We start from the raw sequence: 115,343 nt of genomic DNA on the forward strand, positions 1-115,343 counted from the left end.
GCCTCCGAGGCGCCCCGGGAAGGCGACCGGTGCCGGGTGCAGAACCTCGTCGGACGGGTGCATCTCAGCCAGAGCGCGCTGTCCCGGCTCATCGGCCGCCTGGAGAAGGAAGGCCTGGTGGAGCGGTCAGTCTGCAGAGAGGACCGACGCGGGGTGTACGTCGCCCTGACCGGCAAGGGCCGTGACCTGCACGCCGAAGTGCTGCCGCTGCAGCGGCAGGTGCTGGAACGGACGCTGAGCGGGTCCTGATCCCGGCGACCGTCGGCCCCTGGCCCGCTGCGGCCAGGGGCCGCCGCCGGTTTCCGGCCGCCCCGGCGTCGCGGGCCGTCGAGAGGCGCGTCCCGCCGGAGCGCGGGGCGCTGCCCGCTCCGGGCGGGACCGCGTGCCGGAGGCGCGCGGTCCCCCGTCTCCCGCCGTGCCTCAGCGGACGAGCAGGGTACGCACCCCTTCCGAGGTCAGCGTCAGCGGGTGGTCGCCGGCCGCGTCGATGGAGAGGGAGAGCTCTCCGCTCGGCCACTGCGCGGCGAGCGCGGCGAGCGGCACCAGACGGTAGCGGTCGATCTCCGGCAGCAGGTCGGCCATCTCCGGCTCGGACGTGAACACCGGCACCACGGGCGCGCCCCCGGGCTGTTCCAGGACGGGCAGGGCGACCGTGGTCGGGTCGGTGACGTCCTCGTCGGTGGCGTCCTCCGGCACCGGGACGAGCACGTCGCAGTGCGCGAGCGTGTCCAGTGCGACGGTGTTCTCGGTGTCCTGGGCCAGCGCGTCCAGCGCGAGCGCGGCGGGATTGTTCGAGCGGTCGTGCGCGGGTGTCTCCATGGAAGCTCCCTGGTAGCGACGGTCCGCCTCGCGTACCCGACCCTGCGCGGCTCAATCCCCCGGCCGGGCGGGAGCGCCTCGTCGTCCGCCTCCCGCGACGGCCGGACCGCGGCCCGGAGCGGGCGCCGGGCACCGGGCGCCGCTCCATGACATGTGCCTCTCAGCCGCACCGGCGGCTCGTGCCTCGGCTCCGGGCGCCAGGGTCCCCTGGACGTTCCGGAGCCGGGTGGTCACGGCAGGTGACGGCGGGCCGACTCGTTCTCCTGGGCCATCCGCCTGAGCGCCATCAGCGCGGGCTCGAGGAGGACGGTCAGCAAAAGGGCACGCTCGGCAGCCTCCAACGGGTCGTCGAGTCCGTCGAGTTGGTCGAGATCGAGGACGGCGGTGCGCTCGGCGAGCCGTGCGTACGGCAGGAGGGTGTGCAGATCGAGCGGGAGGCCGAGGGCGCGCAGGGAGCCGAGGGTCTCGGCGAGGACGGCGCGCGCGGGCGCCGCGTCGTGCACGCACCACTCCAACTCCTGGACGAGTGCGGCGACTTCGGCCGACTCGGCCGATTCGGCGGCGCCCTCGGCGGGCTTCCCGCCCACCTGGACGGAGCCCAGGGCCACCCCGAGCAGAAGGTGGGTGTCGTCCGCGTGTTCCGTGAGGGCGTCGAGCACTTCCCGAGTGGCGCCGACCGACAGACCGCGCACGCCGGTGAGCGCACGGATCAGCCGAAGCCGGTGCAGGTGCTGGTCGTCGTACTCGGCCTGGGTCGCGGCCGTCTGACGGCCCGGCGGGAGGAGTCCCTCACGGAGGTAGTACTTGATCGTCGTCACGGAGACGCCGCTACGGCGGCTCAGTTCGGAGATGCGCATGCGATCGGCTCCGGTTCGCTGTTCGGCCTTGCCCCGACTATTGGATACCTCTACTCTCCAATATAGAGAGCAGAGGTATCCAATGTTCCCATGTGCGTCACCGGAGAGAAGGCATCCGTCATGACCCTGTCCGAGAAGAGCCCGGTCCTCGACGAGGCCGCCGCCCCGCCGCCCGCGCGCCGTCGCATACCTCTGTGGCTCGCGATCGTCGCCGCGAGCGTGCCGATGTTCATGGTCGCGCTCGACAACCTCGTCGTCTCGACGGCCCTGCGCACCCTGGCCGTCGACCTGCGGGCGGACACACAGGAACTCCAGTGGTTCGTCAACGCGTACGTGCTCAGCTTCGCCTGTCTGCTCATGACCGGCGCCGCGCTCGGCGACCGGTTCGGGCGGCGGCGGGTCTTCGTGGCCGGCATCGCGGTGTTCACCCTGGCCTCCGTCGGCTGCGGCCTGGCCGACACCAGCGCCCAGCTGATCGCCTTCCGCACGGTCCAGGGGTTCGGCGCGGCGGCCGTCATGCCCCTGTCGCTGACGCTGCTCTCCCAGGCCGTCCCGGACCGGCTGCGCGGCATGGCGCTGGGCGTGTGGTCCGGGATCAGCGGTCTGGCCGTGGCGATGGGCCCGGTGGTCGGTGGCGCGGTCGTCGACGGCCTGGACTGGCGGTGGATCTTCTGGATCAACGTGCCGGTGTGCGTGATCGCGATCCCGCTGGTGCTGTTCGCCCTGCGGGAGAGCTCGCTGCCCGGCGTCCGGCTCGATCTCGTGGGCATGGTGCTCGCCGCGGCCGGCCTGTGCGCGGCGGTGTGGGCGATCGTGCACGGCGAGCCGGACGGCTGGACGTCGGCGAAGGTGCTGGGCGCGTTCGCGGCGGGCGTGGCGCTGCTGGCCGCGTTCGTCGCCTGGGAGGCGCGGACTCCGGCGCCGATGCTGCCGCTGTCGTTCTACCGGGCGCGGTCCTTCACCCTCACCAACGTCGTCTCGGCGACCATGTACTTCGGCGTCTTCGGCTCCTTGTTCCTGCTGGCCCAGTACCTCCAGATCGTGCCCGCGCGCACCCCGCTGGAGGCCGGCGTGCGCACCCTGGCCTGGACGCTGATGCCGATGTTCGTCGCCCCCGTCGCCGGACTGCTGACGGACAGGGTGGGCGGCGGCCGGCTGATGGCCCTGGGCCTGCTCCTCCAGGGAGTCGGCCTGGGCTGGATCAACCTGGTCTCCGGCGTCGACACGGAGTACTCCTCACTGGTCGCACCGATGATCGTGGCCGGCGCCGGCATGGGCCTCGTGTTCGCCCCGACGGCGGCGGTCGTGCTCGGCTCGGTCCCCCGGCACCACGCGGGCAAGGCGTCCGGCGCCAACACGACCGTCCGTGAGATCGGCGGCGCCCTCGGCATCGCCGTGCTGAGCACGGTGTTCGTGGCCCACGGCAGCACACGGGACCCGCAGCAGTTCGTGGACGGGCTGCATCCCGCGGTGTGGATCGGCGTCGCGGTGGTGTTCGCCGGAGCCCTGTGCGCCCTCGGCATCCCTCGCCGCAACAGCCTTCCGGCCGGTCCTGACACCCTCTGACCGACCGGCCCGGCGGGCGCTTCCGCAGCCCTCGCCCCGACCCCCGCCCAGGCCGTCCACCTGGGCGCCCTCCCCCCGGCGTCTCCGCTCGCACGCCCCCTCCGCACGCCCCCGCACACCTGAGCGGGGGCCCGCTTGAATGATCAGAAATCCCTAGGGTTAGCATATGAGCGCCACCTAGCTCGAAAGATAGGCCCGTGACGCTCAACGACGATTCGTTCACTGACTGGAAGAACCGCGAGGAGATCGCGGAGTCGATGATCCCGATGATCGGGAAGCTGCACCGCGAACGGGACGTGACCGTCCTGCTGCACAGCCGCTCCCTGGTGAACAAGTCGGTGGTCAGCATCCTCAAGACCCACCGCTTCGCCCGGCAGATCGCGGGCGAGGAGCTCTCGGTCACCGAGACGCTGCCGTTCCTGGAGGCCCTCACCACCCTCGACCTCGGTCCGGCCCAGATCGACATCGGCATTCTCGCCGAGAGCCACCGGGCCGACGACCGCGGACTGTCGGTGCTGGACTTCACCGCCGAGGCCGTCGCCGGCGCCACGGGCGCGAACAAGATCGACCGGCGCGAGCCGCGCGACGTCGTGCTGTACGGCTTCGGCCGCATCGGCCGGCTCGTCGCCCGGCTGCTGATCGAGAAGTCCGGCTCCGGCAACGGTCTGCGGCTGCGCGCCATCGTGGTGCGCGGCGGCGGGACCCGGGCCGCCGACGATCTCGTCAAGCGGGCGTCCCTGCTGCGCCGTGACTCCGTGCACGGCCAGTTCCAGGGCACGATCACGGTCGACGAGGCCACCAGCCGCATCATCGCCAACGGCAACGAGATCACGGTCATCTACGCCGACGACCCGTCCGAGGTCGACTACACGGCATACGGCATCGACAACGCCATCCTGATCGACAACACCGGCAAGTGGCGGGACCGCGAGGGCCTCTCCCAGCACCTGCGGCCCGGCATCGACAAGGTGGTGCTGACCGCGCCCGGCAAGGGCGACGTCCCCAACATCGTGCACGGCGTCAACCACGACACGATCAAGCCGGACGAACAGATCCTGTCCTGCGCCTCCTGCACCACCAACGCGATCGTCCCGCCGCTGAAGGCGATGAACGACGAGTACGGGGTGGAGCGCGGCCATGTGGAGACCGTCCACTCGTTCACCAACGACCAGAACCTGCTGGACAACTACCACAAGGCCGACCGGCGGGGGCGTTCGGCACCGCTGAACATGGTCATCACCGAGACCGGCGCCGCTTCCGCGGTCGCCAAGGCGCTTCCCGACCTCAAGGCGCCGATCACCGGGAGTTCGATCCGCGTCCCGGTGCCGGACGTCTCGATCGCGATCCTCAGCCTGCGGCTCGGCCGTGAGACGGACCGCGAGGAGGTCCTCGAGTACCTGCGCGGGGTCTCGCTGACCTCGCCGCTGCGGCGCCAGATCGACTTCACCACGGCGCCGGACGCGGTCTCCATGGACTTCATCGGCTCGCGCCACGCCTCGATCATCGACGCCGGCGCCACCAAGGTCGACGGCGACAACGCGATCCTCTACCTCTGGTACGACAACGAGTTCGGCTACTCCTGCCAGGTCGTCCGCGTCGTCCAGCACGTCTCGGGCGTGGAGTACCCGACGTACCCGGCGACGAGCCTCTGACCGGGGCACTCGACGGCGCCGAACGGCGGGGGCGGGACACTCGTCGAGTGTCCCGCCCCCGCCGTTCGCGGATCCGTCAGGCGGAGGTCTCCGGGCGGCCGGGCTCGGCCCAGTGGGTGTGGAACGCGCCGGGACGGTCGGTGCGGCCGTAGGTGTGCGCGCCGAAGTAGTCACGCTGGCCCTGCAGCAGGGCGGCGGGAAGCCGCCCCGCGCGCAGCGTGTCGTAGTGGGCGAGCGCGGCCGAGAAGGCCGGCACCGGGATGCCGCGGCGGGCGGCGGAGGCCACGGTCTCGCGCCAGGGCACCTGCGCGTCGGTGATCTCCATGGCGAACTCCATCTCCCCGAGCAGGCTGACCAGCTCCGGGTCGGCCGCGTACGCGGCGCGGATGCGGTCGAGGAACGAGGCCCGGATGATGCAGCCGCCACGCCAGATCCGGGCGACCGCGCCCAGGTCGATCTTCCAGCCGAACTCTCCGGCCGCGTCCTGGATCATCTTCCAGCCCTGGTCGTAGGCGATGACCTTCGAGGCGTACAGGGCGTGCTCGACCTGCGAGGTGAACCGCGAGGCCTCGGTGCGGCTGAGCGGGGGCGTGGTGCCGCCGGGGAGCCCTGCGTAGGCGGCGCGCAGTTCGCGCTGGCCGGAGGCGGCCCGGGCGAACGTGGCCTGGGCGATGGCGGTGACCGGAGAGCCGAGGTCCAGGGCGGTCTGCACGGTCCAGCGGCCGGTGCCCTTCTGGCCGGCGGCGTCGACGACGATATCGACGAAGGCACTCCCGGTGTCCGCGTCGGTGTGGGCGAGCACCTCGGCGGTGATCTCGATCAGGTAGGAGCCGAGGCGGCCCTCGTTCCAGGTCCGGAAGATGTCGGCGATCTCGGCCGGGGTGTAGCCGGCGACCTGGCGCAGCAGGTCGTAGGCCTCGGCGATGAGCTGCATGTCGGCGTACTCGATGCCGTTGTGCACCATCTTGACGAAGTGCCCGGCGCCGTCGGTGCCGATGTGGGTGGCGCAGGGCTCGCCGTCCACCTTCGCGCTGATGGACTCGAACATCGGGCCGAGGACGTCGTACGACTCGGAGGAGCCGCCGACCATGACGGCCGGCCCGTTCAGCGCGCCCTCCTCGCCGCCGGAGACGCCGGCGCCGACGAAGTGCAGCCCGCGCTCGCGCAGGGCCTCCTCGCGGCGGCGGGTGTCGGCGTAGTGGGCGTTCCCGCCGTCGATGATCATGTCGCCGGGCTCCAGGAGCGGGGCGAACTCCTCGATGACCGCGTCGGTGACCTCGCCCGCCTGCACCATGATCATGAGCCGTCGGGGACGCTCGAGCGCCGCCACGAAGTCGGCCGCCGATTCGGCGGGGACGAAGGCGCCCTCGTGGCCGAACTCCTCGACCAGCGCGCGGGTGCGACCGGCGCTGCGGTTGTGGACGGCGACGGTGTAGCCGTTGCGGGCGAAGTTGCGCGCGAGGTTGCGGCCCATCACGCCGAGGCCGGTGACGCCGATGGCGGCGGTTGCGTTCACGAGGTACGTCCCTTGGATCGGTGGCGCGGTCGGAGGGGCGGGCGGCCCCCGGTACCCCCAGGTACGGACCGTCGGCCCGTTCTTCTCGATTCCCCGCCGATTCCTTGACCCGGCCGCCCGCGTTCCGCCCGGTCTGCCCCGCCCCGCGAGGGACCGCCGCTCACCGCCGCGACCGGACCGCCGCGCTCCCCGTCCCCGCTACCTGCGGCGCCAGGGCAGCGCCGCGGGGTCGGCCTCGACGCTCTCGGCACGGTGCAGGGCCTGGCTGATCGCCTCGCCGATGTCCGCGAACTGACGCACCTGTTCGGGAGTGAGGACGTCGAACACCGCCCGGCGCACGGCCTCGACGTGTCCGGGGGCCACCTCCTCCAGCAGCGCCCTGCCCTCCTCGGTGAGGAAGGCGAGCTGACCGCGGCCGTCGGCGGGATCCTCCCTGCGGTCGACGAGACCGACCTCGCGCAGCCGGCTCACCGCGTGGGTGAGCCGGCTGCGCGTGATCTTCAGGCGCTGGGCGAGGTCCGACATGCCGAGGGCTCCGTCGGGCGCCATGGAGAGGTAGGCCAGCAGGCTGTAGTCGGCGTGCGTCATCCCGGCGTCGCGCCGCAGCTGGCGGTTGAGGTGGTCGGCGAGCAGCGTGGAGAACTCGACGTAGGCCAGCCAGGCTCGGCGTTCGTCGGCGTTGAGCCAGCGGGGCGTCGTGGACATGGGCACACAGTACGGGGTGCCCGAGGGGGGCCGGAGTCCGCGAACCCGGTGGTCGGGCGGGACCGATGACCGGCGGAGGCGGCGAGCACCTCACGCCGGTCGGCGGCCCGGCAGCCCGGCCCTCCGGCCGTCACGTCGTCCGGCACGCACCGCCGTTCAGCGTGAACGCGGTCGGTGCGGTGTTGGTCGCGCCCTTGCTGCCGATGAAGCCGACGGTGACCGAGCCGCCCGCGGGGACGGTGGAGTTGTAGGCGGCGGGGGTCACGTTCACCGAGCCGCCGCTCTGGGCGGCGGTTCCGCCCCACATGGTGGTGACGCTCTGGCCGTCCGCGAAGGCGAAGGCGAGTCGCCAGCCGCTGACGGGGGTGGAGCCGGTGTTGCGCAGGGTGATCTCCCCCTGGAAGCCGCCCTGCCACTCCCCCACCACGCGGTAGCCGACGGAGCAGGCCACGGCGGGTGCGTCGGCGGTGGTGACGTTCACGGCGCTCGAGCGGGCGGAGCGGTTGCCGGCGGCGTCACGGGCGTAGACGGCGAAGGTGTACGCCGTGTGAGCCGTCAGGCCGGTCACGGTGGCGGTGGGGGCGGTCGACGCGGCGACGCCGGTCTCCGTGGTCCCGTCGATCCGCACGACGTCGTAGCCGGCGACGCCGACGTCGTCGGTGGCGGCTGTCCAGGTGAGGGTGGCCGAGGTCGCGGTCACCGCGGAGGCGGTCGGGGCGCCGGGGGCGGTGGGCGCCTGGGTGTCGCCCGGGGTCCCCCCGCCGAAGACCGTGGCCTCCTTCGCGGTCTGCGCGATCCCGTTGACGCCGTTGAAGATGCGCTTGCCCCAGGAACTGAGCCGGGCGGGATCGAAGTCGAGCGTCAGGTCGAGGATCGGGTCGGTGTTGCCGCTCCACGACCAGGCCAGGTAGCCGAGCTTGAGCTGCTGGGCGGCGGCCATCATGGTGTCCTCGTCGGGGTCGCCGTACTGGTCGGCGGGACCGCCGAACTCCCCGATCACGAGAGGCAGTCCGGCGTCGACGAAGCTGTTCAGGTAGTCGGTGACCTCCGCCGCCGTGTCGAAGACGCTGTACATGTGGATCGAGAAGATCAGGTTGCCGGTGGCGTCGGCGTCGTACACGGACCGGGCGTTGGCCTTCATCACGCCCTGCCAGTCCTGTCCCCAGTTGGGGGCGTCCACCATGATCGTGTGCCGGAATCCGGCGGCGCGCAGCTTCTTGACCGCGGCGATCGTGGGCGCCGTCCAGCCCGCCGGGTCGGTGTTGCCCCACGGCTCGTTGCCGATGTTGACGACGATGTAGTCCTCCTGGCCGGCCAGCACGTCCTTGAGGCCGATCCAGTAGTCGGCCGCCTGGTCGAGCGTGCCGGCCGCGCTGTCCTCGCCGTAGCCGGTGGTGTCGTGTACCTCCAGGACGCAGATGAGCCGGTTGGCCTTGCACTGGGCGACGACGTTCGCGACGTCGGAGGAGCTGTTCGCGCTCCAGCGGTGGCCGTCGGCGAGGACGACGCGCACGGCGTTGGCGCCCATGGCCTTGATGTCGGCGAGCGACTGCGCCGTCCGGCCCGGATACCAGGTGTGGGCGTGGTTGACGCCGCGCATGACGAAGTCGTTCCCGTTGCCCTCGACCAGGCGGCCGTCGCGAATGTGCAGACCGGCTGCGAGAGTCCCGGGCGAGCGGACCTGCTCCTGGGCGTGTGCGACGGCCGGGCACAGCGCGCCGACGAGGACCAGGCCGAGGAGGGCCGCCAGTCTGGTCAGCAGCGCGCCCAAGGGGTTGCGCACGGGGTGCGTTCGCGCGGTGCTCGTGGTCGTGCTTCTTGTCGTTCTCACTGCGACTCCAGAAGTGAGGCCGAGAGACTCAGGCGGAAGAAGGAGGGAGACCTATGTGGGAGCGCTCCCATAAAGCCATCGTGCCGCGTACACGTCAAGACATCGCGCACAGTTCCCGTCGCCGTGCGCGGCAGGCGGGGGCGACCTCGACGGGCGGCCCCTGACGGGACGGGGCCCCTCATGGGAACGGGGCCGGAATTGCCGCTCGGCGCCGGGGCGCCGAAACGGCCGGAATTCGCCGCACCGTCGCGGACGGAACTCACGTCTCGAACGGCTGCGGGAGTCGCCGCTGGAGTTGATTCCAAGGGCTTTCGCAAGTCATGCCATGGGGCTCTCCGTGAACTCTCCCCTTGACCTTTCGGTGACGGGAATGTGTGGATGTTGTACCCACCGAACGCGCGGTGCCTGCGTATAGGCCTTTCGGTACGGATTCGATCCGTCGCCGCCGACCGGGGCCGCTTGCGACGATTTCCGCGGTGCAGTAACCAGGTGAACCATGAACCTGTTCACCCGCGGCGCGTCCACCCGACGTCCGGCGCCCCCCGCCGCTCCGCAACCCGCCGTCGGCCCGCCCGGCCTGCGGCCGGATCCCGCTCTGGCGGCGCTGTCCGGAGATTGGATGATCGACCCCGCGCACAGCCGCATCGGCTTCTCCGTTCGCCATGCCTTGGTCACGACGGTGCGCGGCGCTTTCACCGAGTACCGCAGCCGCCTCTGGTTCGACGGGCGCGACCCGTCCCGCTCACGGGCCGAGATCCTGCTGTCCACGGCCAGCGTCGACACCGGCGTGGAGCAGCGCGACGCCCACCTCGTCGGCCGGGATTTCCTGGACGCGGCGAGATATCCGCATATGCGTTTCACGAGTACCGCCGTAGAACTCGTCGACTCGGACGTCTACCGCATGACCGGCGATCTCACCATCAAGAACGCCACTCGTCCCGTGGTTCTCGAACTCACCTACATAGGGCATGTCACCGATCCGTTCGGATATGAACGCGCCGGTTTCGACGGCACGACCACGATCGACCGTTCGGAATGGGGCCTCACCTACAATGCCCGGCTGGCCGAGGGCGGCGCGATGGTCAGCGAGAAGGTGCGTCTGCAATTCGACATCGCGGCCATTCGCACCCCCGACACCGACTGACGGCAGCCCCGGCGGCACCCCGGTGGAGCTCTGTCGGCGGCGTCGGGGGCGTACCCGCGGGCGGACGGTTCCTCGCCCTGCTGAACCGCGGCCGGCAAGCGGCCGAGGTCGGACTGCCGATGCCGGACGCAGGATGACCGAAGGTCGGACTGCGGACGCCGACCGCCGGATCGACACGAGGGACGGCGTCCACGGCGTCCACGGCGTTCGGGGGCAGGACCCAGGGGAGGCGGCGGGGCAGCTAGGCGGAGCCTCCGGTCAGCGCCTGTGCGCCACGGCCCGGTCAGCCGCTCCGCCGCACGCCGGTGAGCAGCGCGGTCGTCGCGCCGTCGGCGGCGACCTCGGTCGCACCGCGCGGACGACGGCCACGCCCTCACCCCCCTCCCTGGTCCAGGGGGCCTGTGCGATCCGCTGGTGTGGGCGGTGCGCCCCCCGGTGTTATTCAATGAGGTGTGCGGTCGGGGATCTCGGGGCCCTGTCGCACGGATCCGAGTAACGACCCCGGTGCCGTGCCGGGGATTGCCGAGAGAGCCGCATGGACTCCACGCCCTCCTCCTCGTCGCCGTTCGACCTGGTCAGCAGCGCCTTGGGGCGCTACGTCCCGGGCGGCGGATCAGCTGCGGCCGCTGATCCCGACGATGCGCGGGAGGACCGTGCGTCGGACCCGCCCGTTTCCGAGGGCCCGCCGGCCGACCGTCAGGAGCAGATCCTCGGTGTGGTCAACCTGGACGGCGATCTGAGGATCACCCGCAGCAATCTGGACGCCGCCGTCTTCGCGGGTCTCGACGCCGTTCCCGGCAGCCCTTTCGCCGACCTCCTGCCCCCCGGGGACGTACCGACGGTCACCCGGCGGCTGCGGCAGGTCCTGGAGATCGGCGAGGCGCACGTCGCCCGGATCCAGCGCCTGCGGCGCGGCGACGGGTCGGAGCTGGTGGTCTCGATGAGCATCCTGCCCGCCGCGGCGCCCCAGGAGGGCCTGACGGTCTCCTTGATCGCCATGGCCAGGAGACTGCATCTGTACGCGGCCGAGACCGCGATCGGCACCTCGCTGGACATCGGCGAGACCGCTCAGTCGCTGGCGGAGTCCCTGCTCGCCTGGGGGGACGTGGCCGCCGTCGACCTCGACTTCGCCGTGTGGACGGGCGAGGGAGTCACCGAGCGGGCGCAGGGGCGCATCCGGCTGCGGCGGGCGGCCCTGGTCCCGGACCGGGCCTGGCCCGAGGGCTACGTCACTCCGGGCGGCGACCTTCCGGGCGACGCGAGCCGCCTGCTCGCGCAGGCGGTACGACGGAACGACGCTCCGCAGGCCATCGTCATACCGGACCGGAAGTCGGTCGAGCGGCTGCTCGGCAGCCCGCGGGTGATCCGGGCCCTGGTGCCCGGCGACCGGTCGGCGAGCGTGGCCTGCATACCCCTGGTCCTGGACGGCGAGCCGCCCGTCGTGCTGGGCGTGGCGGAGGTCTGGCGCAGGGCGAACCGCCCCTTCCACGACAGCGACCTGTTCGATCTGCAGGAGCTGGTGGCCAGGACCGCCCATCACGTCGACCTGGCGCGTCAGCACCAGCGCGAGCACACCCAGGTGCTGGCGTTGCAGCGCCGGCTGCTGCCCCGGACCGGCGGCAACACCGTCGACATCGCCAGCGTGTACCAGCCCGCCACCCCCGACAGCGCGGGCGTCGGCGGCGACTGGGTGAACAGCTTCCCGCTGGCGGACGGCCGTACTGCGCTGGTGGTCGGCGACGTCGTCGGGCACGGCCTGGGGGCCGCGGCGACCATGGGCCAGCTGAGCATGGAGGCACGCGCGCTGCTGTCCGCGGGGCTGGCCCCCGACGAGGTGCTGGAGCACCTGGACGAGACCATCACCCTGCTGGACGACGCGGAGTCCGGGCTGGCCGCCGGTTACAGCGCCCTCGGCTCCACCTGCTGCATCGCCCTCTACGACCCGGTCAGCCACCAGATGACGCTCTCCAGCGCCGGCCATCTGCCCCCGGTCCTCGTTCTTCCGAACGGCGAGGCGGGCCCGCTCGCGCTGCGCCCTCATCCCGGTCTGGGCACCGAGTTCGCGCTGCGCGAGCCGTTCGACGTGCACACGTTCGAAACGCCGCCGGGCTCCGTGCTCGCCCTCTACACCGACGGTCTGGTGGAGGATCCGGCTCTGTCGATCGACGAGGGCATCGGCAAGCTGGCGGAGGTCGTGTCCACGGTGCACCCCTGGGACGCCCTGGAGCAGGCCGCACGGCACGTCGTCTCCACGCTGGTGCCCGCGCGGCAGCGCGACGACGTCACGCTGCTGCTCGCGCGCATGATCGGCTATCGCAAGGGCGACACCGCGACCTGGCGGCTGCCCGCCCGCGAGGACGCGCCGGCCCGCGCCCGCGCGCACGTCTCCGCGCTGCTGCGGCAATGGCACACCAGGGACGTGTCCCGCGACGACGTGACGCTGCTGATCAGCGAGCTGGTCACCAACGCGGTGCGCTTCGCCACCGGCCCCATCACGGTGCGGCTGATCAGGGCGGGTCACGGCCTGCTGTGCGAGGTGGGCGACACCGGCAACGGCAGGCCGCGTCTGAGCGCGGGCGGCCTCCTCGACGACGGCGGGCGCGGCCTGCACATCGTGCACAGGCTCACCACCCGCTGGGGTGTGCGGTGGACGGACACCGGCAAGGTCGTGTGGGCGGAAGTCGCGGGGTGACGCGTCCACGGGCGGCGCGCGCCCCGCGCACCCGGGCGCGTCGTGAGCCGGGGCGGCGTGCGCGTCGGCCGGCGCCGCCGACGGCACGAAGGGCGCCGCTCGACGGAACGGGCGGCGCCGTCGACGCTGCCGGGCGCCGCCCGGCACCGCCCGGCACCGCCCGGTGACATGAGCGGTGGCGGGATCGTCATCGGCCATGGGCCGACCCGCTCGCCGGGCCCGACCGGTCCGAGCGGAGATGCGGACGTGCCCTCTCGCCGCCACGCCGCCAGGGTGGCGTGGGCTCGCGCTACAGCCACTCCCCGGCCAGGGCGGTGGCGGTGAGGCCCGGCGCCGCCGCGTACAGGACGGCGTGATCGCCCGGTTTCTGACCGGCGTCATGCGCCCGCCTCAGGATGTCGAACACGGCCGCGCCTCCGCGGTTGCCGCTCGTGTAGCTGTCGCGGCTGTACCGGAGCAGCCCCGAGGGCCAGGTGTCGGGCATCGTCTGCTCCATGTACTCCAGCACCCGGGTGCCGCCGGGGTGGGCGAGCAGCACGTCGGGATGCCAGGAGTCGGGGTCGTCCTGGTACCGGACGCGCAGCCACTCCCACATCGCGGTGACCGTCTCCTGTACGGCCCGCGGCCCGCGCCGGTCCATCACGAAGTGGGTGCCGTCCGCCCGCGTGTCCAGGCGGTGCAGGTCCTGCGTGCCGGGCAGGGTGTGGTGCCAGGCTGCGTCCAGCCGCAGCACCGACTCGCGCCTCGGCCGGCCGGTGACCACCGCGGCGACCGCGGTGTCCGCGAACAGCAGCCGGACGATCAGGGACTCGAGGGTGTCGTCCGCGGGCTGGTAGGTCGTGCTCAGCGCCTCCGCGATCACGACCAGGACCACCCGGTCGGGGTCCGCGGCCACGAGATCCGCCGCGAGGGCCAGGGAGCGGGTCCCCGCGACGCAGGCCCACTGTGTGGCCGGCAGCAGCAGCACGTCGTTGCGGAGCCCGAGCCTGTTGGTGAGGGAGAGGTCCAGACCCGGCAGGGCCGGGGTGGTGGAGTGACTGGTGATCAGACAGTCGACGTCCGCGGCGTCCAGGCCGGCGATCTGCAGGGCGCCGCGCGCCGCGCGCTCCCCGTAGGACTGCACGGCTTCCCAGGCCGGGGCGGTGCGCTCCTGGACGGTCTGCGGCGCGGGTATCGCCTCGAGGGCGGCGATCACGCGGTCCACGTCCTGCTGCGCGAACCCGTCGCGGGCCAGGGCCTCTTGGGCGGGTCCGGCGCCGACAGCCCGCAGGGCGCCGCCGTCGCCGGGCGCGACGGCGGTCTCCAGCGGCAGCATCCATCCACGGGTCTCGATGCCCGTGCCTGCCGCGATGCCGTCGATCCGCGGCGCCCACGCCGCATGCGGGTGCCGGTCGCGCACCTCCGCCACGATCTGGCTGGTATCGACGGCGTGCTCACCGTGTATCACGGCGGGAGGACAGAGGTAAGCGGCCATGTTGGGCACCTTTCGAGGGTACGAGGAGGAACGTCACGAGGACTGCGCCACGGGCCTCTTGGGGACTTCGCGCCCGTCCCGACGGGCTCCGCGTCGGGAGCCGCTGCCGTGTCGCCTGTCGAGCATGGACGCCAAAAGGACATTTCCGCTGTGACTTAGACAACTTGGGCGACTCTGAGCGGGGTGATACGGCACACACCGCCGCAGCGCAGTCCCGCAGAGCGGTTCCGTGAGGTCGCCCCTGACGGGTCGCCAGCCCTGCACCCCGTCAGGCGGCACGCCGTCAGGGCGGCACGCCGTCAGGGCGGGCGCCTCGTCGAGGGCACGTCGTCGGGCGCGCCAGGCCGGGCAGTCGTCGGGACATCGAGATGATCGAGGTGCGGCCTCCGGCCCGGCGGGCCGGTCGGCCGGGCCGGGCGCGCGACGGGCGGGCGGCGCGGGGGCCTGCTGATCGCCGGTGGACCGGATGCGGGTCACCGGCAGGCGCGCGAAGGCCGTGCGCAGGCCGACAGGACCCCGGACCCGCCGCTCTCCGGGGTCAGGCCCGGGCTCAGGCCGAGGAGGGCGGCCGTCCGTTCGGGGCGGGCGCGGTGACGGCCGAGCGGTCCGGCTCCCGCGCTCCCGAGCCAGTTCTCCGTTCCGGGGCCGACGCGATACGGCGCCGCTTCCGATCAGGCGCGGCGGGAGAGCTGTCCGCGCACCGGGGCGGGGCGGGGGCCGGTGTGCGGGCGGCCCGCCACGACGACGGTCGGCGCGGTCTCTCGCTTCTGGTCGCGCTGACCGTCGTCCGGCACATCCGGCATGTCCGGCTCATCCGGCGTCGTGGGTGGCCGTTCGATCCGATGGAGCCGCGGCCCGGGCCCGGGAACGGTCGCCGCCGGAACTCCCCGGGCCCTGAGGCCGGCGCCGCAGAGCGCCGCGTCGTCCGCGGACGGGGCCCGGCACAGCCCAAAGGCCCCCGCAGGGGCCTCTGGTGAGTCTCCGGTGGCCGATCGGCCGGGTGGCGATCGCCTGCCGCGTGTCCCCGGCCCGGACAGCACGCTCAGCACGGCGCGAGAGTGGTGACCAGTACATCCCGGTGGGCGGGCAGGCGGGCGTCCAGCGGGCGGACCGGTGAGACCTCGTGCAACGTCGTACGGTCGTCGCCGAGAAGAAGGGTGCCAAGACGGCTGAGAGTGGTGGTCAGCAGTTCGGCGCCGTCCAGGGCGTACACCGTGCTCTCACCCCCGACGGCGTTCACGCGGTCGACGAGCAAGGAGGTGACCAGAGTGACTCCGTCGCGGTGCCGGCCCTCGGGCGTGGGCTGCCCCTCGGCTCCGGCCTCGGCCACGACCCTGAAGGGATGCACCTTGACGGTCCACTCGTCCGCGCCGTCCAGGCATGCGGCGACCTGGCCGAGCATGCGCAGCAGCGAGGTGAGAAGAGGCTCACGCAGGAAGGCCTCGGTCAGGGGTTCGAAGTAGCGGTTCACCTCCACGTACAGCGGATTGCTCTCCTCCGGCTGGACGAAGGCGAGATGCGGCCGCGCCCGGACCTCCCCCGCGCGCGACAGGGAGAAGTGTCCGTAGCGCCGCAGCCGTCGTGTGCCCGTCTCGGCCGCGTAGGGGTCCGGGGCCAAGTCCTCCCAGTGTGCGGCGAACCGTGCCCACCCCTGCTCGTCCGTGCCCAGACACGTCGAGACGGAGGCCGGTGTCATGACATGGCGGCCCGCCGAGACCAGGGCCCGGCGGGCTTCCTCGAGCGGGTGGCGGGCATCGTCCGTGTTCGCCCGGCCGATCCCGCCGTCCCGGCTCACCGCACTGTCGCGACCTCCGTCCATGAGTCCATGCTGGGACGCGGCACGGCACTCCGCATCCGCTGTGTCCCCGGCGGCATCACCAGCGCCGAGCCACCAGGTGGTACGGCCTTCGATGAGGGTGTCTCCGCAGGTCAGCGATGTTGGAAGCAGGTAACACGGGCCACGGCCGCCGGCCGTCACGCGCGCCGCCACACCGCCGCACCGCCACGCCGAAGGCCACGGGAAGCCACTCTCGAGGCGGTGCGCCGCAGGGGTCAGGCGGTGGGGCGGACGTGCACGCTGACGGCATAGCCGCCGCCCGGACGCCACGGGTCGCCGGACCAGGTGGCGTAGCGCTGCCGCAACGTCAGTCCGGCCTCGGCGCACCATTGGTCGAACTCCCTCAGCGTCACCGTGGGTTCCGGCAGCGGGAGGTGTTCGGCGTCCAGTCCCATGCCGGTGACCAGCAGTCCGCCGGGGCGCAGCACGGCGGCGAGTTGCCGCACGACAGCCGGTTCGGTCCCGGGGGCCAGCAGGGGGACGACGTTCCCGGCGGCGAGGGCCAGGTCGAACCCGGGTTCCAGGCCGAGGCCGTCCAGGTGGGCCAGGTCGCCGTGCAGCCATTCCTGCGTGGGGGCGTCGCGGCGGGCGACGGCGAGCATGGAGCGGTCGACGTCCACGCCCGTGCAGCGGTGGCCCAGCTCGGCGAGTCGGATCGCCACGCGGCCGGTGCCACAGCCCGCGTCGAGGATCCGGGCGGCAGGGCTCAGCAGAGCGTCGCAGAAGGCGGCCTCGCCGTGGACGTCGTGGCCCGACTCGGCGAGCCGCGCGAACCGCCGGGCGTACGCCTCTCCGTTCTGTCCGCCGGTCAGTTCGGCCCAGCGGTCGCGTCGGCTGTTCATGGTCGGGGTGCCTTCCGGTGGTCGGGACGAGGACGGCGCCTCGCGCTCACGTCATTCTCCCTCGCCTCGGCCGGCGCGGTGAGCGGCGTCACGCGGGCGGGACCGGATCCCGGACGACGCCGATCCGCGTCCCGGATCCGCCGCGGGCGCATGACGGCATCGGACGTCGGCGGCGGCCGCGCTAAAGGGAGCGGACGAGCAGCAGCGCGATGTCGTCGCTGTGCGACGCCGGGGGCCCGGAGTCCTCGACCAGGTGGTCGGCGAGGTCCTCCAGGCTCGTGGCGTCGGCTCGGGCCAGTGCGCCGGCGAGGCGGTGGATGGCGTCGTCGAGGTCGACCCCGGGCGCTTCGACGAGCCCGTCGGTGTACAGCGCGAGCAGGGCGCCGCGGGGCAGGGAGATCTCGGTGGTGGGGTATTCGGCTGTGGGGTCGATGCCCAGCAGGAGCCCGGGTGTGAGGGGGAGGACCTCGGTGCGGCCGTCCGGATGGCGCAGGAGGGGCGGCGGATGGCCCGCGGTGGCCAGGCGGGCCCGGTGGCGGGCCGTGTCGAGGGCGATGTAGGTGCAGCTGGTGAACAGGCCGGGGTCGAGGTCGGTGAGCAGGCGGTTGGTGCGGGCGAGGACTTCGCCGGGTGGCGCGCCGGCGGTGGCGTGCACGGCGGTGCGGACCTGTCCCATGAGGGTGGCGGCCTGCACGTTGTGGCCCTGTACGTCGCCGATGGCTGCGGCGGCGGTGTTCTCGTCGAGGCGGATGAAGTCGTAGAAGTCGCCGCCGATGCCCGTGCCCCGGCCGGCGGGGAGGTAGCGGGCCGCGACCTCCAGGCCCGGGACGCGGGGCAGGGCGTGGGGCAGCAGCCCGGCCTGGAGGTCGCGGGCGAGGTGGTGCTCGGCGTCGTAGAGATGGGCGCGGTCCAGGGCCTGGGCGATCAGGCCGGCCAGCGCGGTCAGGACGGCGCGTTCCTGCGGGGGGAACGAGTGGGGCCGGTCGTAGGCGAGCACCATGGAACCCACGGGGCGGCCGGTGGTGATCAGCGGAAGGAACGCCCAGGAGGCCATGCCGTCCTGGTGGACGGCCGGAGGGTGGGCCCGTTTCAGCTCCGCGAAATCGACGAAGAAGCACGGCCTGCCGGTGGTCAGCACATGGACGGCCGGAGTGTCGGAGGTCAAGGGGAAGGCGTCGAAGCGCGCCATGAGGTCGGCGCTGTAGCCGCGGTGGCCGATGATCCGCAGCCGTCCCTCCTGCACGGTCATCAGGGCGAGGGCGTGGGCGCCGAACGCGGCCAGTACCTGGTCGGCGACCCGGTCGACCACGTCCGACACGCCGACGGCCTCCGTGAGGGCGACGGCCAGGTGCGTGAGGGCGTACAGGGCGGTGGACCGGCCCCGTTCGGCGGGCGGCGCCGGGCGGACCAGCAGCGGAGGAGCCGACATGTGAGACGCCTCGGCGGGGACGACGCGCACGCTGATGCCGGTGGCGTCCGGGTACAGGTGGAAGGACAGCCAGTGACCCGAGGGACGCCGACCGGTGAAGGACGTGGGCCGGCGGCTGAGCGCGGCGGACCGGTAGCGGTCCTCGGCGACGGGCGTGTCCAGCCACGGGAGCGCCTCCCAGGGCGTTGCTCCCAGCAGCTCCGAGACGCCGGCGCCGAGGAGTTCGGCCGCGGCGGTGGTGACGAACGTGATCCGGCCGTCCACGTCCAGCCCGCAGCAGCCGCCGGGGAGTCGCTCGGCGAAGCCGACCGCGGCCTGTGCCTCGTCGTCTCCGGCGGTACGGACCGGCCGTGGGGGCAGGATCCGCGGCACCGTCCCGGGCGGCACCCGGCGATCGTTCTCGGGGGCCTGCCGCAAGATCGCGCCCAGGCGGTCGCAGGCGTCCCGGATCGCACTTCGCTCCTGTGGGCTCAGGGTCGGCGGATGCGAGGCGGGCCAGTGCAGCACGAGGCCGCCCCATACGGACGGTCCCGCCGTGATCGGGGCGGCGGCCAGGGCGAACGGGTGGGGCAGGACCAGCGCCAGTTCGGGGTAGGCGCGCGCCCGTTCCTCTTCGCTGCCCAGCCAGACCAGCCGGCGCTCCCGTACGGCGTCGGCCATCGGAGTCGACTTCTTCAGGGCCACCCTCGCCCAGGGGACGGCGATCCGCCAGGACATCCCGCTCAGCAGGGCCAGGTGCAGCACCGGTTCGTCCGGCGACAGCAGGTAGACCGCGACGACGCTGGCGCCGCTCTCGGCGGCGAGGTCGAGCACGATCCGCTCCATCGTCTGCGGGCCGGGGCCCGCGGCGGAGCCGGCGGACGGGACGTCGGGCATCTTTCTACCCTCCTCCGCAGACGCCGGACCGTGCTCGCCGCGGGCGTCCGCGGCGGTGTCGCAGGGCGCGCGCGCCGACGACCGGATCTGCCCCGCCGCGCACCCGGCCGGCCGTGCCGTGCCGGAGGGTCCGCGCCGCCCGGCGGATCGTCCGCGCGCACGGTTTCGGCGCCTTCGGCGCGGCGGCGCTCGGACGGCCTTCGCGTCCCCGGTCGGACCCTCGCCGCAGCGGGGCCGGGCACCGACCGCGCCGACTGTCTCCCATATGCGGACAATATGCGCACCGGGCGGTGCTGTCACACCGGTGCGGCCGCCCCCGCGCCCCTGTCAGGCCTGCTTTCCGCGCCCGGTGAGCATGTCGCGCAGCCGGTCGACCATGCCTGCGCCCGGCGCGAGGAGCTTGTTCGCGGGCGGGGTGTCCGGCGCGGACGGGTGCGGGCGGGTGGGAGCGTGCCGCTTGGCCGAGCGGACCCTCTCGCCGAGCTCCTCCAGGGCGTCGGCGGAGCAGACGTCGGCCAGCAGCGGGAAGAGCTGGTTCTCCTCGTCGTCGACATGGGCCGTGACGGAGGTCTTCAGCCGCAGGATCAGCGCGTCGAAACGCCCGTCCCCGGGCCGGCAGCTCTCGAGCTCCTTGAGCAGGTGCTCGGCCTCGGCGTGGTCGGTGAGCTCCTTGTCGGCGAGGTCGTCTCCCCCGTCGACGTAGCGGCGCACCGTCGGGTACAGGTGCTCCTCCTCCGCCACCGAGTGCCGGATGAGCTCCATGGTGAGCCGGTCCGCCAGCTCGCGTCGCTGCGGGTCCGCCTCCGGCAGCGCTTCGATCTGTGCGAAGAGCTCGTCCACCTCCCTGTGGTCCGCGGTCAGTTCCTGGATGACGTTCCCGCCGTGTCCCATGCGTTCTCCACTCATCGACGCTCCGTGGCAGCAGGGCGGCCGGCCTCGTCCGGCGCCTCGCCGACTCGGCCGCCCAGGACCGATACCTGCCACGCGGGCACGGACGGCCTCACGCCGTTCGGACACTTCACTCCGGTGGCGGACGGGTTCCCCGCCTGTCGCGGAAGCCTCCGGTGCGACGGCGGTTCACCTGCGCGACGGCGTTCTCCTCGGCGACGGCAGCCACCGGCGCCCCGGCGGCGTCGGACGGTTCCCTGTCGTGTCGCGTCATGCACACTCCTGAGGGGCTCTCCGTCCGCCGGATGAGGATCATGCGGTCTGGCCGCGCCTGGCGGACAGGGCCTTCGCCGCGGCGGCGACACCGGCCGCGGCGGCCGAGGCGACGACGGCGGGGTGACGGGAAAGGGCCGTTTCGAAGGACCGGCTGTGCGCCATGTGGTCGAAGACGCCGTGCGCGCCGTCTCGGGCAGGGCGCTGAGCGACTCCAGGTACGCGCCCTCCTCAACCATCAACTGGGCCACGCGCCCGTCCAGCGCCTCCAGTGACCGGGGTGGCAGTGCTCCAGCAGGCGGGTGACGTCGTACGCCGCCGCGCAGATGCCGCCGTAGCCCAGGACCAGGAGGGACCGGCGGGCGGGCACCGGCACCAGGCCGAGTTCGGCGCGCAGCACGGTCACCAGCGTTCTCTCGCTGCCGACGAGGGCTCGGGCCACTTAGAAGCCGTTCTCGGACAGGAGCGATGTCGAGGTTGTAGCCGGACACACGGCGCGGGATCTTCGGGTAGCCGTGCCGGATGTCGGCGAGGTACTCGGCGACGATCCGGTCCAGTCCGTCGTACAGCTCGGCGCGGCGGCCGCCCTCGGCGGCGATCCGCGCCCGCTCGGCCCGGACGTCGGCCCGACCCACATCCGGGTGCCGTCGTAGGTGAGCACCTCCAGGCGGCGCACGTTGTCGACGGTCTTGCCGTACGCCTGGGCGGACGCGCCGCACGAGTTGTTGCCGATCATGCCGCCGAGGGCGCAGTGGCTGTGGGTGGAGGGCTTCGGCCCGAACTGGAGCCGGTGGTCCGCCAGGCGGCGGCCGGGCCGAGGCGCAGGCGCGCGGGGCCCGGCCGTTCAGCAGGCGGCTGTGCAGGCGTCGGTCCGCAGGGGCGCGGCCGTCTTCGCGATGATCTCGTCGAGGGTGACGCCCGGCGCGGTCTCGACGAGGGTGAGGCCGTCGGGTGTGACGTCCAGGACGCCGAGATCGGTGATGACGCGGTGGACGCACCGTTCGCCGGTCAGCGGCAGGGTGCACTCGTCCACGATCTTCGGAGTGCCGTCCTTGGCGGTGTGCTCCGTCAGGACGATGACCCGGCGTGCCCCGTGGACCAGGTCCATCGCCCCGCCCATGCCCTTGACCATCTTGCCGGGGATCATCCAGTTGGCCAGGTCACCGCGCTGCGACACCTGCATGGCGCCCAGCACGGCGGTGTCGATGTGCCCGCCGCGGATCATCCCGAAGGACAGAGCGGAGTCGAAGAAGGACGCTCCGGGCAGGACGGTGACCGTCTCCTTGCCCGCGTTGATGAGATCCGGGTCGACCTCGTCCTGTGTCGGACGGGGGCCGGTGCCCAGGATGCCGTTCTCGGAGTGCAGGACCACGTGCACGCCGGGCGGGAGGTGGCCGGGGACGAGGGTGGGCAGGCCGATGCCGAGGTTGACGTAGGAGCCGTCGGCGAGCTCGGCGGCGGCGCGGGCGGCCATCTGGTCGCGGGTCCAGCCCGCGGGCGTGTCCATCGGCGTGCTCATGCTCGTACGGTCCTCTTCTCGATCTGCTTGTCGGCGGCCTGCGCGGGGGTGAGTTCCACGATCCGCCGGACGAAGACGCCCGGGACGTGCACGTGCTCGGGGCTCAGCTCGCCCGGTTCCACGAGCTCCTCGACCTCGGCGATCGTGATCCTTCCGGCCATCGCCGCGAGCGGGTTGAAGTTGGCCGCGGCACGGCGGAAGACCAGGTTGCCGTGCCGGTCTCCGCGCCAGGCCCGGACGAGGGCGAAGTCGGTGGTGATGCCGTGCTCCAGGACGTGCGGGCGGCCGTGGAAGTCGCGGATCTCCTTCGGCGGGGAGGCCACGGCGACCGAGCCGTCCGCCGCGTACCTCCAGGGCAGCCCGCCGTTCGCGACCTGGGTGCCCACACCGGCCGGGGTGTAGAACGCGGGGACGCCCGCACCGCCGGCGCGCAGCCGTTCGGCCAGGGACCCCTGCGGAACCAACTCGACCTCCAGCTCACCCGACAGGTACTGGCGGGCGAACTCCTTGTTCTCTCCGACGTAACTGCCCGTCACGCGGGCGATCCGGCGGGCGGCGAGCAGCACGCCCAGCCCGCGGCCGTCCACGCCGCAGTTGTTCGACACGACCACCAGGCCGGTGGCGCCCTGCCCGTGCAGAGCGCGGATCAGCACGTCGGGGACGCCGCTGAGGCCGAAGCCGCCGACGGCCAGTGACGCGCCGTCGGGAATGTCGGCGACCGCCTCGTCGGCGCTCGCACTCACCTTGTTCACGGATGTGGTCCCTTTCGACCGGGGAGCAGGAGTTTCAACTCACGGGAGCCGGACCGACGGCGGTCGGACTCATCGCGTCCGCGAGGGACTTGACGCCGCCGTGCGCGGTGAGGCCGCCGTCCACCGGGATCTCGGCGCCGGTGATGAAGGAGGACTCGTCGGACAGGAGGAAGACCACGAGCGGGGCGACCTCGTCCACGGCGCCGGTGCGGCCGAGCGGGGTCTCGCGGATGTTCGCCTCGCGGAAGGCGGGCGCGGCGGAGGCGGTCATCTCGGTGTCGATGAACCCGGGATGGATCACGTTGACCCGGATGCCACGCGGGCCGAGCTCCGTGACGGCCGCCTTCGACAGTCCGCGCAGCGCCCATTTGCTCATCGTGTACGCGACCGGGTAGTGCCCGGTGAGCGCGGCGGTGGAGCCGACGTTGACGATGGACGAGCCGGGCGGCATCAGCGGCGCGAGGTGCTGGATGCCCAGCAGCGGACCGGTGACGTTGACGGCGTGCACGCGGGCGACGTCGTCGGGGGTCGCCTCGCCGAGGCGGGCGCGCCAGGTGATGCCCGCGTTGTTGACCAGGCCGTGCACCTGGCCGTACGACTCCCGCAGGTCGGCGGCCAGCTGCTCCCAGTGCTCCTCGTCGGTGACGTCGAGACGGCGGCAGCCGGGGGCCGCAGTCGCGTCGGTGGCGATGACGCGGGCTCCCTCGCGGGTCAGGGCCTCGGCCTCGGCGGCGCCCTGGCCGCGCGCGGCGCCGGTGACGACGACGACCTTGCCGAGGAGCCTCTTGGGGCACAGGCCGTTCACGGCCGCTCCCGGGTGCGTCGGCGGGCGGTCGGCAGCGGCGCCGGGTCCTCGCCCGCCACCACGGTGTTGGAGACGGTGCCGATGCCCTCCACGGTGAGCGTGACGGTGTCGCCCGGCTTCAGCGGCGGCGGGGACTGCTCGCCCCGGACGCCCCACAGCTCGGCAAGGCAGCCGCCGTTGCCGCAGGTGCCCGAGCCGAGCACGTCGCCGGGGCGGACGACGGTGCCGCGTGAGGCGTAGGCGACCATCTCCTCGAAGGTCCAGCTCATGTTGGACAGCAGGTCCTCGCCGACGACCTCGCCGTTCACCGAGGCGGTCAGCGCCAGACGCAGAAACCCGTCGGCGTCGCGGTACGGCTCCAGCTCGTCGGCGGTGACCAGGTACGGGCCGAGGGTGGCGGCCGTGTCCTTGCCCTTGCACGGGCCGAGGCGGACCTGCATCTCGCGGGACTGCAGGTCGCGCGCGGACCAGTCGTTGAACACCGTGTAGCCGATGATGCGGTCCCGTGCCTGGTCGGGAGTCAGGCTCCGCCCCTCCCGGCCGATGACGGCGGCGACCTCCAGCTCGAAGTCGAGGGCCTCGCTGCCCGGCGGCACCGGGACGTCGTCGTGGGCGCCGATGACGGCGTACGGGTTGGTGAAGTAGAACGTCGGGGCGTCGTACCAGGCTTCGGGCACCCCGCCGACGCCGTCCACGGAACGCCGTACGCCTTCGACGTGCTCCTCGAAGGTGACGAAGTCCCGCACGGTGGGCGGCTGAAGCGGAGGCAGCAGCCGCACCTCGGACACATGGGGGCCCGGCGGCACGTCGAGCGTGGCGGCGCCGGCGCGCAGGAGCGCGTCGAGTCCGTCGCCGGAGCCGATCAGCTCGGTGAGCGAGCGGACGCCGGGGACCGGGTGGAGGACGCCGTCCTCCCCGACGACGGCGACCCGGCTCAGGTGTCGATGTTCATAGGCGGCGAATCGCATGCACGGCTCCAGGCTCCGACGGTCCGGTAAAGCGGTGGGAACCGGGGACGCGGCGAGACGTCAGGGCGATGGACAGAGCCGCCGCGTCCCCGGGGTTCGGGCGGGTCAGACGGGCGGGGCGACGAAGCAGCCGCGGTCCACGTCGTTGAAGGACTCCTTGGCGACCAGCTCGTTCATGGGGTTGGCGGTGCCCCACTGGTCGGTGACCTCGGGCTGGGAGAAGTCGTAGACGTGCGGGTGCCAGGTGTCCTCGTCCAGCAGCTCCAGCTCCGTCGTGTACTCGACGGTGTTGCCGTGCGGGTCGAGGAAGTAGGTGAACGTGTTGTCGCCCGCGAGGTGCCGGCCCGGACCCCAGACCTTCTGGAAGCCGGCCCGCATCACCCGGCCGGAGCCGCGCATGTACTCGTCCAGGCCGCGCATCTCGAAGGAGACGTGGTGCAGGGAGGTGTGCGGGCCCTTGGCGATGGCCATGGAGTGGTGCTGGTTGCTGATCCGCATGAAGTGCATGACGTCGCCGACGTACGGCGAGCTGAGCGTGTCGGAGTGCCGGAAGCCGAGGTGGGTCTCGTACCACTCGCGGGTCCTGTCGAGGTCCGGGGAGTTGAGCACGACGTGCGACAGCTTGACCGGGATCGCCTCCTTCTCCTCGATCCTGCGGTGCTGTCGTACGGCGACGTCGGCGGAGACCTCGACGGTGCGGCCGTCGATGTCGAAGAAGCGGAAGCCGTAGCCGCCGCCGGGGGTGTCCACCTTGCCCGGCTGGGAGATCAACCGCACTCCGCCGGCGAGGAGTTGCTCGGCGAGGGCGTCCACGTCCGCCGCGCTCGCGGCGCCGTAGGAGATCAGGTCCAGACGCTTCTCCTCGGCCTTGCGCAGGCGTACGACGTACTGTTCGGGGCTGCCCTCGGCGGCGAGGAAGGAGATGCCGGAGTCCTCGGCCACCTTGGTCAGGCCCCAGACGCCGGCGTAGAAGTCGAGTTGCCGGTCGTAGTCGGGCACGGCGAGGTCCACGTGCCGCAGATGCGTCAGCAGGCGTGCGCTCATGGTGTGGGTTCCTTCTCTGTGAGGTTCAGGTCAGGCGCAGCAGGGCGGCCGCGTTGCCGCCGCGGACGGCGTGGAAGTCGGCGTCGGGAAGGCGCGCGGCGCGCAGTGCGCCGACGGGGTCCTCGGCGCCCATGTCGAAGGGGAAGTCGGAGCCGAGCAGCACACGGTCCGCGCCGGCCGCTTCGGTCAGCGCCCGCAGGACGTGCGGGTCGTGGACCAGGGAGTCGAAGTACAGGCGCTTGAGGTAGCTGCTGGGCGGATGCGCGCAGCCCGCGCCCGCGTCGGACCGGGCGGACCAGGCGTGGTCGGAACGGCCGATGTGGGTGGGGAGGTAGCCGCCGCCGTGCGCGGCGATCAGTCTCAGCTCCGGGTGCCGGTCCAGCACCCCGGAGAAGATCAGGTGCGAGAGCGCGACGGCGTTCTCGGTGGGCTGGCCGACGGTGTTGGACAGGTACCACTGGTCCAGGCGCTCGTCGAGCGTGCAGCCGAAGGGATGCAGGAAGAGGATCGCGCCGGTCTCGGCGGCCCGGGCCCAGAAGGGCTCGTACGCCGGGTCGGACAGTTCGCGGCCGGGGGCGTGGCTGGAGATCTCGACGCCCAGCAGTCCCTGTTCCAGGGCGTGGTCCAGGGCCCGGACCGCCTGCCGCGGGTGCTGGAGGGGGGCCAGGCCGAGCCCGCGCAGCCGGTCGGGGGCCTGGGCGCAGTGTGCGGCCGTGGCCTCGGCCGCGAGCCGGCAGACCTTCTCGGCCGTGTCCTCGTCCGTCCAGTAGTGGTAGTGCGACGGCGAAGGGCTGACCAGCTGCACGTCCACGCCCTGCGCGTCCATCGCGGCCAGTCGTCGCTCCACGTCGGTGGCCTTGGGGAGGACGGCGCGGACCATGGGGCCGCTGACCGCGAGCGACGCGGGGCCGTTGCGGCGGGCCTCCAGCTCCCTGGCCTCGGCCAGTCCGGGAAGGCCGGCCACGAGGGCCTCGACCTCGCCGATCAGGAGGTGTGCGTGGACGTCGACGGTCGGGACGGGACGCGCGCCGGCGTTCGCCGAGGGACGGCCGCCGGGCTGAGGGCCCGTCGCGACGCCGTCCTGCGGGGGGTGGGCGGTCACGGCAGCTCCCTGAGTGCGGTCATGGTGGCGCCCATCAGGCCGGGCACGTCTCCGGGTACGCCGTCGAGCTGCCACTGCCCGATCTGCACGGACGCGTCGACGACCATCCGGACGCGGTCGATCCGCCGCTCGTAGTAGCGCGTGAACAGCTCCGTGTCCCATGCGGACCCGTCGGTCAGCAGCCGGGCCAGCACCCAGGCGTCCTCCAGGGCCATCGCCGCGCCCTGGGCCAGCGTGGGCGGGCAGCAGTGCGCGGCGTCGCCGACGAGAACGACACGCCCCCGGTGCCAGGCCCCCTCGACCAGCATCCGGTCGAACCAGGTGTAGTTCACCTGGGACGCGTCGGTGATCGATGCACGGATCTCGTCCCAGGCGCCGCCGTAGCTCTCGGCGAGGCGGCGCATCTCCTGCGCGTAGGACTCGGGTGGGATGGTGGCGCGGTCGCGGCTGGGCTCCACCAGATAGGCGTAGACCGTGTCCGCGCCGGTGGGCGTGTAGCCGGCGATGTAGCAGGGCCCGCCGTGCGAGAGGTCGCTGCGCTCCACGCCGGCCGGACGCGGCGCCGGGACGCGCCAGATCGCCATGCCGGTCGGCTCGGGCCGGGCGTCGATGCCGATGGCGGCGCGGGTCGCGGAGTTCAGGCCGTCGGCGGCCACGACGAGGTCGTAGCGGTCCTCGGCGCCGTCGCTGAGGCGGACGGTCACGGATGTGTCGTCCTGGGCGAGGATCTCGGCGGTGGCGCCGAGCCGGACGTGCGCGCCGGAGGCCCGGACGGCGTCGACGAGGATGCGCTGGAGCACCGGGCGCTGCATGCCCAGGGTGGCGGGGAGGTCGTCCCCGCCGGTGCGCAGGACGTCGCCGACGTGGAGCACGGCGCCGTCGGGCGTCGTCAGTCCCAGGGCGTCGAAGCCGAAGCCGTGCTCGCGGACCTCGTCCCAGACGCCGACCTCGCGCAGCACGCGCAGGGCGTTGCCCTGAAGGGTGATGCCGGAGCCGCGCACGTTCCCGTCCGGCCTCGCCTCGACGAGGTCGACGTCGATGCCCGCCCGCCGCAGCAGCACGGCCGTGGCGCTGCCGGCGGTGCCCCCTCCGACGACCAGGACTCTCTTTCTCCGCGTCGCTTCTTCCATGGCCGACTCCTCTGGTGGACGGGTCACTTGACGGCGACCGGGTTGACGGGGGAGCCGACGGCTCCGGTGATGGGCAGGGGTGCGGCGGTGAGCCAGAACTCGTACACGCCGTCGCGGGCGCAGTCCTCCGCGAGGGCGTCGGGGTCCCACATCTCGCCGATCAGCAGGCCCATGTTGGGGATGGCGACCTGGTGCAGCGGCTGGAAGGCGGCGTCGAACTCGTTGGGCCGTACCTCGAAGCCCCAGGTGTCGGTGGCGATCGCGGCGATCTCGGTGCGGTGCAGCCAGCCGGCCGTGGTGAAGGACAGTCCGGGCGAGTCGCCGCCCGCGTAGTCGCCCCAGCCCTCGCGGCGGGCGCGCGCGAGACGTCCGGTCCGGACGACGACGATGTCGCCGCGGCCGACGGCGACGCCGTGCGCCTCGGCCGTCGCGGTCAGGTGCTCCTCGGTGATCGCGAAACCGTCCGGCAGCTCTCCGCGTTCGTCGCCGGTCACCAGGCCGACGTCGAGGAGCACACCGCGTCCGGCGACGTGCGGGGCCATGTGCTCGATGCCGGTGACCAGGTCGCCGTCGGAGGTGACGACCTTCGCGGCGTCCCGCCCGTTCCACGCCTTGCCGTGGTCGAAGATGTGCCCGAGCCCGTCCCACTGGGTGGAGCACTGCAGGGGCATCGCGATCACGTCGTCGGCGCCGCCGATGCCGTGCGGGAAGCCCTGGTTGCCGAGGGCCGCGTCGGTGCCCGTGTCGAGCATGGTGTGGACGGGGTTGGTGCGGCGGCGCCAGCCCTTCTGCGGCCCGTTCATGTCGAACCGCTGCGACAGCGAGAAGCTGACGCCCCGCCGGACCAGCGCCGCGCCCTCGCGGCGCTTGGCCTCGTCGAGGTGGTTCAGCGTGCCCAGCACGTCGTCCTCGCCCCAGCGCCCCCAGTTGGAGTACGCCTTGGCGGCCTCGGCGACCGCGCCCTCCGGGTCGCGCCGGTCCGGCTTCATGACGTCTCCCGCACGCACCGCGTGCGCTGCGCTCCGAGACCGGTGATCGATCCCTCCATGACGTCGCCGTCCCGCAGCAGCCGCCCCCAGTGCATGCCGTTGCCGGCCGGGCTGCCGGTCAGCACGAGGTCGCCGGGCAGCAGACGGGAGGTCCGGGAGATGTACGACACCAGCCGCGCGATGCCGAAGAGCATGTCCTCGGTGGACTCGTCCTGCATGGTCTCGCCGTTGAGCTTCAGCGTGACGCGCAGGTCGCCGGGGTCGGCGATCGACGCGGCGGGCACGATCCACGGGCCGAGCGGGGTGAAACCGGGGGCGTTCTTGCTGCGCAGCCAGTCGGTGCCGATGGCCTTCATGTCGCGGCGGAAGACGGTGGCGCGGTCGGTGAGGTCGTTGGCGATCGTGTAGCCGGCGACGTGCTCCAGCGCCTCGTCCACGTCGACCCGGTGGGCGGGCCGGCTGATGACGACCGCCAGCTCGAGTTCCCAGTCGGGCTGTTCGGCCCAGTCGGGGAGCACGACGTCGTCGTAGGGGCCGGTGATCGCGCTCGGCAGGCCGAGGAACACGTACGGCAGGTCCTCGGCGGCCCGGCGGTCCATGACCGCGGCGATCTCCGCGCGTGCCTCCTCGAGGGTGCGGGGATCGTCGGGGGCGCGGTGGGCGACCTCCAGGTCGATCACGTGCTGCCGGTAGTTGGCGCCGGACTGGAATACCTGGCGGGGCTCGACCGGGGCCAGTACGCGCAGGCCCTCCAGAGGCCTCCGGTCGGCCGTCTCGTCGGCGGCGAGCTCGTGCAGGCGAGGGAGCAGTTCGTCCCAGCGCTCGAAGATCCCCCGGGTCGTCAGGGCAGGGTCTCCGAGGGCCGCCCGCAGATCCAGCACGTGCTCTCCGGGAGTCACCAGGCCGGGGAAGGGCGCCTGGTCCGGGGCGGCGAAGGAGCCGAGGGCGAAGGGTCCGGAGAAGGACGCGGAAGCGGCTGCGGGTTTCACGGGAATGTCCTCCAGATTGCGGTGGCACCAATCTGGCCCCTGACCTCGTAATCTGGGAAATAGATTCTTTAGATGTCGATCATCCGCCGTGTAAATGCCGCGTTCAGCGGCCTCGCCCTGGAGGCGTCGTGTCCCTCTCCGGCCTCGATCTCAACCTCGTCCTGTCCCTGCGGGCCCTGCTGGAGGAACGCAACGTCACCCGCGCCGGGCAGCGCGTCGGGCTCAGCCAGCCGGCGATGAGCGCCGCCCTGGCGCGTCTGCGCCGTCACTTCGACGACGAGCTGCTCTCACGCGTCGGCAGACAGTACGAACTGACCGCCCTCGGCCGCGCTCTGCTGGACCGCACCGCGACCGCGTGCGACCTGCTGGAACGCGTCTTCACCAGCAGGGCCGACTTCGCCCCGGGCAGCGAGGAGCACGAGTTCACCCTGCTCACCTCGGACTACGCCCTCACCGTGTTCGGCGCCGAACTCGCCCACACCGTGCACGCGGAGGCCCCGGGGGTACGGCTGCGCTTCCGGCGGACGCCCGGCGACGTCACGGAGGACACCGAGACGCTGCTCAGAACGGCCGACGGGCTGCTGATGCCGCACGGCGTCTTCAGCGGCTTCCCCGCCGTGGAGCTGTTCTCCGACCGCTGGGTCTTCCTCGTCGCCGAGGCCAACGACGAGGTCGGCGACCGGCTCACCCTGGACGACCTGGCGCGGCTGCCCTGGGTCACCTACCAGCGCACCTACGACGCTCCGGCCGCCCGGCAGCTGAGCATGCTCGGGATCGAACCCCGGGTCGAGGTCTCCGTCGACAGTTTCCAGGCGCTGCCCTTCCTGGTCGCCGGCACCCGCCGGATCGCCCTGGTGCAACAGCGTCTGGCCGAGCTGCTGAGCGGGGTGGCCGCCGTACGGCCCATGGAGGCGCCCTACGGGGCGGTCCCTCTCCAGGAGGCGCTGTGGTGGCATCCGGTGCACGCCCACGACGCGGCCCACATCTGGCTGCGCGAGACGGCGGCCCGGGTGGGAGCGCAGCTGGCGGCAACCGAACCCGGCCGGATCGCGTCGCTCTCCCCGGGACAGCGGCCCGTGCCCGACCGGTATCCACCTGCCGGATGATCCCCATCATCGATATCGATCGGATGAGGGCTAGGCAGGACCTCCCCCTTGGCCCATAGTCGTCTCAATCCGGCGCGGGAGCCGCACCCTCACCCGCCGCCGGTACCGCGCAGGAGCCCGGCGGGCCGGCCCGCCGCGACGCCCGGCAGCCGTCGGCGCCCCGCTCCGGGGCCGCCACGGATGTCCGGCGGCCCGCCCACGACGGCCGCACCGTCCCGTTCACCTCCCCACCCGCCACGTGGAGTTCCGCCATGCCCGCACCCGTCTCCCCGCTCCCGTCGCCGCCGTCCGAGGCGGTCACGGACGCCCCGCCCGAGCAGACCGTGTCCGGCCCCGGCCACCGGCTCCGCCTCACGCTGCTGATGGCCGGCGCCTGTCTGCCGATCCTGGGCGCCGTGCTCATCGCCCCCGTCCTGCCGCAGATGCAGGACCACTTCGCCGACGTGCCGGGCGTCGACGCGCTCGTCCCCATGGCGCTGACGATCCCCGCCCTGTCGCTGGCGCTGCTGGCCCCCTTCGCCGGCGTCCTCGTGGACCGGCTCGGGCGCAAACGCCTGCTCGTCGTCGCGACCACGCTCTACGCGGTCCTCGGCACCGCCCCGCTGTGGCTGGACTCCCTCGTCGCCGTCGTCGCCAGCCGCGCCCTCGTCGGCGTCGCCGAAGCCGTCATCATGACCTGCTGCACCACGCTGCTCGGCGACTACTACTCCGGCAGGCAGCGCGACCGCTATCTCGCCATGCAGACGATGTGCGCCTCGATCTCCGCGACGGCCTTCTTCGTCCTGGGCGGCGTGGCCGGTTCGGCCGGCTGGCGCATGCCGTTCTGGGCCTACGCCGTGAGCCTGCTGCTCGCCCCCGCCATGGCCGCCTTCCTGCCCCGGCCCCGGCCCGACGACCGCACGGACGAGCCCTCCCCCGCCGCCCCGGAACCGGTCCCCGCACGGTCTTTCCCCTGGCGTCCGCTGGCCGGCACGTGCGCGCTGACCGTGTTCGGCGCCGTCCTCTTCTACACCGTCCAGGTGGAGATGGCGTTCCTCCTGGACGACATGGGCGTGACCAGCACCGGCGTGATCGGACTGGCCGGCGCGGGCTCCAGTGCCGCGGTCGTGACGGGCGCCGTCCTCTTCACCAGGGCCGGCCGCAGCCCGCAGGACTGGCTGCCCACCGCCTTCGGTCTGTGCACCCTCGGGTTCGCGGTGATCTGGCTCGCGCCCGGCCCCGTGGTGCTCGTCCTGGGCGCCGTGATCAACTGCCTGGGCGGCGGCATCATGCTGCCGAGTCTGCTCACCCTCGCCATGTCCCGGCTCGACTACGCCGACCGCGGCCGCGGCACCGGTCTGTGGACGGGCTCCTTCTTCCTCGGCCAGTTCGTCTGCCCGCTCGTGGTGCTCGCGCTCGCCTCCGCCGTCGGCACCAGGGCGAACGCCCTGGGCGTGCTCGCCCTCGCCGGGGCCGCCGCCACCGCCGCGCTCGGCCTCGCCGGCCGTCGACGCCGGACGCGAACCGCCCCGGCAACGGTCCGGCAGGCGGCGGGCTGACGGACGGCGGGCCGACCGGACGCGGACCGACCGGACTCGGCGCGATCCACGCCGAGCAGCGGTCGCAGCGCCGAGAAGCAGTCGCCGCGCACCGGTCGCGGCCGGTGTCGCGGACGTCCCCGCGACGCCGGCCCGCCCCGGCTCCACCGTAGACAGCGGGCGCGGGCCACCGGAGGAAAGTGATCGGGCTCGCCCTCGGAGACAGCCCTGCCCGCCGGGCGGCGACCGCCGCACGACCGTGCCCGCAGGAGAGCGCCCGCATGAGAGCGCCCCTACCGACCCTGCCCTTGCGAGCGGACGGGGCCCCGGCTCCCCTCATCCGCTGTCGAGCCGACGCGAACCACGCTGAACGCTCCGCCGGACGCGGACCGCAGGCCCTGGACGGCCTAAGCCTTGCGCAACGGCACGCGCCACGTCAGCGCGGTGCCGCCGCCCTCGGGAGCGCCCAGTTCCAGCCGGCCGCCCGACTGCTCGGCCCGCTCGGCCATGTTGCGCAGCCCGCTGCGGCGGCCGCCGGACGGAAGGCCCGCCCCGTTGTCGGTGACCGACAGCCGCACTTCCCGCCCGTCCGTGGCCAGAACCACCTCGGCGCGGCTCGCACGGGCGTGCCGGGCGATGTTGGTCAGGGCCTCGGAGAGCACGGCCACCACGTGGTCGGCGGTCTCCTTCGGCACGTCGGTGTCCAGCAGGCCCTCCATCCGGACGCTGGGGGCGAAGCCGAGCACCGGCGCGGCCTCCCCGACGACCCGTACGGCACGCGCCCGCAGCCCGGCCTCCCCTGCGCCGTCACGGGTGCGCAGTCCGAAGATCGTCGACCTGATGATCTTGATGGTCTCGTCGAGGTCGTCCACCGCGCGCACCACGCGTTCGGAAGCGCCCTCGTGCTCGATGAAACGGCCAGCGCTCTGGAGCGTCATTCCGGTGGCGAACAGCCGCTGGATCGCCAGGTCGTGCAGGTCGCGGGCGATCCGGTCGCGGTCCTCCAGCACCGCGATCTGCTCGGCGTCCTGACGGCGTTCCGCCAGTTCCATGGCGACGGCCGCCTGCGCGGCGAAGGCCTGCAGCGTCTCGGTCTCCGTCGCCGAGAACGCCGGCTCGCCGGTCTCGCGCGCCAGCAGCACCACGCCCCGTGCGCCCGCCTCGCCCGTGCCGATGGGCACGGCCACGGCGGGGCCGAGGCCGCCGAACCGGGGAGGCTCGAGGGAGATCCGTTCGTCGTGGCCGACGTCGATGCTGGTGACCGGGGCCGCGGCGGCGAAGGCCAGTCCCATCAGGCTCTTGTCCATGGACAGGACGAGCCCCCGGTGCGCCTCGGCGTCCATGCCGACGGCGATCTCCACGGCGAGCGTCCCGGTGTCGGCCATGGGGAGCGCGACCGCGGCCAGCGCGGATCCGGTGATCTCGCCGGCCCGCTCGGCGATCAGTGCGAGCACCTGCGTGCCGTCACCGCCGGACATCAGGCTGTGCGCGATCTCCGCGTTCGCCCGCAGCCAGCGTTCCCGCAGCCGGGACTCCTCGTACAGCCGGGCGTTGTCGATCGCGATCCCGGCCGCCACGGCGAGCGTCAGCGTGACCGAGACGTCGTCCTCGTCGAACTGGGCGCCGCCCCGTTTCTCGGTGAGGTACAGGTTGCCGAAGACCTGGTCGCGTACCCGGATCGGGACGCCCAGGAAGGTGTTCATCGGCGGGTGGTGCGCCGGGAAGCCGAACGAGGCCGGGTGGTCGGAGAGCTTCGCCAGGCGCAGCGGCTCCGGGTGCGTGATCAGCTCGCCCAGAATGCCGTGGCCCTCCGGGTAGGGCCCGATGCGGGCGATCTGCTCGTCGCTGACGCCGACCGTGTGGAAGGCCGACAGCCGTCTGCCGTCCGGGCCGATCACGCCGAGCGCCGCGTACTCCGCGTCGACCAGCGCCGCAGCGGCCTCCACGATGCTGTGCAGGGCCTGCTCCAGGTCCAGCTCCCTGCCGACCGAGAGCACCGCCTCCAGCAGGCTGTGCACCCGGTCCTGGGTGCCGCGGGCCGCGTCCAGCCGTGCCTGCAGCTCCTCCAGCAGTTCGTCCAGTCGCAGCTGAGGCAGCCGTACGCGGGCCTCCTCGGGGCTTCCCACCCTGTGTTCCTCCAGGTCCCCTCGACGTCCGGACGCCCACCGGTCCGATCATGTGCCACGTTAGCTCCCGGCCGCAGCAGGCGGTAGCGGATCAGGCCGAGTGTCCGAGGCGCCACGCCTGGGCCGACCGGCCCCGTGGAGAGGACCGACAGCCCCTGCCCCTCCCCCTTGCGGCGGCCGGACGCTGGAGCTGTGTCCAGCCCGCAGACCGACGGAGGAGACCGGCGCCATGGTCCGTTACGTGTACGACTTCACCGAGGGCGGCCGTGACCAGGCCGGCCTGCTCGGCGGCAAAGGCGCGAACCTGGCCGAGATGACCCGGCTGGGGCTGCCCGTCCCGCCGGGGTTCACCGTGTCGACCGAGGCCTGCCGGGCGTTTCTGGCGACCGGGGCCGAGCCGGACGGCCTGGCCCGCGAGATCGCCGAGCATCTGACCGTTCTGGAGCGGGCCGCCGGACGGCTGCTGGGGCAGCCCGACGACCCGTTGCTGCTGTCCGTGCGCTCCGGGGCCCGCTTCTCCATGCCCGGCATGATGGAGACGATCCTGGACGTCGGCCTCGGCGACGACTCCGTCCTCGGCCTGGCGAAGGTGTCCGGGAACGAGCGCTTCGCCTGGGACTCCTACCGCCGGCTGGTGCAGATGTTCGGCGCCACGGTGATGGGTGTCGACGACTCGCTGTTCGAGAAGGCCCTGTCCGACCTGAAGAGGGCCCGGGGCGCGTCGGACGACCTGGCTCTGGGCGCGGCCGACCTGGCCGATCTCGTCCGGACGTACAAGGAGCTGATCCGCCGGGAGACCGGCGAGGACTTCCCGCAGTCCCCGGGCGAGCAGTTGCGCCGCGCGGTCCTCGCCGTGTTCGAGTCCTGGCGGGGCGAGCGCGCCCGGGTGTACCGCCGTCGCGAGCACATCGCCGACGATCTGGGCACCGCGGTCAACGTGCAGACCATGGTCTTCGGCAACCTCGGCCCCGACTCCGGCAGCGGTGTGGCCTTCACCCGCGACCCGGCCACGGGCCGGCCCGGTCTCTACGGCGACTACCTGGCCGACGCACAGGGCGAGGACGTCGTCGCGGGCATCCGCAACACCGTCCCGCTGACCGCCCTGGAAGAGCTGGACCCCGACTCGTACGAGCAACTGTGCGGCCATATGCGGACGTTGGAGACGCACTACCGGGATCTGTGCGACATCGAGTTCACCATCGAGCGCGGCCGGCTGTGGATGCTGCAGACCCGGGTGGGCAAGCGCACCGCCGAGGCGGCGTTCGCCATCGCCGCGGAGCTGGCCGACGAGGGGCTGATCACCGCCGACGAGGGTCTGGCCCGGGTGGACGGCGACGGGCTCGCCCGGCTGATGTTCCCCCGGTTCGACACCTCGTCCGTAGGCGAGCCGCTCGCGCACGGCCTCCCGGCCTCGCCGGGCGCGGCCGTGGGCGCGGCGGTGTTCGACTCCGTCGAGGCGGTCCGCCGGGCGGCGACGGGCGAGAGGGTCGTCCTCGTCCGCCAGGAGACCACTCCCGACGATCTTCCGGGCATGATCGCCGCGCAGGCAGTGCTGACCAGCCGCGGCGGCAAGACCAGCCACGCGGCAGTGGTCGCCCGGGGCATGGGCACGGTGTGCGTGTGCGGCGCCGAGGAGGTCACCGTGGACCCGGCGGCGCGCCGCTTCACCGTGGGCGACACCGTCGTCGAGGAGGGCACGGTCGTCTCCGTCGACGGCTCCGAGGGCGCCGTGTACCTGGGCGCCGCTCCGCTGGTCGACTCCGCCGTGATGCGCTGGTTCGAGACGGGCGAGCGGTCCGACCGGCTGGTCGAGGCCGTGGCCTGGGCCATGGAGCGCGCCGACGGCGCCCGGCGGCTGGAGGTGCGGGCGAACGCCGACACCCCCGAGGACGCGGCCCGCGCCCGGCGCTTCGGCGCCCAGGGCGTCGGACTGTGCCGTACCGAGCACATGTTCCTCGGTGAGCGCCGCAAGCTGGTCGAGGCGATGATCCTGGCCGGCGACGAGAGCGAGCGCGAGCGGGCGCTCGGCGCGCTCCTGCCGCTCCAGCGGCAGGACTTCACCGGCATCCTGGAGGCGATGGACGGCCTGCCGGTCACCATCCGGCTCATCGACCCGCCCCTGCACGAGTTCCTCCCCGACCGCACCGCACTCGCCGTGCGCATCGCCACCGCCGAAGCGCGGGGCGGCGTGCCCGACCCCCACGACACCGAGCTGCTCGAGGCCGTCACCCGCATGCACGAGGAGAACCCGATGCTCGGGCTGCGCGGCGTGCGGCTGGGCCTGGTGGTCCCGGGACTGGTCGCCATGCAGGTGCGGGCGATCGCCGAGGCGGTCGTGGAGCGGACGAAGGCCGGGGGCTCTCCCGAGGCGGAGATCATGGTGCCGCTGGTCGGCGCCGTCGAGGAGCTGCGCATCGAACGGGAGGAGGTGGAACGCGTCCTCGCCGAGGTCTCCCGGGAGTCCGGCGTCCCCGTGCACTGCCCGGTCGGCACCATGATCGAGCTGCCCCGGGCCGCGCTCACCGCCGGCCGGATCGCCGAGGAGGCGGAGTTCTTCTCCTTCGGCACCAACGACCTCACCCAGACCACCTGGGGATTCTCCCGCGACGACGTCGAAGCGGCCTTCTTCTCCGCCTACCTCGACAAGGGCATCTTCGCCACCTCGCCGTTCGAGACGCTCGACCGCGACGGCGTGGGCCGGCTGGTCCGTATCGCGGTCGACGAGGGGCGCGCCGCCCGCCCGGACCTGAAGATCGGCGTCTGCGGCGAGCACGGCGGCGATCCCGCGTCCGTCCACTTCTTCCACTCGGCGGGACTGGACTACGTCTCCTGCTCGCCGTTCCGCGTGCCGGTCGCCCGGCTGGAGGCCGGACGCGCCACGCTCACCGGGACCGGGACGAGCGACAGCAGGTGACCAGAGAGCAAGGGAAGTGGTCGGCATGGCCCGCATCGTCGGTGAAGTGATGACCTGCGAGGTCGTCGAGGCGCACCAGGAGACGTCGTTCAAGGACGTCGCACGGCTGCTGGACCGGCACCGGATCAGCGGGCTGCCCGTCGTGGACGGCGACGACAAGGTCGTCGGCGTGATCTCGCAGACCGATCTGATCCGCCACCAGGCGGCCCGGTCCCCGAAGGTCCGGGCGCGCCGGTTCCGGCTGCCGCCCGGCCGCTCCGCCCGTCGCGCCGGCGACCCCACCGGCCTCGTCACGGCGCGGGAGCTGATGTCCACTCCCGCGGTCACCGTGCACCCGGAACAGCGCGTCGCGGACGCCGCGCGGATGATGGAGCGTCACGGCGTCGAGCGGCTCCCGGTCGTGGACGAGGAGGACCGGCTGATCGGCATCGCCACCCGCCGCGATCTGCTGCGTGTCTTTCTGCGCACGGACGACGAGATCTCCCGGGAGATCCAGGACGAGGTGCTGCCGGGCGCCGTGGGCCGGCCGGTCCACGGCGTGGCCGTCACGGTCCGGGACGGCATGGTCACGCTGAAGGGCGACCTGGACGACGCCGACGTACCGCGCGCGATCCGGCTGACGTACCGGGTGGACGGTGTGGTGGGCGTCGTCAACAGGCTTACGGCGCACAGCGGTTCAGGGCCGGTCGGCCCCGTCGAAGGACCTACGGGACCTGGGGCTGGCCCGCGCTGACGAGAGACGCTGTGCCGGAGGCGGTACCGGTCCCCGAGGTACCGCTTCCCCCCGGGCCGCCGCATCGTACGGCGCCCCCTCGACGACGGAGGCTCGTTCCCATGACCCGCCGAGACGACCGCACTGCGACCACCGGGCCCGCCCCCGCGCCGTCCGACATCGCCATCGCGGTGGACCGCCTGGTGACGAACGGACTGAAGGCGCTCGCCGACTACGAGGCGCTCGACCAGGAACAGGTCGACCACATGGTGAAGAAGGCCTCGGTCGCCGCCCTCGACCAGCACACCGCGCTCGCGATGCTCGCGGTGGAGGAGACCGGGCGGGGGGTCTTCGAGGACAAGGCCGCCAAGAACATGTTCGCCTGTGAGCACGTCACACACAGCATGGGCCCGATGAAGACGGTCGGCGTCATCGCCCGCGACGACATCGACGACATGACCGAGGTGGCCGAGCCCGTCGGCGTGGTGTGCGCGGTCACCCCCGTCACCAATCCGACGTCCACCACCGTCTTCAAGGCACTGATGGCGCTGAAGACCCGCAATCCCGTCGTGTTCGCCTTCCACCCCTCCGCCCAGCGGTGCAGCGCGGAGGCGGCCCGCATCGTGCGCGACGCCGCCGTCGCCGCCGGTGCGCCGGAACACTGCGTGCAGTGGATCGAGACCCCGTCCGTCGCGGCGACCGGCACCCTGATGCGCCACCCGGGCGTCTCGCTGATCCTGGCGACCGGCGGCAACTCCATGGTCAAGGCGGCCTACTCGGCCGGCAAGCCCGCCCTGGGCGTGGGCGCCGGCAACGTCCCCGCCTACGTCCACCGCAGCGCCGAGCTGCGCCGGGCCGTCAACGACGTGGTGCTGTCGAAGGCGTTCGACAACGGCATGATCTGCGCCTCGGAGCAGGCCGTCATCCTGGACGAGGAGATCTACGACGCCGCCCTGGCCGAGTTCCGCACCCTGCACGCCCATCTGGCCACGGCCGAGGAGAAGGCGAAGCTGGAGACGTTCCTGTTCCCCGCGAGCCGGGCGGACGCCACGGGCGCGGGCAGCGAAGTCAAGGTCAACTCCGCGGCCGTGGGACGGAGTCCGGCGTGGATCGCGGAGCAGGCGGGCTTCACGGTGCCCGACGGCACCTCGCTCATCCTCGTCGAGGCCGACCGCGTCGGACCGGACGAGCCGCTCACCCGCGAGAAGCTCTGCCCGGTGCTCGCCGTGCTGCGCGCCGGCTCCACCGAGCAGGGCTTCGACCTGGCCGCCGACATGGTGGCCTTCCACGGGCAGGGGCACAGCGCCGTCATCCACACCGAGGACCCGGCACTGGCCGAGGCGTACGGCAAGCGGATGAAGACCGTGCGGATCATCGTCAACGCGCCGTCCTCGCAGGGCGCGATCGGCGGCATCTACAACAGTCTGCTGCCGTCGCTGACGCTCGGCTGCGGATCCTGGGGCAGCACGTCGGTGTCCAACAACGTCTCCGCCGCCCAGCTGCTGAACGTCAAGCGCGTCACGGCGCGCCGCAACAACCTCCAGTGGTTCAAGGTCCCGCCGAAGATCTACTTCGAGCCGCAGTCCATCCGCTATCTCGCCTCCATGCCGGACGTCCACCGGGTCACCGTCGTCACCGACGCGACGATGACCCGCCTCGGGCTGGTCGACCGGGTCGAGCGCGTGCTGCGCCGCCGCCGGGAGCCGGTCACGGTCCAGGTCATCGACAACGTCGAGCCCGAGCCGAGCATCGACTCCGTCCGGCGCGACGCCCGCCTGATGGGCGACTTCCGTCCCGACACCATCATCGCCCTCGGCGGCGGTTCCCCCATGGACGCCGCCAAGGTGATGTGGCTGCTGTACGAGGAGCAGGCCGAGGGCAGGGACGTCGACTTCGCCGACATGCGGCACAAGTTCTCCGACATCCGCAAGCGCGCCTTCCGCTTCCCGACCCTGGGCAGGCTCGCCCGCCTCGTGTGCGTCCCCACCACCTCCGGCACCGGCGCGGAGGTGACGCCGTTCGCCGTCATCTCCGATCCCGCCACGGGCAAGAAGTACCCGCTGGCCGACTACGCGCTGACCCCCAGCGTGGCCATCGTCGACCCGCTGCTCACCGCCGCGCTGCCCCGCGCGCTGGCCGCCGACAGCGGCTTCGACGCCCTCACCCACGCCGTCGAGGCGTATGTGTCCGTGTACGCCAACGACTTCACCGACGGCCTCGCCCTGCACGCGATCAGGCTGATCTTCGGCAACATCGAGGCCGCCGTGAACGACCGGGCGGCCCGGCCCCGTGCCCAGGAGAAGATGCACAACGCCGGCACCCTCGCGGGCATGGCCTTCGGCAACGCGTTCCTCGGCATCGTGCACGCCATGTCCCACACGCTCGGCGCCACCTTCCACGTCGCCCACGGCCGCACCAACGCCGTGCTGCTGCCGCATGTCATCCGCTACAACGGCACCGTCCCCTCGAAGCTCACCGGCTGGCCCAAGTACGAGAACTACCGGGCCCCCGAGCGTTTCCAGGACATCGCCCGCACGCTCGGTCTGCCCGCCGCCACCCCGGCCGAGGGAGTCGAGTCGCTCGCCTCCGCGGTGGAGCGGCTCCGCGACGCGGTGGGCATCGAGCCGACGTTCCAGGCTCTCGGCGTCGACGAGCGGTCCTTCCTCGACGCCCTCCCCCAGCAGGCCCTGAACGCCTACGAGGACCAGTGCGCGCCCGCCAACCCGAGGATGCCCATGCTCGACGACATGCGGGAACTGATGCGTACCGCCTACTACGGACGTGCGCGGACCCGCACCGACGCCGAGCGGACCTGACGGCCCCGGCCCTGTCGTCGCCGTCGTCGCGGCCGCGAGGGCCCGGCGACGGCGACGACAGGGTCGCCCGGCCGTCGCGGCCGCGCCGTCCGGCCCCCGTCCGCCGGGACCCGCGGGGCCGATGCGCCCCGGTGACAGGGCCCTTCGGCCCTGCTTCGGCCCTCCGGCCCCGAACGGCGCCGAAACGAGGTCCGGCGGCTGCTAGACAGGAGACGCCACCGCCCGAGGCGGCGCGGCTCCCTGCCTTCCGTCCACCCTTTCCCTTCCGTCCACCCTTTCCGGGAGATCCCATGCTGTCCGCAGAATCCGCCACCCTCGTACGGGCCACCCTGCCCGCCGTGGCCGGAGCGCTCGACGAGATCACCGCCCGCTTCTACGCCACGATGTTCCACGACCGGCCGGAGCTGCTCGACGGGATGTTCAACCGCGGCAACCAGGCCAGCGGCGCCCAGCGCCGGGCCCTGGCAGGGTCGATCGCCGGTTTCGCCGGCGCCCTGCTGGAGAACCCCGGGGCGCGTCCGGACGCGCTGCTGTCCCGGATCGCCCACAAGCACGCCGCCGTCGGCGTCACCGACGACCAGTACACGATCGTGCACAAGTACCTGTTCGGCGCGATCGCCCAGGTCCTCGGCGACGCGGTCACTCCGCAGGTGGCGGCCGCCTGGGACGAGGTCTACTGGCTGATGGCCGGCGCCCTGATCAGCCGCGAGGCCCTCCTCTACCAGGACGCGGGCGTCCAGCCCGGCGGGATCTGGCGGCCCTGGACGGTCGTCGAACGCCGTACCGAGACCGCCGACGTGGTGTCCTTCCTGCTCCGCCCGGCCGACGGCGAACCCGCTCCGCGGGCCCGGGCGGGCCAGTACGTGAGCGTGCGCGTGACCATGGCCGACGGGATGCACCAGCTGCGCCAGTACAGCCTGTCCTCGGCTCCCGGCTCGGACCTGCGGCGGATCACCGTGAAGCGGGTCGGCGGCGACGCCGACGGCCCGGACGGTGAGGTCTCCACCCTGCTGCACGACAGCGTCCGCGAGGGCGACGAGCTGCTGCTGTCCGCCCCGTTCGGCGACGTCTTCCTCGACGACCGGGCCGACGCCGGCGCCCCCCTCGTGCTCGTCTCGGCGGGCATCGGCTGCACCCCCATGGCGGGGATACTGGCCCACCTCGCGGCGCTCGGCTCGACTCGCCCGGTCCTGGTCCTGCACGCCGACCACTCCCCCGCGGACCACGCCCTGCGCGCCGAGACCCGCGACCTCGTCGCGCAACTGCCGGACGCTCGCGCCGTCTTCTGGTACGAGCGACCCGGAACGCAGGAACCCGACGCCCGCACCGGCCTGATGGACCTGAGCGGCATCGAACTCCCCGACGACGCCTCCGTGTTCCTGTGCGGTCCGCTGCCCTTCATGCGGGACGTGCGCGGGCGGCTGCTGCGCGCCGGGGTCCCCGCACAGCGGATCCGCTACGAGGTCTTCGGCCCCGACCTGTGGCTGCCCGGCAGCGCGGCCTGAGCCCCGCCGGACCTGCCGACATCCCCGAGGAGGAAACCCTGATGAACACCGACGACACCCGGCAGACGCCCGCGGTCCGGCTGCGCCACGAGGGCGCCGTGGACGAGGAGACCCTGGCGTACGCCCGCACGAAGATCGACGCCGTGGTGGGCCGGACCGGTCTGCCCGCCGTCTCCGGCGAGGTGCGCGTCGTGCGGGCGGCCGCTCACCACTGCGACCGCCCGTGGTCGGCCACGGCCGATCTGCGCGTCGGCGGACGCCAGGTGGTCGTGACGGTCGAGGAGGCCGGCGGCACGGCGCTCGTCGACCGGCTCCAGGACCGGCTGCGCCGTCAGACGGACAAGGCCGCCCGGGCCCGGGACGACGGCCACCGCACGACCGCACCGCCGTGGCGCGGCGGAAGCGGGCCCTCGCAGCCGGCGCCGGAGGACCCGGGCACGGCGTGAGCCGCGGCGGACACCGGCCCGAGGGCCACCACGCCCCCGACGTCCGGGCCGCCGCGCGGGAGACCATGCACCACAGGAAGCCCACCTGTCGAGGGGTACATCCGGCCCCCTCGACAGGGACCTTCGGCACCAGCGGAAACGGCACGGTCCGAGGGAGAGTAGGAGCAGGAGCGGCACCGATCCCCCGCGGTGTCGCTCCGTGCACACGGTTCGGACCCAGGTACGGCGGCGGGAAACGGAGAACCGGTGAGTGACCCGACGATACGAACTGTCGAGCTGGCGGGCGCGGAGGCCCTGCGGCTCCTGGGCGGCGTGTCCCTGGGACGGATCGTCTTCACCCGGCAGGCGCTGCCGACCATCCGTCCGGTCAACCATGTGCTGGTCGACGGCGACATCGTCATCCGCACCCACGGTGACGCCGCGCTGACCCGGTACACCGGGCACGCCGGGGGCGAGGGCGCCGTCGTCGCCTACGAGGCCGACGACATCGACCCGGCCACCCATCGGGGATGGAGCGTGGTCGTCACGGGCTATGCGCGGCTGGTCACCGATCCACGGGAACTGGCCCGCTACCGGACCCTGCTGCGCCCCTGGAGCACGCAGCGGATGGATCACGCCGTCCGCATCCACCCCGACCTGGTCACCGGGATCCGTCTGACGGAACCCGACTGACGGCAGCACGATCCCACCCGCGGCCCGGCCCGCGATCCGTCCTCTTCCGGCCGGACGCCGTCGGTCGGGCTGCGTCACGGCGGCCGGCGCGAGGGACGTCCCTCGTGCCGGCCGCCGTGACGCAGCCCGCCGGTGGGCCGCCCGTCATCCGTGCGGGACGAGGACCACCGGGCAGCGCGCCCGGTGCATGAGCACGTGGGCGACCGGGCCCAGGCGCGGGCCGAAGACGCTCGTACGGCGGTGGGCGCCGATGACGGCCACGGCGGCCTCCCGGGTCGCCTCGAGGAGGACGTCAGCCGGGGCGGCGCGGACCGTGCGGGCGTCGACCACGACGTCCGGGTGCATGTCGCGCAGCCGGGCCAGGGCATAGCGCGGCACGGCCTCCTCGGCACGGGCCTCACGGGCCGGGCGTTCCTGGCCCGGGCTGCGCGCCGTCACGAGAGAGGGCAGTTCGGGGGTGATGTGCCGGCGGCTCCAGGAGTGCACGACACGGAGCCTCACACCCCGGCGCTCGGCCTCCTGGAAGGCATAGGCCGCGGCCTCGGCGTCCGTGTCGTCCTCCAGGCCGAGCAGCACGTCCCGTCCGTCGTCGCACGGGTGGTCCCCCCGGACGACCAGGAGCGGGCCCCGGGCGAGCGCGGCCAGCCTCGTCCCCACCGACCCGAACGCCGTGCCGGTCAGCGCGCCCAGGCCGCGTGTGCCCACGACCGTCAGGTCCGCGCCCGCGCTCTCCCGCGCCAGCGCGTGCACCGCGCCGCCTTCCACGGCCACGGTCGTCACCGGCAGGCCCGGATGCCGCCGCCGTGTCCGCGACGCCGCGGAACGAAGGACCGGTGCGGCCTCGTCACGGTCGGCGACGGCGTACAGCACGCGCAGCGCCACGCCGTGCCGTTCGGCTTCCGCGGCGGCCCAGTCCAACGCCCGTACCGAGATCACGGAGCCGTCCACTCCCACGGCTATGTGTCGCAACGTCATGGCCGGTCCCTCCCCTTCGTCGAGTGCCTGTCCGGCGGAGGCCCCGCGTGCCGTGGGCACCGGCCTCCCCGGACGATGCTCCTCGGGCTCCGAAGCCCTGGGCATCCGCCGAGCGGGCCCGCCCCCAAGCCGAACGGCCCTTGTGGCCCGGCCTGTTCGTCAGGGAAGGGACACGCCGTACAGGGACCGGCCGCCGACGAGTTCGCGTCCGGTGAGCAGCTCCGGGGCGATGCGCAGGAAGACCTCCTGCGGCGCCGGCGCCCAGGACCGCGGCCCGGTCCGCAGCATCCGTGTGTGCTCGGCGGGCTCGGTCACGACAGCGGCCGATCCCATGACCACCACGCTCCACCCGGAGTGCGTGGCGGCGTCGACCTCGTCGGCCTCGAAAGCGACCAGCGCTCCGTCGACCGCGGCCACCAGTTCCGAGGAGGCCGACGTGCGCACCAGCACCGCGCCGTCGTGGTCCAGACAGAAGTTGACGGGCAGGACGGCGGGCAGCGCGTGCCGTGTGTACACGATGCGCCCCACGGGCACGGTGGCCAGCAGACGCAGACACTCCGGCCGGTCGAGTTCGCGGAATCCGTCGTTGGCGTCCATCTTCCTTCTCGTCTCTCACTGATGCGGCACGTGATGAATGACTGATGCGGCACGTGGTGAATGGGGTGCGCGGTCCGTCGTCAGGCCGTGCGGAACCCCGGCCGGAGGCCGTCGGCCCCCGGCCCGTCCGCGAACGATCCGGCTCAGACCGTGATGCGGCGTCCCGTGACGGCGTACGGTTCGACGCGCACCCACACGTCGCGCCGGCCGCCGGCCCATGGCGTGCTGTAGGCCCGCCGGGCGAGCATGTGCGCCTCGGAGATGTCGGTCACCATGCGCGCGTGGCCGCGCACCAGCACGCTCCAGCCCTGGCTGAACGCGTCGTCGATGCGGTCGATCTCGAAGGCGACGGGCGAGCCGACCGCGAGGGACGGGGTGGCGCCCTGTGCGGTCCTGAAGACGATCGTGCCGTCGACGACGCTGTAGTTGACGGGGACGATCACCGGGCCGTGGACGGTCGACACCGCGAGCCTTCCGACGCCGTGCGAGGAGAGCAGATCGCCGCACTCTGTCCTGCTCATCTCGGTGAACGAGGGGGAGTGCCCGGCGAGGCCGGGACCGGGCGGCCGGTCGGCGTCCCCTCCGGTGAGCGCCAGGAGGGTGGTCTCCAGGGCTCCGGCGAGTTTGAGCAGCGCGCTCTGGCTCGGTGCGGCGTCGGGATGCTCCTCCAGGTGCCGCAGGTAGCCGGGGGCCATGTCCGCCCGCTCGGCTGTCTCCTCGCGCGTCAGCCCGAGCTGGGCGCGGCGCGTCGCGAGCCGGCGGCCCAGATCACCCGACGGCGCTCCCTCCGGAGCCTTCGTCGTGTGTGGTTCGGTCATGACCTGTCACGTCCTTTCGTCAGGTCGCCCGGACGGCGACTTCCTCGTGCGACTGCTCACCGAGGACGACCTTGAGCGCGCCGGTGTCGGCGGCCCGGGCGAAGACGTCGTACGCCTCCTCCATGCTGTCCAGGGGGAAGGTGTGGGTGACCAGCTGCGCGGTGGGCAGCCGGCCCGCGGCGGCCATGCGCAGCAGGGTGGGCGTGGAGTGGGTGTCCACGAGACCGGTGGTGATGGTCACGTTCTTGATCCACAGGTCTTCCAGGTGCAGCGTGGCGGGCTTGCCGTGCACGCCGACGTTGGCCACGTGGCCGCCGGGCCGCACCATGCGGGTGCACATCTCGAAGCTCTCCGGCGCCCCGACCGCCTCGATGACCACATCCGCGCCGAGTCCGTCGGTGAGATCGGCGATCAGCTGCTCGGGGTCTTCGCGGGCGTCGGCCACGGCGTCGGCGCCCAGCTGCTTCGCCGCCTCCAGCCGCGACGCCGCGAGGTCGACGACGACGATCCGCTCGGGAGCGAACAAGCGGGCCGTGGCGATCGACGCGAGGCCGATGGGCCCGGCTCCGACCACGGCGACCGTGTCTCCCGGCCGTACCCGTCCGTTGAGAACGCCCACCTCGTAAGCGGTCGGGAAGATGTCCGCGAGCAGGACGGCGTCCTTGCTCTCGACCGCTCCGGGCAGGGCGTGCACGGACAGGTCGGCGTACGGGACACGGACGTACTCGGCCTGGGTGCCGTCGATCAGGTGGCCCAGGATCCAGCCCCCGCCGCCCCTGCACTGGCCGTAACTGCCCTCTCGGCAGTAGCGGCAGCGGCCGCAGGCGCTGATGCAGGAGACCAGCACGCGGTCGCCCGGACGGACGGTCCGGACGTCGCTGCCGACCTCCACGATCTCGCCGACCGCCTCGTGGCCCAGGACCGTGCCCGGGCGCACCTCGGGCACGTCGCCCTTGAGGATGTGCAGGTCGGTACCGCAGATGGTGACGGCGTCCACCCGCACGACGGCGTCCGTGGGTTCCTTGATGTCTGGGTCCGGGACCTCTTCCCAGGCGGACTGCCCGGGGCCGTGGAAGACGAAGCCTTTCATGATGCTCTTCACCGTCCTTCTTCCGGTTGCCGAGATGGACCGACACATCCAGATTGTCGTCTTTCCAGCTGGTCCGCTTGGGCCGTCCGGCCCTCGTCGCCCGCCCGGACGGTCCCCCGCACCGGGTGGGCCGAGGGCCCGGCCGGGCCCGCCGGTCGGGGGCCTGGGCTGAACGGCCCTCCCCGACAGCGGCGCCGGCCCCGAACGGCCCTGTGGCGACGCCTGGTCGGCCCATGCCGCGGCGGGGTCTCGGCTGTCACCGTCTGAAGGGTCACCACGACGACGAGGAGGTGCGGACCGATGCCCAGCGGCACGTATGCGAGGAAACGGTTGTGGCGTTGGCAGAGCAACCCGCTGCGTCGGCGTGACGACGTCGTCGAGGCCTGGATCGTGCTGGCCGTGTGGGTCGTCTTCGTCGTGGGCGGCGCCGTCGCCGGGCTGGTGACCGCTCATGCCGCCGACGAGGTGTTCGCCCGGCAGCGAGCCGAGCGGCAGCCCGTACGGGCCGTGGTCGTGAACGACGTCCCCCGCGGGGACGTCGCGATCGGGGGCGTCTCGGACCGGCGGTCGGCGACCGTGCGCTGGACGGCGGCCGACGGCTCGGCCCACGACGGGCGGACCCAGGTGAAGTCCGGCCTCAGGGCCGGCTCCAGGGTCACCGTCTGGCAGGACGGCCACGGCCGTCTCACCACCGCGCCGCCGAGCTCCACGCAGGCGGCGTTCGAGTCGGGCTTCCTGGGTCTCGGGGCCGCGGCCGGGCTCGCCGGCCTGGTGTTCGGCGCCGGTGCGGCCGCCCGGTGGCGGCTCGACCGGCGTCGCGTCGACGAGTGGGGCAGGGAATGGGATCAGGTGGGGCCCCGGTGGGGCCACAAGACCAGCTGAACGCACGACGCATCGCGGAACAGGGTTCCCGGTCCGAGAACGGCCGGGGCCCTCCTGTGTGCCCGCCCTGGCCCGGTCCGGCCGGAAGAACCCGGCCGTCCGGCCGCCGCCGCGGCGCCGGGGCGGGCGACAGGCCGGCCCGCGGCACCGCGTCCGCGCGTTTCCACCGCACCGGAAAGGGCGACTTCGATGAGTCGAGTGATCATTGCCTGTACCGATCCGTCGGGGCCGAGCCGGCGCGCGGTGGACTGGGCCGAGCGGGAGGCGCGGCTGCGCGGTCTGCCCGCGCCCGTGGTCCTGGCCGTGCCACCGGACCCGGGCCGGGTGGAGATGGTCGTATGCGGCGTCCCTGGTCCGTCTGACGCGGGCGACCCCGATCCCGGCCTCCGGCTCCCCGCCGCCGTCCGGGCGGGCGGCCGTCCGCTGGTGCTCGTCCCGGACGGATCCGCGCGCCCACCGCGTTCCGAGCGGATCCTGCTCGGAACGGACGCCCGGCGCGCTTCGGACGACGTGATCGGCTTCGCCTTCGACAGCGCCCGGGCACATGGCGCCCTCCTGCACGTCGTGCACGCCTGGTCGCTTCCGTCCTGTGCCGCCGAGTGGCCCTTCGGCGTCCCGGAGGCGGAGCGTGCGATCTGGGAGGACCACGAGGTGCAGCTCCTGGCCGACGTGCTGCGCCCGTGGCGCGAGAGGTATCCGCAGGTGCCCGTGTACGAGGACGTCCTGCTTCTCGCTGCGGCTCAGGCGCTGCTGCATCACGCCGACGGGGCCTCGCTGGCCGTGGTGGGCGCCCGGCCCGGTGAGGAGTGGGGCGAGGTCGTGCGGCTGCTCCTGCGTCGGGGCTCGTGCCCGGTCGCCGTGGTGCCCGCCCGGACGGCCCGGACGACGACGCCCGCCCGGACGACGTCATGAGACCGGCCCCGACGCCCGGCTCACGCGGGCGTCGGGGCCGGTCCCGGCACGAGGGTGGCACGGCACGGGCCGGGCGCGTTGCGGGCCGGCCGTCCGGTTCCTCTCAGGTGTGCGTCAGCCTGTCGGCTCAGGTGTGCGTCAGCCTGTCGGCGACGGTCCCGGCCCACGCCTCGATGGCGCCGAAGTCCCGGAAGTCGCCGCCCTTGCCGGAGCGCAGGATCATCTTGGCGATCCGGCCTTTCGCGCCCTCCTCCAGGCATCCACCGAAGGTGACGTGGTCCTCGACGCCCAGCCGGTCCATGGCCCGCCGCACGCCCCGCACGGGCGGGATGTCCCGCTCGGACGCCGAGGCGTCGAGCGGGCCGCTGCTGAAGAACCACACCGGCCGCTCCTCGAGGAGTGCGCGGTTGCGGCGGACGAACCGCCGCGCGTCCTTGTGCCAGCGCCCCCCGTAGAGGCCGCCGCCGACCACGACGGCGGCGTAGCGCGACGCTCCCGTCACCGACCGGGCCGGCATCGACTCGACTGCCAGTCCGGCCTTGCGCAGGACGTCGGCGACGGCTTCGGCGATCTCCGCCGTGGATCCGTTCGTCGTTCCGTAGGTGACCAGCACGGTGTCGGTCATGATGGTCCGCCTCCCTTCGCTGTCGGTTCACATCACTGTCGGTTCACATCACTGTCGGTCGTCGCTGTCGTTTCACGTCGCTGCCGGTACTCACCGCTGTCCGTTCCCATCGTTGTCCGTCACAGCCGACGCAGCCAGTCGTCGGCCACGCCGTGCATCGCCCCCGCCTGCTCCTCGACGCGCAGGCGAGCGTCGTCCAGCCGGTAGGTGAGACGGCCGACCACGTCCACCACGCCGTCGATCCGGCGGGTCATGGCCACGGCGATCTCCGTCTCGCTCTTGCGCTCCATCTGCCCGGTGAGCGTCACCACGCCCTCCGTCACGGAGACCTCGACGCTGCGGGGCGGCAGGCACAGCGCGTCCGCCAGGACCTCTCGCACGACCTCGGTGCGGATGTCCCGGTCGGGCCGCAGGAAGACCTGGAGGAGGTCACGCCGGGTGACGATGCCGACGAGGCGGTCCTCCTCGTCGAGCACGGGGAGCCGTTCCACGTGCCGCTGGGCCATGGTGCGGGCGGCCCGGACGATGGTGTCGTCGGCGTGCACGGTGACGGGCGGCCGCGTCATCAGCTCGCCGGCGGTGCGTGCCCTGCCCTTCGCGGTCCGCCGCCCGGCGCCGGGCGCGAGGTGGGCGAGCCTCGGGCGGTGCCCGGCGCCGTACGGGCCGGGGGCGGTCGCCTGGTGCATGATCAGGTCCGTTTCGGACAGAACCCCGATGACCTTGTCGTCCTCGTCCACCACCGGCAGTCCGCTGATCCCGTGGGTCGCGAGCCGCAGGGCCACCTCCTTGAACGGGGTGCCGTACTCGGCGCGGACGACGTCCGTGGTCATCACGGTGCCGACCTTGTCGTGCCTCATGGCCGTTCCTCCTCAGCGCAGTCGGCGCAGGTAGGGGTCCTGGGGGCGGCGCGGCACCAGGCGTATCCGTGCGTCGAGCACGGTCGCGCCGGCCGGCGTCGCCAGGACGGGGTTGAAGTCGGCCTCGGCGAGTTGCGGCAGGTCCGCCGCCATCCGGGACAGCCGCAGGAGCAGCTGTTCCAGTTCTCCGAGGTCGACAGGCGGGTCTCCGTCCGCGCCCAGCAGCAGCGGGGCGCACCGCGGGGCGGTGAGCAGCTCGTGCACGTCGCGGTCGGTGAGCGGGGCGAGGCGGGCCGCGTGATCGGCGAGCACCTCGGTGGCCGTCCCTCCCAGTCCGAACAGGACGAGCGGCCCGAAGACCTCGTCCTGGACGACACCGGCGAAGAGTTCGGTGCCGCGCGCGGCGAGGGGCTGCAGGACCACGCCGGTCATGAGCCCGGCGAAGCGGTTCTCCAGGTCGCGGAACGCGGCCCGCACCTGGGAGTCGCCGCGCAGGTCCAGGTGGACGGCCCGCTGCCGGGCCTTGTGGAGCAGCCCGGGCCAGTGGGCCTTCATGACCACCCGGCCGTCGAAACCGCGCAGCCGGTCGGCGGCGAGTACGGCTTCGTCCTCCGTCTCGGCCCAGGCCCACGGGATCTGCGGCACGCTGTAGCAGGCCAGCAGATCGGCGCAGGTGGACGGGTCCAGCCAGCCGCCGTCCGGGTGCGCGGCCAGGTACTCCGCCACGACCGTGCGGGCCCGCTCGGTCTCGACGTCGTCGAGGCCGGGGACGGTGCCGGCGGGGCGGCGGAGCCAGGCGGCACGCTGCGCGGCGTGGGCCAGCGCGCGGGCCGCCGCCTGCGGTTCGGCGTAGGAGGGGACGGCGCCGCCGTCGGCGGCGGGGAGCAGCAGCACGGCCCGGTCCTGTTCCAGGCGGACGGCGAGCACGGGCCGCTCCCGGCGGCCTGGCGCGGCGGTGACGGCCCGGACCAGGTCGTCACCGGTGGCCGCCGCGACCGCGGTGGGGACGAGGGCCACGACGACTGCGTCGATGCCGGGGCAGCGGGTGAGGCGGTCGACGCACTCCGTGAGCTGTTCCTCCGAAACGGCGGCGGTGGCGTCGACCGGGTTGCCGACGGCGGCGCCGTCCGGGAGCACGGCGAGCAGGTCGTCGATCGTCGCCGGGGTGAAGGGGGGAAGGGCGAGGCCCGCTTCCGCGCAGGCGTCGGCGGCCAGCACCCCGGCGCCGCCCGCGTTGGTGACGACGGCGACGCGGCTGCCTTCCGGCAACGGCTGGGAGTGGAACAGGGCCGCCGTTTCCAGGAGTTCGCCCACCGAGCGGGTGGCGGTGATGCCGGCCTGGGTGAACAGCGCGCCTCGGGTCATGGTGCGGGTGGCGGCAGCCGCCGTGTGCGAGGCGGCCGCCCTGCGGCCCGCGTCGGTGCGGCCGGCGTCGACGGTGAGCACCGGGATGCGGCGGGTCACGCGGCGGGCGGTGCGGGAGAAGGCGCGGGGGTTGCCGAAGGACTCCAGGTGCAGCAGGGCGAGGCCGGTGCGGCCGTCGCTCTCCCACCACTGGAGCATGTCGTTGCCGCTGACGTCGAACTTGTCGCCGAGCGAGACGAAGGAGGAGACGCCGATGCCCAGGCGGGACAGCCCGTCGAGCAGGGCGATGCCGACCCCGCCGGACTGCACGGCGACACCGGCCGTTCCGGGCCGGGGGTGGTCGGCGGCGAAGGTCGCGTCCAGGCTCAGCGCCGGTTCGGTGTTGGAGACACCGAGGCAGTTGGGGCCGACGAGGCGCATGCCGTAGGTGCGGCAGGCCGTCAGCAGGGCCTGGGCCTGGGTGTGGTCGAGGCCGGCGGTGACGACGACGAGCGCACGCACCCCCGCCCGGCCGCACTCGTCGGCGAGGGCCGGGACCGCGACGGCCGGCACGGCCACGATCACCAGGTCCGGGGTCCTCGGCAGGGCCGCGACGGACGGATGGGACGGCACGCCGAGCACCGACGTGACGTGCGGGTTCACCGCGAAGAGCCGGCCCGTGTAGCCGCCCGAGTGCAGGTGGTGGAGGATCGCCCGGCCCACCGAGCCGGGCGCGCGTCCCGCGCCGGCCACGGCGACCACGGCCGGCCGCAGCAGCGGCAGCAGGCTGGCCACGTCGGCGGCCCGGCCCCGGGCCTCCACGGCCGACAGGTAGGCGTCGTCCTCGTCGAGGTGGATGACGCAGCGTGCCTGCGGTCCCTCGAAGCGGCGCGAGGTGCGCAGGCCGAGGTCGTCGAAGAGCCGGAGCACCTCGTGGTTCTCGGTCAGCGCGTCGGCCGTGAAGGTGGTGATCCCTTCCGTCCGCGCCGCGGAGACCAGGTGCTCGACGAGCAGGGTGCCCACGCCCCGGTGGTGCAGGCCGTCGGCGACGGCGATGGAGATCTCCGCGTCGCGCTTCGCCGCGCCCTTCGGCTGCGCGCCACCGTGCTGCGCGCCGCCCGTGCCCCCGGTCCCCTTCGCCTCGTCGCCCGTCTCCCCGCCGTCCTTCGCCGGGTCGTCCTTCGCCGGGTCGCCCGTCTGCTCACCGGTGTCGTACTCGGCGATGCCGATCACCCGGCCGTCCGCCTCGGCCAGCAGCGCCCGGTAGCCGGGGCGGTGCCGGGCGCAGGCCCGGTCGGCGGCCTGGGCGGCCGAGCGCCGGCTCGCCGCGAAGAACCGCAGACGGAGGTTCTCCGGTGACATCTCCTCGTAGAACCCCTGAAGCTGTTCGCGGTCGCCCGGGAGCGCCGGCCGGATGCTCACCGTGGTGCCGTCCGCGAGCAGGGCGTGGACCGTGGGCCGGTCGAGCAGGTCGTCCGTCATCGCAGGTCTCCTCCGTGGCTTTCGCTGCCTCGATCGTCCGGCTCGGCGGCGGCGGAGCCCATGGGCTGCACGGGGGCCGTCGCCGGGGCCGGTCGGCCCCGGGCCCGCCGCCGACCGGCCCCGCGCGCGCCGTGGCCGCGAGCGGCCGGGACGCGTCAGTCGTCCGCCACGAGGGCCGTCAGGTCCAGGAGGCGGTTGGTGTAGCCCCACTCGTTGTCGTACCAGCCGAAGACCTTGGCCAGGGTGCCGTTGGCCTGGGTCAGCGCCGGATCGAAGACGCAGGACGAGGGGTCCCCGATGACGTCCCGGGAGACGATCGGAGCCTTCGAGACGCGCAGGATCCCGTGCAGCGGACCGTCCGCGGCCGCCTGGAACGCGGCGTTGATCTCCTCCGCGCCCGCCTCCCGGGCGAGGACGACGGCGAGGTCGGTGAGGGAGCCGTCCTCCACGGGGACCCGGACCGCGATCCCCTCCAGTGCCCCGGCCAGCTCCGGCAGCACCAGCCCGACGGCGCGGGCGGCTCCGGTGCTGGTCGGGATGATGCTGAGGGCCGCCGAGCGGGCCCGGCGCAGGTCCTTGTGCGGGCCGTCGAGCAGGGACTGGTCGTTGGTGTAGCCGTGGACGGTGGTCATGACTCCGCGTTCGACGCCGAAGGCGTCGTCGAGCACCTTCACCATCGGGGCGACGCAGTTGGTGGTGCAGGAGGCGGCGGAGACGATCCGGTCACGGTGCCGGTCGTAGGCGCGGTCGTTGACGCCCATCACGATGGTGGCGTCCACGCCCTTGCCGGGCGCCGACAGCAGCACGGTGTGCGCTCCGCCCTTGAGGTGCAGGGCCGCGGAGTCCCGGTCCCGGAACCGGCCGGTCGACTCGACGACGACTGCGGCCCCGTGGTCGGACCAGCGCAGAGCGGCCGGGTCGCGTTCGGCGGTGACGGCGATGCGCCGCCCGTCGACCGTGATGGAGCTGTCGTCGTGCTCGACGTCGCGTCCGATGCGCCCGAAGGTCGAGTCGTACTCCAGCAGGTGGGCCAGGGTGGCGGGCGGGGCGATGTCGTTGACGGCGACCACCTCGACGTCCTGGACGCCCTCCTCGGCGCGGTCGAGGGCCGCGCGCAGGTAGGTGCGGCCGATGCGGCCGAAGCCGTTGATGCCGACACGTACGGTCATGGCGGTGCTTCCTTCCGGACGGGGTGAGAGGGCGGGGTGCGGGGCGGTGTGCGGGGTCAGCTGTTCCAGGTCCAGTCGGCGACCTCGGGCAGGTCGGTGCCGTGCTCGCGGATCCAGGCCTGGTGCCGGGTGCGCGCGTCGGCCATCTGCTGGCGTACGGCGGCGGCGCGCACGGCGAGGCCGGGGACGCGGTCGATGACGTCCATGACGAGGCGGTAGCGGTCGAGGTCGTTGCGGACGACCATGTCGAACGGCGTGGTCGTGGTGCCGGACTCCTTGTAACCGCGTACGTGCAGGTTCCGGTGGCCCGTGCGGCGGTAGGCGAGCCGGTGGATCAGCCACGGGTAGCCGTGGTACGCGAAGATCACCGGCTTGTCGGTGGTGAACAGGCCGTCGTACTCGAAGTCGCTCATGCCGTGCGGGTGTTCCTCGCGCGGCAGCAGACGGGTCATGTCGACGACGTTGACCACGCGGACGGCGAGGGCGGGCAGGTGCCGGCGCAGCAGCTGGGCGGCGGCGAGCACCTCCTGGGTGGGCACGTCGCCGGCGCAGGCCAGCACGACGTCCGGTTCGCCACCGTCCTCCGTCCCGGCCCACTCCCAGATGCCGGCGCCGCGCGCGCAGTGGGCGCGGGCGTCGTCCATGGACAGCCAGTCGAAGCACGGCTGCTTCCCGGCCACGATCACGTTGACGTAGTCACGGCTGCGCAGGGCGTGGTCGGCCACCGACAGCAGGGTGTTGGCGTCCGGCGGCAGGTAGACGCGTACGACGTCGGGGCTCTTGTTGAGGACGTGGTCGACGAAGCCCGGGTCCTGGTGGGAGAAGCCGTTGTGGTCCTGGCGCCACACATGGGAGGTGAGCAGGTAGTTGAGCGAGGCGATGGGAGCGCGCCAGGCCAGCTCCCTTGATGTCTTGAGCCACTTGATGTGCTGGTTGACCATCGAGTCGACGATGTGGACGAACGCCTCGTAGCAGGAGAACAGTCCGTGCCGGCCGGTCAGCAGGTATCCCTCCAGCCAGCCCTGGCAGGTGTGTTCGGAGAGGATCTCCATGACCCGGCCGTGGTGTTCGAGGTGTTCGTCGACCGGCAGGTGTTCTGCCTGCCAGGCCTTGCCGCTGACGTCGAAGACGGCCTGGAGCCGGTTGGAGGCGGTCTCGTCGGGCCCGACGAGGCGGAAGTCGCGGCGGCCGCCGGTGTCCTTCATCACCCGGGCGAGGAGGTCGCCCAGGACCCGGGTGGGTTCGTGCAGGGTGACGCCCGGCTTGTCCACGGGCACGGCGAAGTCGTCCAGCGGCGGCAGGGGCAGGTCGCGGACGAGCAGGCCGCCGTTGGCGTGCGGGGTGGCGCCGAGCCGCCCGGCGCCGTCGGGGACGCAGGCGAGGACGTCGGCGACCGGTCGTCCGTCGGCGCCGAAGAGCTCCTGCGGCCGGTAGGAGCGCAGCCAGCTCTCCAGCTGACGGAGGTGCTCGGGGTTCTCCCTGACCCCGTCCAGGGGGACCTGGTGCGCGCGCCAGGTGCCCTCGACGGGCACGCCGTCCACCTCGGCGGGGCCGGTCCAGCCCTTCGGCGTGCGCAGCACGATCACGGGCCAGTGCACGCGCTCGGTGACGCCGTCCTCGCGTGCGGTCTGCTGCATGACGGCGATCCGGTCCAGGGCGTCGTCCATCGCCGCCGCCATGGCCCGGTGCACCTGGAGCGGGTCGTCGCCGGTCACGTGCAGGGGCTCGTGGCCGTATCCCCGCAGGAGCTCGTCGAGTTCGGACTCCGGGAGGCGGGAGAGGACCGTCGGGTTGGCGATCTTGTAACCGTTGAGGTGCAGGATCGGCAGGACCGCGCCGTCGTGCGCGGGGTCGAGGAACTTGTTGGAGTGCCAGGACGCGGCCAGCGGGCCGGTCTCCGCCTCGCCGTCGCCGATCACGCAGGCGACCAGCAGGTCCGGGTTGTCGAACGCGGCGCCGTACGCGTGGGCCAGCGAATAGCCGAGCTCACCGCCCTCGTGGATGGAACCGGGCGTCTCCGGGGCGACATGGCTGGGCACACCGCCGGGGAAGGAGAACTGGCGGAACAGCCGGGCCATGCCGGCGCCGTCCCGCGGCACGTCCGGGTAGGTCTCGCTGTAGCTGCCCTCCAGCCAGGAGTTGGCCAGGACGGACGGGCCCCCGTGGCCCGGACCCCAGACGCACAGGGCGTCGAGTCCGCGTGCCTTGATCACCCGGTTGAGGTGCGTGTACACGAGGTTGAGACCGGGCGAGGTGCCCCAGTGGCCGAGCAGCCGGGGCTTGATGTGCTCGGGCCGCAGGGGCTCGGTCAGCAGGGGGTTGGACATCAGGTAGATCTGTCCGGCGGCCAGGTAGTTGGCGGCCCGCCAGTGTGCGTCCAGGGTGTGCAGTTCGGCGTCGGTCAGTGCGGTGGCGTCCTGGTGTTCGACCTTGGACATGGTGTGGGCTCCGGGAGTCGTCGGCGTGCGGGCATGGGGTCATCGGGCGGTGCGGGACGGGACGGCCGCCGGGAACGCGGCGCGGGCGCGGCGGGATGCGTGCAGAGGGAACCGCCGGTGCTGCGGAGGACGGTCGGTGAAGCCGCAGGATCGGGCACGGGATCCGGTGCTCGGTGGTGGTCGGCGGCCTTCCGGGGACGGTGACGCGGCGGACCTTCACGCGGCGGACCTTCACGCGGCGGGTCGAGCGGACGGGGGCCGGGTGCCCGGCCCGCCGCCGGCCCGGATCGCGGCGCCGCCGGACGGCCCGCGGCCGGGCCGAGCGGTCACGAACGCCCGCGGCGGGGAACCGCGGCCGCGGGTCCGCTGATCACCCGGCGGGGGTCCGGGAGCCGGCCCCTTCCCCACGTTCTGTCGTCGGTTCGGGTACGACGGCGACGGCGCAGGCGGAGTGGTGCAGGACCGCGTGGGCCACCCGCCCCAGCTGGAGCCCCAGGTGTCCCGGGTTGCGGCGGGCCCCGACCACCAGCAGGTCGGCCTCGTGCGAGGCGTTCAGCAGGACCCTGCGGGCGGGACCCTCGACCGTCCGCCGGTACACGTCCACGTCCGCGGGCGTCTCCTTCAGTGCCGTGTCCAGGACGTCGGCGGCGTGCTGTTCGTGCAGCCGCGCGGGCTCGTCGGCGAGCAGGGGGTGGTCGGTGGTCTCGTGCGCGGGGCACCGCCAGGCCCTTACGGCGTCCAGGCTCGCGTGGCGCAGCCGCGCCTCCCGGACGGCGAAGCGCAGCGCGGCGGAGTCCGCGCCCTGCTCGCCGATCCCCACGGCCACGCGGCCGTGCGCGTCCGCCCGGACCTGGTTGTCGTGGCCGGGGCGCACCACGATCACCGGGCAGTCGGCGTGGGCGGCGACGGTGAGGCTGACCGACCCGAGGAGCATTTCCACGAAGCCGCTGCGCCCGCGGGTGCCGAGCACCAGCGCACAGGCGTCGCGTCCCTCACGGACGAGCGCGTACCCGGGCTCCTCCGGCAGCACGTCGGTGGAGATCTCGACGCCGGGCTGCCGCCGCGCGGCGCGCTCCGCGGCCGCACCCACGATGTCCTCGGCCCGCACCTGCTCGGACGGCTTGCCGACGTCCTTCGCGAGGGACTCGCCCTCGTAACGCTCCCAGAGGGAGGCGTACACCAGCCGCAGCGGGGCCCCGCGCAGGGCGGCCTCGTCGGCCGCCCAGTCGGCGGCCCGCAGGCTCGGCTCCGAGCCGTCGACGCCCACGACGATCGGCAGATCCATCGTCCTCACCTTCCCTGGTCGAGGTCGAACACGATGCGGGCCTCGACCTCGCCGCGCAGCACCTCGTCGATGGACTCGTTGACGGAGGCGAGGGGGCGGGTCTCGTAGATGACCTTGGTCCGGCCCGCGGCGTGCAACTGGAAGACCTCGGCGAGGTCCTGCCGGGTGCCGACGATCGAACCGATCACCGAGGTGCCGTTCAGCACGGTGTCGAAGACGGGCAGGCGGACCGTGCCGTGCGCGGGCAGTGCCACCATGACGAGCTTGCCGCCGCGCCGCAGCCCGGCGTTGACGGCCTCGAACGCCGCGTCGTCCACCGCGAGCGCGAGGGCGGTGTGAGCGCCGCCGTGCCGCTTGAGCACCTCGCCGACGTTCTCCTTGCGGGCGTCGATCACGATGTCCGCGCCGAGTTCGGCGGCCAGCCGGAGCTTGTCGTCCGTGACGTCGATCGCGGCGACCGTGGCGCCGGCGATCTTCGCGTACTGCAGGGCCAGATGGCCGAGCCCGCCGATGCCGGAGATCGCGACGAGCTGGGCGGGCCTGACGTCCGCGACCTTCAGCGCCTTGTACGTCGTGACGCCGGCGCAGGTCAGCGGGGCGGCCTCCAGGGCGCTGATGCCGTCCGGCACCGGCTGCGCGAAGTCGGCCCAGGCCAGCATCTTCTCGGCGTATCCGCCGTCGCAGCCGTAGCCGGTGTTGATCTGCTGCTCGCACAGGGTCTCCCAGCCGGACAGGCAGTGCTCGCACCGTCCGCACGCCCGGCCGAGCCAGGGCACGGCGACCCGCTGTCCGAGGGACAGGTGGGTCACGCCCTCGCCGAGCGCCTCCACCAGGCCGACGCCCTCATGGCCCGGGACGAACGGGGGGTTCGGCTTGACCGGCCAGTCTCCGTGCGCCGCGTGGATGTCGGTGTGGCACAGGCCCGACGCCTCCAGTCGGACGCGGACCTGGCCGGGGCCGGGCTCCGGGTCGGGGCGTTCCTCGATGACCAGAGGCTCACCGAACGCTCGTACGACCGCTGCTTTCATGGTTCTCTTCTCCTCGCAGGCGATGGGCGGTGATCCGCGGGACGCGTCAGCCGTGGGGGACGACGGCGACGGGGACGGCGGAGTGGTGCAGGACGGCGTGGGTGACGTGACCGATGTGGGCGCCGAACGGGCTGCGGCGGATCCGCCGGCCCACGACCACGAGGGAGGCCTCGCGGGCGGCGTCCACGAGGTGGACGGCCGGGCTGCCGTTGCGGGACTCCTCGACGACCTCCACGTCCGGGTACTTCTGCCGCCAGGGCCGCACCGCCTCGGTCAGGGCCTCCGCGTCGGCGAGCGCCAGCGCTTCGTACAGCGCGGGGTTGGCGGGCGTGCCGTAGGCGTAGTAGGGCGGCGGGTTCCAGCCGTGGACGATCCGCAGGGGCGTCGCCCGGCGCCTGGCGGCGTCGAAGGCGAACTCGAGCAGCGTTCCGTCCGGGTGCTCGACGTCGAGTCCGAGGACCACGGGCAGGAAGGGCGTCGCGGCCGAGGGGACCCCGACCGGGTCCGGCTCGTGCTCGTCGGCGGCCACTTCCAGGGCCCGCACCAGCACGACGGGGCGGTCCGCGTGCGCGATGGCGGCCATACCGACCGAGCCGACCATGAACCCGCCGACTCCGCCGAGGCCGCGCGAGCCGAGGACGAGCAGTTCGGCGCTCTTCGCCGCTTCGGCCAGTGCGTCGGCCGGCTGGCCGCTCACCTGTTCGGTGCGCACCTCGACGCCGGGGTGCCGCAGCCGGATCCCCTCCGCGGCTTCCCGGGGGACCCGCTCGGTCCAGTGCTGGTGGGTCTCCGCACCGAGCAGGGGCGCCTGCGCCATCGGCTCCGGCACCGGCTCCCAGACATGGACGATCTTCAACGGCAGGCCGCGCAGTTTCGCTTCGCGGGCCGCCCATTCCGCGGCGGCCCGGCTCTCGCGCGAGCCGTCGAGACCTACGGTGATGGTGCGGAGCATGATCTCCACCTCCTGGGGTGAGGGATCCGATTCCAGAGTCTTCTTCGGGGGGTTCGGCGTGCAGGGGCCACTGGTCCCGGGTCCGGGCCGACCGACCCCCGCACGGTCCGGCGTGCCGGGCCGTGCGGCACGGCCCGGCGCGTCGTCGGTGTTCAGCGCAGCCAGCTGTGGTCGCGGACGAAGGGCAGCCCGGCCCAGCGCCGGCCCACGCCCAGGGTGTCGCCGGCGGCGGCAGCGGCCAGGACGATCAGGGCGACGGCGTAGATCAGGTGGTAGTCGACGAAGGGGTTGTTCGACATGCTCGCCGAACCGTCCGACAGGTGCCTGGCCGGCGGCCATTCGGCGACCCACATCAGCGCCATCATCGCGGTGCCCGCGACGGCGGCGATCCGGAGCGCGACCCCCGCGGTCAGGGCGAGCCCGATCCCGAGCAGACCGAGCATGAACAGCCAGTCGGCCCAGGGGGCGCCGGCCCAGGAGTGGAAGGTGGACTCCATCGGCCCGACGGCGACGGAGCCGAGGAAGCCCTTCGTCGGCGAGCCGCCGTCGATCCAGCCCCTGCCGGAGGGGGTGGCGTAGCCGAGGCCGAAGGTCTTGTCGAGGAAGGCCCACAGGAAGACGAACCCGGTGAGCAGACGCAGGGACGCGAAGGCGTAGGCGCCTGCGGTGTGCGCGTCGGTGCGTGCCGACACGCCCGGCGCGGAGGCGGAGGCGGTCCCGTTCCTGCGGAACGACGGCAGGTGGAAACCGGAACTCCGGTGCGGGTGCTCGTGGACGGCCATGGTCATGCTTCCCTTCGGGGACGGTCGGCTCGTTGCCTGACGTGACTGACTCTCGTCCTGCGCGGCGGCCGGCGCCGGATGCCGAAGGTCTGCGCCGTGGGGCCGAACGGCCCTGTGTTCGCGGGCCGTTGGGCTCGGGGCCGCGCTGTGGACGCGCCCGGTACGGCCAGAGGTCTCGCGCCCGGTCGCACAGCGGTGGATCATGTGGGCAGACGACGGAGGGCGGCAGATGACCAAGGGTTCGGCGAGGTGCGTCCCGACGTGGCGCCGGCTGGCGCCGGGGCTCGCCGCCCTCCTCGGTTACCGGCGCGCGTGGCTCACGGGCGATCTGCTCGCCGGGGTGACGGTGGCCGCGTACCTGGTGCCGCAGGTCATGGCCTACGCGGGGGTGGCCGGGCTGCCTCCGGCGGCCGGTCTGTGGGCGATCCTCCCCGCGCTCGCGCTGTACGCCGTGCTGGGTTCCTCCCGCCTGCTGTCGGTCGGCCCGGAGTCCACCACGGCCCTCATGACGGCCACGGTGGTCGCGCCGCTCGCCGCCGGGGACTCCGGACGCTACGCCGCACTGGCGGCGGCCCTGGCGGTCACGGTCGGGCTGCTGTGCCTGGTCGCCCGGGCGGCGCGCCTGGGTTTCCTCGCGGATCTGCTCTCCCGCCCGGTGCTGATCGGCTATCTGGCGGGCGTGGCGCTCATCATGACGGTGGACCAGCTGCCCAAGCTCACCGGGGTGCGTACGTCCGGCTCGCTGTTCTTCCCGCAACTGTGGTCCTTCGTCAGCCACGCGGCGGACGCGCATCTCGCCACCGTCCTGTTCTCCGCGGCCACCCTCGTGTTCCTGTTCGTCCTGGCCCGATACGTCCGGGCCGTGCCCGGCCCGCTGGTGGCGGTCGTCCTCGGCACAGCCGCCGTGGTGGCCTTCGACCTCGACGGCCGGTACGGACTGAAGGTGATCGGCGAGATCCCGGCCGGCCTGCCGGGCCTCGCCCTGCCGGACCTGAGCGAGCTCCCGCGTCTCGTGCTGCCCGCGCTGGGCGTGCTCCTGGTGGCCTACACCGACTTCATCCTCACCGCGCGGGCCTTCGCCGGCCACGACGGCGAAGGGCCCGGACTCGACGCCGACCAGGAGTTCCTCGCCCTGGGCGCCGCCAATCTCGGCGCCGGGGTGCTGCACGGCTTCCCGGTGAGCAGCAGTGCCAGCCGCACCGCGCTGGCCTCCTCCGCGGGCGCCCGCAGCCAGGCGTACTCACTGGTCGCGGGCGTCGTCGTCCTCGGTGTGCTGCTCTTTCTCAGCTCCCTGCTGGCACGCACGCCGTCCGCCGTGCTCGGCGCGCTCGTCGTCTACGCGGCGGTCCGGATGATCGACTTCGCGGGCTTCCGCCGGCTGGCGTCCTTCCGGCGCAGGGAACTGTTCCTGGCGCTCGGGTGCCTCGCCGGGGTGCTCACCCTGGACCTCCTGTACGGAGTGATCGTCGCCGTCGGTCTGTCGGTGGCCGAGCTGCTCGCCCGGGTGGCCCGCCCGCACGACGCCATCGAGGGCCTCGTCCCCGGTGTGGCCGGGATGCACGACGTCGACGACTTCCCCACCGCCCGTACGGTCCCGGGTCTGCTGGTCTACCGCTACGATTCGCCGCTGTTCTTCGCCAACGCGGAGGACTTCCGGCGCCGTGCGCTGGCCGCCGTCGACGAACAGAGCGCCCCGGTGCGCTGGTTCCTCCTCAACACCGAGGCCAATGTCGAGGTGGACATCACCGCCCTCGACGCGGTCGAGGAGCTGCGTCGCGAACTCACCCGCCGCGGCATCGTGTTCGCCCTCGCCCGGGTGAAGCAGGACCTGCTGGACGACCTTGAGGCGTACGGCCTGGCCGACTCGGTCGGCAGGGACCGGATCTTCCCGACGCTCCCGACGGCCGTGGCCTCGTACCGGGCGTGGCTCGATCGTCAGTAGGCCGGCACTCCCTGCCTCTTGAAGCGTGCCCGGACGCTCTCGGTCAGGGCGGCGTCGGGTACCGGGTTGTCGCGCAGCGGGAAGGGGATCCCCAGGGCCTCGTACTTCACCGCGCCGAGCTTGTGGAAGGGCAGCACGTCGACCCGCTCGACGGCGCCGAGCCCCGCGACGAAACGGGCCAGGGCGTCCACACGCTCCGGATCGTCGGTCCAGCCGGGGACCAGGACGTACCGGATCCACATCGGGACGCCGAGCCGGTCGAGCCGGGTGGCGAAGTCGAGGGTGGGGGCGAGTTCGCCGCCGGTCAGTCTCCGGTAGGCGCCGGCGCCGAAGGACTTGATGTCCAGCAGGACGACATCGGTGTCGGCGAGGAGCTCGTCGGTGGCGCGCGCGCCGAGGAAGCCGGAGGTGTCCAGGGCGGTGTGCAGCCCGGCCTCCTTGCAGCGGCGCAGCACCTCGCCGGTGAAGGCGGGCTGGAGCAGCGGCTCTCCCCCGGTGATGGTCACCCCGCCGCCGGCCGTGGTGACGAAGGCGCGGTACTTCTCGATCTCCGCCATCACCTCGTCGACGGTCGCCTCCCGGCCGTCGCGCATGTGCCAGGTGTCGGGGTTGGCGCAGTACAGACAGCGCAAGGGGCATCCGCTGACGAAGAGGACGAACCGGGTCCCGGGACCGTCCACGCCGGTGGACAGGTCCCAGGAGTGGATCCGGCCGGTCGTCACGGCCTTCACAGCGTTCCGTGGAAGGTGCGGCTGATCACGTCGAGCTGCTGCTCGCGGGTCAGGCGGACGAAGTTGACGGCGTACCCCGAGACCCGGATGGTGAGGTCCGGGTACTTCTCCGGGTGCTCCATGGCGTCCCGGAGCGTCGCGCGGTCGAGGACGTTGACGTTCATGTGGAAGCCGCCGGCGGCCGTGTAGGCGTCCAGGATGCCCACCAGATGCCCCGCGCGCTCGGACGGGCGGTGTCCCAGCCCTTCCGGCGTGATGGTCGTGGTGAGCGAGATGCCGTCGCGGGCCTGCTCGTAGGGCAGCTTGGCGACCGAGAGGGCGGAGGCCGCGACGCCGTGCCGGTCACGGCCGTTCATCGGGTTGGCGCCCGGGGCGAAGGGCTGTCCCGCCCGGCGGCCGTCGGGGGTGTTGCCGGTGTGCTTGCCGTAGACGACGTTCGAGGTGATGGTCAGCACGGACTGGGTGTGTTCGGCGTCCCGGTAGGTGGGGTGCCTGCGCACCTTGGCCATGAAGGACTCGACCAGGCCGACGGCGAGTGCGTCGGCGCGGTCGTCGTTGTTGCCGTACGCCGGGAAGTCGCCCTCGGTCACGAAGTCGACGGCCAGCCCGGTCGAGTCCCGGATGACCTTCACCCGGGCGTACTTGACGGCGGACAGGCTGTCGGCGGCCACCGAGAGACCTGCGATGCCGCAGGCCATGAAGCGGTGCACGGGATGGTCGTGCAGCGCCATCTCGATGCGTTCGTAGGCGTACTTGTCGTGCATGTAGTGGATGACGTTGAGCGTGTTGACGTATGTCTGCGCCAACCAGTCCAGTACACGGTCGTATGCGGCCGAGAGCTCCTCGTAGTCCAGGTAGTCCCCCGTCAGCGGGGCGGTCTCGGGGGTGACCTGGTCACCGGTCATCTCGTCCCGCCCGCCGTTGACGGCGTACAGCAGTGCCTTGGCCACGTTGACGCGCGCCCCGAAGAACTGCATCTCCTTGCCCACCGCCATGGCGGAGACGCAGCAGGCGATCGCGGTGTCGTCGCCGTTGCGGGGGCGGATCAGTTCGTCGGACTCGTACTGGACGGCGCTGGTGTCGATGGAGACCTGGGCGCAGAACTCCTTGAAGCCGGCGGGCAGCCGGGGCGACCACAGCACGGTGAGGTTGGGTTCGGGGGCGGGTCCGAGGTTGTAGAGGGTCTGCAGGAAGCGGAACGAGGTGCGGGTGACCAGCGGGCGGCCGTCGGCGCCGATGCCGCCGACGGACTCGGTCACCCAGGTCGGGTCGCCGGAGAAGAGGGCGTCGTACTCGGGGGTGCGCAGGAAGCGGACGATGCGCAGTTTGATCACGAAGTCGTCGATCAGTTCCTGGGCGCGGGACTCGTCGACGGTCCCCTCGTCCAGATCCCGCTGGAGGTAGACGTCGAGGAAGGTCGAGGTGCGGCCCAGCGACATCGCGGCGCCGTTCTGCTCCTTCACCGCGGCGAGGTAGCCGAGGTAGAGCCACTGCACGGCCTCGTGCGCGGTGACCGCGGGGCGGGAGACGTCGCAGCCGTAGGCGGCCGCCATGCGGGTCAGCTCGGCCAGGGCCTTGATCTGCTCGGCGAGTTCCTCGCGGTCGCGGATGACATGCTCGCTGGACGGCCGGCCGTCCAGCAGGGCCTTCTCGGCCCGCTTGGCCTCGATCAGCCGGTCGGTGCCGTACAGGGCGACGCGCCGGTAGTCCCCGATGATCCGGCCGCGGCCGTAGGCGTCGGGCAGCCCGGTGATGATGCCGACCTTGCGGGCGGTCCGCATCTCGGGCGTGTACGCGTCGAAGACACCGTCGTTGTGGGTCTTGCGGTAGGTCCCGAAGACCTTGGTCACGAAGGGGTCGGGCTCGTAGCCGTAGGCCTTCAGACCGTTCTCGACCATCCGCAGACCGCCGTTGGGCATGATCGCGCGCTTCAGCGGGGCGTCGGTCTGCAGGCCGACGATCAGTTCACGGTCGCGGTCGATCCAGCCGGGGGCGTGCGAGGTGATCGTCGACGGCGTGGCGACGTCCACGTCGAGGACGCCCCGCGCACGCTCCTCCGGGAACAGCGAGCTGACCTTCTCCCAGACGGCCCGGGTGCGCTCGGTGGCACCCGCCAGGAACGACGCGTCGCCCTCGTAGGGGGTGTAGTTGGCCTGGATGAAGTCGCGCACGTCGATCAGCTCGCGCCAGCGGGTCCCGGCGAAGCCTCGCCAGGCCGCGGTGACCGTGTCGTCGGCTGTCACTGTTGCGGTCATCGCCGTCCCTCTCGTCGGTTCGCACATGTCCTGCTCTTCGATGCTCGTCGCTCGTGATCACCCGGGGGAGAGCCGGACAGCGCCCGTGGGCGCGCTGTCCGGCCCCCGCGGCGGGGGCCGAACGGCCCTGGCCCGCCATCCCCTTCGGCTCCGGTCAGCCGGCCGCGAGGTCCGGCCGGACGAGGGTGCCCGACCTGCCGTGGACGATCTCGTACGCCGCGTCCAGCGCCCCGATGGCGGCGAGCCCTCCGGTCCGCTCGACGAACCGGGCGGCCGCCTCGGCCTTGGGCCCCATGGAGCCCGCCGGAAACGTTCTGCGTCGCAGCTCGGCGGGGGTGGCGTCGAGGACGGGCGACTGGGCGGGGGTCCCGTAGCCCTCGTACACGCACGGGACGTCGGTGAGGATGAGCAGGAAGTCGGCCTTGAGATCCTCGGCGAGCAGGGCGGCGGCGAGATCCTTGTCGACGACGGCCTCCGCGCCCGTCAACGCCCCGGTGTCGTGGTCGGCGGTGACGGGCACGCCCCCGCCGCCCGCGCAGATCACCAGGGTGCCGCTGTTCAGCAACTCGTGGACGGTGTCGGTCTCCAGGATCCGTTCGGGCGCCGGCGAGGGGACGACACGGCGCCAGCCGGTGGCGTCCTGGGCGATGTGCCAGCCGCGGGTGCGGGCGAGGGAGCGGGCGACGTCCCGGGAGTAGACCTGGCCGACGAACTTGGCGGGCCGGGCGAAGGCGGGGTCGTCGGGGCGTACGAGGGTGTGGGTGACGAGGGCGGCGATGTGACGGCCGGGCAGGACGTCGTGCAGGGTGCGGGCCAGCAGGGAGCCGATCATGCCCTGGGTCTGGGCGCCGAGCAGGTGCAGCGGGTAGGGGGCACTGAGCGCGGGGTCCGCGGCGCTCTCCACGGCGAGCAGGCCGATCTGGGGGCCGTTCCCGTGGGTGAGCACGAGCTCGTGATCGTGGGCGAGGGCGGCCAGCGCGGTGGCGACCCGGTCGATGTTGGCCTGCTGGACGGCGGCGTCGGGGCGCTCGCCCCGGTGGAGCAGGGCGTTGCCGCCGAGGGCGACGACGATACGCATGGCTTCGGTCCTCCAGGGGGCGACGGGCACGGCCTTCAGGGGGCGACGGACACGGCCTCGGACTCGATGGTGTGCAGGCGGTTCTCCCGCCCGGTCGGAGACGATCGGCCGGGCGCGGAGCGGACGACCGGTCACACGGGCGGACGCGGCCTGAGGCCGAGGACGGCCCGGGGCGGCGTCCGCTCACCGCTCGCCGACGTCCCGGTCGCCCGGTGCGGGTGGCGGACGGCCCTCCCTGGCGGGTGGCCGCGGACGGGTCGCTCCCTGAACGATGCTGCCGCGCCACGCAGGAGGGGGACAGCGGCCGTCCGGGCCCGCGGGGGTCCCGAAGGTCCCGGTCCGGGGGGTCCGTGCGGCCCCGCCTCACCGCAGCCGTGCCGGTGCGTACCGAACGGGCCGGTCGGTGGGCCGGGTGGCCCATGGACCGCCCCCGGGCCAGGGCACAGGGTGGCACTGGAAGTCCGGACCCGCGAGGGAGACAGACCATGAACACATTCCCCACCGCCGGCATGCTGCGCTCGCTGTCCGCCGATCACCGCGAGCGGCTCATGGGTGTGGCCCACGAGGTGTCCGTCCCGCAGGGGACACGCCTTTTCGAGGAGGGCGGGCGCGCGGACCGCTTCTGGATCATCCGCACGGGGAGGATCGAGCTGGACACCCGTGTCCCCGGCCGCCGGGCGGCCGTCGTCGAGAACCTCGGACACAACGAACTGGTCGGCTGGTCCTGGTTCTTCCCCCCGCACGTCTGGCACATGGGCGCGGAGGCGACCACACCCGTGAGGGCCTATGAGTTCGACGCCGCGGCCGTCCGGTCCATGTGCCGAGAGGACCCTGCTCTGGGTCACGACGTCAGCCAGTGGGTCGGTCAGGTGCTCGCCCACCGTCTCCGCTCGACCAGGACGCGGCTGCTGGACCTGTACGCCCCCTACGGAGCGGGCAGCACCGTCTGAACCGGCGGAACCGGCTCAGGACGAAACGAAGGAGTGGCCATGCACGGCACACCGCACATCGTGAGCGACGTCATGACCCGGACGGTCGCCGCGGTCGGCCGCGGGGCGGCGTTCAAGGAGATGGTGCAGCTGATGCAGGACTGGAGGATCAGCGCCCTGCCCGTCATCGAGGGCGAGGGGCGTGTCGTGGGCGTCGTCTCCGAAGCGGACCTCCTGCCCAAGGAGGAGTTCCGCGACAGCGACCCCGACAGGCGCACGCAACTGCGCCGCCTCGCCGACCTCGCCAAGGCCGGCGCGGTGACCGCGGGGGAGCTCATGACCTCGCCCGCCCTCACGGTCCGCCCGGACACCACGCTCGCCCAGGCCGCCCGGACCATGGCCCGCGCGAAGGTCAAGCGGCTCCCCGTGGTCGACGAACTGGGTCTGCTCCAGGGCGTCGTGAGCCGGGCCGACCTGCTCAAGGTCTTCCTCCGCACCGACGAGGAGATCGCCGAGGAGGTTCGGCGCGAGGTCGTGTCCTACCTGTTCCCCACCCCGGCCTCGGACGTGCGCGTGGAGGTGGCGGACGGCGTCGTGAAGCTCGTCGGCCAGGTCCGCGACCTCTCACTGGTACCGGTGGCGGCCCGGTTGATCCGCGCCGTGGAGGGCGTGGTGGACGTGGACTTCGACCTCGCGCGGCGCGCGGAGCCGACCGGGCGGGCGGACGGGCCCGCGGACGGCGCCGGGACCGCCGGCCCGGCGTGAACGTGTCGGCGTGCCCGGTGGTGGTGCGCGGCGCTCCGCCGCCTCATCATGGTGGGGCGCCCGGCCCGTCCTTCCTTCTGGGGCAGGGCCGGTCGGCCCTGGTGCATACGGCCCGGGCGAGTGATGATCGAGATCAAGGACAGTCCGCGGTCTGTCGCCGCAGGGGAAGCAAGGGGACGCGATGCCAGAGCCACGTACTTTCACCGAGCAGCACCCGATCCGGGTGTTTCTGCTGGACGACCACGAGGTCGTCCGCCGCGGCCTGGCCGACCTCCTCGACGCCGAGCCGGACATCTCGGTGATCGGCGATGCGGGCACCGTCGACCAGGCGCTGGTCCGAGGTCCCGCGCTCCGACCCGACGTCGCGGTCCTCGACGTGCGCCTGCCCGACGGCGACGGCATCTCGGTCTGCCGGGAACTGCGCAGTCAGATGCCGGAGCTCGCGTGTCTCATGCTGACCTCGTTCGACGACGAGGAGGCCCTGCTCGACGCGATCATGGCCGGCGCCTCGGGCTACGTCCTCAAGCAGATCAAGGGATCCGACCTCGTCTCCGCGGTCCGCACCGTCGCCGCCGGCCAGTCGATGCTGGATCCCTCGACCACCGCCCGTCTGATGCGCTCGCTGCGGGCCGACCCCGCGGAGAGCCCGGCCGTGCCCTCGGAGCTGGCGAGCCTGTCACCACGCGAGAGGGACATCCTGGCGCTGATCGGCGACGGCCTGACCAACCGTGAGATCGGCAAGAAGCTCTACCTTTCCGAGAAGACCGTCAAGAACCACATCTCCCGCCTGCTGGCCAAGCTCGGCGTGCAGCGCCGGGTCCAGGCAGCGGTCCTCGCCTCCCAGCTGGAGCAGCCGGACACGGGGGAGCACCGGACGAAGGGATGAGGGAAGGTCCCTCCGGAGACCGGCGCGCGGCCCCGGGACGACGGCCCGGTGCCGCGACGGCCGCCGAGGTCCGGCCGGCGGGGCCGGTCGTCCCCGGGTCCTCGGCGGCGCGGTCCGCACCCGGCCCCGTGACGTGCCGGCGCCGCTCCTCGCGCGGGAGTCCGGCTCTCCGGCCGGGATCCGGGACCCTTCCAGGTGCGTGCACACTCCCGCACCTGGAACTGTGGTGTCCGGCCACATACGTCCCCGCTCTGCCCCTTCCTACGGTGTAGCGGCACGGAAACGTCCTCGCCGAGCGCCAGGGAAGTGGTGCCGATGTCCTCGCCGGGCCTGCGAGGTGTCGGTCCGCCGACTCTCGTCACCGCGCGCGCGGCGGACGCTCTCCGCGCCGCGCGCGCTCCGCCGCGCAGGAAACGCGCGCACGGCAGACCCCAGAGGATCTTGACGGAAACGGTCGCATCACGTCCGCGACCGAAAAGTGACGCAAAACCGTGTGTGCACTTCGCGAATAATCCGACACAAAGCGCCACCAACACGGTCGGCCGACCCCCTGCGCACCCCACGACGCCCCCGCGCTTACCCGCCATTTCAGCCCCCGGCCACCCCATCCACCCCACGCGCCCCATGCGCATGAAATCGGAATTACCGGTTCCACCGGGCGGCCCGTAATGCGCAGCAAATCGCCCCAGCAGTTTACGGTCAATTGCAGCCAACCTGGCCCGCAGCCCTACCCTTGCCTGGGTCCGATGTCTTAGATTCGGCGCAGGAATTCGATCACGACGAACGGCTGTCACCAGCGGATTTTGCCGGTCAAAGTCGATCACCGGGAGCGGAATGGAATCCTTCTGTAACGCCGAGCACAGCCTGGCCCATGCACTTCAGGAAGCAGCCAGGAGAGGGAATCTCAGAGGGACACGGATTCATGTCGGCCGACGAGAGCACGTCTACAATCTGGGCCAGCCGGACGCACACATCTATCTCGTCGAGAGCGGCCAGATCAAAACACTCACGCACACCCGTGACGGCAAGCAGTGCCTGCTGTCGATACACGCGCCCGGCGATGTGTTCGGAGAGTCCGCCCTGCTGGCCGCCAAGCGCACCGAGACCGCGCAGGCCATGCAGGTCAGCGTATTGATCCAGGTGCGCGTCGCACAGATCATGAGCGACTGCGGCCCACCGCTGCGCGAGGCGTTGATCCGACATATGGCGAACCGTCTGCTGGAGCAGCAGCAAGTGATCGCCAATCTGGTGACGATGGACAGCGAGCACCGGCTGGCGGCATTACTGGTGAACCTGGGAAGGAAAGTCGGAAACCGCCGGGACCAGACCGCCCTGATTCGCGACCGAATAACTCAGGAAGAGCTCGCGGAAATGGTCGGGACAACACGTTCCCGCGTCGGATACTTCCTCAAGAGGTTTTCCTCGGCCGGTGTGGTGCATCGCACGGAGGACGCCCATCTGTGCATTCACATCGCCGAGTTGACGGATTACCTGGAGAATTCCTCGCTGTCGGCCGGCCTGTAAGACCCGCACACCGGAGCGGGATATCCCGGAATGCTTCTCGGTGGTGCCCCGCCGGCGCCACCTGAATCCGGGTCCTCCTCCCGCACAGCCTTCTCCATGCGGCGTACCATCTCCTCCAGCAGGCGCTGGGACGTACCGAAGTTGAGCCTGATGAAGCCCTCGCTCCCGTACTCCCGGCCGTCGCTGACGGCGACCTTGCCCCGGCCGAGGAAGAATCCCGCGAGATCGGCGCTGCCCAGCCGCTCAGCCAGCCGCCGGCCGTCGAGCCAGGCCAGGTAGCTCGCCTCGGGCGGCACCAGCACCAGGTCGGGACCGAAGGACTCGAAGAGCTCGACGAGCATCTGCCGGCTGCCGTGAAGATAGTGACGTACGGTGCGCAGCCAGGGATCGCCCCGGGTGAAGGCGGCCTCGCTCGCGCTCACGCCCAGGATGCCCACCCCGTCCCGTTCCCTGGGGCGCATCTCCATGAGCCGCTCGTGGTCCCGGGGCCGACCGGCCACCGCCATCGCGCACTTCAGGCCGGACAGGTTCCAGCCCTTGCTCGCCGAGGCGGCCGTCACCGTCGCCACCCGGTCCGCCTCGGGCAGCGAGCCCAGCGGCACGTGCCGGTGCCCCGGGTGGGTGAGCGGGGCGTGCACCTCGTCGGAGATCACCGCGACATCGAACTCGGCCGCCAGCGCCAGCACTTCGCGCAGTTCCCCGACGGTCAGGACGCGCCCGGTGGGGTTGTGCGGATTGCACAGGAAGTACGCGGCGGCCCCGGACCGGAAGGCGCCGGCCAGCCCTTCCAGGTCGAGCCGCCAGCGGCCCCCGCGCAGCCGCATCGGCTGGGCGACCACCTGACGGCCGGCCGCCGAGATGGCCTCGAAGTAGGGCGGGTAGGCGGGCACGTCGACCACGACGCCGTCGCCCGGCTCGGTGAACCGCTCCAGCGCCACCTCCATCACCCGCATGGTGTCGGGGAACAGCACCACCTTGCGCGGCTCCACCCGCCAGCCGTGACTCGCCCGCGCCCAGGCCGCGAACGCGCGCTGCACGGAGGCGTCGGTGGTGTAGGCGTAGGCGTAGCCGAGGTCGCCGCCCTCGACGAGGTGGGCGCGGATGGCGTCGATCACCGGTTCGGCGACGGGGAAGTCCATCTCGGCGATGAACGCCGGGAGGATGTCGGGCGGGTAGCGCCGCCACTTCTCGCTGCGGCGCGTCGACAGGGAGGCCGCGCGCAGCCCGTCGAACCCGTGGACCAGCTCCTGCTGTACCTCCGACAACGACTCCTCCTGCGTCGGTGGGACGGGGCGGCGGGTGCGCCGGGCCGCCCCGTGCGCGGACGGCGGACGACGCGGCTCACCAGGTGACGAGCAGTTCCCTGACGCCGTGGATGCCGAACAGGTGGTGCCAGAACGGCACGTCGGCGGCGGGGACGGCGAGCCGCAGTCCGGGCAGCCGGGTGAACAGCCGCTCCAGGGCGACCTGGAGCTCGACCCGGGCCAGGGACTGACCGGGGCACTGGTGGGGACCGTGGCCGAAGGCCAGATGGCCGCGGGCGGTGCGGCCGACGTCGAAGCGGTCGGGGTCGGGGAAGACCGCGGCGTCCCGGTTGGCGGACGCCAGCTGGCACACCACGCCCTCCCCCGCGCGCACGGTGTCGTCACCGATGGTGACGTCCGCGGTCGCGATCCGGTTCATGCCGATCTGCATGGCCGTCTGATGCCTCAGCAGTTCCTCCACCGCGCCCGGGACCAGTCCGGGGTCCGCGCGCAGGGCGGCCTGCTGCTCGGGATTCTCCAGCAGCAGCATGGCGCCGGTGCCGATCATGGTCGCGGTGGTGTGGTGGCCGGCCGCGAGCAGCAGCCAGGCGATGACGGCGACCTCCGCTCGGTCCAGCAGCCCGGGAGCCACCTGCTCGACCAGCAGCCGGCTGATGAGGTCGTCGCCGGGCTGCTTCTCCTTGGCCCGCACCACACCCTCGAGGTGGTGGAGGATCTCGTCCTTGGCCCGCTGCGTCTCCTCCGGACCGCTGCGGCCGTTGATGAGCACCCGGGTGCGGGACTCGAACAGCGGGCTGTCCTCGGCCGGCACTCCCAGGAGCTCGCACACGACGGTGGACGGCACGGGGTAGGCGAGCGCCTCCATCAGGTCCAGGGGGCCGCCCGTCTTCTCCATCAGGTCCAGGCGGGCGTCGACGATTCGCTCGATCCGGGGCCGCAGTTCCTCGGCCCGCCGGCCGGTGAAGTCGCGGGCCAGCATCCGGCGGTAGCGCAGGTGCTCGGCGCCGTCGAGCCGGGGGAAGGTGCCCTTGAGGACCTGGGGCACGGGCCGGGGGAACATCCGGGGGAAGTCCGGGTGGGAGCTGTCGGCGCTGAAGCGCGGGTCGTCCAGCACGGCCCGTACGTCACGGTGCCGGGTGACCAGCCGCGCCCGCTGTCCGCTGGGCAGGGTGACCGGGGCGAACGGGTCCTCGGCCTGGAGGCGGCGGTATCCGGGAGGCGGGTCGAAGGGGCAGCCCGGCGCCTTCTCCTGCGGGAACACGGGAGGTTCGGCCTCGGGGTCCCGCAGCGGCCCGGTGGCGTCGGTCGTGTCCGTCATAGGAGACCCTTCCTGGTTGTCCCGCAGGTCCGCACCCGGCACGGGGTCAGACGCTACGTCCCGACAAGCGCCCGGTTCTGTTCACTTCTGAGCATCGGCGGGCCGGCACGGTCCGCTTCAGGCCTCCGGATGAGCCAGGACGACCGCCGAGTTGAAGCCGCCGAACCCGAATCCGTTCGACAGCACGAACCCGCCGCGTGCCCGCCTCGGCTCGTCCCCCGTGAAGCGCAGGCCGGCGTCGACGGGGTCGCGCAGCCCCGGATCGGGGTGCACGAAGCCGGCCTGCAGTTGCAGGACGGCGGCCACGGCCTCGACGACGCCGGCCGCGCTGAGGCAGTGGCCGGTGAGGGACTTGGTGGCGTTGACCCAGGGGCCGTCGTCGCCCGTTCCGAAGACCTTGCGCAGGGCGTCGGCCTCGGTGCGGTCGCCCAGCGGGGATCCGGTGCCGTGGGAGCTGACCCAGCCGACGTCGGCCGCGCTCACGCCCGCCTGTGCCAGGGCGCCCTCCATGGCCCGGACCTCGCCGTCCACCGACGGGTCGGCCAGGTGGTTGCCGTCCAGGACGACGGCGGCGCCCGCGAGCCCGGCCAGCGCCCGCGCGCCGCGCGCGCGGGCGGACGCGGCGGTCTCCAGGACCGTGCAGGCCGCCGCCTGCCCGGGGTGGAAGCCGCGGTGGCCACGGTCGAACGGCGCCGGGGGGCGGGCGGGCGCACCGTCCGCCGGGGCCATCGCGCCGAGGGTGAGGTAGCCGCGGGTCTGCAGGGGTGACAGCCGGGTCATGGCGCCCACGACGAGGCACACGTCGGCCGCCCCGGCGGCGAGCATCCGGGCGCCGTGCACGAGGGCGAGGTTGCCGCTCGCCGAGGCGCCGCCGACCGTGCAGCCCTCCCCGCGCACGCCCAGGACGCGGCTGAGCGTGGCGACATGATCGGTGTCCTGCTGGTGCAGGGCGTAACGGGCGGGCAGATAGGCCGGGTTGCGCTCGGCGCGGGCACGGCCGTCCTCGGTGACCCGCTCCGTGAGGTTGTTCCCGGCCACCACCACGCCGATGCGCCCGGGCGGCGGAGCCGTACGGTCGAGCCCGGCCTCCAGCCAGGCCTGGAGCGCGGCGACGACGGCCGCGCGCACCGGCACCGGCGACCGCAGCGCGGTCCGCCGCGCGGCGGACCGCAGGTCCTCCGGCAGGCCGGGCAGCGCGTCCAGGGCCCGTCCGGGCACCTCGTCCGACGTCAGCTCGGCCGTGAACGCGGGCCAGGTCACGCCGGGGCGATCCGCGTCGGCGGGGGGCGCCGGGGCGGTGAGCGCGCACCGTCCCGAACGCAGCGCGTCCGTCAGTTCCCGGACGCCGGACGCGACGGCGCCGAGCACACCGAGCCCGGTCACGACCACCGCGCGCCCGTGCGCGGGGGGTCCGCTCACAGCTGCTTCCGCATGATCGCGGCCAGGGCGGCGAGGTCCATCCCCTGGTGGAACTCGTGCACGGGCACCGCGATGTCCAGCTCCTCCATGGCCAGGGTGACGATCTCGGCCCGGTCGATGCTGTTGCAGCCCAGGTCGGACAGGGTCCGGTCGGGCGTGAACAGGGCCGGGTCGACCTCGGGCACGATCTCCAGGGTGGTGCGGCGCAGCACCGCCAGCACCCGTTCCTCGGCGCTGTCCGTGCCGGGGACGCTCTCGGCCGATCCGTTCACTGGGGGTACCTCCGGTTCGTCAGATCCATGCGTACTGGCGGTGGTGATCGCGCACGCCGGTGAGCGCGAGCAGTTCGGGGCGGTCCGCGGCCCGGCCGAGCAGGGCGGCGTAGCGGGCGGGGTCGACGTCGCGGTGCGCCGCGGGGCGTAGACAGGCGGTGTTCTCCGCGAGCAGCGCCGTGTACTCCGCGAAGTCGAGGTCGGCGCGGGCCCGCAGCCGGGGCCCGATGCGTGCCTCGGCGACGGCGGCGGCCGCCTCCGGTCCGACGACGCCGCTGAAGAACTCCGAGGAACATCCGGAACCGTAGGAGAACAGCCCCACGCGGGCGGGCCCGTCGAGCCGGGCGTGGTCCAGCGCGCTGGCCAGCGCCAGGTAGAGCGAGCCGGAGAACAGGTTGCCGGTCTGGCCGGGGTGGACCAGGGAGGGCGCGACCCGGCGCTCGAAGTCCGCGGCCACAGCGTCGGCGGGGCTGCGGTACAGCTCGCGCATCAGCCTGCGGTGTGCGGCCCTGACCATGCCGGAGAACGGGGTGTGCAGGGCGAGCAGGTCGAAGGTGGTCGCGAAGTCGGCGCCCTCCACGCGGGAGCGGTAGTCGGCGAAGCTGCGCGAGAGGCACTCCAGATAGGCCATGAGCGAGCGGTCGGCGTCCGCGATGTCGAGGTCGGGGCCGGGGCGGGCGGAGTCCAGGGTCTCGAAGCTGTGCACGCCGAACGCCCCGGGGTCGGCGGTGAGGACACGGGGACGGTCGCCGACGAGCAGCGCCACGGCTCCCGTGCCGGTGACCGGCTCGGCGTACCGGGCGCGCTCGTCGGCCAGGGACATGTCGGTGGAGACGATGAGCACCTTCGCGCCGGGCGAGAGCCCGCCGGCCAGGTAGCCGACCGCGAGCTGCAGGGCGGCGGTGGCGGCGTAGCAGGCCTGCTTCGTCTCCAGCAGCCGGCAGGTGGGCGGCAGACCGAGATGCCGGTGCACGTAGGACGCGATGGACTTGCTGTAGTCGATGCCGGACTCGCTGCTGGTGACGAGGAGTTCGATCCTGTCGCGGTCGGCGGGGGCCAGCCGGTCCAGCAGCGGGCGGGCGGCGTTGACGGCGTGCGTGACGGGGTCCTCGAAGGGCAGGGCCACCGAGCGCCGGTCGGAGGCGACGTTGTCGAAGCGGCGCGGATCGAGGCCGCGACCGTCGAACACCGCGCGGGCGCTGACGGCGGCGCTGCCCGCGTACACGTCGAGGGCCTCTATGCCGTACCCGGCGGGCGTGCCGCTCATCGGGCCTCCTCTGCGGCGCCGAGTTCCGCGAGGAAGCCGGCCAGGACGGCGGTCACCCCGTCGGGGTCGGTGACGGTCGGGAAGTGCCCGGCCAGCGGCAGTTCGTGGTATCGGGCGTCGGGGATGGCGCCGTGCATCAGATGCGAGGTCTTGCGCGGTACGACGGCGTCGACGCCGCCGGCCACGACGAGGGTGGGCACGGCGATGTCGCCGAGCCGTCCCAGCAGGTCGGGCTGCTGGGCGAAGACGTCCAGGTAGCGCAGCCCGATGTGCGGGGCCATGCTCTCGCAGCGCAGCAGCCGTGCCGTGTGACGGGCCCGGTCGCGCGCCACGTCCTCGGAGCCGGCCGCGACGATCCGGTCCAGGTCCTCGGCGACCAGGTCCTCCAGGCGGTTCACCTCGCCCACGCGGTTGGCGTATTTGTACGAGCTGCACACCAGCGCCAGCGACGCGGCGCGGTCGGGGTGGGCGAGGACGAAGCTCTGCGCGAGAAGTCCGCCGAAGGAAGTGCCCATCACGTGCACCGGGCCGGTCACGTCCAGCCGGTCCAGGACGTCGCGGTACAGGTCGGCGATGCCGGGCAGCGAGATGTCGTCCGCGACGGTGGTGGCGCCGACGCCGGGGTGGTGGACTACCAGCACCCGGTAGCGGTCCGACAGGCCCGCGACCTGGTCGGCGAAGACGCCGCCGCCGAGGTTGAACGGCGGCAGCATGAGCACGGCCGGACCGCTGCCGCAGTCGAACACCTCCACCGCGCCGCCCTCCATGGGCAGGAGGTGCCGCCGTGTCCCGGGAGCCCGCTCCCGCAGCAGGTCGTGGTTCTCCGACGCGGGGGCCGCGGGCGCGGGCCGTTCCTGGAAGGCCTCGCGGATGTCGGCGGGCAGCGCCTCCGTCGGGTGGTAGGAGCGCAGTGCGGCGGGACCGCGGACGCCGGGCACCTCCGTGAGGTCCGGCACCGACGCCGGATCGGCGACGAGCACCGCGATCCGGTCGGCGGCCCGCTCCAGCGTCTCGCGGTCCATGCCCAGCGGCACGGCGAGCCGGATCAGGCGCCGTTCCGGCGGCGCGGTGCCGTCGGTGAGGCGCGCGCCCGGGCTGAGGTGGGGGCCGCCGCGTACCCCGGTGGCCGCGTAGACCGCGGCCAGGAACGAGGCGAGGGGGTGGCGGAGCGCGGTGCCGGCGGCGGCCTTGTCGACGTCGAACAGCACGCAGTGCGCCGAAGGTCCGGGCACCAGTGGCACGCCGCCCAGCTCCAGCCGTTGCCGGAACGCGGCCACGTTCGCCACCCGCTCGGTCACCAGCCGCTGTGCGGACTCCTGGTCCAGCAGGGCGGCGGAGAGCAGTCGGCGCGCGGTCAGCCCCGGCTCCCGCCCGCGTTCCAGCATCCGCTCGGTGAGCCGCTCGGCCAGCCGCTCGTCGCCGGTGGCGATCAGGCCGCCGCCGTCGACCCCGAAGTCCTTGGACAGACTGAACGTCACCGTCCGGGCGAGGCCCAGCATCTCCCGGGCCACCTCCCACGGCTCCCGGCCCGGCAGGCCCGGCTGCGCGCCGGCCGCCAGCACCGCGTTGTCCAGCAGCCGGGTGGCGTCCAGCACCAGCGGCACGCCCCTGGCCCGCGTCCGCTCAGCTACGCCGCGCAGGTTCTCCAGGGACAGCGGGGCGCCGCCGTGCGCGTTGGTGGCGGTCTCCACGAGGACGAAGGAGACGTCTCCGGCGTACCGCTCCAGCGCGTCTTCCAGCGCCCCCAGATCGAGGTCCGCGGCGAAGGGGCCCTCACCTGCCACGGGCAGCGCGACCGAGGGGTCGAAACCGTGCTCCACCAGGGCCGCCAGCCAGGTCGGGAAAGCCGAGCCGTGCAGCACCCGGCCGCGCCGCCCCGGCCAGGCCCGGCACAGCCGGTCCTCCGCCGTGCGGCCCGAAGCCGTGAAGAACCGGTGGGCGAACGGCAGCCAGGACACGGCCGGCGGCTCCTCCCCCGTGACCCCGGCCGCGTCCGCGAGCTCGGCCAGGGCCCGCCTCCGCTCGGGCTGCCACGGGTCGGCGCGGTCCGCCCAGGAGTCCGTGAGGAGGTCCAGTCCGACGGACACGTGCGCAAGCCGGACGGGATTGTGCCCGTGCGCGGCCAGTTGGGCCAGGTACGAGGCGCGGTCGGAAGCGGGCTCCTTCGGCGACGGGGCGACGGCCTGCGTGGGCGTCACGGGGACGACGGCGGGCGCGGGGGTCACCGGGGCGACAGCGGGCGTGGGCGTCGCGGGATCGGCGATCATCAGGATGACGTCGCTGACCTCGCTGGCGGCCTCTCCCTCGGGCTGCACCAGGTACAGGGTCCGGTTCTCGGGACGGAACTTGTTCTTGAACTGGTAGTTGCCCCCGCCGAAGATGCCCGCGTCGCGGAGTTCGGCCAGGGCACGGACGACGGACTCGGACGCGTTCGGCGAGGCGCCCATCTCGCCGCCGAAACTGGCGCCGAAGCTGAAGACCTCACAGCCCTCCTCGCGCAGTCGCTCCAGGATCCGCACGAGAGCGAACTCCAGTCCGCCGAGCGGCATGTGGTCCGGATAGAACTCGACGTCGAGGAGGTAGCCGTTCTCGGACGGGATCCGGGTGATCACGACGGCGTTCACCAGAGCGTCGTCCAGGTAGGTCAGAAACAGCCGGTGGCGCGCGTCGAGACCGCCGCCGGCCAGCTCCTCCCGGACCCGCCGGACGTACGGGTTGACCATCTGCTTGGTGGCCGCCCAGCCGTCCACCAGCGTGGCCAGCTCCGCGTCCACGCCCGGGTCGTCGCCGCTGCGGTACTCGGCCGCGCGGCAGGCGCCCGCCTTCTCGAACCGCTTGACCATGTAGCGCAGCCGGCTCATCCTCCCGCCGGACAGCGTGAAGGATCCCACGTCCTCGATCCGCTGGAGCGCGCCGAAGGGCGTCGCGGTGACCGGGGCGCCGCCCACCTCCTCCAGCCGGACCAGGGACAGCAGGTTGGGCCGCAGGCCGCCGCGCCGGGCGTGGTCGAAGTACTCGGCGGCCAGGTCGGCGAAGTGGTCCTCGGGACCGGTGTAGTTCCAGACGAGCATGCCCCGGTCCCGCTGCGACAGTGCGAAGAAGCCGCGGCGTCCGGCGCCGACGAAGAGGTACGGGGCGATGTCACGGCCCCCGAGCCCGCTCTCCTTGCCGTGCCGCCGCTCCAACTCCGCTATGACCGGACCCAGTTCGGGGTCGGCGGCGGCTTCCGCACGGGTGAGCGTCGCGGCCCGGGCGGCGGGGCCGGAGGGAGGAGCGAGGGCGGGAGCGGAGGCCGGGGTGCGCACCTGGGCCGGCGGCCGGACCCGTGCGACGGCCGCGCTGCCGTGCGTGCGGCACAGGGAGTCGGCGAGCCGGTCCAGTGTGGGTTCCTCGAACAGCAGGGCCTTGGGCAGGGCGCCGAGGCCGCTCTCCAGGGCGTTGACACCGCGGAGCATGTCGAAGGACGTGAAGCCGTTGCCCTCGAAGGTGACCGCCGGATCGAAGGGACGGCCGAGGACCTCTTCCAGAACACGACGCAGTGCACCCCGCGGGTCGTCAGCACCGGTCGGCGTCTCCTCGTCCGGCGACTGCCTGTGCGGTGTCGACCCGTCCGGCACCGGCCCGTCAGGCATCAGCCCGTCCGGTGCCTGCTCCTTCGGTGCCTGTGCCTCCGGGAGGGTCGACGGCGGGATCTCGCGTGGCGTCGGTCGGGGCGTGCCGGTCCCGGCGGACGTCAGCACATGGGCCGCGAGCGCGGCGACGGTGTCGTGCTCGTAGAGGTCGGCGCCCTGGAGGTCGAGGCCGTGCAGGTCGTTCAGGGCGCGGGCCACGTCCATGCGGAAGATGGAGTCCAGGCCGAGGTCGGCGAAGGGCGTGTCGTCCGCGAGGTCGGCGGCCGGCACGCCGAGGACGTCGGCGACGAGACCCCGTACGGTGACGCGGATCTCCGTGGCGGAGGGCCCGCCGTCGCCGGGCGCGTGCGCTGCCGGGGGTGCGGCGCCGTCGTCCGCCACGGGCTTGGCGGTGCCCGGTGACGTCGCCCGGACCGGGGTGGCTTCCGCGGGAGCGGCGGGTGCGGCCGGTGCGGCCGGTGTGGTCGTGCCGAGGGACTGCAGCCGTACCCGGGGACGGGGTGGGGGCGCGGTGGCCGTCTCCGTCTCGTGCTGCTTCGCCTTCGCCTTCTCCTTCTCCTTCTCCGGGTGAGCGGTGGTGGCTGCCTGGTCGGGGTGCGACACGGGGGACTCCGTCTTCGCTGGCCGGGGCGGGGTCGGGGCGGTGAACCAGTGGCGGCGCGGGTGGAACTCGGCCCTCGGCAGAGCGTGGGCGCGCGCGGCGGGCCGGTGCGGGTCGTCGGGCGGCGTCCAGGCCTCCAGCACCACGTGGGCGTTGGTGCCGCCGAACCCGAACGAGCTGATCCCGGCCCGCCGGCAGGGCCGCCCGTGTTCGTCCTTGGCCCCCTCCCACTCCGTGGTGGCGGTGCCGATGCGGAAGGGCGTGCCGTCCAGCCGGAGGTACGGGTTCGCCTCCCGCAGGTGCAGATGCGCGGGCAGGATGCGGTGCCGCATGGCCAGCAGCACCTTCAGCAGCCCGGCGATCCCGGCCGCCGCCTCCAGGTGGCCGATGTTGGTCTTCACCGAGCCGAGGGTGATGTGCGGCTCGGTGGGCACGGGGTCGCCCGTCTCGCCGTACAGGCGGGCGAAGGCGTCCTTGAGGCCCTCGGCCTCGATCGGGTCGCCGAGCCGGGTGCCGGTGCCATGGGTCTCGATGTAGGTGACGGTGGCCGGGGAGACGCCGGCGACCCGGTGGGCGCGGACCACGACGTCGGCCTGGGCGCGCGGGTTGGGCGCGGTCAGCGAGGGTGACCGGCCGCAGTGGTTGACGGCGCTGCCCCGGACGACGGCGAGGATCCGGTCGCCGTCGGCCTCGGCCCGCTCCAGCGGCTTCAGCAGGACCGCGCCGACCCCCTCCCCGCGGACATATCCGTCGGCGTCCTTGTCGAAGGTGCGGCAGCGTCCGGCGGGGCTGAGCATGCCGGACTGGTCGAACACCCGGAACAGGCCAGGGCTCAGCGCCAGGCTGACGCCACCGGCGATCGCCTCGTCGCACTCGCCGTCGGCCACTGCGCCGACCGCTCGGTGCAGGGCGACCAGGGAACTGGAGCAGGCCGTGTCGACGGTCTCGCTGGGGCCGCGCAGGTCGAGCAGGTGGGAGACGCGGTTGGCGACCAGGGAACGGGCGACTCCGGTGGCCATGTGGGCCTCGGTGTCCGCACCGGACCGGGCGATCAGCTCGCCGTAGTCCGAGGTGGCCATGCCCACGAACACGCCGGTCTGACTTCCCGCGCGGTCCTGCGGCCGGTATCCGGCGTCCTCGATGGCGCGCCATGCCGTCTCCAGGAACAGCCGGTGCTGGGGGTCCATCAGGCGGGCCTCGGCCGGGGAGATCCGGAAGAACGCGGCGTCGAAGTCGGCCACGTCCGTGAGGAATCCGCCGCGCAGGCCCGCCGTGGCCGGGTCCGCCAGCAGGTCGGCGCGGTCCGGGGGCACGGGACCGACCAGGTCGTCGCCGGCGCTCAGGCGCCGCCAGAAGGCGTCCAGGTCCGGCGCGCCGGGAAGCCGCCCCGCCATGCCGATCACGGCCACGTCGCGGCGACGGCGTGCGGGGGCGGACGGGGGTGGCGCGACGACGACGGGCGCCGGGTCGTCGGTGCGCCCCTCGTCCCGCGGCTCCGTGGCCGCCGTGGCCGCCGTGGTCGTGGCCGCCGCGGTCGGCGGGAGGTGTACGGCGTCCGCCTCGGCCGAAGGCTCCCCGTCCGGCAGGGGTGCGGCGCCGACCTCCGCCGCGTGCTCCCGGCTCAGGTAGGCCGCCACGTCGTCCAGCGTGGGGTGCTCGAACAGGACCGTCGGCAGCAGTTCGAGTCCGTAGTGGTCGTTGACGCGGACGATCAGCTCGCTCAGCGAGATGGAGTCGAAGCCGAGGTCCATCAGCTCGGTGGCGGTGTCCACCTCGCCCGGGTCGACCATCAGGAACTCCGAGGTGAAGAGGCGCAGTTGACGCCCGACCACCGCGCTCAGGGAGCCTGGGTCCGGGTGTCGCGCGCCGGTCGTGGTGTCCGTGTCCGCCTCCTCTTCGCAACCGGTCGACGGCTCGGGCGCGACGGCCGTCGGGGTGGCCGGGGGCGTGGCCCGTTCCACGGGCAGCCACCGCGTGTCGGTTCCGGTCAGGGCGGCGTGAAAGACCGCGAGGCCGGTGTCGGTGCGCAGCGGCGCCATCGCCCAGCGCTGGGCGAACAGCCGGCGGGTGGCGTCGTCGACGTCCATGCCGCCGTCCTCCCACAGGGGCCAGCCGATCGCCGTGGTGCGTCCCGAGCGCTCGCCGCGTTCACGCAGCAGCTCCCGGTTCTCGGCGAAGTCCAGCTGGAAGGCGTTGGCGTAGGCGTAGTCGGTCTGCCCGAGGTTGCCGGTCTCCCCCACCAGCGAGGCGCACAGGACGTAGAAGTCGAGGTCCTCGTCGCGTGTGGCGTGGTCCAGCAGCACCGTGCCGGCCACCTTGGGGCCGAACACCTCGGCGGCCTCTTCGGCGGTCTTGAGGACGGCGCGGGCGTCACGGTGCACCCCGGCCGCGTGCACGATGCCGTTCAGCGTGCCGTAGCGGGTGCGGATGTCGGCGATCAGGCCGGCGACGTCCGCCGCCGAGCCGAGGTCGGTCGGCCGGTACCAGACGGTGCTGCCGCCGCGCCACAGCTCCGCCGTGCGCCGTTCGATCTCCCCGTCGAGCGGCGAGCGCCCGGCGAGCACCAGGTTGACGGGCTCGGCGTCGGCGAGGAACCCGCCGAGGATCCGGCCGAGAGCGCCCGCGCCGCCGGTGACGAGGTAGGTGCCGCCGGGGCGGACCGGCAGCGGCGCGTCCGGAGACCCGGCCGGTGCGGGCCGCTCGGCCAGCAGGCGGAGACGGCGTCGGCCCTCGCGGTCGTGGAGGATCTCGGTGACGCCGCTGCCGGTGCGCTCCAGTTCGTCGGCGACGGCGGCGGCGATCCGAGCGGCCGCGGCTCCTTCGCCCGCCGCGTCCTCGTACGCCTCGAAGCCGACGGTCACCGCGGCACAGCCGCTGTGCTCCAGCGTGAGCGACTTGAGCAGGGCGCCGGTCGCGGAGAACTGCGGCTGCCGCCGGGCGGTCCCGTGCGCCACGGCCGCGCGCAGCCGCACCCGGCGGTCGCGGGCGAGCAGAGCCGCCGCCGTCCACAGGAGCAGGTGCGGTCCGGCGTCGAGGTCGTCGGCGACGGTGTCCAAACGGGGCGGTCCGGCGGCCGGCGGGCAGACCAGGACGAGTGCGTCGGGCAGCCGGTCGCGTGCGGCGAGGCCGTCCACGAACCGGCGCAGGCCGTCGGGGGTGGCCGACACCGCGCCGTCCGTGCCGGACTCGCCTCCGCCCGCCTGCACGCAGTCGCAGTCGGCGCCCCGGCGGCCGAACTCCTCGGCCAGGGCACGGCGTACCGGCGTGTCCGGTCCGAGCAGCAGGACCCTGCGAGCGGGCTCGGCCGGCGCGGAAGGGTCCGCCGGGCGCGGCTCCAGGGTGGGTGCGAGGCGGTACAGGGTGCTGGAATCGCCTTCCGGGCCGGCGCCCAGGTGCTCGACCCGGGTGGGGAGTTGCGCGGCTGGGCCGCCCATGGTCGGGTCCGGCACCCCGGTCTCCAGCCAGTGCCGTGCGCGCTCGAAGGGATACGTCGGATACGGCACGGTCCGTACGGCGCGCCCCTCCCACAGAACGGCCCAGTCGACGTCGTCTCCGACGGCCCAGCGGCCGGCGAGCCGGGCGAGGGCCGCCGCCGGGTCCGCCCCGCGGGCGTCCCGCAGCAGGCCGGAGCCGGGGCCGTGCCGCTTGCCGCCCCGGCCGGGGGCGGCCCTGCCGACGACGAGGCCGGGGAGCTCGGCGCGGCCCGTGTCGGCGTAGGAGCGGAGCAGGACGGCGAGCCGCTCCGTGTCGGCGCAGACCACCGCCAGCCGTTCCGGGAAGTGGCGGCGGCCGGTCTGGCTGGTGCGGGCGAGCGAGGCGGGCGAGGTCGCGGCGCCGTCCGCAGTGGCGAGGTGGTCGGCGACGCGGCGGGCGTAGGCCCGGAGGCGTTCGGCGGACCGCGCCGACAGCAGGAAGACCTGCGGTCCGGGGGGCGGCGCGGCGGTCTCGTCCGGTTCGGTGTACTCCTCGAGGATCAGATGGGTGTTGGCGCCACCCGCGCCGAACGAGCTGACGCCGGCCCGGCGAGGGCCGCCGCCGGGCGGGGCGGGCCACTCGGTGAGCGAGCGGACCGGTTCCAGGGCCGCCGCGTCGAAGTCGATCCTGGGGTTGAGCCGGTCGAGGCCCGCGCAGGGCGCGAGCCGGCGGTGCCGCAGCTGGAGCAGCGCCTTGGTCAGTCCGGCGATGCCCGCCGCGCCTTCGAGGTGCCCGATGTTGGCCTTGACGGACCCCACCGCGCAGGGGCGTGGCCGACCGCTTCCGCCGAGGGCCTTGCCGAGCGCCGCGATCTCGATCGGGTCTCCCAGGGCGGTGCCGGTGCCGTGGCACTCGACGTACGACACGGTCTCGGGCGCCACGCCGGAGTTGTCCAGGACGCGGCGGACCAGGGCGGCCTGCGCGTTGGGGTTGGGCACGGTGTAGCCGCCGGTCTTTCCGCCGGCGTTCATGGCGCCGCCCTTGATCACGGCCCAGATCCGGTCCCCGTCGGCGACGGCGCGGTCGAGCGGTTTGAGCAGGACGGCGCCGACGCCCTCGCCGGGCACGAACCCGTCGGCGGCGGCGTCGAACACCTTGCACCTGCCGTCGGCGGACAGCATGTTGAGAGCGCTCAGCGACACATGGTGGGCCGGGTGCAGGATCAGGCTCACGCCCCCGGCCACGGCGGTACGGCACTCGCCGCGCCGCAGGCTCTCGCAGGCCAGGTGGACGGCGGTGAGCGACGACGAGCAGGCGCTGTCCACCGAGATGCTGGGGCCCTGGAAGTCGAAGAAGTACGACACGCGGTTGGCGACCGACCAGTGCGCCGAGTGCGCGCCGGACAGCCGGCCCTGCGGCCAGGCGGTGGCCGCGATCTGCCCGTACGTGCCGTACATGACCCCGACGAAGACGCCGGTGTGCGGCTCGTGGGTCTCCGGGCCGAGGCGGCCGTTCTCCTCCAGCAGGTTCCAGGCGGTCTCCAGAAACAGCCGCTCCTGCGGGTCGATGTGCGCGGCGTCGCGGCCCAGAATGCCGAAGAACGCGGGGTCGAACCGGTCGACGCCGTCCAGGAAGGCCCCCCAGCGGCTGTAGGTGCGCTGGGGTGTGCCGCGCTCGGCGTCGAACGTCGGCCGCCAGTCCCAGCGGTCCGCCGGCACCTCGGTGAACGATGTGGCGCCGGCGGCGAGGTTGCGCCAGAAGGTGGCGAGGTCGGGCGCGCCGGGGTAGCGGCCGCTGACCCCGATCACGGCGATGTCGGAGGAAGCGGCCTGTGCCGCCGGCGGACCGGGATCCGGGCGGGGCGCCACGACGGCCGGCGTTCCGGGGGCGGGTGTCACCGCGGACGGCGTTCCGGCGGAAGGCGTTCCGGCGGACGGTGGCACGGCGGACCCTGCCACGGCGACCGGCGACGCAGCGGCTGACGTCCCGGCGACCGGCAGCATCACGACTGACGTCCCGGCGACCGGCGGCATCGCGGCTGACGTCCCGGCGACCGGCAGCATCACGGCTGACGTCCCGGCGACCGGCGACGCAGCGGCCGATGTGCCGGCGACCGGCGTCACCGCCGCTGACGTTCCGGGGGGTGTGGGCGTCGGTGCGAGCAACCTGGCGACGGCCGGGGCGTGTTCGGCGGCGAAGTGGTCGGCCAGCTGTGCGATCGTCAGCTTCTCGAACAGCAGGGTCGCGGGCAGCTCCCCGAAGTCCTCCTCGAAACGGTTGACGAGACGCAGGCTGACCAGCGAGTCGACCCCGTAGTTCTCGAAGGTGACCTCGTCCGCGAGCGCGCCGGGATCGAACCTCAGCACCTCGGCGAAGACGTCGCGCACATACGCGCGCACCCGGGCGACGTCCGGTACGGCGGGCGGTGCGGCGGGCGGTGTGACGGAGCCCGGGGCCGTCGCGGCGACGAACACGCACTGGTCCAGGGCCTCCACGGGAGTGCCCGGCGCGCCCAGCGTCCGGACCGGCCCGAAGCCGCTCGCGGTCAGCGCCCGGCGCCACTGGTCCGGTCCCAGCAGGGGCGCGTGCGGGAGCCTGCGCTCCGCGTCCTGGAACGCCCACCAGCCGGGCGTCAGGCCGAAGGTGAGGGTGAGGAAGTCGGAGGCACGGGTCACCTCGTTGAGCAGCACACTGCCTCCGGGCGCCACCAGCCGGCGCACATGTGCCAGGGTCCGCCCGATGTCGGCCGTGGCGTGCAGCACGTTGGTGGCGAGGACGAGGTCGTACCCGTGCGGGGTGAAGTGCTGTTCCTCGGGCGGGCGTTCGATGTCGAGGGGGCGGAAGGACAGATAGGGGCGGCCGGGGCCGAACTCCCGCTCGCCGTGCGCGAGGAAGGCGGGCGAGACGTCCGTGTAGGTGTACGCCACCGCGGGGACGTCGTCCGTGCCGCGCAGGGCCTCGTCGAGGGCGTCGAGGACGAACGTCGTGCCCGCGCCCGTTCCCGCGCCGATCTCCAGGATCCGCAGCGGCCCCGCGGCGCCGTCGGCCGGCCGGCCGCGCCTCAGGGCGGCCACGGTCTCCGCCGCCATGAGCCGGTGGTGGTGGTCGGACAACGGCTGCCCCCGGTACACGGATTCGACCAGATCCACGGATCCGCCCGGGAAGAGCACGTCCGTGGCCGGGCGGGAGCCGTCGAGCACCTCGGGCAGGGCTTCGACACACCGCCGCAGCAGGGTGACGTGCGGGCGCATGGCCGGATGACGGGCGACCAGCTCCTGCGCCCGGACGCTCTCGTGTCCGGTCCTTCGCAGCAGGGCCGCCACGGCCCGGAACAGCCGCTCACCGGCGCTTCCCTCGGGATGCCGGCCGGTCCACCGGTCCAGGACGGTGTGGGCGGCGTCGCCCGCGCCGAGCCGGGTGCGCAGCAGGGTCGCGGCAAGCCGCTCCAGCTCGGCGAATCCGGCGCGGGACCGCGCCAGGGGGTCCTCGGAGCCGTCCGGTTCGGCGCCGAGGAGGGCGAGTCCGCGCCGGGTGCCCTTCACGACGACCGCCTGGGCGAGGCCCGCGCCGAGCACGCCGGTGAGCGCTTCGATGCCCTCGTCGGGCTCCAGCGACGCGATGCCCAGCTCGGCGAACCGCTCGACGTGATGCTCTTGCGCGACCGCGCCGACGCTGCCCCAGAAGCCCCAGTTGACCACGGAGGCGGGGAAGGACCGCTCGCGCAGGTGTCCGGCGAAGGCGTCCTCGAAGGTGCTGGCCGCCGCGTAGTTGGCCTGACCCGGCGCGTCGGCGAAGGAGATCGCCGAGGAGAAGCAGACCAGGAAACCGGGCGGCTCGTCCTCGAGCGCGGCGGCCAGTGCCACCAGACCGCTCGTCTTCGCCGCGAGGACGTCCAGGAACGTGTCCTCGTCCATGGCCGCGAGGGTGCGGTCACGCAGCACCAGCGCACTGTGGAAGACCCCGTCGAGGCGGCCCACCCGGGCCCGTGCCTCGGCGACGATGCGCCGTGCGTCGGCCGGATCGGCGACGTCGCCGCGCACGTGGACGGCGCTTCCGCCCAGCGCGTCGAGTGCGGCCAGCCGCGCCCGCACGGTGTCGTCCGGGGCACGGCGGCCGACCAGTACCAGACGCGCGTGGTGGGTTCGGGCCAGGTGGCGGGCGAGCGCCGTGCCGACCCCTCCCGTGCCCCCGATCACGAGATACGCACCGCCCTCGCGGAACGCGTCGCCCGTGGCGGCCGGCTGCCGCGCCGGCGCCAGCCTGCGCACCAGCCGGCGGGGGCCGCGCAGGACGACGAGGGGCTCCGCGCAGGGCTCGGCCGCCAGCCGCTCCGCCGACTCGGCCCACTCGGTCGACTCGGTCGACTCGGCCCACTCGGTCGACTCGGTCGACTCGGCCGGTGAGGACGTCCGCGGAGGCAGGTCGACGCAGCCCGCACGCCACTTGGGGTACTCGGCGGCGGCCGACCGGATCAGGCCGATCAGACCGGCGCTGTGCGGCTGTGCGGGACCCCGCTCGTCGTCGGCGACCGCGCCGCACAGGGCCACCTTCACCGTGAGCCGCCGACTGCCGGCTCCTCGGGCGAGCAGCGTCTTCAGCAATCGGAACAGGCCGAGCGTGGCCGCGTCGGGGGCCTGTTCGGGGACGGGCTCGCCGGGGTCGTGCAGGGCGAGCCAGTAGACGGTGTCGGGAACACCGTCGGGCACCTCGAGGGACGCGGCGCCGTCGCCGCCCGGAAGGGCGATCGTGGTAACCGGCTCCCCGGCGGCCGCCAGGGCCTCGGCGAGGGGCCGCGCGGCGGAGGTGTGGAACGCCCAGGTCGTGCGCCCGTCAGGGGGCGTCGCCCGGTCCACGGGGCCGGCCACGGGGCCGGCCTCCCTCAGACGCGGGACGAGGACAGTGGTCTCCGGTCGTGCGGACGCCTGCTCACGCGCGTCGGCCGGCACCGGCAGCGGCCGCAGCGCCACCCCCACGAAGGACGCGCACTCGCGGCCCTCGGGGTCCGTCACCCGTACGGTGAACGCGGCGCCGTCCCGTGTCGCGTGGGCGAAGCCGCGCCTCGGCAGCGGGGCCCGCACCTCCAGGGCCCGCAACGCGAAGGGGACGAGGGGGTCGCCGCCGGGGTCGCGGGCCAGCAGGGTGAGCGTCTGCAGGGCGGCGTCCAGGACGGCCGGGTCGAGCGGCCAGGACGACTCCTCCCCCACCGGCGTGTCCGGGGCGCGCAGCACTCCGAGCGCCTCGTCCGCACCTGCCCACACCCCCTCCAGCGCCTGATAGGCGGGCCCGTAGGAGAGACCTCCGGCGGCGAAGGCCGCGTACAGGTCCGCCCCCGGGTGCCAGGCGGGACAGCGGTCGCGCACCTCTGCGACGGGGAGCGGGTCCAGGGCCGCGCCGTCGCCGGAGAGGGGCTGTACACGGCCCCGGGTGCACGACGCCCACTCTGCGTCGGCGGCCGACAGTTCGAAGCTCAGTCCGCCGGCCGGGGACTCCTCCGTCGTGACCCGGATGTCGCGGGCGGCGGTCACCTCGACCGGGCGCAGCCACCGCACCTGCGAGACGCGGACGGCCCCGGTGATCCCCTGCCGGGCGGCGGCGCGCACCGCGAGCGAGAGGCCCGCGACTCCCGGCAGCACGGCGCGGCCGCCCAGCCGGTGATCGGCCACGACCCGGTCGTGCGGGGCGAGGACCAGAGTCAGCGTGCCGGGGTCCGCGGGCTGGCGCGGTGCGCCGGCGTCCGGCCTGGGGACGGACACCCAGTGCCGGTCCCGGGCGAAGGGATAGGTGGGCAGCGGCACGCGGCGGGCGCTGCCGGGCGGGTGCAGGGCCGCCCAGTCGACGGTCCCGCCGTGCACGTACGACTCGGCGAGGCGGCTGAGTCCGGACTCGCCGGTCGCCGGGGTGTGCGCGTACGGGGCCGCACGGCGTGCGGCGGCGCGCAGCGCGCGGACGAGCTCGGCGCGGTCCCGGACGACGAACGCGGCGCGCAGCGGGAAGTGGGTGCGGCCGACACCCAGGGTGAGGGCGACGTCGGCGAGGGCGGGCGTCGGGGCGTCCTCGGTGTCGAGGGCGTCGGCGAGCCGGGTGACGGTCTGTGCCAGGGCGTCCTGGGTGCGTGCCGAGACGGGGATCAGAAGGGCCCGGCCGGTCTCGGCGGGCGCGGACGTCCGGGGTGGCGCCTCGGCGACGACGGCGTGCGCGTTGGTGCCGCTGAACCCGAAGCTGCTGAGTGTGGCGATCCGGGCGCCTGTCGGGCCGGGACGCCAGACGTCGGTGCGGGTGAGTACGCGGAAGGGGCCCCGGGACAGGTCGATCTCGGGGTTGGCGTCGGTGAAGTGCGGCGTGGGCGGGAGCCGGCGGTGTCGCAACGCCAGGAGGATCTTCAGCAGTCCCGCGATGCCGGCCGCCATGGTGGTGTGACCGATGTTGGCCTTGACCGAACCGAGCACGACCGGATCCACGACGACCGGATCCGCGGCGGCCGGATCCGCGAGGACGGCGCCGTCGGTGCGGAACGCGTCCTGGAGTGCCTTCACCTCGATCGGGTCGCCGAGCGGGGTGCCGGTGCCGTGGGCCTCGACGAGTCCGATGTCCGCGCCGGTGACGCCGGCCGCGCGGTGGACGCGGCGCAGCAGTTCGGTCTGGGCGGCGGCGCTGGGCGCGGTCATGCCGTTGGTCCGGCCGTCGCCGTTGACTCCGGTGGCCTTGATGACGCCGTGGATGTGGTCGCCGTCCGCCAGCGCCCGGGCGAGCGGTTTCAGCACGACCACGCCGACGCCCTCGCCGAGCACGATGCCGTCGGCGCGCGCGTCGAAGGGGGCGCTGGTGCCGGTCGGGGACAGCATTCCGGTGTTGCTGCAGCGGACGTGCAGGCGCGGGGTGAGCATCAGGGCGACGCCGCCCGCGAGGGCCGTGCGGCACTCCCCGCGGCGCAGGCTCTCGCAGGCCAGGTGAACGGCCGTCAGGGAGGAGGAGCAGGCGGTGTCGACGGCCAGGGTGGGGCCGGTCAGGTCGAGGAAGTAGGAGATGCGCGCGGCCAGCACGGAAGGCGAGGAGCCGAGGAAGGCGTGTCCGGTGTCGGCCTGTCCGGCCGCCGCCAGGAGGTCCTCGTAGTCGCCGGCGCCGCAGCCCACGAACACCCCGCAGTCGCGGGTGCCGCGCTCGGTCGGCCGGTCGGTGCCGCCCGCGCCGTGCCCGGCGTCCTCCAGCGCCCTCCACGCCTCCTGGAGGAAGAGCCGCTGCTGCGGGTCCATGGCCTCGGCCTCCAGCGGCGAGAGCCGGAAGAAGCCCGGATCGAACTCGTCCACCCCGCGGACCAGCGCGGCCCACTTGCTGTCGGTGCGGTCGGCGACGGACCGGTCCGGGTCGTACCAGCGGCCCACGTCCCAGCGTTCCGGCGGCACCTCGGCGATCTCGCTGCGCCCGGCCTCCAGGTTCCTCCAGAAGGCGTCGAGGTCGTCGGCGCCCGGGAAGCGGCCGGACATCCCGATCACGGCGATGTCGGCGGCGACGACGTCCGGTCCGCCCGGCGCGCCGGGCGGTTCGGGTTCGGGGTCGGGGCTCTGCTCCTCCTCGCCGGACCCGGCCTCCGTCGCGGCCGGGGCACGGCGCGGTACGGGGCGCAGGGTCACCATGGCGGCCGAGGGCGCGGAGACGGCGGGTCCGGGAGCGCCGTCCGGCAGCGACACGCGGGACACGGGCCCGTCGACCGGCGCATGGGGTCCGGAGTCGCCGTCCGCCCTCGGGCGGGAGGCGGGCAGCGGGGCGGACTCCGGCCCGGGCTCCGGCGCGGGTGCCGGTTCAGGCGCGGGTGCGGGTGCGGGTGCCGGTTCGGATGCTGGTGCGGGTGCGGGTGCGGGTGCGGGTGCCGGTTCGGATGCGGTGACGGTGTGCGGGGCGCCGGGGTCGCCAGGGTCTCCGGACGCGCCGGTGCTCGCAGGGGCGGCGCCGCGGGTACCGGCCCCGCCGAGGGCGTCCGTGCCCGTGGCGGCGGTGTCCCGGGGGGCGGTTCCGGCCGGCCGCCCCGGGGCGAGGGCCGCTCGGTGCAGGGCCGCCGTCCGGTGACGGGCCGTCATCAGGGCGGCCGTCATCGCGGGCACGGTCGGGTGGTCGTAGACCGCCACGGCCTCCAGCCCGACTCCGTGCCGCTCGTTGAGGCCGCGGACGACCTCGACGGCGCCGATCGAGTCCAGCCCCATCTCGGCGAAGGTCCGCTCGTCGTCGATCTCCCCCGGCCGCAGGTAGAGCACCTCGGCCAGCGACGCGACGACGTCCGCCCGCACCTGCGCCTCGGAGGGCCCGGCCACGGCCTCCCCCGGCGGCGTCGCCTCGGGCCGGACCGAGGGCTCCGACGCCTTCGCCACCGGGGCCGGCTCCTTCGCCGTGGTGCTCCCGGCCCCCCGGAACGCCTCCACCCGGGCGAAGTGGCCCCTGACCCGGTCGCGGGCCTCGGCGCCGAGCACCTCCTCGTGCATCCGGACCTCGCGCCCGACCACCTCGTCCAGCCGGGCCAGGACCCGGCCGGCCAGCTCCTGCTTGAGACGGCGCACGGCGCCCTCCGGCCGGGCCGCGAGCGCACGGGCGCGGTCCAGCGCGGCCGGCAGCACCTCGCGGCCCGGCAGGACCGTCACCATGGCCCCGTAGCGGTGCAGTTCGGCCCCGGTCAGGGACCTGCCCGTGAGCATCATCTCGTCCGCGAGCGCCGAGCCGAACCGGCGTTCCAGGACATAGGTCGCCCCCATGCCGGGGGTGAAGCCGTAGGAGACGAAGTTGGCGCTGTAGACGCTCTCCTCGGCCAGCAGCACCACGTCGGCGTAGAGCCCGAACGCCAGTCCGCCGCCGGAGGCGTGCCCGTCGATCGCGGCGACCACGGGCCGGTCGCAGCGCAGCAGTCCCTCGTACACGAACGCCTGGTCGGTGAAGCGCCCGTCGCCGTCGGCCAGCATCTCCAGGGCCTCGGCGGTGCCGCCCATGCTGAACACGCCGTCGGAGCCCGTGACGACCACTGCCCTGACGTCCGTGCGCGCGGCGACCGTGCCGAAGATCTCGCGCAGGTCGCGCAGCAACCGCTCGGTGAACATGGGCGAGTGCATGCGGATCAGGCCGATCCCGCCGTCCAGGACGACGAGTTCGGCGCCGTCGTCACGGGCGGTGGCCGTGGGGGCGGGCGAAGTAGGGGCGGAAACGGCGGGAGCGGTGTCGGTGGGAGCGGGTGCGGCGGGAGCCGTGGCCGGAGCGGCGGTAGCGGGGGCGGGGGTGTGCTCCGCCCGGGCCGGTCCGGGCGGCGTGACGGGCGCGGATTCGCGGTCCGTGGCCGTCCTGCCGGTCCATCCGCCGGGCCAGCAGCGCTCCTCGCGGAAGGGGTAGCCGGGCAGAGGGACACGGCGGGGGCGCGCGCCGTCGCCCGTGCCGGGCCCGGCCCCGTGGCCCGGGTCGTCTGTCCCGCCCGTGACCCAGCTTCGCGCCCGGTCCTCCAGGGTGTGTCCGGCCTCCGTCGCCGCACGGGCGGGCGGGGCGTCGGCCGACGCGGTCCCCCGGTGCTCGCGGGGTCCCGGCTCGGCGCCCTTCGCCAGGCGCTCCAGCGCCGCGCGCAGTTCCGGGAGGCTGTCCGCCACGACCGCGAACCGCACCGGCATCGCGGTACGGCCGACCCGGAGCGTGTGGGCGAGGTCGTCGAGTCTCGGCAGGCCGTGCCCGCCGGTGCGGGCCGCCGCCGCGGCCAGGCCGGCCCACGTCACTGCGGCCTCCTCCAGCGTGGTCCCGCAGTGCACCGCCGCCGCGAACTCCTCGGCGACGAAAGCCTGTTCGAGCGCCGTGTGCGCGGCGAGGTCGTGGGCCAGGGCCAGCAGGGCGGCGGGGTCCAGGCCGAGATCCTCGAAGGTCTCACCGCCGCCGAGGGACGTCTCGGGCACCGCCAGACGCCGGGCGACGAGGGACCGTATCAGCGCGGGCTCGCCCGTGACGGCGTCCCCGGGCCGTTCCTCGTCCGGGCTGAGAAGGGCGAGCAGGGCTGCCGCCCGCTCCCGCAGGGCCTCGTCGTCCTTGGCGGACAGCACGAACAGCCGGGAGCCGCGCGGTGCGGGCCGGGCGGGGGCCTCCGGCGCCTCCTCCAGCACCAGATGGGCGTTGGAGCCGCCCGCGCCGAAGGCGCTGAGCCCGGCCAGACGCCGGCCGGCGGACGGGCGCGGCCAGGGCGCGGCGCTGCGCTGCACCGCCAGCCGGCCGTCCCCGAAGTCGAGGTGCGGGTTGAGCGTGTCGGCGTGCAGCGAGGGCGCCAGGGCGGCGTGCCGGAACTGCAGGAGCACCTTGGTGAGCCCGGCGATGCCGGCCGCGCTCTCCAGATGACCGATGTTGGTCTTCACCGAGCCGATGGCCACATGCTCGGGACCGGGTGTGAAGGCGGCCAACGCCGTGCGCAGGCCCTCCAGTTCGATCGGGTCGCCGAGCGAGGTGCCGGTGCCGTGGGCCTCGACGTAGCCGAGGGCGCGCACGTCGGCGCCGGACTCGCGGACCGCGTCGGCGACGAGCGCGGCCTGCGCGGTCGGGCTGGGCACGGTGAACCCGCCGGTACGGCCGCTGTGGTTGAGCCGGGCGGCGCGGATGACGGCGTGGACGTGGTCGCCGTCGGCGAGCGCCCGGTCCAGCGGCTTGAGGAGTACCGCCCCGACGCCCTCGCCGGGCACGTAGCCGGTGCCGCCCTCGCCGAAGGCGCGGCACCGGCCGTCCTGTGACAGCCAGCGTCCCCGCGCCAGTTGGAGGTACTTCTGCGGGTGCGGCATGACGTTGACGCCGCCGGCCAGCGCGAAGGTGCTCTCGCCCCGGCGCAGGCTCTCCACCGCGAGCTGCACCGCCGTCAGCGACGAGGAGCACGCGGTGTCGACGGCGATGCTGGGGCCGTGGAAGTCGAAGGCGTAGGAGACGCGGTTGGCGACGGAGGAGTGGAGGGCCACCGGGGCGGTCTCGTCGTCGGGGTCGGACACGAACTGGAAGTGGTTCCACATGACGCCGGCGAAGACGCCGACCTGTTCGGCGGTGAGGGACTCCGGCGGATACCCGGCGTCCTCGAGCGTCTGCCAGGCGATGGTCAGGAACAGTCTCTCCTGGGGGTCCATGCGCTCGGCCTCACGGCGTGAGATGCCGAAGAACAGCGGGTCGAAGCGTTCCATGCCGGTCAGGAAGCCGCCCCAGCGGCCGTAGGTGCGGCCGGGCCGGCCGGGCTCGGGGTCGAAGAGCGCGTCGTGGTCCCAGCGGTCGGGCGGCACCTCGGTGACACAGTCCCGGCCGGCGGCGAGGTTGCTCCAGAAGGCGTCCAGGTCGACGGCGCCCGGGTAGCGCCCGGCGACGCCGACGATCGCGACGGGTTCGGGGGTCGTCCGGGCGCTCCGCCCGAGGACCGGGGCCTGCGCGGTCGCGCCGTCGTCCGCCACGGGCGCGAACAGCCCGGTCGTCAGCGGTCCGGCCGCGCTCGGCTCGGCGTGCACGGCCACCAGCCGGGGCGGGGTGCCGGGCCGGGCCAGACAGCGGTCCAACAGGTCCAGCGCGGCCCGGGTGGGCAGGGGCCGCATCCCGGACCCGGCGGAGCGGGCGAGCGCGGCGGCGTCGGCGCGCATGCCGCCCTCGGCCCAGTAGGGCCAGGCCAGGGACAGGGTGCGTCCGGTGCGCGCGGGGTCGGCCGCGCGGTGGCCGGCGAAGGCGTCGAGGAAGGCGTTGGCGTAGCCGTACGCGCACTGGCCGGTGTTGGGCAGCACCGCGGACAGCGAGGAGAACAGCACGAACAGGGCCGGGTCGCTGTCGGCGGTGGCCCGGTCGAGGTGCAGGGCGCCGGCCAGCTTGGGGGCGAGCACGGCGCGGGTCCCGGCCGGGTCCCGGCGGAAGTGCAGGGCGTCGTCGGTGCGGCCCGCGCAGTGCAGGACCGCGTCGATCCGGCCGTACAGCTCGCGGCACCGGGCGGCGACGGCGTCGGCGTCCTGGCGGTGGGAGACGTCCGCCTGCACGTAGTGCGCCTCACCGCCCCGAGCGGCGCAGCGGTCGAGCAGCGCGGTGACCGTGGCGTCGAGCGGCCGGGTCCCGCACAGCACCAGGCGGGCCCCGAGGGTCTCGGCCAGGTGTCCGGCGACGAGCGAGCCGATGCCGCCCGCTCCGCCGGTGACCAGGCAGACGGCGCCCCGGGGCAGGGCGGGCGCGTGCGGGCCGTCGAGGGTGTGAGGGGTGAGGCGGCGCACGTGCCGCTCGCCGTCCCGGTGCCTGCTCTCGCTGTCCTCTCCGGTGTCGGCGGCCTCCGCCAGAAGGATGCCGGCGAGTTCGCCGGCGTCCGGCGCGCCGACGACGAGCGTGCTGCGGCAGCGCAGGGCGGGGTTCTCGGCGGTGATGCCGCGGGCCAGGGCTCCGACGGCGCTGTGCTGCGGGGCCGCGTCCTCGTGCTCGGCGCGGAACAGGAAGCGGAGTTCGCGGGGGACGTCGGCGGGTCTGCCGGCCAGCGCGCCGGCGAGCGCCCAGACGACGTCGTAGCCGTCGGTGGTGTCGGCGGAGGGTCCCGACGCGGGTGCGGGGCAGACGGCCAGGACCGTCGGGGTGGAGCCCTCGGCGGCGAGCTCGTCCAGCAGGCGGGCGAAGTCGGCTCGGCTGCCGGTGGGCATGCGCCAGGTGTCGGGGCCGGTCCGCTCGTAGGCGAAGGCAGGCAGCACGTGCACCGTGCGCCGTCCCGGGGCGGCGCAGTGGCGCAGCGCGTCGGGCAGCGCGGGGTCGCCGGTGACGACGAGCAGGTCGCCCGGCGGTTCCGGGGCGCGGGTCGCGGTCAGGGGGACCCAGCGGGGGCGGTGCAGGCCGAGGCGGACGTCGGCCGGGGGCGGCGCCGTCGGCTGCACGGGCGGCTCCGCGGCGGGGGCGGGCGCGGCGGCGGGGGCGGGCGCGGCGGCGGGCGCCGCTGCCGCCCGGTCGCCGGCCGGCAGGGTGATCGTGTGCCGCTGGGCCAGGTGGCGGGCGACGGAGGCGATGTCCGGGTGCTCGAAGAGGAGCGTCGGGTAGAGGCGGCCGTCGACGGCCTTCTCCAGTTCGGCGCTGAGTGCGAGCAACGCGACGGAGTCAAGGCCGAGTTCGTAGAACCCGCGGTGGGGGTCGACGGTGTCCGGTTCACGGCCCAGCAGGCCGCCGATCAGGGTGCGGACATGGGTGACGAGCCGCTGCTCGGTGTCGCCGTCCGGCGTGGCCGCCGGGGCGGGCCCGGGATCGGTGCGGACGGCCGCAGCGGTGGGTTCCCGCGGCGCGGCCGGGGTGTCCAGCAGCCGTGTGATGAGCCCGGAGTGCCGTACCCGCTTGCAGCTGAGCTTGGTGAACTTGGCGACGAAGCGGCCCTGTTCGTCGTGGATCAGGCAGTCGTTGTGCATCAGGTCGCCGGAGGGGGCGACGGTCTCGGACGTGGGCACGTGCACCCAGCAGGGGCCGGTCACCGCGCGCGGGGCGCGGAACTCGGCGATGTGGACGGGGATGAACGGGTCGGGTCCGGGCGGGGGCCGGTGGCCGAAGGCGACGAGGGTGGCGGCGTCGAGCTTCGCCGGATGCAGGTGGAAGGCGCTCTCCTGGTCCCGGGCGCCGGGGTCCGGCGAGAGGTGGGCCAGCAGGCCGCCCGTGTCGAGGCGGTGCAGCGGGCCGAAGCCCATCATGGGCGGGCCGTGCTCGATGCCCTCGGCCCGGGCCTGCCGGTACAGCTCGTCCATGTCCCGGGTCGACTCGGCGCGGGTGAGCAGGACGCGTGGGTCGATCGGAGGGGGCGGGGGTTCGTCGGTGAACTCCAGGCGGGCCGAGAAGTGCGGCCGCCACCGGACGTCGTCGGGTGCTGCCGCCGCCGGGTCCGTGCCCGGCGCCATGACCGCGCCGGCCGCTTCCACGGGGCGGGCGCCGGCGTCGTCGGGTGCGCCGATCGTGACGCGGACGGCGAGGTCGCGCCCCGGGGCGGTGGCGATGGGCTCGGCGAACAGCACGTCGCGCAGCACGGCGCGTTCGGTGTCCAGTCCCTGTGCGCGCAGGATGCGGTAGACGATGTCGAGGAAGGTCGCGCCCGGCATCACCGACACCTGGTGGATGCGGTGGTTCTGCATGATGAAGTCGTCGTGCGGCAGCGAGAGGTGACACTCGATCGGGTCGTTCACGGCGTGGCTTCCCCCTCGTGTCCGAGCCGGCCCACGGCGTCCTCACGCAGCCGGGTCCGGTCCGTCTTCCCATGGGCGTTCAGCGGTGCGTCGGGCAGCCACCACAGGTGGCGGGGCAGCATGTAGGCCGGCAGGCGGTCGGCGAGGCGTTCGGCCAGCGCCGCGGTGTCCGGTTCGGGGGCGCCGAGCAGATAGGCGACGAGACGGGTTCCGCCGGGCGCGTCGAGGGCGAACGCGACGGCCTCGGCGCCGGAGGTGTCGCGCAGGGCGGCCTCCACCTCGCCGACCTCCACCCGGTAGCCGTTGATCTTCACCTGGGCGTCCTTGCGGCCGAGGTGGACCCAGCCGTGCACGGTGGCGCGCACCTGGTCCCCGGTGCGGTACCAGCGCCGGCCGTCGTGGTGCAGGAAGCGGCCCGCGTCCTGCGCCGGGTCGAGGTAGCCGCGGAACATCTGGGGCCCGGTCATGACGAGTTCGCCGGTGCCGTCGTGGGGCGAGCCGTCCGGGGCGAGGAGCATCGCCTCCATGCCGTCGTTCGGGTCGCCGATGGGCACGGTGGCGCCGTACCGCGGATCGGACAGGTCCTGGTCGGGGCGCCAGCGGAACGCGGTGCAGGCGATGGTCAGTTCGGTGGGGCCGTAGATGTTGTCGAGGACGCCGTCGGGGGCGGCGCGCCGCCAGTAGCGTGCGGTGTCCACCAGCAGGGGCTCGCCGGCGAACACCGACTGGCGCAGGCCGGCGAGACTGCCGGGAGCGAGGCGGTCGCCGCGCTGCAGGCCGCGCGCGAGGCTGGGAGTGCTGTGCCAGACGGTCAGCCCGTACCGGCGGACCCACCGCGCCGGGTCCAGGGCCTGCAGGCGCGACAGCACGCACACACAGGCGCCGCCGGCCCAGGCCGGGAAGATGTCGCACATCGCCAGGTCGAAGGTGGTCTCGTGGACCTGGCTGAACCGGTCCTCGGGGCGCACGGCGTAGCGGGAGAGCGAGGCGGCCAGGAACGCTGACACGTTGCCGTGGCTGACCGGGACGCCCTTGGGGGCGCCGGTCGAACCGGAGGTGAAGAGGATGTAGGCGATGTCGTCGGGCGTCCCGGCGGGTGGCTTCCAGGCGGTCGCGCCGCCGGGCTCGGACGGTTCGCCCGCCGTCAGGACGCGGGCGCCGCCGACGGCACTGGGCAGCTTCGCGGGCAGCTCCTGCCGATCCGTTCGCGGGGCCAGCACGACGTGCACGGGCGCGGACCGCACGAGCCGCGCCACCTGCCCGGCGGCGTCCGGGGCGGCGATCACGGCGCCGCAGCCCGCGGCCCGCAGCACGGCGGCGTTGCGGGCCACCGGGTTCTCCGGGTTCAGCGGCACGGCGGGGGCGCCGGCGTAGAGGGCCGCGAGGAGGCCGATGTACGCCTCGGGTGTCTTGGAGGCGAGCACGGCGACGGGAGCGCCGGGTTCACCGGCCGCGGCGACGGCGGCGGCCCAGGTGCGGGCGACGGCGTCGGTCTCGGTGTAGGTCCAGCTCCGGTCGAGGATCCGCAGGGCGGGGCCGTCGGGGTTGCGGGCGAGGCCGTCGGCGAACCACTCGTGCAGCATCCTGGCGGCGCCCGGCCGGGCGCCCGGCCCGCCGGCCGTCATCGGTTCGCCAGACAGCCGCTGACCACGCGCCACAGGTCGGCCGGCGTGGCGAAGCTGGCCGGGACGAGGGCCCCCTCGGGGAACTCGATGTCGTAGGCGTCCTCCAGCCGGGCGGAGAGACCGACCATGCCGAGGGAGTCCAGGCCGTGCGCGGGCAACGGGAGTTCGGCGCGCAGCGGAGCGGTCGGGGGGTAGTCGGTGAGTGCGGCCCTGACCAGCTTCTCGTAGGTCTCGTCCCAGTTCGTCGCCACGGTGCGCCTCGTCCTTCTCGTCGTCGCCGGAGTGGTGCCGGTGTGCCGGGGTGCCGTGTCGGAGGGCCGTGTCGGAGAGCACGCGCGCGGACGGTTCCGGGGAACGTCGCGGAAAGAGCGTGCGGGCCCGGTCGGAAGAAAGATCCGGCGCGGGGATGCTAACGACGGAATTTCCGCGGCCGCAAGGGCCTCCACTTACTTTTTCGGGGTGCGCAGTATTGAGCAGAATTACGGTCCGTAAAGAGTGGAACATCTGGGGTCTTCATTTCTTTTCCAGTCCCCGGGAATCACCCGCTCCGCGGTGGCCGCCGGCACAGGAGGACGTTACGCATGCCGCAGCGTGTGCTGATCGCCGGTACGTCACCGCTCCTCGCCGGCCGGCTGGCGGCCCGCTGTCTGTCGGTCACGGCCCGCGCCGCCGGCGCCGAGGTGGTGCTGCTGTCGGCCGCGGTGTCGCGCCCGGGGGCGCCGGCGCCGGACCGGCGGGAGCTGGCCGCCTTCGTGGCGCGGTGCGGCGCGGGTGAACGGGTGCCGGCCGGTCACGGGCCTCGCACGGCCGGCGCCGCGGCCGAGCCGCCGCCCGGTCGCCTCGACGAGGGGCGGCTGAGCGTGGTGTGCGTCGAGCCGGACGCCGTCGCCTCCGAGCTGAAGGCCTGGACGGCGGACCAGGTGTGGTGCGTGACGCCGGGCTGGGACCGGTCGCCGGCCCGTGGGGCACGCGCGGACGCCGCGCTGGCCGGGGCGCTGCTCGCCGCGCTGCCGGGCCTCGCGACCCGGGGGTACGTGCACGTGGGCCCGGACACGGCGCCTGACGAGGGCCGGGCGCACCGGTCCTACCGGGATCTGGAGCGGCTCACGGTGGAGGCGTGTCTGGACGCGGGGGTGTCCTGGCGGGTGCTGCGCACGGCTCCGGCGGTGGACGCCCTGGCGCCGGCTCTGGGTGAGTGCCCGCCGGGCGCGCACCGGCTGCTGTGGGCGCTGCACTCGGTGCGCACCGAGGTCGAGGACCGGGCGCCGGACTGGTTCGAGCGGCATCCGCTGCGGGTGGCCGGCGTGGCGGGGCTGGGCCTGACCCTGCTGACCGCGGAGCGGGCCGCGGCGGACCTCTGGCGGGCCGGCGCGCCCGGCGACCTGCCCGACGGCTTCGCGACGGTGGCCCGCCCGGCCCCGGTGCCGCTGGCCGACGTGCTCGCCCGGGCCGGCGCGGTGCACGGCATCGACGTACGCCCGGTGCCGGACCGCGAGGACTTCGGCGCCGCCGACCGCCTCCTGGACCTCCGCCTGACCGACGTGCTCCGTCAGGCGGTACGGCTGCCGAACGAGGCGTCGGTGCCGGCGTCCGCGGAGGCGTGTCCGCCGGGTTCGACGCGGTCCGGCTCCGACGCGGCACGGCCCGAAGGCACGCGGCCCGAAGGCACGCGGCCCGAAGGCACGCGGCCCGACGCGGCGCGGCCCGCGACGACCGGGGCCGACGGCGCAGGGAGCGCGGCCCCGGCGGCCGCGCCGGCGGCGTCCGCCCCGCGGGCCGGCGTCCCGACGCCCGCCGCACCGCCCCGGCCCACCCCCACCGGCTCCGACCCGCCCGCCGCCGCCCGGACGCCGGCCTCCCCGGCCGGCCCTCCGACTCCCCCCGCCCTCCAGGCGGACACCCCGCCCCCGCCCCTCTCCCCGGCGGACCAGTGGGAGCTGTTCGGTGCGGTCCGGGCCTGCCGGACGCCGCCGGACACGACGCCGGGCGAGACGGGTCTGCGGCGCCGTGTCGTGGACGTGGCGGGGCGGCCGCTCGTGCTGTTCGAGGGCGGGGACGGCGAAGGGCCGCCCCTGCTGGTGCTGAACGCTCTCGGGCAGGGCCCCGGCTTCCTGACGCGGCTGTGCGCGCACCTGGTGCCGTACCACCGCGTCGTCACCTGGCAGGTGCGCGGCACCGAGCGCGAGGATCCGGCCTGGGGGACCCGGCGCCAGCTCGACGACGTCGACGCGGTGCTGGAGGCCGTCGGCGCCGAGCGCGCCCATCTGCTCGGCTGGTGCACCGGCGCCAAGATCGCCACGGCCTTCCAGCAGCACAGTCCCCGGGCGGTCGCCTCCCTCGTCTTCCTGAACGCCACGTTCCGGCAGAACGGCCGCTGGGACGGCATGGACACCAAGTACGAATCCGACCTCGCGGCGGTGTGCCGCGCGCTGGACCGCAGGCCCGACCGGGCCACCCGCATGCTGGACCTGCTGGCGCCGGGCGCGGCGGGCGGCAAGGGCAGCACCGGGGCCCCGGACGCGGGCGTGCTGGGGGTGCTGAGCAGGGCGCTCACCGACGAGGTGCGGCGGCCCTTCCGGGACGCCGAGGTGCTCGTGCGGTACGCCCGTCAGCTCGTGGACCTCTGGCGGCTCGACTCGGCGGCCCAGGCGCCGCGGGTGGCCGTGCCGACGTTGTTCGTCTGCTCGGAGTTCGACGGCATCTCCTCCCCCGCCCGGGCCCGCGAGGCCGCCCGGTGCTTCCCCCACGCGCGGTACGCCGAGCTGGCCGTCGCCGGTCATTACGCGCCGCACGACCGCCCGGCACTGGTGGCGGAGCTCATCACGGAGTTCGTCCGCGCACCGCGGGAGGTCGCCGACCTCGTGCGGTACGCGGAGATCACCTGGCACACCGACATGGAAGGGACTGCGCGGTGACCGAGGCCAAGGCCTTCGACCGGGTCGCGGACGACTACGACCGGATGCGGGGCGGAATGGAACGCGGCAGACAGGCCGCGGCACAGCTGGCCGGGGACCTGGCTCCGGGCACGGTGCTGGAGGTGGGCGTCGGCACGGGCATCGTGGCGGCGGGGCTGGCCGAGCTCGGCCACGACGTGCACGGCGTCGACGTGTCGCTGCCGATGCTGGCCCGGGCGGCCGAACGGCTCCCGGGGCGGGTCGCCGTCGGGGACGCGCGAGCGCTGCCGTTCGCCGACGGCTCCTTCGACAACCTGGTGTTCACGCACGTCCTGCACCTGGTCGGCGACATGCCCCGGGCCCTGCGCGAGGCGGCGCGCGTCCTGCGCTCCGGGGGGCGGCTGCTCGCGGTGCACGGGGATCCCGCGGCCGATCCGGACGAGCTGGTCGCCGTGCTGGACCGGCTGGCCGTGCTGCAACCGCCGCGCCCCGACACCCCCGAGCGCCTCGACGCGGCGGCGCGCGAGGCGGGCCTGGAACGGCTGCGGCACGAGTTCGCCCCGGACTACGAACGGGCCACGACGCCCCGTCAGCTCCTGGAGAGCCTGCAACGCCGTCTCCCGCCCTATCTGTGGAACGTGGACGACGACACCTGGGCCCGGGTCGTCGAGCCCGCGCTGGCCGCCCTGCGCGCCCTGCCCGACCCGGACCGCCCCCGGCTGCAGCAGTGGCATGTGCACCGCAGTGTGTACGTCAGGGCCTGAGCCGCCGGCGGCCACGCGCGCGGGCCGGGGGCGACGGGTCGCCCCCGGCCCGTCGCCCCCGGCCCGTGACGCCCGGTCCGGCGCCGGTCAGCGCGGTATCAGTTCGAAGGCGACCGCCGGACGGCCGCCGAAGCGGGCCCCCACCGACCGGGCCAGGCCCAGCAGCGGGCCGCGGACGTCGGTGACGGGGGGCTGCATGGCCGCCAGATAGCTCGCGTGGGCTTCCAGGGAGGCCACCGCCCGGTCGATGTGGTCGGTGACGTCCACGGCGTGGGTGGGCCGGGGCGAGTTGGAGACGGCGACGTGGCGGACGCCCTGCCAGGGACCCGGGCCGTCCTCGGGGAAGATCCACCGGTTGGCCGCGTCGCCGACCGCGTCGAGCAGTGCACGGCCGGTGTTGCGGTGGTCCGGCGAGTTCCAGCGTCCCGTCGAGGTGTGGTCGTGGTGGCAGAAGCCGAGGACCAGTTCGGGGCGGTGCCGGCGGATCGCGGCGGCGAACTCCCGGCGCAGCTCGGCGGAGTACTCGATACGGCCGTCGGGGTGGTCGAGGAACTCCACTCCGGCCGCCCCCACGACCGCCGCGGCGGCCCGCTGCTCCGCCTCACGGACCTCGGCCGCCTTCTCGGGCGCCATCGAGTCGATGCCGGCCTCGCCCCGGCTGGCCACCAGGTAGGTGACCGACTTCCCGGCCGCGGTCCAGCGCGCCACGGCGCCCGCGGCGCCGAATTCCATGTCGTCGGGATGCGCCACCACGGCGAGGGCGCGGGTCCAGTCCTCGGGCATTTCCTGGAATTCATCGGTCATGGCCCGAAGATAACAGCACCCTTTCCGCTCCCGATAGCCTGGGAATGCTTTTCCCGGCCCGGTCCGGCAGGTCTCGATCCGAGCGCCGGACCGATAGTCGGGCCCTTTGGGAAAATACCTTCCGGCGCGACCGGTGAAAGCTCAAAAGTGAGCAGAGCCGACGGTGCGGAGGCGCGAGGATCCGGCTGATCACCGTCGGCAGTCCGGCCACCGGTTCGCCGTGGCCCCGCGAGCGAGAGGACGACGCATGCAGACGCAGTCGACCAGCACCATGACCTGGGATCCCTGGCAGCCGGCCCCCTATGAGCAGACGGAGGGCGCTCCCGTGCTGCTGCACGGCCAGGTGGCCAACCACTACCGGGGGCAGATCGAGGGCGAGGGCGTCCAGCAGGTGCTCATCGCCCTGTCCCCCGGCGGCACGAGCGCGTTCACGGCGCTGGAGCGGGTGACGGGCCGTATCGGCGACCGCAGCGGCAGCTTCGTCCTGCAGATCACCGGCACGACCGGCGGCGGTACGGCCAAGGCCGCCCTGGAGGTGCTGGAGGGCTCCGGAACAGGCGGGTTGACCGGTTTGCGCGGCACCGGCGCCTACTTCTGCGACAACCCTGGCCCCGACGGTCATGCGACGGTCACGCTGGACCACTCCTTCCAGTAGTCCCGGCGATCCGCGTGCACACGGACAGGCCAGGGCCTAGGCTCGCGAACGCCGGAGGTGCACGTGGACGTTGCACGCCGAGACGATCATCGTCCTGAGGAAGGAAACCTTTCATGTCCCCCATTGGGCAGCTGGCAGCGGTCACCCTCGACGCGCCCGACCCGAAGGCGCTGGCCGAGTTCTACAGCGCCGTGACCGGCTGGCAGACGCTCTTCGCGAGCGAGGACTTCGCCTACATCGGCACGCCGGACGGGTCCAGCCGCATCGGTTTCCAGCGGGTCGAGAGCCTGAAGGAGCCCTCCTGGCCCGGTGACGACAAGCAGATGCACCTCGACTTCAGCGTCAGCGACCTGGACGAGGCGGTGGAGCGGCTGACCTCGCTGGGAGCGACCCGGCCGGAGCACCAGCCGGGCGCGCAGAAGTGGGTCGTGCTGATCGACCCTGCCGGTCACCCGTTCTGCGTGACCACCATGGCCTGACACCGGCTCCGCCGGCCACGGCGGAGAAGCACGGGCACGGGCAGCACGAGCACAAGAAACACGAGCACAAGAAGCACGATTACAGGAAGCAGGGGGAGGCCGCGGCACTCATGCGAGTGCCGCGGCCTCCCCGTGCCCGCTTCAGTCGCCCCAGTACTGCGGGGTCAGGCAGCCGTCGTGACCGCTGCCCTCCAGCATCAGGCTGTCCCAGCGCCCGCCGCCCTGCTCCTTGGACACCCAGTCCTGCATGTACGTGGCACGCGGCGCCGAGGGGTCGGTGCGGGCGTCGATGCCCATCAGCCTGTACATCGTGCCCAGCGTTCTCATGTGGATGAGGAAGTGCATCCGCTCCATGGTCCCGAACAGTTCCTCGAAGACCAGGGCGGTGGCTTCGCCGCCGGAGTTCAGGTTGGTGTTCTCGGCGACCGTGCGCGCGAACAGGCGTGCCTCCGCACGGTACTTGTAGCTGAAGTCGACCACCCGGTGCATGATCACACCGGCGGTGGCCGTGTTGAGCAGCTGCTCGGCGGGGACGGACGTCTGGTGCTGCGCCGGCAGCACCTCGAACCAGGGCTCGTCCCGGTCGGCGGCCAGCGGGCTCATCGACGCGTCCTGGGCCATGGTCTGGGTGGCGGTGCCGAACATGCCCCAGCGGTGCGGGAGCATCATGGTCTCCCGCACCGTTCCGGGGACGAACGCGGCCTGCCACTGATCCGCCTGACGGTCGGAGACATGGCCGCCGAGCACGCCGTCCCGGAAGTCGCGGGCGCCGCCCATGTGCAGCAGCCGTTCGTAGTCCTCAAGGGACCGGAAGTGGATCAGCCAGTGCAGGCGGTCCTTGACCCCGAAGGTCTCCTCGTAGACGAACACGGTCGCGAGGCCCGGATGCTTGGCGTTGACGAACTCCGCGGCCTCGCGGGCCATGCGGCGCGCGTTGTCGCCCTGTCCGGCGGCGATCTGCGCGACCCGCTCCACGACGACGCCGGCGTTCGCGGAGTGCAGGATCCTGTCCGCGGGCTGTGCGGTCTGGTGCCGGGCGGGCGGGACGCTGGGCGTGCCGCTGTCCACGGTCATATGGCTCTCCTCGCATGTGTCATGAATGGTGGGGGACATCGCCCGGGGCGGTCCCGGCGTAGGCGGCCAGACGCTCGCCGAGGACCCGGGCCGCTCCGGTCATCAGCAGATCGGCGATGCGTTCGACGTGCCGCTCCGGCCAGGGCTCCAGTGCGGTGCCGCGGACGCAGCGGTTGAAGGCGCCCGCCGCGGGCCCGCAGTGCACCTGGTAGTTGGCGCGCTCGGCGGGGTCGCCCTCCTGGGCGGCCCGGTTGGTGCGGGCGAAGTACGACTTGAACAGGAGGGCCATACGGTGCCGGGGATCCCGCTCGGCCCGTTCGAGCTCATGCACGCGGCCGGTGTCCCGGTAGTGGGCGCAGGTCTGTTTCCACGCCTGGTCCAGCGGGGCGCGCAGGCAGTCGCGCTCCAGCCAGGTGCGGGTCGCCTGGTCGAGGTCGTCCAGGCCGCCGTGGCCGCGGTACAGCTGGTACAGCTTGTTGGCGCGGGCCGCGAAGAGAGTGCCCTTGCGGACCACCTGGACACGGGAGCCGAGTTCGAACAGGTCGCCGGCGGGCGCGTACGCGGTGTCCTGGACGTCCACGGCGGCCAGCAGGTCCTTCACCGCGTCCGAGGTGCCCGCCTGCGGTGAGCACTGGTTGACGGAGCCGGTGACGACGAAGTCGGCGCCGAGGACGAAGGCCGCCGCGACCGCCTCGGGGGTGCCCAGCCCTCCGCAGGCCCCGACCCGCAGACGGCGGGCGTAGCCGTGCCGTGCCGTCAGCCGCTCGGCCAGCGCGGCGGTCGTCGGCACGAGGGCCAGGCTGACGCCGCCGTCGGTGTGGCCGGCCGAGTCGCCTTCCACGCAGATGTCCTGCGCCACGGGCAGTCCGCGTGCCGCGTCTGCCTCGGAGGGGGTCAGCAAGCCCTCGGAGACCAGACGCCGCAGCAGCTCCTCGGCGGGCGGCGCCATGAAGTGGGCGGCCACCTCGGGACGCGAGCACTTGGCGACCAGGGTGCGCACCGCGACGGGGGCGCCGTCGGCGGCGCGGTGGGCGCCGGTGAACCGGTAGCGGACGATCGCCGGGGTGACGGTGGTGAAGGCGGCTGCCTCCACGTGCCGGACGTCGTGCCGCAGCAGCAGGTCGGTCAGGGCGTCCTCGGCGCCGGGACGGGTGAGGTCGTGCAGCAGGTTCACCCCGTAGCGGCCGTCGAGGCCGGGGGTGCGGGCGAGTTCGGTGAGAGCCTTCTCGACGGTGCCGAGGTCCAGTCCGCCCGCGCCGAAGTAGCCGCGCAGCCCTGCCCGCCCGAGCCGGGCGACCAGTTCGACGGAGGACACCCCCCGGAACATGCTGCCGGCGAGATAGGCGTAGCGCACCCCGTGGTCCTGCCGGAACTCCGCGCTGCCGAGCCGGGCGGCGGCCGGGTCACGGACGAGTTCCGGCTCGGGGGCGGCGGGGGCGGTGGCGTCCCCCGGTACCGCCGCATGCACCGACACAGCCGCAGGCACACGCGCCGGCGACGCAGGCACACGCGCCTCTACAGGACCAGGCTCCCGCTGCGGCTGCGGCTGCTGCACGGCCTCCGGTTCGGCCAGCACCGACTCCCACATCGGCCGCAGCATGGGGCGCGGGCCGAACTCACGGGCCTCGGTCACGCCCCGCCGTAGCAGTTCGCGCAGGGTCTCGTGCCAGCGCACCGGAGCCGCGATCTGCCGGGCCAGCAGGTCCGCGACACGGTCGGCGGGGTAGGGCCGGCCGGTCACGTTGGCGATCACGGGGATGCGCGGCGGACGGAACTCCACGGTGTCGAGGAACGCGGCGAAGCGTTCCTGGGCAGGGCGCATGTGCCGGGAGTGGAAGGCGCCGCTGGTGACCAGCGGGACACAGCGGGCGCCCGGCGTGGCCCGTACCGCGGTGCGTACCGCCCGTACGGACTCGGCCGGCCCCGACACCACCACCTGCGTGGCGGTGTTGAGGTTGGCGAGGTCGACGTCGGCGGCCCCGCAGCGGTCGAGCAGGGCGCGGACCGCGTCGGGCGTGAGGCCGACGACGGCCAGCATGGCGCCGCCGTCCGCCTCCCCCATCAGCTCTCCGCGCCGCCGCACGATCCGCAGGCCGGTCTCGAAGTCGAAACAGCCCGCGGTGAGCAGCGCGTTGTACTCGCCCAGACTGTGTCCCGCCAGGAGGTCGGGGCCGGGGCCCTCCGCCAGCGCCTCCGCGGAGGCGAGCGCGTTGACGACGTACAGCGCGGGCTGGGTCCACCGGGTGCGGTTCAGCCGACCGTCGGGGTCGTCCAGGCACAGCGCGCGCACGGACTCGCCGAGGATCCGGTCGGCGGTCGTCACGAACTCGGGAAAGCGGTCGAAGAGCGCCTCCCCCATTCCGGGGCGCTGTGCCCCCTGGCCGGCGAAGAGCCAGGCCTTCACGCGCCCGGGCGGAGCTGGTACGGCAGCAGCACGGTGTCCTCGATGGTGCCGGGCACGAAGGAGCGGCCCCAGGTGCCGCCGCCCTTGCGCTCGGCGATGAACTGCCGCTCACCGAGGGCCAGGAAGCCCTTGTCGGTGCGCTCGAGCTCGAGGAGTTCCTGGTAGGCGTCGAAATCCTTGAGGTGGATGAGCCAGTGCAGGCGGTCCATCACGCCGAACGTCTCCTCGTAGAGGTAGGAGGTGGCGCGGCCGGGCAGCTTGCGGTTGACCTCGTTCTGCCACGCGAAGGCGTACAGGCGGGCCTCCTTGCGGAACTCGTGCGAGGCCTGGCCGCTGCGGTGCAGGGTGAGGAGCGCGTTCGCGGAGTGCAGCAGCTCGGTGTCGGGCTGCCCGGTCTGGAGTCTGGCCGGGTCCACCCAGAGTTCGCCGCTGTCGTGGTCGTCCTCCTCGTGCACGAGTCCGTGCTGCGGGACGAGGATGCGCTCGCGCACGGAGCCCTCGACGACGGCACGGCCCCACACTCCGGCCCCGGCGTCGTCGACCACGGCGTCGCTCTCCAGCATGTCGATCATCTTCTCGTCGTGATCGACCATGTGGAGGCTGATGGCGTAGTCGTTGGGGGTCTTCCAGTGGATCAGCCAGTGCACCCTGTCCTGCTTGCCGAACGCCTCCTCGTAGAAGTAGAAGGAGGCGCCGTTGAGGTCGGCCTGGTTCATGTAGGCGATCACGTCGGCGAAGAGCTTGCGGCCCTCGACGCGGTGCTCGTACTTCAGCTGGGCGCTGCGGGCGATGGTGAAGCCCGAGTTGCCGGAGTGCAGCAGCTTGTCGGCGGGCACGGGGCTCTGGGCCGACGCCGGGCTGGGACCGGCCGCGCTCCGGGCTGTCCGCTGTTCCATGGAATGGCCGTCCTTCCAGTGCGCAGAATGCGTGGCTCGTGCCGGGCCTGGGAGGCCGGCGCGAGCCACGCTAGGCGGACCGCGGTCCGGGTGCTGCACAACTTTGAGCAGGCGGGGGCGGTCCCGCCGGCCCGGGTTCAGCCGGCCGCGGGGGCCTCCTGCGCCGGCTGCTCGGCGGCGGGTTCGGTCCTGCGGGGCATCTCCTTGAGGAACAGCGACACCAGGAGGGCGATGCCGACCAGCAGGACGCACACCAGGAACATGTCGCCCATGGCGCGCGCGTACCCGTCCAGCGCGTCCGCGCGCACCGGTTCGGGCAGCCGGTGCAGGGCTGTGACGCCCTGGTCGGCGGCGCGTGCCGCGTCCTGGCCGACGTCGGTCAGCCGGTCGGTCACCCGGCTGGTGAGGACGGTGCCGAGGACCGCGACCCCGACCGCCGACCCCATCCGCTGGAAGAAGTTCGCGGCGCTGGTGGCCGCGCCGATGTCCTGCGGGGGCACGGAGTTCTGTACGGCGGTGATGACGGGCTGCATCACGAGGCCGATGCCGGCGCCGAACAGGAAGGCGTACAGGCCGATCTGCCAGTAGGGGGTGTCGGCGGTGAGCCGGGACAGCAGCAGCATGGTGACGACCAGCAGCGCGGAGCCGGAGACGGGGAACACCTTGTAGCGGCCGTTCTTGCTGATCAGCTGGCCGGAGGCGATGGAGGTGAAGGTCAGCCCGAACATCGCCGGGAGCATGGCGAGTCCGGAGCGGGTGGAGGACATGTCCATCACGGCCTGGAAGTACAGCGGCAGGAAGACGATGCCGGCGAACATGGCGGCGCCGGCGAGCAGCCCGAACAGGGCTCCGACGCCGAAGACCGGGTTGCGGAACAGGCTCATGGGGATGACCGGTTCGGCCGCCCGGGTCTCCGCCCACACGAACAGGACGGCGAGGGCGACGGCGCCGACGGCCAGCAGCAGCGAGCCGGGCGCCGCCCAGCCGTAGGCGTCACCGGCCCAGTTGAGGTACAGCAGGGCGCACACGACGGCGCCGGCGACCAGGGCGGCGCCGGCGAAGTCGACGGTGTGCCGGCGCTGGGGACTGCGGATGCGCAGGCCGACGGCGGTCGCCACCAGAGCCAGCACGCCGACCGGCACGTTGATCAGGAAGATCCAGCGCCAGCCCGGGCCGTCCGTGAACCAGCCGCCGACCAGCGGCCCGATGACGCTCGACAGGCCGAACACGGCCCCGAACATGCCCTGGTAGCGGCCTCTGCGCTCCGGCGGGACGACGTCGGCGATCACCGCGAGCGCCAGCACGAACAGCCCTCCCGCGCCGAGCCCTTGGATCCCGCGGAAGACGATGAGCTGCCAGATGCTCTGCGCGGCGCCGCACAGCACCGACCCGACGACGAAGACGCCGATGGCGCACTGCACCACGGTCCGGCGGCCGTAGAGGTCGGACACCTTGCCCCACAGCGGGGTGACCGCCATGGAGGCGACCAGGTAGATCGTCACCACCCAGGGCAGGCGTTCCAGACCGCCCAGTTCGCCGACGATGCTCGGCAGGGCGACGCTGACGACGGTCTGGTCCAGTGCCGACAACAGCATCCCCGCCATCACACCGGCGATGGCCAGCGCGGCCTGGCGAGGGGTGGGCAGGGCCGGTGCCGCGTCCGCGGGCCCGGGGGCCGCCTCTGCGGAGTTGTCCATGACGGGTGTTTCCTTCCGTGGGGTGGGACGGGCGGCGGGCCGGGTGCTACGGCACCCGCTCCGCCGGACTGGATCCTGGAATGCCGCCCGTCACCTGGCGGGTGACGAAGCGCAGATCGAGGATGGCGGCGCGGGCGGGCGCAGGCCGGGGCTCCGCGGGCGGCCGGGGGGCCGGGGCGGAGCCGCCGTCCGGCTCCCGCTCCAGCCACAGCCGCCGTCGCGCGTACGCGGGTGCGGGCAGGGGCTCGCGCACCGGGACTCCCGCCGGCCGCTCGGCCGGGTCCAGAGCGGAGGCGACCAGGTGGGCGTTGGTGCCGCCGAGCCCGAAGGAGCTGAGTCCGGCCACCCGCCGCTCGGGCGGCGCCGTCCACTGCCCGGCCGCGGTCGCGGGCCGGAACGGCGAGTGGGCGAAGTCGAAGCGCGGGTTGGGCGTCTCGCAGAACAGGGTGGGCGGCACGACCGCGTGCTCCAGGCTCAGCGCGACCTTGATCAGGCCCGCCACACCGGCCGCGCTCAGCAGATGGCCGACGTTGGCCTTGAGGCTGCCGATCGCGCACCGGCCGTAGGGTTCCTCGGCGCCGGCGAACGCGTCGGTGAGGGCCTTGAGTTCCATCGGGTCGCCGATCCTGGTGGCGGTGCCGTGCGCTTCCACCAGCCCGATCTCCTCGGCGCGCCGCCCGGCCGCGGCCAGGGCCTTGCGGACGACATCGGTCTGGGCGGCCGGGTTCGGGGTGGTCGTTCCCATGGTGTGGCCGTCGTTGTTGACGGCGACCGCCTCGATCACCGCGTGGACGCGGTCGCCGTCGCGCAGGGCGGCGGCCAGCGGCTTCAGCAGGACGGCGCCGCAGCCCTCCCCCGGCACGATGCCGTCCGCCCGCTCGTCGAACGGCCGGCAGCGCCCGGTGGGCGACAGCACCCGCGCGGCGCTGAACTCCAGGTAGGGCCGCTCGTCCAGCAGGATCTCCACCCCGCCGGCCAGGGCCAGTTCGGCCTCCCCGGACAGCACGCTGCGGCACGCCAGCTGCACGCTCACCAGTGAGGACGAACAGGCGCTGTCCACCACCAGGCCGGGGCCCCGGAAGTCGAAGCGGTGGGCCACCTGCGCGGCCAGGAAGTTCTGGTCGGACTGGAGCACGTCCGGCCGCAGGGGCGCGCGCAGCGGGTAGGAGGAGATCCGCCCGCCGACGAAGACGCCCACGTCCCGGCCGCGCAGTTCCTCGCCCCGGTAGCCGGCGTCGGCCACACAGTCCCGGGCGGCTTCCAGGAACAGTCGGATCCCCGGGTCCAGCACGGTGGCCTCGTCGTCGGTGAGCTGGAACGGCTCGGGGTCGAACAGGTCCAGCCCGTCCAGGAAGCCGCCCCATTTCCCGTTGCTGCGGCCCAGTTCGTGCTCGGGGCGGTAGTAGGTCCCGGTGTCCCAGCGTCCGGCCGGCACCTCGGTGACGGAACATCGGCCTTCGAGCAGGTTGCGCCAGAAGGCGGCGACGTCCGGGGCGCCGGGGAAGCGTCCGGCCATGCCGATGACGGCGACCCTGCCGTCGGTACGGCCGCCGGCCGGGGGCGCGGTGGCGGGCGGGGCCGTCGGCGCCGGAACCGGCGGCCCGCTCTGCGCCCGCGGCGGCCCGGTCGCCGGGTCCGCCGTCGGGGCGACCGGTTCGGCGCGGGGGGCGAGGCCGGCGGAGGTCAGATGGTCGTGGAGCTGTCGGACCGAGGGGTACTCCAGCAGCAGCGACGGCGGAAGGCGCTTGCCGACGGCCCTCTCCACGTGCTCCAGCAGTTCGCCCAGCATCACGGACTCCACGCCGAGATCGGCGAAGTCGGCCGTGATGTCGAGGTCGGCCTCCGGGGTGCCGAGCACCGCGCACACCAGCGGGACCAGCCAGGCGGGACCGCTGTCGGCGGGCGGCGCCTGCCGTGCCGGCGGCACGTCCGCCACAGGCCCCGGCGGCGTCGCCGGTGCCGGGTCCGGGTCGGCCACAGGCTCCGCGGGCGTCACCCGTACGGGGTGCGGGTCGGCTGCCGGTCCGTCCGGCGTCTCGCCCTTCCGGGTGACCGGCAACGTCTCCGCGTCGAAGGAGGAGTCCAGGGGGACGGCCGGCAGGACCGTGCCGCCCCAGGGCATGGCGATCACCTGTTCCAGGATGCGCAGCCCCGTGGCGTCGTCGACGGTGTCCAGGCCGACCGGGGCGCAGACGTTGTCCTTGCCGCGTGCCGCTCCGCTCTGCGTCCACATCGGCCAGGCCACGGAACGGAAGTGGCCGCCGCCGCTGCGGACCCGGTGGTTCAGCAGCAGGTCCATCGCCGCGTTGGCCGCCGCGTAGTCGGTGACGCCGACGGCGAGGCGCGGGATCATGGCACAGGCCGAGGAGAACGCCACGAAGAAGTCGAGCCGGTCGCCCTCGCACAGGGCGGCCAGCGTCTCCATGCCGTCGGGCTTGGGCGCGAAGGTGGCGCGGACGGCGGCGGTGTCCTTGCCGACGAAGGCGGGCCGGCCGGCGCCGAGACCGCCGGCGCAGTGCACCACACCCCCGAGAGAACCGAGTTCGGACCGCACCCGCTCCAGGAAGGCGCCGAGGGCGGCCCTGTCGGTGAGCGGACCGGTGTGGACCAGGACGCGCGCGCCGAGCTGTTCCAGTCGCCGTATGCCGGCGACGGCCTCCGCCTCGGCGGCGCCGAGCGCCCCGGCGGTGTCCCACCGGGCGCGGGGCGGCAGCGGCCGGGCTCCGAGCACCGCGATCGCCCGCGCTCCGCGCTGGACGAGGTGCGCGGCGACCCGGGCGCCGATGCCCCGGGTGCCCCCGGTGACGACGTAGGCGCGGCCGGGGTCCGGGGCGAGCGGGGTGTGCCGGGCCAGGGTGGGACGCAGGACGGGTTCGTAGCGCAGTCCGTGCCGGTGGCAGATCTCGGCCCGGTCGCCCGGCCGGCGCCACTCGCCCCACAGCGTCGCGGCCAGCCCTTCCGGGTCGGCGGTGGGCAGGTCGGTGTCGAGGACGGTGGTGTCCAGTCGTCCGTACTCGGCGCCGAGGCAGCGCAGGAACCCCGCCATGCGGGCGCCGGACGGGCAGGGGGCGGGACCGTCGAGGTCCTGGAGGCCGCGTACCGCCTGGATGCCGCGCAGCCTGGCGCCGGGCCGGGCGCCGAGGAGCCGGCGGATCAGCAGCAGACGGGCGGTCCAGGGGCCGGGGTCGTCGGGGTCGGGCCGGTCGAGGTCGGTGAGGTCGATCCAGCCGGCGATCACCGGGTGGCGGGCGAGCAGGTCGTCGGTGACGGCCTCGGCCTGGCCGTCGTCGCCGAACTCCCCCACGGCGCCCGGGGAGTGACCGCCATGGCCTCCGTGACCGCTTCGGACGTCGTGGACGAGGACCGGGACGACGGCGCCGGGGGGCGCCGTGCGCGCGAGCGCGTCGGCCAGGGCCCGGGTCGCGGCGCCGTACAGGCACACCACGGCGCCCTCGGCGGGGCCGTTCCCGGCGGTCGCCTCGCCGGTGGGCAGCCATTCGCGGCGCAGCAGCACGGTGTCCTCGCCGTCCTGGACTTCCTGGCCGTCCTGGCCGTCCTGCCGAGGGGGCGGTGTGCCGCGGGAGGGCCCGGTGTCCGGCGAGGCGACGGGCCTGCCGGTGGCGTCGTCCTCCGCGCGGTCGTCGTTCTCGCGGATCCAGCACCGCATCCCGGCGAAGGGGTACGTCGGCAGGGTGGTGACGCGTGGCGTGGCGCCGGTGTGCAGCCGGGCCCAGTCGACGGGCCCGCCGGTCACCCAGTGCCGGGCGAGCGCGGGAAGGTCGGGGTCGGGGCCGTCCGGCAGCAGGCGCCCCTGGGGGCGGCCGCCGTGCGGCGCCCGGCCGCCGACCACGCCCCCGGCGCCG

Annotated in this window: 76 protein-coding genes and 1 pseudogene (2 of these 77 running past the window's edge); 24 read left to right on the forward strand and 53 right to left on the reverse strand. The window is 73.7% G+C overall.

Translation table 11 applies throughout. The annotated features are described in order from the left end of the window. Window positions 1–249, forward strand: partial view of a MarR family winged helix-turn-helix transcriptional regulator gene (locus IE239_RS18910; protein ID WP_190150536.1) — the 3' portion only. 144 nt of this gene lie to the left of the window's left edge; 249 of the gene's 393 nt are visible here — the last part of the coding sequence; the start codon falls outside the window, past its left edge; the stop codon is at window positions 247–249. 171 nt (window positions 250–420) lie between these two features. Here the strand turns inward: IE239_RS18910 and IE239_RS18915 are convergent, their stop codons facing one another. Both IE239_RS18915 and IE239_RS18920 read right to left on the reverse strand, forming a co-directional pair. Further along, window positions 421–819, reverse strand: a complete 399-nt coding sequence (locus tag IE239_RS18915) for an SseB family protein (RefSeq protein WP_190150537.1) — start codon at window positions 817–819, stop codon at window positions 421–423. Window positions 820–1,049: 230 nt separating this feature from the next. After that, on the reverse strand, window positions 1,050–1,676 hold the full coding sequence (locus IE239_RS18920; RefSeq protein ID WP_190150538.1) for a MerR family transcriptional regulator: 627 nt from the start codon (window positions 1,674–1,676) through the stop codon (window positions 1,050–1,052). A gap of 120 nt (window positions 1,677–1,796) precedes the next feature. Between IE239_RS18920 and IE239_RS18925 the strand changes: the two genes are divergently transcribed. Then, the gene (locus tag IE239_RS18925) at window positions 1,797–3,242 is read left to right on the forward strand and encodes an MFS transporter (RefSeq protein ID WP_190150625.1); all 1,446 of its coding nucleotides are present in this window, start codon (window positions 1,797–1,799) and stop codon (window positions 3,240–3,242) included. A gap of 197 nt (window positions 3,243–3,439) precedes the next feature. After that, window positions 3,440–4,894 carry a glyceraldehyde-3-phosphate dehydrogenase gene (locus tag IE239_RS18930; RefSeq protein ID WP_190150539.1) on the forward strand — a complete coding sequence of 485 codons (1,455 nt, stop codon included), beginning with the start codon at window positions 3,440–3,442 and terminating at the stop codon, window positions 4,892–4,894. Between the two features lie 76 nt (window positions 4,895–4,970). Here the strand turns inward: IE239_RS18930 and gnd are convergent, their stop codons facing one another. The 3 genes from gnd to IE239_RS18945 form a co-directional block, all read right to left on the reverse strand. Beyond that, window positions 4,971–6,410 carry an NADP-dependent phosphogluconate dehydrogenase gene (gnd, locus tag IE239_RS18935; RefSeq protein WP_190150540.1) on the reverse strand — a complete coding sequence of 480 codons (1,440 nt, stop codon included), beginning with the start codon at window positions 6,408–6,410 and terminating at the stop codon, window positions 4,971–4,973. A gap of 198 nt (window positions 6,411–6,608) precedes the next feature. After that, window positions 6,609–7,115 (reverse strand): MarR family winged helix-turn-helix transcriptional regulator, encoded by a 507-nt coding sequence (locus IE239_RS18940; RefSeq protein WP_190150541.1) that lies wholly within the window; start codon window positions 7,113–7,115, stop codon window positions 6,609–6,611. A gap of 130 nt (window positions 7,116–7,245) precedes the next feature. Continuing rightward, window positions 7,246–8,898: a cellulase family glycosylhydrolase gene (locus IE239_RS18945; RefSeq protein ID WP_229878182.1), complete on the reverse strand. Its 1,653-nt coding sequence runs from the start codon at window positions 8,896–8,898 to the stop codon at window positions 7,246–7,248. A 544-nt stretch (window positions 8,899–9,442) separates the two neighbouring features. Between IE239_RS18945 and IE239_RS18950 the strand changes: the two genes are divergently transcribed. Continuing rightward, complete coding sequence (locus IE239_RS18950) at window positions 9,443–10,090, forward strand: YceI family protein (RefSeq protein ID WP_190150542.1); 648 nt, start codon at window positions 9,443–9,445, stop codon at window positions 10,088–10,090. Between the two features lie 535 nt (window positions 10,091–10,625). Beyond that, a complete protein-coding gene (locus IE239_RS18955) occupies window positions 10,626–12,782 on the forward strand; it encodes an ATP-binding SpoIIE family protein phosphatase (RefSeq protein WP_190150543.1) in 2,157 nt (718 codons plus the stop codon). 289 nt (window positions 12,783–13,071) lie between these two features. Here the strand turns inward: IE239_RS18955 and IE239_RS18960 are convergent, their stop codons facing one another. The 17 genes and pseudogenes from IE239_RS18960 to IE239_RS19035 form a co-directional block, all read right to left on the reverse strand. After that, complete coding sequence (locus tag IE239_RS18960) at window positions 13,072–14,256, reverse strand: beta-ketoacyl-[acyl-carrier-protein] synthase family protein (RefSeq protein ID WP_190150544.1); 1,185 nt, start codon at window positions 14,254–14,256, stop codon at window positions 13,072–13,074. Window positions 14,257–14,927: 671 nt separating this feature from the next. Beyond that, complete coding sequence (locus IE239_RS42980) at window positions 14,928–15,059, reverse strand: hypothetical protein (protein ID WP_268254518.1); 132 nt, start codon at window positions 15,057–15,059, stop codon at window positions 14,928–14,930. Window positions 15,060–15,298: 239 nt separating this feature from the next. After that, entirely contained in the window at window positions 15,299–16,075 is a 777-nt protein-coding gene (locus IE239_RS18965) for a 2OG-Fe dioxygenase family protein (RefSeq protein ID WP_190150545.1), read from the reverse strand. 233 nt (window positions 16,076–16,308) lie between these two features. Next, window positions 16,309–16,935, reverse strand: a complete 627-nt coding sequence (locus IE239_RS18970; protein WP_190150546.1) for a class I SAM-dependent methyltransferase — start codon at window positions 16,933–16,935, stop codon at window positions 16,309–16,311. Window positions 16,936–17,116: 181 nt separating this feature from the next. Further along, a complete protein-coding gene (locus tag IE239_RS18975) occupies window positions 17,117–19,240 on the reverse strand; it encodes a SpoIIE family protein phosphatase (RefSeq protein WP_190150547.1) in 2,124 nt (707 codons plus the stop codon). Between the two features lie 327 nt (window positions 19,241–19,567). Next, on the reverse strand, window positions 19,568–20,131 hold the full coding sequence (locus IE239_RS18980; RefSeq protein WP_190150627.1) for a hemerythrin domain-containing protein: 564 nt from the start codon (window positions 20,129–20,131) through the stop codon (window positions 19,568–19,570). 127 nt (window positions 20,132–20,258) lie between these two features. Continuing rightward, complete coding sequence (locus IE239_RS18985; RefSeq protein WP_190150636.1) at window positions 20,259–20,402, reverse strand: hypothetical protein; 144 nt, start codon at window positions 20,400–20,402, stop codon at window positions 20,259–20,261. Between the two features lie 190 nt (window positions 20,403–20,592). After that, window positions 20,593–21,209, reverse strand: a pseudogene (locus IE239_RS18990) (FAD-binding oxidoreductase); the annotation flags it as partial. 36 nt (window positions 21,210–21,245) lie between these two features. Continuing rightward, window positions 21,246–21,920, reverse strand: a complete 675-nt coding sequence (locus tag IE239_RS18995; protein ID WP_308435401.1) for a CoA transferase subunit B — start codon at window positions 21,918–21,920, stop codon at window positions 21,246–21,248. Continuing rightward, window positions 21,917–22,672, reverse strand: coding sequence for a CoA transferase subunit A (locus tag IE239_RS19000; protein WP_190150548.1), 756 nt, complete (start codon window positions 22,670–22,672; stop codon window positions 21,917–21,919). The genes IE239_RS18995 and IE239_RS19000 overlap by 4 nt, the downstream gene beginning before the upstream one ends. Window positions 22,673–22,706: 34 nt before the next feature. Then, on the reverse strand, window positions 22,707–23,477 hold the full coding sequence (locus IE239_RS19005; RefSeq protein WP_190150549.1) for an SDR family NAD(P)-dependent oxidoreductase: 771 nt from the start codon (window positions 23,475–23,477) through the stop codon (window positions 22,707–22,709). Continuing rightward, a complete protein-coding gene (locus IE239_RS19010) occupies window positions 23,474–24,445 on the reverse strand; it encodes a fumarylacetoacetate hydrolase family protein (protein ID WP_190150550.1) in 972 nt (323 codons plus the stop codon). Before IE239_RS19010 ends, IE239_RS19005 begins: the two co-directional genes overlap by 4 nt. A gap of 105 nt (window positions 24,446–24,550) precedes the next feature. Continuing rightward, window positions 24,551–25,489, reverse strand: a complete 939-nt coding sequence (locus IE239_RS19015) for a VOC family protein (RefSeq protein ID WP_190150551.1) — start codon at window positions 25,487–25,489, stop codon at window positions 24,551–24,553. A 25-nt stretch (window positions 25,490–25,514) separates the two neighbouring features. Continuing rightward, on the reverse strand, window positions 25,515–26,591 hold the full coding sequence (locus IE239_RS19020) for an amidohydrolase family protein (protein ID WP_190150552.1): 1,077 nt from the start codon (window positions 26,589–26,591) through the stop codon (window positions 25,515–25,517). Further along, window positions 26,588–27,721: an FAD-dependent oxidoreductase gene (locus tag IE239_RS19025; RefSeq protein WP_190150553.1), complete on the reverse strand. Its 1,134-nt coding sequence runs from the start codon at window positions 27,719–27,721 to the stop codon at window positions 26,588–26,590. The genes IE239_RS19020 and IE239_RS19025 overlap by 4 nt, the downstream gene beginning before the upstream one ends. A gap of 23 nt (window positions 27,722–27,744) precedes the next feature. Further along, window positions 27,745–28,710: a cyclase family protein gene (locus IE239_RS19030; protein WP_190150554.1), complete on the reverse strand. Its 966-nt coding sequence runs from the start codon at window positions 28,708–28,710 to the stop codon at window positions 27,745–27,747. Then, the gene (locus tag IE239_RS19035; RefSeq protein ID WP_190150555.1) at window positions 28,707–29,699 is read right to left on the reverse strand and encodes a fumarylacetoacetate hydrolase family protein; all 993 of its coding nucleotides are present in this window, start codon (window positions 29,697–29,699) and stop codon (window positions 28,707–28,709) included. The genes IE239_RS19030 and IE239_RS19035 overlap by 4 nt, the downstream gene beginning before the upstream one ends. 128 nt (window positions 29,700–29,827) lie before the next feature. Between IE239_RS19035 and IE239_RS19040 the strand changes: the two genes are divergently transcribed. Next, entirely contained in the window at window positions 29,828–30,805 is a 978-nt protein-coding gene (locus IE239_RS19040) for a LysR family transcriptional regulator (RefSeq protein ID WP_190150556.1), read from the forward strand. A gap of 251 nt (window positions 30,806–31,056) precedes the next feature. Continuing rightward, complete coding sequence (locus IE239_RS19045) at window positions 31,057–32,343, forward strand: MFS transporter (RefSeq protein WP_190150557.1); 1,287 nt, start codon at window positions 31,057–31,059, stop codon at window positions 32,341–32,343. A gap of 386 nt (window positions 32,344–32,729) precedes the next feature. Here IE239_RS19045 and IE239_RS19050 read toward each other — a convergent pair whose 3' ends face one another. After that, on the reverse strand, window positions 32,730–34,448 hold the full coding sequence (locus IE239_RS19050; protein WP_190150558.1) for a GAF domain-containing sensor histidine kinase: 1,719 nt from the start codon (window positions 34,446–34,448) through the stop codon (window positions 32,730–32,732). Between the two features lie 229 nt (window positions 34,449–34,677). Between IE239_RS19050 and ppdK the strand changes: the two genes are divergently transcribed. The 6 genes from ppdK (at window position 34,678) to IE239_RS19080 (ending at window position 43,513) form a co-directional block, all read left to right on the forward strand. After that, on the forward strand, window positions 34,678–37,362 hold the full coding sequence (gene ppdK, locus IE239_RS19055) for a pyruvate, phosphate dikinase (protein ID WP_190150559.1): 2,685 nt from the start codon (window positions 34,678–34,680) through the stop codon (window positions 37,360–37,362). Between the two features lie 25 nt (window positions 37,363–37,387). Then, entirely contained in the window at window positions 37,388–38,095 is a 708-nt protein-coding gene (locus tag IE239_RS19060) for a CBS domain-containing protein (RefSeq protein WP_190150560.1), read from the forward strand. 101 nt (window positions 38,096–38,196) lie between these two features. Next, a complete protein-coding gene (gene adhE, locus IE239_RS19065; RefSeq protein WP_190150561.1) occupies window positions 38,197–40,890 on the forward strand; it encodes a bifunctional acetaldehyde-CoA/alcohol dehydrogenase in 2,694 nt (897 codons plus the stop codon). 290 nt (window positions 40,891–41,180) lie between these two features. Then, window positions 41,181–42,395: a globin domain-containing protein gene (locus tag IE239_RS19070; protein WP_190150562.1), complete on the forward strand. Its 1,215-nt coding sequence runs from the start codon at window positions 41,181–41,183 to the stop codon at window positions 42,393–42,395. Window positions 42,396–42,436: 41 nt separating this feature from the next. Further along, complete coding sequence (locus IE239_RS19075) at window positions 42,437–42,841, forward strand: hypothetical protein (protein WP_190150563.1); 405 nt, start codon at window positions 42,437–42,439, stop codon at window positions 42,839–42,841. Between the two features lie 246 nt (window positions 42,842–43,087). Next, window positions 43,088–43,513: a pyridoxamine 5'-phosphate oxidase family protein gene (locus tag IE239_RS19080; protein WP_229878183.1), complete on the forward strand. Its 426-nt coding sequence runs from the start codon at window positions 43,088–43,090 to the stop codon at window positions 43,511–43,513. Between the two features lie 144 nt (window positions 43,514–43,657). Here the strand turns inward: IE239_RS19080 and IE239_RS19085 are convergent, their stop codons facing one another. The 4 genes from IE239_RS19085 to IE239_RS19100 all read right to left on the reverse strand — a co-directional run bounded on the left by IE239_RS19085 (window position 43,658) and on the right by IE239_RS19100 (window position 46,993). Further along, window positions 43,658–44,488: a universal stress protein gene (locus tag IE239_RS19085; protein ID WP_190150565.1), complete on the reverse strand. Its 831-nt coding sequence runs from the start codon at window positions 44,486–44,488 to the stop codon at window positions 43,658–43,660. Between the two features lie 159 nt (window positions 44,489–44,647). Then, the gene (locus IE239_RS19090; RefSeq protein WP_190150566.1) at window positions 44,648–45,085 is read right to left on the reverse strand and encodes a pyridoxamine 5'-phosphate oxidase family protein; all 438 of its coding nucleotides are present in this window, start codon (window positions 45,083–45,085) and stop codon (window positions 44,648–44,650) included. A gap of 143 nt (window positions 45,086–45,228) precedes the next feature. Beyond that, complete coding sequence (locus IE239_RS19095) at window positions 45,229–45,903, reverse strand: helix-turn-helix domain-containing protein (protein ID WP_190150567.1); 675 nt, start codon at window positions 45,901–45,903, stop codon at window positions 45,229–45,231. Window positions 45,904–45,922: 19 nt separating this feature from the next. Beyond that, window positions 45,923–46,993, reverse strand: a complete 1,071-nt coding sequence (locus IE239_RS19100) for a zinc-dependent alcohol dehydrogenase family protein (RefSeq protein WP_190150629.1) — start codon at window positions 46,991–46,993, stop codon at window positions 45,923–45,925. A gap of 300 nt (window positions 46,994–47,293) precedes the next feature. Between IE239_RS19100 and IE239_RS19105 the strand changes: the two genes are divergently transcribed. Together IE239_RS19105 and IE239_RS19110 are read left to right on the forward strand one after the other, a co-directional pair. Beyond that, entirely contained in the window at window positions 47,294–47,875 is a 582-nt protein-coding gene (locus tag IE239_RS19105) for an Rv1733c family protein (RefSeq protein WP_190150568.1), read from the forward strand. Between the two features lie 189 nt (window positions 47,876–48,064). Next, complete coding sequence (locus tag IE239_RS19110) at window positions 48,065–48,787, forward strand: universal stress protein (RefSeq protein WP_229878184.1); 723 nt, start codon at window positions 48,065–48,067, stop codon at window positions 48,785–48,787. Window positions 48,788–48,914: 127 nt separating this feature from the next. On the opposite strand, the gene IE239_RS19115 is transcribed toward IE239_RS19110, so the two are convergent. From IE239_RS19115 to IE239_RS19155, 9 genes are all read right to left on the reverse strand, one after another. Beyond that, window positions 48,915–49,412 (reverse strand): flavodoxin domain-containing protein, encoded by a 498-nt coding sequence (locus IE239_RS19115; protein WP_190150569.1) that lies wholly within the window; start codon window positions 49,410–49,412, stop codon window positions 48,915–48,917. 119 nt (window positions 49,413–49,531) lie between these two features. After that, window positions 49,532–50,269, reverse strand: a complete 738-nt coding sequence (locus IE239_RS19120; RefSeq protein ID WP_190150570.1) for a CBS domain-containing protein — start codon at window positions 50,267–50,269, stop codon at window positions 49,532–49,534. Window positions 50,270–50,281: 12 nt separating this feature from the next. Further along, window positions 50,282–53,095 (reverse strand): bifunctional acetate--CoA ligase family protein/GNAT family N-acetyltransferase, encoded by a 2,814-nt coding sequence (locus tag IE239_RS19125; RefSeq protein ID WP_190150571.1) that lies wholly within the window; start codon window positions 53,093–53,095, stop codon window positions 50,282–50,284. 155 nt (window positions 53,096–53,250) lie between these two features. Continuing rightward, a complete protein-coding gene (gene gap / locus IE239_RS19130) occupies window positions 53,251–54,264 on the reverse strand; it encodes a type I glyceraldehyde-3-phosphate dehydrogenase (protein ID WP_190150572.1) in 1,014 nt (337 codons plus the stop codon). A 56-nt stretch (window positions 54,265–54,320) separates the two neighbouring features. Beyond that, complete coding sequence (locus IE239_RS19135; protein ID WP_190150573.1) at window positions 54,321–56,702, reverse strand: phosphoketolase family protein; 2,382 nt, start codon at window positions 56,700–56,702, stop codon at window positions 54,321–54,323. 370 nt (window positions 56,703–57,072) lie between these two features. After that, entirely contained in the window at window positions 57,073–57,987 is a 915-nt protein-coding gene (locus IE239_RS19140) for a universal stress protein (protein ID WP_190150574.1), read from the reverse strand. A 5-nt stretch (window positions 57,988–57,992) separates the two neighbouring features. Continuing rightward, on the reverse strand, window positions 57,993–59,015 hold the full coding sequence (locus IE239_RS19145) for a zinc-dependent alcohol dehydrogenase (protein ID WP_190150575.1): 1,023 nt from the start codon (window positions 59,013–59,015) through the stop codon (window positions 57,993–57,995). A 46-nt stretch (window positions 59,016–59,061) separates the two neighbouring features. Further along, window positions 59,062–59,967 (reverse strand): universal stress protein, encoded by a 906-nt coding sequence (locus IE239_RS19150; protein ID WP_190150576.1) that lies wholly within the window; start codon window positions 59,965–59,967, stop codon window positions 59,062–59,064. 152 nt (window positions 59,968–60,119) lie between these two features. After that, a complete protein-coding gene (locus IE239_RS19155) occupies window positions 60,120–60,749 on the reverse strand; it encodes a DoxX family membrane protein (protein ID WP_190150631.1) in 630 nt (209 codons plus the stop codon). Window positions 60,750–60,978: 229 nt separating this feature from the next. On the opposite strand from IE239_RS19155, the gene IE239_RS19160 reads away from it, so the two are divergent. After that, entirely contained in the window at window positions 60,979–62,691 is a 1,713-nt protein-coding gene (locus tag IE239_RS19160; protein WP_190150577.1) for a SulP family inorganic anion transporter, read from the forward strand. Here the strand turns inward: IE239_RS19160 and pflA are convergent. From pflA to IE239_RS19175, 3 genes are all read right to left on the reverse strand, one after another. Beyond that, window positions 62,685–63,422 (reverse strand): pyruvate formate-lyase-activating protein, encoded by a 738-nt coding sequence (pflA, locus tag IE239_RS19165; protein ID WP_190150578.1) that lies wholly within the window; start codon window positions 63,420–63,422, stop codon window positions 62,685–62,687. The genes IE239_RS19160 and pflA overlap by 7 nt on opposite strands. Next, complete coding sequence (gene pflB / locus IE239_RS19170) at window positions 63,419–65,677, reverse strand: formate C-acetyltransferase (RefSeq protein ID WP_190150579.1); 2,259 nt, start codon at window positions 65,675–65,677, stop codon at window positions 63,419–63,421. Before pflB ends, pflA begins: the two co-directional genes overlap by 4 nt. Window positions 65,678–65,831: 154 nt before the next feature. After that, on the reverse strand, window positions 65,832–66,755 hold the full coding sequence (locus IE239_RS19175; RefSeq protein ID WP_190150580.1) for a carbamate kinase: 924 nt from the start codon (window positions 66,753–66,755) through the stop codon (window positions 65,832–65,834). 485 nt (window positions 66,756–67,240) lie between these two features. Here IE239_RS19175 and IE239_RS19180 point away from each other — a divergent pair, with 485 nt between their 5' ends. The 4 genes from IE239_RS19180 (at window position 67,241) to IE239_RS19195 (ending at window position 70,859) form a co-directional block, all read left to right on the forward strand. Continuing rightward, the gene (locus tag IE239_RS19180) at window positions 67,241–67,705 is read left to right on the forward strand and encodes a Crp/Fnr family transcriptional regulator (RefSeq protein ID WP_190150581.1); all 465 of its coding nucleotides are present in this window, start codon (window positions 67,241–67,243) and stop codon (window positions 67,703–67,705) included. Window positions 67,706–67,744: 39 nt separating this feature from the next. Further along, on the forward strand, window positions 67,745–68,449 hold the full coding sequence (locus IE239_RS19185; protein ID WP_190150582.1) for a CBS domain-containing protein: 705 nt from the start codon (window positions 67,745–67,747) through the stop codon (window positions 68,447–68,449). A gap of 181 nt (window positions 68,450–68,630) precedes the next feature. Next, complete coding sequence (locus IE239_RS19190; RefSeq protein WP_190150583.1) at window positions 68,631–69,335, forward strand: response regulator; 705 nt, start codon at window positions 68,631–68,633, stop codon at window positions 69,333–69,335. 834 nt (window positions 69,336–70,169) lie between these two features. After that, window positions 70,170–70,859 (forward strand): Crp/Fnr family transcriptional regulator, encoded by a 690-nt coding sequence (locus tag IE239_RS19195; protein ID WP_190150584.1) that lies wholly within the window; start codon window positions 70,170–70,172, stop codon window positions 70,857–70,859. Here IE239_RS19195 and IE239_RS19200 read toward each other — a convergent pair. From IE239_RS19200 to IE239_RS19235, 8 genes are all read right to left on the reverse strand, one after another. After that, window positions 70,823–72,124 carry a MalY/PatB family protein gene (locus IE239_RS19200; protein WP_190150585.1) on the reverse strand — a complete coding sequence of 434 codons (1,302 nt, stop codon included), beginning with the start codon at window positions 72,122–72,124 and terminating at the stop codon, window positions 70,823–70,825. The genes IE239_RS19195 and IE239_RS19200 overlap by 37 nt on opposite strands. A gap of 76 nt (window positions 72,125–72,200) precedes the next feature. Further along, on the reverse strand, window positions 72,201–73,442 hold the full coding sequence (locus IE239_RS19205; RefSeq protein ID WP_190150586.1) for a cytochrome P450: 1,242 nt from the start codon (window positions 73,440–73,442) through the stop codon (window positions 72,201–72,203). A gap of 117 nt (window positions 73,443–73,559) precedes the next feature. Next, window positions 73,560–74,861, reverse strand: a complete 1,302-nt coding sequence (locus IE239_RS19210) for a beta-ketoacyl synthase N-terminal-like domain-containing protein (protein ID WP_229878185.1) — start codon at window positions 74,859–74,861, stop codon at window positions 73,560–73,562. Next, window positions 74,858–75,133 carry a phosphopantetheine-binding protein gene (locus IE239_RS19215; protein WP_190150587.1) on the reverse strand — a complete coding sequence of 92 codons (276 nt, stop codon included), beginning with the start codon at window positions 75,131–75,133 and terminating at the stop codon, window positions 74,858–74,860. Before IE239_RS19215 ends, IE239_RS19210 begins: the two co-directional genes overlap by 4 nt. Window positions 75,134–75,152: 19 nt before the next feature. Then, window positions 75,153–76,400: a hydroxymethylglutaryl-CoA synthase family protein gene (locus IE239_RS19220; protein ID WP_190150588.1), complete on the reverse strand. Its 1,248-nt coding sequence runs from the start codon at window positions 76,398–76,400 to the stop codon at window positions 75,153–75,155. Beyond that, on the reverse strand, window positions 76,397–98,188 hold the full coding sequence (locus IE239_RS19225) for an SDR family NAD(P)-dependent oxidoreductase (protein WP_190150589.1): 21,792 nt from the start codon (window positions 98,186–98,188) through the stop codon (window positions 76,397–76,399). The genes IE239_RS19220 and IE239_RS19225 overlap by 4 nt, the downstream gene beginning before the upstream one ends. Further along, window positions 98,185–99,813 (reverse strand): AMP-binding protein, encoded by a 1,629-nt coding sequence (locus tag IE239_RS19230; protein ID WP_190150590.1) that lies wholly within the window; start codon window positions 99,811–99,813, stop codon window positions 98,185–98,187. The genes IE239_RS19225 and IE239_RS19230 overlap by 4 nt, the downstream gene beginning before the upstream one ends. Continuing rightward, window positions 99,810–100,064, reverse strand: a complete 255-nt coding sequence (locus tag IE239_RS19235) for an acyl carrier protein (RefSeq protein WP_190150591.1) — start codon at window positions 100,062–100,064, stop codon at window positions 99,810–99,812. The genes IE239_RS19230 and IE239_RS19235 overlap by 4 nt, the downstream gene beginning before the upstream one ends. A 330-nt stretch (window positions 100,065–100,394) precedes the next feature. Between IE239_RS19235 and IE239_RS19240 the strand changes: the two genes are divergently transcribed. Both IE239_RS19240 and IE239_RS19245 read left to right on the forward strand, forming a co-directional pair. Then, a complete protein-coding gene (locus IE239_RS19240) occupies window positions 100,395–102,728 on the forward strand; it encodes an alpha/beta fold hydrolase (protein ID WP_190150592.1) in 2,334 nt (777 codons plus the stop codon). Next, window positions 102,725–103,471, forward strand: coding sequence for a class I SAM-dependent methyltransferase (locus tag IE239_RS19245; protein WP_190150593.1), 747 nt, complete (start codon window positions 102,725–102,727; stop codon window positions 103,469–103,471). The genes IE239_RS19240 and IE239_RS19245 overlap by 4 nt, the downstream gene beginning before the upstream one ends. Before the next feature lie 87 nt (window positions 103,472–103,558). Here the strand turns inward: IE239_RS19245 and IE239_RS19250 are convergent, their stop codons facing one another. Further along, on the reverse strand, window positions 103,559–104,275 hold the full coding sequence (locus IE239_RS19250) for a PIG-L deacetylase family protein (protein ID WP_190150594.1): 717 nt from the start codon (window positions 104,273–104,275) through the stop codon (window positions 103,559–103,561). A gap of 247 nt (window positions 104,276–104,522) precedes the next feature. Between IE239_RS19250 and IE239_RS19255 the strand changes: the two genes are divergently transcribed. Beyond that, window positions 104,523–104,930: a DUF3224 domain-containing protein gene (locus IE239_RS19255; protein ID WP_190150595.1), complete on the forward strand. Its 408-nt coding sequence runs from the start codon at window positions 104,523–104,525 to the stop codon at window positions 104,928–104,930. Between the two features lie 113 nt (window positions 104,931–105,043). Then, a complete protein-coding gene (locus tag IE239_RS19260; protein WP_190150596.1) occupies window positions 105,044–105,409 on the forward strand; it encodes a VOC family protein in 366 nt (121 codons plus the stop codon). 141 nt (window positions 105,410–105,550) lie between these two features. On the opposite strand, the gene IE239_RS19265 is transcribed toward IE239_RS19260, so the two are convergent. From IE239_RS19265 to IE239_RS42985, 5 genes are all read right to left on the reverse strand, one after another. Then, the gene (locus IE239_RS19265; RefSeq protein ID WP_190150597.1) at window positions 105,551–106,483 is read right to left on the reverse strand and encodes a DUF6039 family protein; all 933 of its coding nucleotides are present in this window, start codon (window positions 106,481–106,483) and stop codon (window positions 105,551–105,553) included. Between the two features lie 19 nt (window positions 106,484–106,502). Continuing rightward, window positions 106,503–108,887, reverse strand: a complete 2,385-nt coding sequence (gene fabD, locus IE239_RS19270) for an ACP S-malonyltransferase (protein WP_190150598.1) — start codon at window positions 108,885–108,887, stop codon at window positions 106,503–106,505. Next, window positions 108,884–109,783: a DUF6039 family protein gene (locus IE239_RS19275; protein WP_190150599.1), complete on the reverse strand. Its 900-nt coding sequence runs from the start codon at window positions 109,781–109,783 to the stop codon at window positions 108,884–108,886. The genes fabD and IE239_RS19275 overlap by 4 nt, the downstream gene beginning before the upstream one ends. A 137-nt stretch (window positions 109,784–109,920) precedes the next feature. Beyond that, a complete protein-coding gene (locus tag IE239_RS19280; RefSeq protein ID WP_229878186.1) occupies window positions 109,921–111,480 on the reverse strand; it encodes an MDR family MFS transporter in 1,560 nt (519 codons plus the stop codon). Window positions 111,481–111,526: 46 nt separating this feature from the next. Further along, window positions 111,527–115,343: the 3' portion of a beta-ketoacyl synthase N-terminal-like domain-containing protein gene (locus tag IE239_RS42985; protein ID WP_190150600.1), read on the reverse strand. It continues 2,459 nt past the right edge of the window; the window shows 3,817 of its 6,276 coding nt (coding positions 2,460–6,276); its start codon lies off the right edge, out of view — the gene reads right to left on this strand; the stop codon is at window positions 111,527–111,529.

This window comes from Streptomyces humidus (assembly GCF_014649655.1).
Lineage (GTDB): Bacteria > Actinomycetota > Actinomycetes > Streptomycetales > Streptomycetaceae > Streptomyces > Streptomyces humidus.

Bases quoted from the DNA above. Each gene is read 5' to 3' on its own strand.
- IE239_RS18915 (WP_190150537.1), bottom strand. From the start codon at position 819: ATGGAGACACCCGCGCACGACCGCTCGAACAATCCCGCCGCGCTCGCG.
- IE239_RS18920 (WP_190150538.1), bottom strand. From the start codon at position 1,676: ATGCGCATCTCCGAACTGAGCCGCCGTAGCGGCGTCTCCGTGACGACG.
- IE239_RS18925 (WP_190150625.1), top strand. From the start codon at position 1,797: ATGACCCTGTCCGAGAAGAGCCCGGTCCTCGACGAGGCCGCCGCCCCG.
- IE239_RS18940 (WP_190150541.1), bottom strand. From the start codon at position 7,115: ATGTCCACGACGCCCCGCTGGCTCAACGCCGACGAACGCCGAGCCTGG.
- IE239_RS18950 (WP_190150542.1), top strand. From the start codon at position 9,443: ATGAACCTGTTCACCCGCGGCGCGTCCACCCGACGTCCGGCGCCCCCC.
- IE239_RS18955 (WP_190150543.1), top strand. From the start codon at position 10,626: ATGGACTCCACGCCCTCCTCCTCGTCGCCGTTCGACCTGGTCAGCAGC.
- IE239_RS18960 (WP_190150544.1), bottom strand. From the start codon at position 14,256: ATGGCCGCTTACCTCTGTCCTCCCGCCGTGATACACGGTGAGCACGCC.
- IE239_RS42980 (WP_268254518.1), bottom strand. From the start codon at position 15,059: ATGCCGGATGTGCCGGACGACGGTCAGCGCGACCAGAAGCGAGAGACC.
- IE239_RS18965 (WP_190150545.1), bottom strand. From the start codon at position 16,075: ATGGACGGAGGTCGCGACAGTGCGGTGAGCCGGGACGGCGGGATCGGC.
- IE239_RS18970 (WP_190150546.1), bottom strand. From the start codon at position 16,935: ATGAACAGCCGACGCGACCGCTGGGCCGAACTGACCGGCGGACAGAAC.
- IE239_RS18975 (WP_190150547.1), bottom strand. From the start codon at position 19,240: ATGCCCGACGTCCCGTCCGCCGGCTCCGCCGCGGGCCCCGGCCCGCAG.
- IE239_RS18980 (WP_190150627.1), bottom strand. From the start codon at position 20,131: ATGGGACACGGCGGGAACGTCATCCAGGAACTGACCGCGGACCACAGG.
- IE239_RS18985 (WP_190150636.1), bottom strand. From the start codon at position 20,402: ATGACGCGACACGACAGGGAACCGTCCGACGCCGCCGGGGCGCCGGTG.
- IE239_RS18995 (WP_308435401.1), bottom strand. From the start codon at position 21,920: ATGAGCACGCCGATGGACACGCCCGCGGGCTGGACCCGCGACCAGATG.
- IE239_RS19010 (WP_190150550.1), bottom strand. From the start codon at position 24,445: ATGCGATTCGCCGCCTATGAACATCGACACCTGAGCCGGGTCGCCGTC.
- IE239_RS19015 (WP_190150551.1), bottom strand. From the start codon at position 25,489: ATGAGCGCACGCCTGCTGACGCATCTGCGGCACGTGGACCTCGCCGTG.
- IE239_RS19025 (WP_190150553.1), bottom strand. From the start codon at position 27,721: ATGGAAGAAGCGACGCGGAGAAAGAGAGTCCTGGTCGTCGGAGGGGGC.
- IE239_RS19030 (WP_190150554.1), bottom strand. From the start codon at position 28,710: ATGAAGCCGGACCGGCGCGACCCGGAGGGCGCGGTCGCCGAGGCCGCC.
- IE239_RS19045 (WP_190150557.1), top strand. From the start codon at position 31,057: ATGCCCGCACCCGTCTCCCCGCTCCCGTCGCCGCCGTCCGAGGCGGTC.
- ppdK (WP_190150559.1), top strand. From the start codon at position 34,678: ATGGTCCGTTACGTGTACGACTTCACCGAGGGCGGCCGTGACCAGGCC.
- IE239_RS19060 (WP_190150560.1), top strand. From the start codon at position 37,388: ATGGCCCGCATCGTCGGTGAAGTGATGACCTGCGAGGTCGTCGAGGCG.
- adhE (WP_190150561.1), top strand. From the start codon at position 38,197: ATGACCCGCCGAGACGACCGCACTGCGACCACCGGGCCCGCCCCCGCG.
- IE239_RS19070 (WP_190150562.1), top strand. From the start codon at position 41,181: ATGCTGTCCGCAGAATCCGCCACCCTCGTACGGGCCACCCTGCCCGCC.
- IE239_RS19075 (WP_190150563.1), top strand. From the start codon at position 42,437: ATGAACACCGACGACACCCGGCAGACGCCCGCGGTCCGGCTGCGCCAC.
- IE239_RS19085 (WP_190150565.1), bottom strand. From the start codon at position 44,488: ATGACGTTGCGACACATAGCCGTGGGAGTGGACGGCTCCGTGATCTCG.
- IE239_RS19090 (WP_190150566.1), bottom strand. From the start codon at position 45,085: ATGGACGCCAACGACGGATTCCGCGAACTCGACCGGCCGGAGTGTCTG.
- IE239_RS19095 (WP_190150567.1), bottom strand. From the start codon at position 45,903: ATGACCGAACCACACACGACGAAGGCTCCGGAGGGAGCGCCGTCGGGT.
- IE239_RS19100 (WP_190150629.1), bottom strand. From the start codon at position 46,993: ATGAAAGGCTTCGTCTTCCACGGCCCCGGGCAGTCCGCCTGGGAAGAG.
- IE239_RS19105 (WP_190150568.1), top strand. From the start codon at position 47,294: ATGCCCAGCGGCACGTATGCGAGGAAACGGTTGTGGCGTTGGCAGAGC.
- IE239_RS19110 (WP_229878184.1), top strand. From the start codon at position 48,065: ATGAGTCGAGTGATCATTGCCTGTACCGATCCGTCGGGGCCGAGCCGG.
- IE239_RS19115 (WP_190150569.1), bottom strand. From the start codon at position 49,412: ATGACCGACACCGTGCTGGTCACCTACGGAACGACGAACGGATCCACG.
- IE239_RS19120 (WP_190150570.1), bottom strand. From the start codon at position 50,269: ATGAGGCACGACAAGGTCGGCACCGTGATGACCACGGACGTCGTCCGC.
- IE239_RS19125 (WP_190150571.1), bottom strand. From the start codon at position 53,095: ATGACGGACGACCTGCTCGACCGGCCCACGGTCCACGCCCTGCTCGCG.
- gap (WP_190150572.1), bottom strand. From the start codon at position 54,264: ATGACCGTACGTGTCGGCATCAACGGCTTCGGCCGCATCGGCCGCACC.
- IE239_RS19135 (WP_190150573.1), bottom strand. From the start codon at position 56,702: ATGTCCAAGGTCGAACACCAGGACGCCACCGCACTGACCGACGCCGAA.
- IE239_RS19140 (WP_190150574.1), bottom strand. From the start codon at position 57,987: ATGGATCTGCCGATCGTCGTGGGCGTCGACGGCTCGGAGCCGAGCCTG.
- IE239_RS19145 (WP_190150575.1), bottom strand. From the start codon at position 59,015: ATGAAAGCAGCGGTCGTACGAGCGTTCGGTGAGCCTCTGGTCATCGAG.
- IE239_RS19150 (WP_190150576.1), bottom strand. From the start codon at position 59,967: ATGCTCCGCACCATCACCGTAGGTCTCGACGGCTCGCGCGAGAGCCGG.
- IE239_RS19155 (WP_190150631.1), bottom strand. From the start codon at position 60,749: ATGGCCGTCCACGAGCACCCGCACCGGAGTTCCGGTTTCCACCTGCCG.
- IE239_RS19160 (WP_190150577.1), top strand. From the start codon at position 60,979: ATGACCAAGGGTTCGGCGAGGTGCGTCCCGACGTGGCGCCGGCTGGCG.
- pflB (WP_190150579.1), bottom strand. From the start codon at position 65,677: ATGACCGCAACAGTGACAGCCGACGACACGGTCACCGCGGCCTGGCGA.
- IE239_RS19175 (WP_190150580.1), bottom strand. From the start codon at position 66,755: ATGCGTATCGTCGTCGCCCTCGGCGGCAACGCCCTGCTCCACCGGGGC.
- IE239_RS19180 (WP_190150581.1), top strand. From the start codon at position 67,241: ATGAACACATTCCCCACCGCCGGCATGCTGCGCTCGCTGTCCGCCGAT.
- IE239_RS19185 (WP_190150582.1), top strand. From the start codon at position 67,745: ATGCACGGCACACCGCACATCGTGAGCGACGTCATGACCCGGACGGTC.
- IE239_RS19190 (WP_190150583.1), top strand. From the start codon at position 68,631: ATGCCAGAGCCACGTACTTTCACCGAGCAGCACCCGATCCGGGTGTTT.
- IE239_RS19195 (WP_190150584.1), top strand. From the start codon at position 70,170: ATGGAATCCTTCTGTAACGCCGAGCACAGCCTGGCCCATGCACTTCAG.
- IE239_RS19205 (WP_190150586.1), bottom strand. From the start codon at position 73,442: ATGACGGACACGACCGACGCCACCGGGCCGCTGCGGGACCCCGAGGCC.
- IE239_RS19220 (WP_190150588.1), bottom strand. From the start codon at position 76,400: ATGAGCGGCACGCCCGCCGGGTACGGCATAGAGGCCCTCGACGTGTAC.
- IE239_RS19230 (WP_190150590.1), bottom strand. From the start codon at position 99,813: ATGACGGCCGGCGGGCCGGGCGCCCGGCCGGGCGCCGCCAGGATGCTG.
- IE239_RS19240 (WP_190150592.1), top strand. From the start codon at position 100,395: ATGCCGCAGCGTGTGCTGATCGCCGGTACGTCACCGCTCCTCGCCGGC.
- IE239_RS19250 (WP_190150594.1), bottom strand. From the start codon at position 104,275: ATGACCGATGAATTCCAGGAAATGCCCGAGGACTGGACCCGCGCCCTC.
- IE239_RS19255 (WP_190150595.1), top strand. From the start codon at position 104,523: ATGCAGACGCAGTCGACCAGCACCATGACCTGGGATCCCTGGCAGCCG.
- IE239_RS19260 (WP_190150596.1), top strand. From the start codon at position 105,044: ATGTCCCCCATTGGGCAGCTGGCAGCGGTCACCCTCGACGCGCCCGAC.
- IE239_RS19265 (WP_190150597.1), bottom strand. From the start codon at position 106,483: ATGACCGTGGACAGCGGCACGCCCAGCGTCCCGCCCGCCCGGCACCAG.
- IE239_RS19275 (WP_190150599.1), bottom strand. From the start codon at position 109,783: ATGGAACAGCGGACAGCCCGGAGCGCGGCCGGTCCCAGCCCGGCGTCG.
- IE239_RS19280 (WP_229878186.1), bottom strand. From the start codon at position 111,480: ATGGACAACTCCGCAGAGGCGGCCCCCGGGCCCGCGGACGCGGCACCG.